A 113,236-nucleotide genomic window follows, 5' to 3' on the forward strand; every position below is an offset into this window, starting at 1 on the left:
AAGCCGAACGCAGCGCACCTGCGCCGGGCGCGCAAGATCCTGGCCAAGTTTGAACAATGGGCGCGGCTCAACCCCGCCAACTTCGAGCACAAGGCGCTGTTGATCCGGGCCGAGATCCAGCGCCTGAGCAAACCAGGCTATGAGGTCGCCGATCTGTACGCACGCGCGATCCGCTCGGCCGACGAACATGGTTACCTGCAAAACAAGGCGCTGGGCAACGAATTGGCCGGTCGCTTCTTCGCATCAACCAGCCTGGTGATGTCGGCGCGCGGCCATTTGCAAGAAGCCTATTACGGCTATCAGCTCTGGGGTGCCAGCGGCATCGCCGACAGGCTGCTGAACGACTTCCCGCAATTCCTCGGTCGACGCTCAACGCACGGCCTCTCGGAATTGCCCTTGCCGAGCGACGAGGACCTGCCCTACTCCGGCGCCCTGCAAAGCAAGGGGCAGCTGCGCTCGAATGCCAGCTTGTCGAGCGCCGGCTCGCGCCGCAAGGCCAGTTTGGACATCGAAACCATCATCAAAGCCACGCAGGCCATCTCGGGGGAGATCCGGCTGTCGACTCTGTTGCAAAAGCTGATGCTCATCATGCTGGAGAACGCCGGCGCCGAAAAAGGCTGCTTCATCCGGGTCGAACGGGGTGAGCTGACGGTCGAAGCGACGGGCTCGGTCAGCGCCGGGGTGAGCATACTCGGCGGCACGCCGCTGAACGGCGCCGACTTGCCGGTCTCGCTGGTCCAATATGTCGCCCGCCTGGGCGTGTCCGTCGTGCTCCATGATGCGCAAGCCGACGCGCGCTTCTGGGACGATGCTTATGTGGTGCAGGCCCGGCCGCAATCGCTGCTTTGCGTGCCCGTCATCCACCAGGGTGAGTTGATTGGCGTCATCTGCCTGGAGAACAGCCAGACCAGCGGCGCCTTCACCGCCGGGCGGGTCGAACTGCTGGGCATCTTGGCCGCACAGGCCGGTATCTCGATCGAGAACTCGCTGCTCTATGCAAACCTGGAGCAGCGCGTACAAGAGCGCACCCAAGAACTGTCACTGGCGACCGAGAAGCTCAAGGCCGCCAATGAGGCCTTGGAAAAGCTCACGCTGATAGACACGCTCACGCAAGTCTCCAACAAGCGCCATTTCCAGCAGGTTTTTGAGGAGGAATGGAAGCGCGCCTTGCGCAACGCCAGCACGCTCACGCTGATGGTGATCGACATCGACTGCTTCAAGCCCTACAACGACAGCTACGGCCACCTCGAAGGCGACCGCTGCTTGAAGGCGGTGGCGAGCGCGCTCGCAAGCGTCGTCAACCGCGCCAGCGATCTGTTGGCCCGCTTCGGCGGGGAGGAATTCGTCATCCTGCTGGCCGACGCCAGCCCCGAGGAAGCCCAGCTGATTGCGGCGCGACTGCTCGACGCCGTGCGCCAGCTGCAAATACCGCACAAAAGCTCGGTGGCGAGCGACGTGGTCACCATCAGCCTGGGCCTGGCGCAGGCCGTGCCCCAGCAAGCCGACGGCGCCAGCCAGCTCTTCGAAGCGGCCGACCAAGCCCTCTACCGCGCTAAGACGACGGGGCGCGACCGCTATTGCCTGTGAGTTCAGGCTGGTTTTCGACCCTGTAAAACCTGACAGCTCGGGTTTGCCCCAGAGGCAGGCATCAAGGCGCTGCTACACACTGAAATAAGCGTTAGTTTCAAAGCTGGCGCCGCGCCCTTGCGCCGGCCCAATTTCAGGCGCCCGGAACAGCTCGCCGAGTCGTCAAAATGCCAACCCTCGGCACCCATTGGCTAACGCCTTATTCAGTCGCCATAGCGACAGACCGAGCAGCTCCACCGGAGCCCACGAGACCCGCGGCCTGACAAAGCAGAAAGCCCGCCACGCCTGGCTTGCGGGCCGTTTTTGCGTTTGTCCGCAAATGTCAAACCGGTGGCCTAAACGGACATGGCGGCAAGCCCCGGGCCTGCCTAGTATTTGCGCCAACTCAGGTCTTTTCAAGCACCGCTGACCGTTGGCTTGCAGGCGCAAAGCCGGCTGCCCACCAGGCTTCAAAACCTGTCCAAACTACGCCCCGCCGGGAAATAGCAATGCCTCCAACAGGACTTGAACTGGTATCACTCCTTACAGATGGTTACCGCATCTATAGGGGTTTACAACCATACCTGTTGATCAATTGGTATCTACATTTAGGCCGCACAAGTGGTCGATTGTGAATTAATGCCACTTTCAGACCGACCCTGGTCGCAATCGCCGGGGCGGATGGACAAAGCCCCAAACGCCCGCATGAGGCGCTCGGAGGCCTCGTTGATCACGAGACATGGAGTTCTGAACATGATGCAAGAAAAAGCCAATGCGTTTTTGTCCTCGCCTCGCCGGGCGACCCTGCTGCTGGCGCTTGCGGCGGCTGCCGGGCCGGCCTTGGCCGTCGACTGCGCCGCGCTGCCGCCCTGGGCGGCCAGCACCGTTTACACCGGCGGCAAGCAGGTGCAAGACGCAGGCCAGGCCTATGCCGCCAACTGGTGGACGCAGGCGCAGCCGCCGGCCACCAACTCCGCATCTGGTGGAGTCTGGAAGCCGCTCGGCGCCTGCGATGCGGGGGGCGGCGGCGGGACAAGCGGCAACAAGGCGCCGATTGCCAATTTCAGCAGCACGACCGATCGCCTCAGCGTCGCTTTCGACGCTTCCGCCTCCAGCGATTCCGATGGCCAGGTCAGTAGCTGGCGCTGGGACTTTGGCGACGCCAGCAGCGCCGGCAGCGGCGCCAAGATCAGCCACGCTTACGCCAAGCCCGGCACCTATGCCGTTACTTTGACGGTCACCGACAACAAGGGCGCCACCGGCACCAAGGCGCAAAGCGTCAGTCTGGTCGCCGTGGTCAAGGACCCCATCACCGGCAAATACCTCTTGCGCCAGGCCGATGTGCTGGCGACCGAAGCCAATCTGACCAATACGCCCTTATTCGCCTCGGTCAAGGCCTCGATTGCCACCCGGCCCAATAGCGTCGTCACGGCCGTGGCACCGGGTGCCGCCACCAACCCGCCCAATGTCAAACGGGTTGAGCGCATCTTGCCTGCCAGCCAGTGGGAGTATCTGTTCCCGCTGCGCAACCCGAGCTACACCTATACCGGCCTGCTGCAGGCGATCGCCAAGTTCTCCGGCGTTTGCGCCGACTACAGCGATGGCCGCGACGCGGAAGCCATCTGCCGCAAAACCCTGGCCACGATGTTCGCGCACTTCACCCAGGAGACCGGCGCACATGATCGCAATAACACCATCCCTGAGTGGCGCCAGGCGCTCTACTTCGTGCGCGAAGCCGGCTGCAGCGAAGACAGCTATGGCTGCCCTTACAACAATGAATGCCTGCCCACGACTTGGCAGGGCCAGGTCTGGCCCTGCGGCAAAGACGCACAGGGCCGCTACAAGCAATACTTCGGGCGCGGCGCCAAGCAGCTGTCCTACAGCTTCAACTACGGGCCGTTCTCCGACGCGATGTTCGGCGATGTACGCGTCCTCTTGGACAAACCCGAGCAAGTGGCCGACAGCTGGCTGAACCTCGCCTCCGCCGTGTTCTTCTACGCCTACCCGGCCTCGCCCAAGCCCAGCATGCTGCATGTGGTGGACGGCAGCTGGAAGCCCAATGCGGTGGACCAAGCCGCAGGCATCAAGCCCGGTTTCGGCGCCACCACCAACGTCATCAACGGCGGCATCGAATGCGGCCAGGGCGCCGAGAAGCCACAGTCCGTCAACCGCATCGCCTACTACCGCCAGCATGCCGCCGCCTTGGGCGTGCCCATAGCCGCCACCGAAGAACTGGGCTGCGGCAACCAGAAACAGTTCGTGGTCGGCGGCGCCGGCGCACTCGATATCTACTGGGATCAAGACTGGGCCTATTACGCCGACATGCCCGAGGGCAAGTCCTTTGCCTGCAAATTGGTCGGCTACCAGACCGCCTACTCGGCCCTCAAGAGCGGCGACTACCAAAGCTGCGTGCTGAAGTACTTTGACGTCGTGATCAAGCCTTAGATCTCGGCACCCCCCACCAATCCCCTCCCCCCGGCCCGCGCGCCAAGCGCTGGGTCTGGCTTTGTGCACCCTGCTCCTTCTCAGAATCAAGGATTTCAACCATGAGACTCTCCCTCTCAATCAGCCTGGCGCTTGGCGCCATGGCCGCCGGCAACCCCGCGCTGGCCTACAACTGCACCGGCGTGGCCGAGTGGTCCAGCGCCACCGCCTACCTCAGCGGCGGCATCGTCCAGCAAAACAAACAGGCCTACCAAGCCAAATGGTGGACGCAGAACAATACGCCCGCTACCAACTCAGGCCAATGGGATGTCTGGAAGACACTCGGCGCCTGTGACGGCGTCGTCGTCAACCAGCCGCCGGTGGCGGCCTTCAGCAGCAGCGTCAGCGCGCTAACAGCCAGTGTCAACGGCGCAGGCTCCAGCGACCCGGACGGCAGCATCGCCAGCTATGCGTGGAACTTCGGCGACGGCTCTTCTGCCAGCGGCGTCAGCGCCAACCGCACTTACGCGGCGGCTGGCACCTACACGATTAGCTTGACGGTCACCGACAACAAGGGTGCCACCGCCAGCAAGACCGCCCAAGTCACCGTCAGCGCCACCTCCACCAACAAGCCGCCCAGCGTCGCGCTGACCGCGCCCGGCGCCAGCGCCACCCCGGCCGCCGGAGACGCCGTCACGCTCAGCGCCAATGCGGCCGATAGCGATGGCAGCGTCGCCAAGGTCGCTTTTTTCGTCAACGGCGCCTTGGTCGGCGAAGACAGCACGGCCCCCTATTCTTTAAGCTGGACGGCACGCGCCGGTGTCAACGACATCGTCGCCCGCGCCACCGATGACAAGGGCGCCAGCACAGACAGCGCCGCCGTGCGCGTCACCGTCAGCGGCCTGCCGCCGGCCGGCGACGAGCGCTGCCGCCCCGAGGGCCTGATCACCAGCCCCGGCACCGCGCCCGCCTATTGCAAGGTCTATGACAGCCAAGGCCGCGAGATCATGGGTAGCGACAAACCGCGCCGCATCATCGGCTACTTCACCAGCTGGCGCACCGGCAAGAACGGCCAGCCGGCCTATCTCGCCAGCCAAATCCCCTGGGCACAGCTGACCCATATCAACTACGCCTTTGCCCATATCGATGGTGCAAACAAGGTCTCGATCGGCAACGCCGCCGACCCGAACAACCCGGCCACCGGCATCAGCTGGCCCGGTGTAGCCGGCGCCGAGCTGGACCCGGCCCTGCCTTACAAAGGCCATTTCAACTTGCTGAACAAATACAAAAAGCTCTATCCACAGGTCAAGACCATGGTGTCTATCGGTGGCTGGGCTGAGACCGGCGGCTATTTTGACGACGCCGGCAAACGCGTCGCCAATGGCGGCTTCTACACCATGACGACCAATGCCGACGGCAGCGCCAACGTCGCCGGCATCAACACCTTTGCCGACTCGGCCGTCGCCTTCCTGCGCCAATACGGCTTCAACGGCGTGGACATCGACTACGAATACGCCACCAGCATGAAGGACGCCGGCAACCCGGATGACTTCGCGATCTCCAACGCCCGCCGCGCCACGCTGACCAAGAACTTTGCCGTGCTGATGCAAACGCTGCGCGCCAAGCTCGACGCCGCCGGCCAGGCCGACGCACGCCATTACCTGCTGACGGTGGCCGCGCCTTCTTCCGCCTATCTGCTGCGCGGCATGGAGAACTACCAGGTCACCCAGTACCTGGACTACGTCAACATCATGAGTTATGACCTGCACGGCGCCTGGAACCAGTTCGTCGGGCCGAACGCCGCGCTGTTTGACGACGGCAAGGACGCTGAACTGGCCGCCTGGAGCTACTACACCAGCGCCCAATACGCCAATATCGGCTACCTGAACACCGATTGGGCCTATCACTACTTCCGCGGCTCAATGCCGGCCGGCCGCATCAATATCGGCGTGCCTTACTACACCCGTGGCTTCAAGGATGTGGTGGGCGGCAGCAACGGTCTCTGGGGGCAAGCCGCGCAGGCCGACCAGACCAAATGCCCGGTCGGTACCGGCGGCGGCACGGTTCAGAAGTGCGGCGCCGGTGCCATCGGCATCGACAACCTCTGGCATGACCTGGATGTATCGAGCAAAGAAGTCCCGGCCGGGTCGAACCCGCTCTGGCACACGATGAATCTGGCCGCCGGCCGCCCAGGCAGCTACCTGGCCGCCTACGGCCTGAACCCGGCCACTAACCCGGCCGATCAGCTGACCGGCAGCTACGCCAGTTTCTTCGATGCCAAGCTGGTGGCGCCCTGGTTGTGGAACGCGCAAAAACGCGTCTTCCTCTCCACCGAGACCGAGCAAAGCCTGGCGCTCAAGGCGCAGTACGCGGCCGAGCGTGGCATTGGCGGCGTGATGTTCTGGGAGTTGGCCGGTGACTATGGTTGGGACGCTGCGCGTGGCGAGTACTTCATGGGCAACACCTTGACCAGCCTGCTCTACAACAAGTTCAAGACCGCGCCGGCCTATGGCAACCGCTTGACCAGCGCAGCCATGCCGACAGAAAGCCTGGACATCGCCTTCAGCATCGCCGGCTTCGCGCTCGGTGACGCTAATTACCCAATCAACCCCAAGCTGACGCTGACCAACAACAGCACGCAAACCCTGCCTGGCGGCACGGACTTCAGCTTTGATATCCCGACCGCCATTCCCGCCACGCTGACCGACCAGACCGGCTTTGGCCTCAAGGTCATTCAAAGCGGCGCCAACGCGGCCGGCAACAACATCGGCGGCCTCACGAACGAGTTCCACCGCGCCGCTTTCAAGCTGCCGACCTGGCAATCGCTGGCACCGGGCCAGAGCGTCACCATCGCGCTGAACTACTACCTGCCTATGCCGATGCCGAGCAACTGGATCGTCAGCTTTGGCGGCAAGTCCTACAGCCTCAAGCAAGAAGCGCGGCGTGCCGACCTCGCGCCACTAACAGCGACGGCAACCACCACCTCAGCCAAGCTGGCGCCAACAGCGCTGCGCAAGAACTGAGCCCTCACCTCGTCATTGACCAGCTACACAGGAGAACCCAATGAAATCACCTCAACGCAGCCTGCTCAGCCTCGCAGCTGTCATCGCGGCCGGTTTGGCCAGCCCCGTCGCTTACGCTTTTGACTGCAACGGTGTGCCGGAGTGGAGCGCCCAAGGCACGTACACCGCCGGCCAAAACGTGCAGCAATCCAAGCAAGCCTTCCAGGCCAAATGGTGGACGCAGAACAATTCGCCCGCGACCAATGCCGGCCAATGGGATGTCTGGAAGCCGCTGGGCGCCTGCGATGGCGTGCAGGTCGACACCACGCCGCCCACGGTGCCCGCCGGCCTGAGCGCCAGCGGTGCCACCACCAGCAGCATCACATTGAGCTGGAGCGCCTCGACCGACGCCGGCAGCGGCGTGGCCGGTTATGACGTGCTGCGCGGCGGCAGCGTGGTCGCCTCACCCACCGCCACCAGCCTGGTGGACAGCGGCCTGACGGCAGGCACCGCCTACAGCTATGCAGTGCGGGCACGCGACAAGGCCGGCAATGTGTCGGCCGCCAGCAGCGCCTTGCTAACGAGCACCGCCAGCGGCGCCTGCGCCTCGGCGCCGGCCGCACCGAGCGGCCTCACCTCACCCTCGCAGACCAGCGCCAGCGTCGCCCTGACTTGGGCGGCATCCGCCGCTGCGCCCAACTGCACGGTGCAATACCGTGTACAGCAAGCGGCGACACAAGTCGCCCAGACCAGCAGCACCAGCGCCACCGTCAACAGCCTCGCGGCCGACACCGCCTACAACTTCAGCGTCATCGCTTTCAACCAGGCCGGCGCCTCGCCCGCTTCACCGGTGCTCAGCGTGCGCACCGCCAAGGCGGATGTCAGCGGCGCCAAGAACGTGTTGGGCTATTTTGCGCAATGGGGTATTTACGACCGTAACTTCAATGTCAAAGACATTGACGCCGGCGGCGCCGCGGCAAGGCTAACCCATATCAATTACGCCTTCGGCAATGTGCGCAACAACCGCTGCGAGGTCGGCTTGACGGTGCCGGTCAACGAGAGCACCGGCGTCGGCGGCGACGCCTTTGCCGACTACACCAAGTCGATTCAAGCGGCGCAAAGCGTCGACGGCGTGGCCGATCTGTGGGACCAGAAGCTGCGCGGCAGCTGGGGGCAAATCAAGAAGCTCAAGGCCAAATACCCCAAGCTCAAGGTCTTGATCTCGCTGGGCGGCTGGACCTATTCGCGCGGCTTCTCCAGCGCGGCGCGGCCCGAGAACCGCGTGGCCTTCGTCAAATCCTGCGTCGACGCCTATATCAAGGGTGACTTGCCGGTCACCGATTACGCCGGCGGCCCGGGCGCGGCGGCCGGTGTGTTTGACGGCATCGACATCGACTGGGAATACCCGGTCGCCTGCGGCCTGAGCTGCGGCGCGCCCGAGGACAAAGCCAATTTCACCGCCTTGCTGGCCGAGTTCCGCAAGCAACTCGACGCCGCCAAGCCCGGCCTGCTCTTGACGATTGCCGCACCCGCCGGCATCGACAAGATCCGCGTGATGGACCCCGCAGCGTTCCATCCCTCGCTGGATTTCATCAATGTCATGACCTATGACTTCCACGGTGCGTTCGAGCCCACGACCGGCTTCCACTCGGCGCTCTATGCCTCGCCAGCCGACCCCTCGACCGGCGATGTGCGCCTCTACAACAGCAATGACGCCATCCAGGCCTTCCTGGACCGTGGCGTGCCGGCCAAAAAGCTCAATCTCGGCATCGGCTTCTACGGTCGCGGCTGGACCAATGTGCCCAATGTCGGCAACGGCCTCTACCAACCGGGCGTCGGCGCGCCGGGCAAGTACGAGAAAGGCATCGAGGACTACCGCATCCTCAAGACCCTGGGCTACCCGAGCTTTGTCGATGCGGCCTCGCGCGCGCAGTGGATCTATAACGGCACCACCTTCTGGAGCTTTGACACCCCGGTGCAAATCACCGAGAAGATGAACTACCTGAAGAGCAAGAACCTGGGCGGCGCCTTCTTCTGGGAGTTCAGCGGTGACGACGCCAACTCGACGCTGCTGAAGGCGATCAGCGACGGGCTGAAGTAAGCGCCTGGCCCGCAGCAGGGTGTGGCAGCAGATTTGCAGGCTGCCTACCCTGCTTGGCGGCCGCGATCGAACCTTGGCCGAGGGCCACTTCGGCGGCGCGCGTCAGATCAGACGCGCAGATGCGTGGGCATTCGCATTTGGCAATGCCGCTGACCAAGCTGGCATAGAGCGGCTGCGGCGCCAACTCATAGGCGCCGCTCAAGACCTGGCACAGCCGCTCCTGGATCACATGCACATTGGCGCGTTCGACGTTTTGCAGCACCACGCCAAAACGCCGCTCACCGATGCGGGCCACCACATCGGTGCCACGCACCCGGCTGCGCAGGCGTGCGCCCAGGACATCCAGCAAGCTCGCGGCCTGGGCCTGCTGCAGCACCGGCTGGCCCAGCGGCTCGCGCACTTCCACATCCATCAAGAGCACCGCCGGCCGGGTGCCGAAGCGTCGCGCCTGATTCAACTCACGACCGACCAGCTTGGCAAAGCCTTGCAAGCTGGGCAGCTGAATCATGGCGGGCAAGCCCGCCAGCTCGATTGCATGGCGCTCGTTGAACAACAAGGAAATATCGGCTGTCGCTTTGTTTTGCACGGGAATTTGGAGGTGTTGGCGCCAAAGATAACGGGCGGGGTGAGGATCACGAACGCTCGGCGACAGCCCATATGTTTGGCCTCCCTGTCATCAACAAACGTTCATGTCCTCTCTTCTTGAAACGGGATCTATCCGCCAAACCCGACATCGCTTTGAAAATATTTCGCAGCGCGCGTCGCAAGCTCACTCAGCCAGCCGCAAGGGACCCTCTGCAAAACCCCGGTGGGCCGCGGCGGTATCTTTGCGGGATGCTGGCCAAGGCGAGGCCCGCCGCCCAGACTCGTGTCTGGGTAAGGGTCGCAACGCCGGCCAGCGCCCGCAAAGACCCGCCCCGAAGGGTTTGCGAGAGAACAGGCCCTCTCGGTCGTTGCGGTGCTCGGCAGTCGTGCACAAAGCCCGACCTTCGCACCGCGCCTTCGAGCCGGCCTGTTCTCTCGCAAACGCGACCCACTGGGGATTTGCAGAGGGTCCCTAGAATGCGGGCTGCCGTATGGCTTGAAACCCGCCAATTCCCCAGAGTCAGATGAACGACATCACCGTTTTGCTACGCGCCGCGGGCCTTGGCGACGCCGCCGCAGCGGAAGCCGTGGTGGCCCTGCTTTATGCCGATTTGCAAAAGTTGGCGCACAGCCGCATGCGCCAATCCGGCCACCTGACCCTGCTGGACGCCACCGGCCTGGTGCACGAATCGTATTTGCGCCTCTATAGCAAGCTGCACAAAGCCGATGGCGAGCAGCAGCAACAAGACTTTCCCGACCGCAAGCATTTCCTCGCCTATGCCTCGCGGGTGATGCACAACATCGTCATCGACATGGTGCGGGCCCGCCAAGCCGCGCGCCATGGCGGCGAGTTCGAGCATGTGACACTGAACACAGCGGTGGCCGAGCTGCCGCCGCAGGGCGACGACGAGATTCTGCGTGTGCACGAGGCGCTGGCCGAGCTGGCGGAGATGGACCCGCGCCTGGCGCAGGTGGTGGAAATGCGTTACTTCGGCGGGCTGCTCGAGGCCGAGATCGCCCAGACCCTGGGCGTGACCGAGCGCACGGTGCAACGCGACTGGCAAAAGGCGCGGTTGTTTTTGTCGATGGCACTTAAAGCGTAGACAAGCCGGCATGAACGAAACGACGCGCCGCCATATCGATAAATCCCGCTGGCCGCTCTTGAGCCCGCTGCTGGACGAGTTGCTGGACCTGGCGCCCGAGCAGCGCCCGGCACGTTTGCAAGCACTGGAGGCCCAAGATCAGGAGCTGGCCGCCGACCTGCGCGAGCTGCTGTGGCGCCAGGAAGCGATGGACGCCGCCCAGTATCTGGCCACACCCGCGCTGCAGACGATGGAGAACCAGCAGCAGCAAAGCAAAGCCAGCAACAGCCCCGGCCAACAGCTCGGCGCCTACACGCTGGAGCGCGAGATCGCCCAGGGCGGCATGGGCACGGTCTGGCTGGCGCGCCGCACCGATGGGCGCTTTGACGGCCTGGCCGCGATCAAATTCCTCAAGGCCGGCTTGCTCGGCCGCGGCGACGCCAACCGCTTCGCCCGCGAGGGCCAGATTCTCGCCCGGCTGGCGCACCCGCATATTGCGCGCCTGCTGGACGCCGGCATCAGCGATATTGGCGAGCAGCCCTATCTGGTGCTGGAATATGTAGACGGCCTGCCGCTGGATCAGTACTGCGACAGCAAGGCACTGACGGCCCGCGAGCGGGTGTTCTTGTTCCAGGACGTGCTGGCAGCGGTGGCGCACGCGCACACCCGGCTGATCCTGCACCGCGACCTGAAACCGTCCAATATCCTGGTGACGGCTGCCGGCGAAGTGAAATTGCTGGACTTCGGCATTGCCAAGCTGCTACATGAAGAAGAAGGCAGTGCCTCGGCCGCCGCGACCGAACTGACGCGCCAGGCGGGCCGCGCCTACACCCCACGTTACGCCGCGCCCGAGCAGGTGCAGGGCTTTGATGTCAGCACCGCCACCGATGTCTACGCGCTGGGTGTGCTGCTGTACCTATTGCTGTGCGGCCAGCACCCGACGACGCCGGGCGAGGAAGAACACACCACGCCGCTGGAGCGCATGCGCACGTTGGTCGAGGTAGCGCCCAAAAAGCTGTCGGATCAGGTGCTTGATAAGGCCCTGGCCCGCGAGTTGCGTGGCGACTTGGACACCATCGTCGCCAAGGCGCTGAAAAAGATGCCCGCCGAGCGCTACACCAATGCCGCCGAGCTGGCCGAGGACCTGCGCCGCTGGCTCGGCGATGAACCGATTGCCGCGCGGCCGGACAGCCGCGCCTATGTCCTGGGCAAGTTCATACGCCGGCACCGGGCGGCGGTGGCGGCCGGCACGGCCGGCGTGCTGGCCCTGGCCGCGCTGACGACGCTCAGCGTCGCCCAGGCCTGGCGCGCCGAGCGGGCCGAAAAACTGGCGCTGCAGCGCAGCGCCGAAGCCGATGAGCTGCTCGGTTATATGCTCGGCGAGTTTGCCGACAAATTACGACCCATCGGCCGCATGGAGCTGCTCAATGATGTCGGCGCGAAAGCGCTGGCGCATTTGAAGCTCGCGAACGCGGTCGAGGCCACCGAGGCGGCCGGCCCCATCATGACCCCGAACAGCATCTTGCAGCGCGCCAAAGCGCTGACGGTGCTGGGCGAGGTCAGCGTCAACAAACGCGAGCTGGACGCCGCAGTCGAGCCGCTGCTGGCCGCCCGCAAGCTGCTGGCCGGCGCCAGCCCCGAGCCCGGCTTGGCCAATGACTGGCGCAAAGCGCAGGGCACGGCCGCGTTTTGGCTCGGTCATGTGTATTTCACCAAGCGGCAATTGGCGCCGGCCAAGCTGGCCTGGGAAGACTATCGCCTGGGCAGCGAGGCTTGGCTGCGGGATGCGCCGGGCCAGTTTGAGCCCTTGCGCGAGCTGGCGTACGCCCTGACCAATTTGGGCGTTCTGGCACTTGAGCGCGGTGAAATCAGCAGCGCGGTTGAGCAGCTTCAGAGTTCGCAAGCGCTGAAGCAACAGGCTGTAGTCCTGATGCCGCAGGACCTGTCTTTGCGAGGCGACATTGCCGAGGGCTTCAGTTGGTTAGGTTCGGCCTTGGTGATGCAGGGAGAATTCCTGGCCGGCAAGCTCAGCTTTGAAACCGGCCTCGAACAGATTGCCAAGGCTCGAACCTTGGCGCCGCATGACCTCGATTGGATCGAGCGCGAGGCGACGATGCGTCTTCATCTCGGCCGCGTTTTACTGCGCCTGAAAGACAGCCGGCTGGGCCTCACAACATTGCAGCAAGCGCAGGGCCAATTTCAGGACTTGTTGCAAACAGAGCCTGCACGGCGCACATGGCGACAGGCCTTGATTCGCACAAAGCTGACTCTGGCGGAGGCCTCTCCCGCAAACGCTGACGCTTCTCTGGCCAAGGCCTCTATCGAGCAATTGATCGCGATGGATCAGGGCACCGGCGCCGCGACCAGTTTGCGGCGCCTGCCGCTGCGCACCCAGGCCAGCCTTGCCTTGGCCAAGGACTTACAAGCAAAACATGAGAACGATGCAGCTCGGGAACTACTGACGAGCCTGCTGCCAAGCCTGGCCCAAGCGCTGAGCAAGCAACCCGACAATCTCCTCTTTCATATCGCCAATGCCAAACTTCGCCTGGATCTGGCAGCGCTGGCCAAGCAGCACGGGGACGAGGCAGCGGCACATGCGCAATGCGTCACGCTAATTGACGAACTACAAGGACAGCGCCGGCTTTTGCAGCTTCATTACGAGATCACCGAGGTCTGGGTTCAAGCACATTCCTGCCTGGGTCGCAAGGAGGCCGTGCAAGCGCAGCAGGATTGGTTGCGCAGCAAGCTCGGCACCTGAAGGCCCAACCTTCTACCTATCGAGCACAACACAGACCTCCAACGAGGAAGGGATACCGCACACCATGGCCAGCACCACTTATTACGTCAAAGCCTCACTCGACGCGGCGCAAAAATTTGCCGTCTGCCAATACTTCAAGAACGCGGACGGCACCGACCCGGTGCCCGATGGCGAGGCCTTGACCATTTCCAAGACCGCACCCAGCTGCACCGTCAACCTGATCCAGTCGCCCGAACTACTGCTGATCGGCGTGGTCTACAAGACCTTGGGCAATGAGCCGGTTTTGACCGCCGGCAATTTTCAGCCCGCCAGCAATGACAACAGCGTCGAAGTCCGGATGCCGACCGACAAGATCGTCAGCAAGGGCGTGGTGCTGATGTTCTCCAACAGCGGCGGCGCGGTCGAAAGCCTGTACCCCAGCGATGATCCCGTCATAAAGAACACCGAGGAGTAATGCTCAAGACACCGTATCTATATCTGAGATCCGGTGCAAGGCCATCTCTCAAGACCGCCTCTTCCCCCCCGGCACCACCAGAACCTCGCCGCTGAGCACCCGCTCAATGCTCTCGGACCAGGCGCGGGCAATCTTGAGGCAGCCGCTGTGGTTGAGGTGAATCTCGTTGTGCCAGTCGCCGCTGCTGCCGCTGGTGCCGGCCGTCGCCGGGGCCAAGGGCACGGCGGTCGAGTCGAACACATGTAGCCCCGGGAATTGCTCCTTGTCGGCCGCCATGCTTTTCAGCAGCAGCGCCAGGTGGAACACCATCAAACGGCTGACCGCCGCCCAGTCGGCGCTCGGCAAGGCGCAAGCCTTCAGTGCCGGATACAGCCAAGGGCCGGACGCGCCCAACTCCGAGTTGGCATTGGCTTCGGCGCCGGCTGGCCGGGGCATGGGCACCGCATAGCAATGCATGAAGACCGGCTTGCCGCTTGAGGGCCCCTGGTCGCGCAGCGTCAGCAGATGGCGCACATTGGTGCGCAGGTACTCGCTATAGGTGGCCCAGCCGGGCTCGGAGAAGTAACGCGCTACGCCGGCGGACGGCGGGCCCCACTCGGTCTGGCGGCGCAGCAGACGCAGATGCAGCGGCACGTCGGCGCCGTCGGGCGTGTGGGCCGGGGTTTGCGCGGCAGATATCAGGTCATTGCCGCCGACCGAGAGCAGCACGCCGTCCCACACGGGGGCATCCGCGGCACTCAACAAGCGCACAAAGTCGGGTGCCGATTCCAGGTCCACCATATGGCTGAGCGCCTCGCCGGAGCCGGCGCAGTTGACCGCGCAGGTGGGCTGCTTGAAGTACATCTCCTGCAGCAGATTGGCGTGCGCATCAAGTTTGGCGGTGGCGGTGGAAAACCAGGAGTCGCCTTGCGCCAGCAAACGCCAGCGGTAAGCAGCCAGGTCGGGCGCCGAGGCGGAGGACGTGTTGAGGTCCTTCGGGGTAAAGCAGGCCAAATGATCCAAGAGAAGGCACTCCAGTGTTCAGCGTTGCGAAAAGAAATACAAGTTTTCGAACTGGTGCGCGCGCACCGCGCGGCGCAGGCGTAGCTTAGGCGATTCAATGGACATTTTTGGCAAATTTGCCATGCTATAAACCCTTGGTTTGCTCGCCAGCTTGGGCCGAGAATCGCCACCCCCTCCCGATCGGCCTATGCCCGCACTTGCCCTGATGTTCAACGCCCTGGTCTGGGGGCTGTCCTGGTGGCCGTTCCGGCAGTTTCAGGCCGCCGGCCTGCATCCGCTGTGGACCACGGTAACGCTTTACCTCATCTCATTGGGGGTGATCAGCCTGAGCCGCGGCCAAGCTTGGCGCGAGTTTGCCCGTTCGCCGGCGCTCTGGGTGGTGATGCTGGCGGCCGGCATGAGCAATACCGCCTTCAACTGGGGCGTGGCGCTGGGCGATGTGGTGCGCGTGGTGCTGCTGTTCTACCTGATGCCGCTGTGGGCGGTGTTGCTGGCGCGGCTGATCCTGGGTGAGCGGCTGAGCGCCTTGGCCGGCCTGCGCATGCTGCTGGCGCTGGGCGGCGCGGCAATTGTGCTGATGCCGGCCGGCGGCGGCCTGCCTTGGCCGTCCAGCCTGGCCGATTACCTGGGGCTGGCGGGCGGCTTTGGTTTCGCGCTCAACAACGTGATGCTGCGGCGCGAGGCCGGCCGCAGCGCCCAGGCGCGGGCGCTGGCCATGTTCAGCGGCGGCGTGCTGGTCGCCGGCACGGCGGCCAGCATGATGGCGGGCATCGGCTTCATCACTTGGCCGAGTCTGGCCGGCCCGGGCTGGCTGCTGCCACTGGCCGGCATGGCGCTGCTGTTTTTTCTCTCCAATATCTCGCTGCAATATGGCGCCGCCCGTCTGCCCGCCAACATCACGGCCATCGTGATGCTGGTCGAGGTGCCGGTGGCGGCTGCGTCGGCGCTGTGGTGGGGCGGCGGACATCTGGACCTGAATACCGCGCTCGGTGGTCTGTGCATCGTGGCCGCCGCGATGTTGGCGGCGCTGGAGCGGCGGCCCAAAGCGGCCGAGGGGCGCTAATATCCACGCCTGAACTTTTGGAGGGCCGCCATGTCTAACAGCAGCATCAAGGACCAAAGTATTTACGACTTCCATGCCGTGTCCATCGACGGCAAGCCGGCCGATTTGGCCAGCCAGCGGGGGCGGGTCTTGTTGATCGTCAACACCGCCAGCGCCTGCGGCTTCACGCCGCAGTTCAAAGGTCTGGAACAGCTCTGGGAAGACTATGCCGCGCGGGGCCTGGTGGTGGTGGGCTTCCCGAGCAACGAATTCGGCGGCCAGGACCCCGGCGCCAATGAAGAGATCGCCTCGTTTTGTGAACTCAATTACGGTGTGTCCTTCCCGATGATGGCCAAGGTCAAGGTCAACGGCGCCGACGCGCACCCGCTGTGGCAATGGCTGCAGGCCGAAAAGCCCGGCATCCTTGGCTTGAAGGCCATCAAGTGGAACTTCACCAAATTCCTGGTCAGCCGACATGGCAAGGTACTCAAGCGTTATGCGCCGAATGACACGCCGGAGTCGATGCGCGCCGATATTGAGGCCGCGCTGCTGGAGGACTAATCAGCGCTAAGCGCCAAGTTGCGCGGCCCCCAAACGCCGGCGAATGCGTGACAGCGCCACATTCGTCAGGCCCAGGTAGCTGGCCACGTCCTTGAGCTTGAGGCGCCGGGCCAGCGAGGGCTCGTCGCGCAGAAAACCCAGGTAGCGCGCGCTCGCGTCCAGCATCAGCCATTGCTGCTGGCGCTCAGTCAGGCGGCGCACCTGTACCGCCAAGGCCTGCCACAGCAGCTCGCCAATGCCGGGCCAAAGCAGCTGCCAGTCGCGCAGCTCGGCAGGCGTCAAGACGACCAACTGGCTGCGCTCCAGCGCTTCCAGCGTGTAGGGGCTGGGCTGCGCGGCACCGGGCAGGCCCAGCCATTGCAGCTCGGGGTAGAGGGCATGAATGCGCTCGCGCCCGTCGGCGTCGAGAAAGTGGCCGCGCAGCAAGCCCGACTCCACCAACCACAGGGCCGGTGCCACCTCACCGGCACGCAGCAAGCATTCGCCACGCTTGAGTTGCCGGCGTGGCAGGGCCTGCCAGCGCTGCAGGCGTTCGGGCGACTGATGCAAGAAGGAAAGCAGTTCGGGGCCGCAAGCGGGGCAAATTGAGTTCATGAACCGAGGTTAATGCATGCACGCAGGTTTAAGCCGAGCATGCAGCCTCGCCCTACACTTCTTTGTGCCCAAGCCCCATGCAGACCCGACTCCGCTCCTTCAACTGGCCTCATTTACTGTTGCTGCTGGCGCTCTGGCCCTACGCGGCGCTGACGGCCGCAGCCGGCTGGTCGCCCGACGCCGTGCTGGGCGCCGGCACCCTGGGCGCGCTGCTCTGGCTGATGCTGTGGGAGCGACGGCTGCCGCAGCATCAGCCCTGGCAGGCACTGCCGGCCGAGCTGGCCCGCGACGGGGCGTTTCTGGGCATCAATGCCGTCGCCGAGGCGCTGGCCAGCGCGCTGCTGATGGGCCTGGGCATCTACTGGGCGAGATACCACGCCACGCCTGGCTGGGCCGCTGAGCTGCCGCCGCTACTGGCCCTGCCCTTGGCCCTTGCCTTGGGCGAGCTGGGGCCGTTTGCCCTGCACCGCCTGGCCCATAGCCGGCCTTGGCTGTGGCGCATCCATTCGCTGCATCACCATCCGGCCAAGCTCAATGCCGCCAACAGCGTGCTGGCTCATCCGCTCAATGTGATCTGGAACAAGCTGGCGCGGGTCTTGCCATGGCTACTCTTGGGTTTTGAGCCGCAGGTGATGTTGTGGGCGGCCTTGTTCATACAGGTGCAAGGGGCCGCCGTGCACGCCAATATTCGCGGCAGCTTAGGGCCGCTGGACTGGCTCATCGGCAGCGCCGAGCTGCACCGCTGGCACCACAGCGCGCTCGAAGGCGAGGCGCAAAACTATGGCACCGCGATCCCACTGTGGGACCAACTCTTCGGCAGCTACCTGCGGCGCCCTAGGGCGCAGCCCAAGCAGTTGGGCCTGTATGCGCGGCAGGCCGAGATGGCGACTAATACGCTCGTGGCTTGACCCACAGGCTGCGATAGCCGCAGCGCAACTCGCCGCGCGCGACGGCCTGGGCCAGCAACTGGTTGACGGTCTGGCGCGATAGATTGGCCAGCGCCGCCAACTCGGCCTGGCTGGCTTTGACACTCACGCCGCCCTCGGCATCGAGCATCCCAAGGCCACGCTCGCGCGTCAGCTGCGCCAAGGCCAATTGAAAACGCTCGGCCGCGCTGCGGTGGCGCGAAGCCTCCAGCAAGCGCAAAGTGCCGTCATAGCGCTGCGCAAACTCGGCCAAGAGCGCACGCGCAAATCCCGGCACGCGGTCCATCAACAACTCATAAGCAGCCGGGCCGAACACCAGCAGCTGCGTAGTCTGACGCGCTACCGCCTCGTAGCTGCTGGGCTGGCCTGACGCAAAAGCAGCCAAGCCGAACAGGCGCGGCGGCTGCACATGCTCCAACACCGAGACCTCGCCGCCCAGGCCGCAAAAGCGCGCCTCGATTTCGCCACTCAAGACCGCGTAAAAGGCCGGCGCCGCCTGACCCTGCAAAAACAAGCTGCGACCGCGCGGCAGCCTAGCCGTGCCGACCAGCTTGGACAGGGCCGCCAATTCCGGAGCAGGCAGGGCCACATGGGGGAAATTGCTGTGCAGCAGTTCGCTCAAGGATTCCAGCAACATGGGCGGTCACTTTTCTGCGAGTTTGTCGGGTACCCGACATTTTGTCGCAGACCTTGGCGCCACACTTGAGCCATGGACAAGCACACTCAAACCCGCTGGGCCGAGCAGTTCCGCCGTTTTGCCGCCCTCGAGTGCCCGCAAGACCCGCTCTATGTGGCGATCTGCCAAGCGGTGGCCGAGCAGCCCGAGTTGCTGGCGCTGATGGTTCACGCGCCGGCCACGCAGGCCAAACCCAATCTGCTGTTGGCGGCGCTGCATGAGCGGGTGTTGGCGGGCATCAAGCATCCGCTTGCCGGCTATTACCCCAGCGTAGGCGGCACGCGCTTGCCCGACGAAGAACTGCCGGCCTTGCTGCAGGACTTTGCCCGCAGCCAAGCCGCCGAGTTAACGATTCATATGCAGACACGCGGCACGCAGACCAATGAGATCGGCCGCTGCGCCATCCTCTGGCCGGCGCTGCAGCAGATCGCGACGATGAACGGCAAGCCAGACCTAGCGCTGTTCGACCTCGGCAGCAGCGCTGGTTTGAATCTGGGGGTGGACGCTTATCACTACCGCTACCTCACCCATGACGCCAGCTTCTGTCTGGGCGCTGACCCGCAGCCGCAGCGGCCATCGATAGATTGCCGCTTGCTTGGCGAGTTATTACTTCCGGCAGCAGGCCGCTGGCGCTTGAGCCACCGACTCGGCGCCGACCCGGCTCCGATCGACATCTATGATGCAGCTGCCACGCGCTGGCTGGCCGCCTGCCTGTGGCCACATGACCTCGTGCGCGCGCAGCGCCTGCAACAAGCGCTGACGCAGGCGCGCCAAAGCCAGCACGCGCTGCAGCAAGCGGATGACTGCCTGGCGCTGCTGGAAGCATGGCTGAGAAAGCTGCCGGCGCAAGTACAGCCAGTGCTGTTCAATAGCTGGGTGCTGGCTTACTTCGAGCCCGCCGCCTTGGCCGAGTTTCGCCAACGCGTGGCGAGCCTGCAGCGCCAATATGGTTTGATCTGGCTCAGCGCCGAAGCGCCCGCGCTGCGTCCCAGCGGACTCGCATTGCCGAATCTGGCCCGCAACGCTACAGCCTCAACTTTGTGGACCTTGCAATGGGCCGACGGCGACGCGACCAGGCAAGTGGCCTTGGCCTGGTCACATCCGCATGGTGCCTGGCTGCAATGGCTGGGCCTACAGCCCACCACTGCAGCTGACTAAGGCATTACTTGCTGAGCATGGCGACGACGCGATCGCCATCTTTGTCGTCCTTGGGTTGCGAGAAGCTCAGCTCGAAGGCATAGAGCTGATTGCCGCCACTCTTGTCCGCACACGCCAGCTCACGCACCGCCCGACGCACCGGATGGCGGTATTCGACCGGGCCGCCGAAAGCGTCAACCGAATTGATCCGATCGCCTTGCAGGCGGAATTGCACCTTGACCACGCCGGCGGCTTGGTGGCGGTCAAAGGACTTGCCCAACTCGGCCTTCAAATTCTGCGCAATCGCGGGGCAGGCGGTCTGCACATCAAAGCGGGCAATATCGGCCGACTTTTGGCCGGCGATTTCAACGCGTTGCATCTCAACCGGGGCGTTTGCTGCGGCCATGGCGGTGCCGAAAGTCATGGTGAAGGCCAGTGCGAAAGCGGCTTTGATAGATGACGTGTATTTCATGAGTTACTCCTTGTGTTCATCGGGGCTAGACGCGACCGCTTGCGCTTTGTTGAAGGCGCCTGGCAGCTGCTGATCTGGGTTCAGAATAGGTGCACGGCGCGGCCCTTCCCAGCGGCAAATGACGAGCGTCTGTTTTAGCGGGGTGGAAAGCCGGAATCGGCGATGAACTGCGGCAGCCGCAGGATGCAATACGCCCCTAGAGACCTGCCTTATTGCAGGCGCCAGCCCAGGCGCGGCCCTTCCAGCCCATTGGGCCCGAGCGCCGACACCACCAGGCCACTCAGGCCGGTGGACACGACCGTCAGATGCTCGCCGGCCAGGCGCAGCTCCCAACGCTCGCCGTAAAGCAGCCAGACCGCATGGCGCTGTGCGCCGCCGAGCTGGATTTGCAGTTGCTGCTCGCCGGCCACCGTCAGGCGCGGCTCGGCCACCGCAAGGGCTGCCATGCCCTGCGCCCTCAGCCAGGGTGATGCCGGCACCAAGGCGGCCTCAGCATAGGGCCCGGCCATCAAGGCATCGGACAGGCCGCGACGGTTTTGTAGCAAGGCCACCATGCTGAAGTGCGCATGCCCGCTGCCGGGGCGCTGCTGGCGCAGCAGGGCAATCTGCTGCAGAACTTCCTGCACCGGCCAACTGTCAGCCTTGTCGGTGACTTTGCTGGTGAACAGGCCAGGCCAGATGTGGCGCCCTTGCGGGTTAAGCCCATGCCAGGCCTCCAAGAGCACGCCAAAGGCTTGCGGCTTTTGAGCGATCGGCCAATACAGCTGCGGCGCCAGATAGTCCAACCAGCCCTCGCTGAGCCAGCGCTCCACATCGGCATAGAGCTTGTCGTATTGGCTGAAGCCGGCGATGCCCGCCGGGCGCAGCGCCGGCTTGGGCAGGCCAAAGGGGCTGATGCCAAAGCGCACCCAGGGCTTGGTCTGGCGCAGCAGCTGGTAAATGTCTTGCACCAAGCGGTCGACATGGCTGCGGCGCCAATCGGCGCGCTCCAAGCTGCCGCCGGCTTGAACATAGCGCGCCCAGGCCTGCTCGTCGGGGAAGTCAAGCTCCTGCTTGCCATTGGCCTCGACCACAGGATAGGGGTAGAAGTAATCGTCGATATGGACGGCGTCAATGTCATAGCGCCGCAGCACATCAGCAATGACGGCCAGCGTATGCGCGGCGGCAGCCGGCTCGCCGGGATCTATCCATTGCTGATCGCCATAGCTCTTCACCAAGCCCGGCTGGCGGCGACTCAGGTGTAGCGGCGCGGTGGCCGACTTGGCGCCGCTTTGGCGGGCGCGGAAGGGGTTGAACCAGGCATGCAGTTCCATGCCGCGGCTATGCGCCTCGCTGACCCAGAACTCGAGCGGATCATAAAAAGGCTCGGGCGCCTGGCCCTGCGTGCCGCTCAGGTATTCGCTCCAAGGCTCCAGCTCGGAGGCATAGATCGCATCCGCGCTGCTGCGCACCTGCAAGATGATGGCATTGAGTTTCAGCGCGGCGGCCTTGTCCAGGATAGCGAGGACTTCGGCCTGCTGCTCGGCACTGCTCAGGCCTTTGCGGCTGGGCCAGTCAATATTGGCAACGGTGGCCACCCAGGCGGCGCGGAACTCTCGTGGTGCGGGCGGCGCCAATGCCGGCAAGGCCGCCTCCGCCACAAGCTTGGGGCCTGACCCGACCCCAACGCCCACTCTGGGCAAGGGTGCGCAGGCACTCAGCCCCGCACCGGCCAGCAGCAGTGAGCGGCGCTGCAAACTCATGCGCCCTGCTCCGCCTTTTTGCCAAAGTCGGTCGGAATCTTGACCAGGGCAGCCAAACCGAAGGAGGGCAAGGTCGCCACCAGCACCCAGACGAAGAACAAGACGTAGCCCATTTGCTGCTGCAGCCAGCCGCTCCACATGCCCGGGATCATCATGCCCAGCGCCATGAAACCGGTACAGATTGCGTAATGCGCGGTCTTGTGGGGGCCGTCGGCGACCAAGATCATGAACATCAGGTAGGCGGTAAAGCCCAGGCCATAACCAAATTGTTCGACGGCCAGGGCCGCGCTGATAACAAGCAAATCGTGCGGCATGCTCAGAGCCATCAGCAAGAACATGACGTTCGGCACATGCATGGACAAAATCAAGGGCCAGAGCGCGCGCTTCAGCCCGATGCGCGAGATCACCCAGCCGCCCAAAAGCCCACCCAAGGTCAGCGCGATCAGGCCAACCGTGCCATAAGCAATACCGACCTGTTTGGTCGATAGGCCTAAGCCGCCGGCCGTCACCGGATCAAGCAAGAACGGTGTGGCCAGCTTGAGCAACTGCGCCTCGGGGAAACGGTAAAGCAGCAAGAACCCAATGATGATCACGATGCCGGGCTTGCGGAAGAATTCGGCAAAGACGGCGATGAAGTCGCGCCAGAAGTCATTGCCACTGCGTCTGGCCTGGCCGCTCACATCGCTGGCCGGGCGCGGCAGCATCAGTTGGTGATAGCTGCCCAGCAACACGAAAATCAGCGCCAGCAAAAAGAACACCGTGCTCCAGGCCTGCGTCATGCTGCCTGTGCGCTCCTGCAACTCACCGGCCAGATACACCAAGCCCCCCTGACCGCCAATATTGGCCAGGCGATAGAAGGTGGAGCGCACGCCAACAAACGCGGCCTGGCTGCGCTGGTTCAGCGCCAACATATAGAAGCCATCCGCCGCGATGTCATGCGAGGCCGAGGCAAAAGCCATCAACCAGAACATCGCCAGCGTCAACTGCACATTGCGCGTGCTCGGGATGCTCAGCGCCACCAGCGCCAGCGCCGCACCAATGACGAACTGCAAGGCCACGATCCAGCCGCGCTTGAGGCCCAAGAGTTCAATCAAGGGCGACCACAGCGGCTTGATCACCCAGGGCAGGTAGAGCCAGCTCGTGTACAGCGCGATCTCGGTGTTGGACAGGCCGAGATTCTTGTACATGATGACCGACAGCGTCATCACCACCACATAGGGCAGGCCTTGGCCAAAATAGAGCGTGGGGATCCAGGACCAGGGCCGGCGCTCGGAGTTCAATGTGCGGTTCTCAGGCATGGGCCGCACTTTAGCCTGTGCCGGCATCGATGCCGCCCTGCCCGCCGGCGGCTCTTGCGCCTTTACTTACTTGCGCGTTGCCGGTTTCATAGCCGCGCGTCGTAAGTCGCCGTATGTTTGACCCGGCGCTCGGCCACGATGCTGCTATGGCGATTCAGCGTCGAAGCGACCGTGCCGGTCTGGCTCAACGTCCACTGAAATGTCAAATCGCAAGTCTGCACCAGGGCGTTGTTAGGACTGTTGGGGTTGAAATTGACGCTGGCACGATTCAAGGCCACATCCAAGTCCAAGGTGCTGATGCGGTAGAAATTGCCTTCAGGCGCGCTGCTGAGAGGCTCGTTTTTGCTGTCGAAGCTGCTGCCATCGGCGCGCTTGCAGGCCATGCTGACGCTGAGCCCCATTTGGTTTGTATAGGGCTGACTCAGTTGCACCAGGAATCTACCGCTTGAGCGGCCAATCATCGGCGTGCCGGTCGGGACCAGCACGCTGAAGGTCTTGGGCATGGTGACGGTGCTGCCGTGCAATTCGCTGCCGCGCACAAAGTTGGCAGTCACTATCGGCTGCTCACTGGCGTCGGCCAGGAACACACTGTAGTTCGTCCGTTTGCCGTCTTGGTCCTCAAGATCACGGCGCTGATTGCCAACACTGGCCGACATATGGTCGTTGCCACTGGGATGCACCACAGTGATCAGGTTGGCGCTGTAGCCGAGTCGGCCTTCGACCTTGACTTGGCCGTTCTCCTGCGTGACCGTGAACTTCGGACTGATCTCATCCACTTTCAGCGTCGCGGAATCTTTGCAGTTGGTCACGGCGCAGGTCAGGTCATCGACGATGGCATCGACGATGCTGCCTCCGCACGCACTCAGCAGCAAAGTGCTGAGCAAGGCCGCCACCGTGACCGCGCCGTAAAGCCTGGTCGATACCGAGCTGTCTGCGCCTTGTGAGCGCGCTGCTATACGAACATTCATGCTGTGTCTCCCTTGACGAGTAGGTCGCGGCGGCGAGACATGAGTGCCTCCTTGTTTGCCGCAGCCGGATTTGGCCAGAAGCTCGCCGAGACTTCAAACCCCAAAAAGGAGGTATCGGATAAGGCCACCTCGGGGTGCGGGAAACGCCACTTTTTCTCGATTTTTTCGGCAAAACTCGCCCGCCTAAGGGTCGGCCCGTGACGAATTTCACGGTTTTTGCGGCATCATGGCGCGCCGCCGGACTGACGCAAAACCGAGTCCGGCGATTTTCAGCATCTTTAGAGGGAAAAATATGAAAGCTTACGGCGCAGAGTTTCTGGGTACGTTCTGGTTGGTGTTTGGTGGTTGCGGCAGCGCCGTTTTGGCGGCCGCATTTCCGGAGTTGGGCATTGGCTTTGTCGGCGTCTCGCTCGCCTTCGGTCTGACCGTGCTGACCATGGCTTATGCAGTCGGCCATATCTCGGGCGGACATTTCAACCCAGCCGTGTCGATCGGCTTGTTTGTGGGCGGGCGCTTCCCGGCCGGCAAACTGCTGCCTTACATCGTCTCGCAAGTGCTGGGCGGCTTGGCGGCCGGCGGCGTGCTCTATCTGATCGCCAGCGGCAAGGCCGGCTTTGATCTGGCCGGCGGCTTCGCCTCGAATGGCTTCGGCGAGCACTCGCCCGGCAAGTTCAATATGCAGGCCGCGTTGCTGGCCGAAGTGGTGTTGACCGCCTTCTTCCTGATCATCATCCTGGGCGCCACCGACAAGCGCGCACCGGCCGGCTTCGCCCCTATCGCCATCGGTCTGGGTCTGACGCTGATTCACCTGATCAGCATCCCCGTGACCAACACCTCGGTCAACCCGGCCCGCAGCACGGCCGTCGCCTTGTATGTGGGCGGCTGGGCTGTTGAGCAGCTGTGGTTGTTCTGGGTCGCTCCGATCGCCGGCGCGGTGCTGGGCGCGATCGCTTACAAGTTTGTCGGCAGCGACAACAAGCGTTAAGCCCACATTGCACTGCATCAAAGCCGGCCTTGTGCCGGCTTTTTGCTGGGCAACTCGACGGGATGGTCGGGCGGCAGCTCAGGTCCCTCAGCCGAAGCCCGAGACCAAGGTTCAAATCATTCTGCTTTGGCGGCAGATTCGATCCGCAGAAAGCCGCCTTCCACGGCGCCTTTTGTCGCGTGGGTGAGAGAGTTCAAAGACAGCATAGTCGCCGTTGCGGGCGTGGCGGCCAGACCCACCCAAGCATTGCGTCCGCCATGCTTGGCCAAATAGAGCGCCTGATCGGCCAGGCCGACCACCTCTTGCCAAGTCAGCCGCTCGGCTTGGCTGGCGATAAACGGCAGCGCCGCGAAACCGACCGAACAACTCAAGGCCAGCGGGGCGGCGCCATCGATCTCAAAGGATCGCTGAGCCACGCTGACCCGAATGCGCTCCGCGATCACATGCGCTGAGCAGGCGCTGACCGAGCGGGCAACGATCAAGAACTCCTCGCCGCCCCAGCGCACCACGAAGTCGGAGTCGCGGCAGGCTTGTTGCAAGCGCTCCCGCATTTGCACCAGCACTGCATCGCCGGCCGGGTGTCCCCAGTTGTCATTGACACGTTTGAAATGGTCAATGTCGACCAGCAAGAACAGCAAATCCACATCCGCCGGGCCGCTCGTGTGCGGCACTTCGCCGGCTTCCTGCCGGCGCTGCCAGTTGAGGTAATGGCGCAGGGTCAGGCTGACCTCGGCACTGATATTGAGCTCCAAGAAGCGGCGGTTGCGCAGCCCCGTCAAGGGGTCGGTTTGGCTGATATTGGTGAGCGACTGGTAGGCGGACTCCAATTCCAGATTCTTCTGATGCACCTCAGCTTGCGCCTGATTCAGGCGCAAGAGCGTGGCCTCGAGCTGGCGGTAGTTGCGCGCATTCGCGATCGCGATGGCTGCGTAGGCGGCGAGACTGCGGAAGATCAAGCGCTCGCGGTCGGCATAGGCGTGCGCCTGTGTGGACTGAATCGACATCACGCCGAGCAGTTGCTCGCCGCTCAGCAGCGGAATGAACATCGCGCTGAGCGTCGGCTGGGTGGCCGGCAGCAAAACGCCGGGCCGCTCCGTCGGATCGACATCAATAAAAATATCCTGACGCAGCAAGGCGCAGCGTACGGTGTGGGCGCTCGGGTGGGACAAGGCCACGTCGTAGGGGGCCAGCCGCAACCCGTCTTCCGAGCCATAGCTCAGGCTTAGCCGCTCGCCGTCGGGCGTCAGTAAAAACACCGCGAAGTAGTGCGCGCTAAGCAGGCCATGCACATGGCGATCCAAGGTTGTGTAGACCGCGCTTTCCTGCAGCTGGCAAGTGATCTCCTGACCGACCAAGCTCAGGCGCTCCAAGGTTGTGCTGGTTTCGTTCAGCATGGCGGCGCGCTCGGCATGAAACTTGGCCTCCGAGGCCACTGCATGTTTGGTCGCATCTTGGCGGTGCACGCTCTCGCTGGCGGCCCGTGCCTCCCGGCCGAAGGCATAGGCTTGATGGCTATCGCCCAGTCGCGCGCATTCGGCCGCGATGGCGTCGTAGAGGCTGGGCGGCACACTTTGCCGCAGTTCGGGTGGAAACGCCGTTAACGCCAAATGCAGGTAATGCAAGGCCGGGCTGGCGGCCTGCATGCCCGCCGGTGCGGGCAAAGGATGGCGTCCGTGCAAGATCGCCAGGGTGCTCAGCGCATTCGACAACTGCAGTGGCAATTTGGCTGTTTCGGCCAGGGCCAGCGCGCTTTGGGCGGCGGCATGCGCTGCATCAGCGCGCCCCAGCTTGGACAGCGCCAGCGCCGCCACCTCCATCGCGCTCAGGCGCAGCTCGGTGGGGCGAGGCGGCTGATCGGCCTGCTCGAAACGACCCGCAGTTTGCAGCGCGGCTTCGGCAAGGCCTAGGTCGAGCTGCAGCTCCGCCAGGTAAAGCAGACCAAAGGCATAGGCGCGCGAATTGCTCAGCGGTGCGAGCAGGTTCAGCCCTTCGTCCAAAGCTTGCTGCGCCGCGTCTAGCGCCCCCAGCTTGCGCTGGGCATGGCCGAACTGCAGCAAGGCCAGGCCCAGCACCAAGGGCCAGCCATGCGGGCGCGCCAAGTCGAGTGCGCGCTGCATCCAGTCGAGCGCTTGGCTGTGGTCGTCAAGCTTGGAGAATGCCACTCCCATCGTTGTCATCGCCATCGCAACTTGGCGGACCATGCCGGCGCGCGCCAGGCTGCTGACGGTGTGGCTGCAGAGCTGGAAGACCGTCGCGTAGTCCGACTGCTGCAGGGCCTGAAAAGTCAGGAACTCATTGCACATCAGGTGCAGCGCGGGGTGGGCGGGCTGACTGAGCCGCCGCCGTACATGGGGCAACCATTGATTGACGGCCGCTACTAAATCCTGGCGCAGCGCGGCGAGGGCACCGCCTAGCTGGGCAAACTCGAGCCGAAATTCGTCCCCGCAGCCGGCCGCCAAAGCGGCTGCGGAGTCGAAACCGGCGCGCCGCTGGATCAGGTCGCCGCGGTCGCCAGCGATCATGGCGAGCAGCACATAAGCATCGGCCATCACCAGCACCAGCACATCGGCCTGCTCTTTGGCCTGCTGCTGTGCTTGTTGGATCACCGTTAGGGCTTGCGCCTCGGCGGCGTCGAGATCGGCAAATAACCAGTGGACTTCGGCCCGCAGCAGTTGCAAGCGCAGCACGGCAGACGAGGGCTCACTTGGCAACTCCGCAAGCAGCTGTTCGGCCATTCGCAGCGCGCGCTGCGTATCGCGCTCACGCAAATGCCAAGCTAGTGCAATCCGCTCAGGCAAGAGGGCCTTGGCTCCCGCCTGAATGACCTTGGCCTCCAGCTTGTTGAACACTTCATCGGTCAGGAAAAGTTCCATTGGCGTGACGGATAAGGGATAGGACATTCAACCGCGCCACAGCATGTATGGCGACCCTAGAACGGGTACCCCATCCGGAATTCCCATTGGCAAGACCAGCTTATCACTTGGCTGAGGCGCTTGGCCTCAGACTTGGCTCAGATATGCGCCTGTGCCTTGCGGACCTCAGGGCCATCGGTGATCAATGCGATCAGATTCATTTCAAGCCGTCATTGCCCTCAGTCACTGCCCTCAAAATGTCCCGGCCTTCACCAGGCCGACAGTTTGAACAAGCGCCGCATAGCTGACTCTCGGTTCGCCAACCGTTTTGGTCAACGGCGGCTTACTGCCAGAAGTCTCAACCAGGTGGAGGATTCCTTGCCAAGGGGATTTTTTGGATGGACCAACGGTACCAAGCGGGCATACTTGCTGTGCGGCGGTTGAATTTCCTATCCATAAGACCGCCTGAGGAGATTCCCACAATGCGATCCGCATGGACTGCCCTGCTGCTTTGCTTGCCTGGTTTGTGCATCGCGGCTTGCTCGCGCACGATTGTGGTGCCGGTGACCACCGTCGGGTTGAGTGTGACCATCGATGCCGGCAAGGTGGGCGGCGCTTACCCAAGCTTGCTGCGTGAGTTGGGACTTGCAAATGGCTGCCACTTTGACTTCCAGCCTGTACCCCGCGCGCGCCTGGAGTTGATGTTCGAAACAGGCCAGGCCGACATGATCGTGCCCGCCACCCGTTCTGACCGGCGCGACTTGCAGGGGGAGTTCGTGCCGCTGATTCAAAGCCGCGCCGCCGCGATTTCGCTTGCAAGCGAGCGGCTTGCTGTGCGTTCCCTGGACGACATTCTTCAGCGCAAGGAGTTGCGCGTCGCAGTGGTGCGCGGCTTTGACTTTGGCGCCGAATACCGCCGTTTTGTCGATGCGATCAGGGCACAGGGCCGACTGCAGCAGGAGGCCGACCTCGCCAGCCTGGTGCGCGTACTTCAGGAAGGGCATGCCGATCTGACCGTGCTCAACACCACCAACCTGTATGGCCTGCAAGCCAGCGGCGCAAAGCCACTGCCCGCGCAGTGGCGCGTCGAGCCCTTGAATGAGATGCCTTGGGGCGAAGCCGGCTTCTATATCTCGAACAAGTCACTCGCCCCCGCCGACCGCCAACACCTGCGCCAAATGCTTCAAGAAGCCGCACGCAGCGGCGCGGTGTGGAAGGCGCTGAGCCAGGTCTACCCGGCGGCCACACTGGAAGCGGGAATGAAGCCGCTGTGAAGACTCGGTCCGACCTGCGCGCCGTCGCTTGGACGTCTGAGTGGCTTGGCCCAGTTACTCGCGCCCCATCGATGTGCAGGTGGCCAACGGTGGCTTGATCGTCAGCTTGAGCCAAGATCAATAGTGTTTTTGGAATCAGTCCGTGAACCTCCGGCCAACCGCTTCCCAAAGAGCAACCAGGACTCAGGTTTACTTGACTGTCGAGCTACTGCACTCGAGAATTCCCGCCACGATGTTGTCATCCGATGAAGAATCTTTGCTTCGCGCAAAAGCGAGAGTTTTCATCGCTGCAATTGCCGCATCGGTCTGCTTCAATGTGTGCGCGCAGGAAAAGACCATTCGCCTGGCGATGATGGAGGAAGTGCGGACCATTACAGATAAGCCCCTGGCGATATTGCGTAAGGTTTACGCAAATTTAGGCTACGAACTCGTCGTGGTTCCAATGCCGTTCGCCCGCTCAGTGATGGCTGCAAACAATGGCGATTTTGATGGCGAAGTTGCCCGGCTTCCATATATTGAAGAATCTGCGAAGAACCTCCTTCGGGTTCCTGTCGCCGTAAATGTGACCGAATATGTTCCCTATATTTTGCAAGGGACATCCACCGATCTTTCAAGCTGGGACAAGATTAACGCATCGGGCTTATCGATTGGGGCACGTCGCGGCGCCCAATTAACCGAGAGTTCTGTTCGCCAAGACCGATTGAGGTTGGTTAACTCCTACGATTCTCTCTTGGCGATGCTGTTGCTTCATCGAATTGATGTAGCCATCGCGCCTAAAGGGCAGTTGGAGGAATACTACTTAAATGTCCACGAAAGCAATAAGCCCGACATATCAAAAATTCAGGTGCTGCCAGTGTTTGCCTCGATGCCCGTCTACCATTATCTGCATAAGAAAAATGCCGCCTTAGTGCCCATGGTTGAAAGGGAAATTAAACGCATTAATTCAGGACAGAGTGAGTTAGTCGAAGGCTCGAAAGCCCAGAAAACTCAGTCATCAAAAACTCAATAATCCCTCGGCAGCCACCATAGGCGAACAAACTTCGGAACTGTGCGAACCCTCACCCCTGGTCCATCCACGAAGGAGCACATTCGGCGCCGGGGTTCAGGCACTTAACAGGCTGCTGAAACACCAATCCGGAGCACCTTGATAGTGAATCTTTTGAGGGTCAGGTCTTGAGTCTGAAGGCCGAATCGGTTCCTGCGGCTCCATTTTTTCCTAGCAAGTGAATTTCCGGTACGGGCAAGGAACTGCCACCGGGATTGAAGCAGGTGAGGCGCTCCGCGCCCTTACCGATCGGCAAGATGTTCATATGCTCGTCTGCGAGCTTGGACAAACTCTTATTGCAACTTGCATGCTGGCGATCATTCCCAATCTTGCATGCGGCGCCAAACCCTTTGGAATCATTGAACATGTCGTCACCCTTGCTGCTCATCGCGGCCGTGGGTATGGGCGCCTTGTTCTCGAACACGCGCTCGACCTCGCTTGGTCCGCACATTGCTGCAAGGTGCATCTCTTATCCGGCACGCAGCGAACCGAAGCCCACCGGCTCTATGAGTCGGTGGGCTTCGTGGGCAATGTTGAAAGCGGATTCGTGGTCAAACCAAAGGGCACTGCCTAATGCAAAAATCAAGCGGCACATCGCCACTTAGGCAGACGCCTCAAGCCTACGCCCTCGGCATCAAAAGGAGCACTATGCGCACGCACACCAGCCCAAACACACCGCACCGCGGTCGCGCCGGCGACTCGAACTTCCGCGGGCGCCAAAGCCTTGTTGCCGCATTCCTGGCGGCATCCGCGCCAGTCTGTTTCGCGCAAGATGACGTGCGCAGCGGGCCGCTTTACGACGGGCTGGCACGCATGGACAGCGCGCTCTTCGAGGCCGCGTTTATTAGCTGCGACGCAGCCAAGTTCAAAGCAATCTTCACCGAAGACGCGGAGTTCTATCACGACCGTACTGGTGCCAGCTTTGGCAACGACGTTCGCACCCTGAAATCCTGCCCTCGTGACAATGGTGTGACCCGAACTCTGGTGCCCGGTAGTCTGGAGGTCTACCCGATGCAAGGCTACGGCGCCCTACAGATCGGACGACACATATTCGCAAAGGCGGGTGAGCCCGGATCTGAAGTCGCGCAGTTCGTGCATCTATGGAAACGCGAGGGAGACACCTGGAAGCTGGCCAGAGTGCTGAGTTTTGATCACCGCCCTTCAGCTCAACAGAAGTAGCTTGAACTTGCTCCCCCTGCGTTCGCAAGTTTCCTCATCAAACTCAGGCAGCCACCGCCACCACACGCCGCCTGCGCGTCCAGCCCACCAGCGCCGCCGCGCCGCCCAGCATCAGCGCCCAGCTCGAAGGCTCGGGCACGGCGGTGACCGTAAGGCTGCCGCTGCTGCCCAGTTGACTGAAATCCAGGCGATTGCGGTCAAAGCCGCTGACTGTGATGCGGTCGGCGGCCAGGCTACCGCCAAAACTGTTGAAACCCAGCAGCGAAAAGCTGCCTGCCTCGGGCGCAAAGTTGAACACCAGGTTCAGCATGCCATCAAACTGCAGGTGGCCGATATTCAACAACTGGCCGTAATCGCTGCCGGCCTGCATGCCGTTGAGCTCCAGCGTCAGCATCGAGCCGCCGCCGAAGTGAACATTGCCGCCATTGAAAGTAACCGTCGCCGCGCCATAGCCAGGCGTGTAAGCGGCCTGGAAGGCCACATTGCCAGCAAAGCTGCCTGCGCCGAGCACATCGCCCTGAAAATTCAGGGTGCCGGACTTGGACTCGACGCTGCCTTCATTGAACAAGAAGGCCTGCAGGCTGTTGTCCCCGCTGGAAACCAGGGAGCCGCCGGGCGCCACTTGAACGAAGGAGCCCGAGAGCGTGCCGCCGGTCCAGTTGAGCTTGCCGTCGACCTTGATGAAGCCCTGGCTGGCTTGCAACTGGCCGCCTTCCAAATTGACCGTGCCTTGGCCGCCAATGAACAGAGCGTCCGCTGTGACCTGTGCTGAATTCTGAATGCTCAGCGTGCCGGCACCGTCTTGGCCGACATAGAGGTTGCCCGCGTTGTTCCACTTGGAACCCCAACCACTGACGCTGACGGCGCCGCTGCTGCCCGAGCCTTCGCCAATATGGCCAGTCTGATTGTTGACCACGCCGCCGCCCTTGATGGTCAAGCTGCCTGCGCCCTGATGGCCAATATAGAGCTCGCCGGCATTGTTCCACTGCGAGCCCGCACCGCTGACGGTGGCGGCGCCCTGGCTGCCCGACCAGCGGCCGATATAACCGGCCTGATTGCTCACTGCTCCGCCGTTTTCGATCAACAGCGTGCCTGTGCCGTAATGGCCAATATGAAGCTCACCCGTGCTCTTCCACTGCGAGCCCGCGCCGCTGACTGCGGCGGCGCCCGTGATGCCCGCACCTAGGCCAAGGTATCCATTCTGAGCACCGACCCAGCCGCCGTCTTTGACGGACAAGGTGCCCGCGCCCCAAAGGCCGACAAAAAGATCGGCCTTGTTGTTCCACTGCGAGCCCGCGCCATTGACCAAGACGGAGCCCGAGCCGCTAGACCCGTTGCCAATAGTTCCACGCTGACCGTTGACCAAGCCACCCGTTTGGATGACGAGCGTGCCCGTACCGGCACCGCCAACGACGAGGTCACCCGAGTTGTTCCACTGCGAGGTGTAGACATCGACCCGACCTGTGCTGCCTTGCTCTGCGCCAACAATGCCGCCGCGGCTGCTCGTTAGAGCGCCATTGCTGAGCAGCACCTGGCCTTGGCCCGATTGGCCAACAATCAGGTCACCGGCGTTGCTCAATTGCCCGCCTTGCAGCTCGACATAGCCTTGGCCTGCCTGGCCCACAATCATGTCGCCAGAGTTGCTCCAATTCCCAGCAATGAGTCTGGCGTTGCCTGTGCTGCCCGACTTGACACCCAGCGTTGCCGACTGACTCGTCACCAAGCCGCCTTCCTGGATGCTCAGTTCGCCCGCGCCGGAAACGCCAAGCAGAAGCTCGCCACTGTTGTCCCACCGGGAACCCGCGCCCACGACGGTGACGCTGCCGGAGCTGCCTTGCTCAAGGCCCAAAGCGGCGCCCTTGCTGCTGACCAGGCCACCGGCGGCAATCAAGAGCTGGCCTTTGCCGCCCACACCGACATGGAGCTTGCCATTGTTGGTCCAGCTCGAGCCTGCGCCGGCGACCGTGACGTGGGCCACACTGTCTTTGTCCTGGCCAACCAGGCCCCAGCCATTGCTCACTGCGCCGCCATCGATGATGCCCAGGCTCGCGCTACCGTAGGAGCCCACCACCATATCGCCCCAGCTGCGCCACTGCGAGCCGCTGCCGAACACCAGGGCTGCGCCATTGGCCCCGCCAAGGTAGACGAAACCGCTGTCCATGCTGCCGCCGTTCCAGATGCGCAGCTCGCCCTCATCGACCGTCGTGGTACCGACGGTATGGCTGCCGGTCAAGCTCAAGATGCCCGCGCCGAGTTTCATCAGCCCGCCGCCGCCACTGATATTGCCGCCGAACTCGGCGTAAGCGGCTTGATTGAAAACGAGCGTGCCGGCATTCCAGATATTGCCGGTGACCGAGCTGATGCTGCTGCCGTCGCCGATCTGCAAGGTGCCGGCTTCAACCCTCGTGCCGCCGCTGTAGCTGTGCTCGCCCGTCAAGGTCAGCTTGCCTGCGCCCTGTTTGATCAGTTCGCCGTAGCCACTGATCTGGCCGGCGAAGCTGGCGTCATCGGCGCGATCAAAAATCAGCCTACCGTTGTTGACCACGCCGCCGCCGAGGGCCCCGGACGTGCCGCCATCGCCGATGCGCAGCGTGCCGCGCGTCACGGTGGTGCCGCCGCTGAAGCTGTTGTCGCCGGTCAAGGTCAGCATGCCGCCGCCCCGTTGCTCCAAGCGGCCGTCACCGCTGATCGCGCCGGCGAAGCTGATGTCATCTTCCCGACCAAAGGCCAGCGTGCCGAAGTAGCCCAAGAGCACATTGCCGTTGAAAGAGCCGCCAGCGCCGATCAGCAAGGTGCCCGAGGAGATCTTGGTGCCGCCGCTATAGCTGTTGGCGCCCGACAAAATCAGCGTGTTGGAGGACTGCTTTTCCACGCTGCCCGAGCCACTGATCGATCCGCCGAAAAGGAAATCGTTGGATTGGGAGAGCACCAGCTTGCCCATGTTCGTGACATCGCCGCTGATGACGCCACCTTGAAACACCAGCGTGCCGCCGGCAATGGTGGTGCCGCCGGTGTTGAGGATGTTGCCGTAAAAGTGGAGCTCCTTGTCATCTTGCTTGATGAAGCTGCCGGCGCCGCTGATAGATCCCGAGTAGTTATCGTCGACAAGCTTGTTGAAAACCAGGCGCGCGGAGTCGGCCACGACGACGTCGGGGCGGAAGTCCCCGACGACCTCCAATGTGCCGCCGCTCACCGTGGCGATGCCTGAGAGGTAGATGCCGCCCGTCAGAGTGAGGGTGTTGCTGCCCAGCTTGCTCAGATTGCCGAAGCCCGAGACGCCCCCCGCGAAGCTGGTGTTGTCGGCGCGATTGAAGGCCAGCGTGCCGTTGTTGTCTATGTTGCCGGTGATGGAGCCGGACGTCCCGCCATTGCCGATCTGCAGCGTGCTGCCGCCCGTGATCTTCGTGCCACCCGAGTAGTTGCTGCCGCCGGTCAGGGCGACCCAGCAACTGGCGCCATTGCTGCCGTTGAGAAACAGCGTATCCACCCCGCTGTAGTTATTGCCATCGACCGTGCCGCAAACCGGCGTGATCAGCGCCTGTGCCTGGGAGAACGCGAGCATCAATCCCACAGCAATGGCGGTGCGTTGTGGACGGAGTTTATTCATGAGGCACGATTGCATGGCAGGAGCTGTGGTGGCTTGAAGGAAGCGCAATGTAGCAGCCGACCAGGCGAGTATTTAAGTCCAAACCCCCTTATTCAGGGGGCCAAGCCGCCCCCTGAATAAGTAGGTGGAACTGCCCCTTGGGCACAAGGCCCGGCGATTGACGCCGGTCAGTGCGGACCAATCGACGCCCCCTGGCCCCGATAATCCGCCCACAATGATTGCCAGGGGCGCCGATCAGCGCCGATCAAGAATGAGACTCCCCAATCTGCTGGGCAGCAAGAACGGCCGTCTTTCGGCCTTTTTCTTTTTGTATATGACCGAGGGCATACCGCTCGGTTTCGCCGCTACGGCGGTGGCCACCCAGCTGCGCCGCATGGGCGTAGGGCCGGCCGAGATTGGCGCTTTTGTGGCGGCGTTTTACCTGCCCTGGGCTTTCAAATGGGCGTTCGGCCCGCTGATCGACGTGTTCCGCTCCAAGCGCTTCGGCCACCGCCGCGCCTGGATCATAGGCACACAGCTGATGATGGCGGCTACCTTGGCCGTGCTGATCTTCCTCAAGCTGCCCGAGCAGCTACCGCTGTTCACCTTGATTTTGCTGGTGCACAACACCTTTGCGGCGATGCAGGATGTGGCGATCGACTCGCTGGCTTGCAATGTGCTGCAAGAAGACGAGCGCGGCCTGGCCAACGGCCTGATGTTTGGCGGCGCAGCCATTGGCCAGGCGGTCGGCGGCAGCGGCGTGTTGTTCCTGATGTCCTATATCGGCTTCCAGTCCAGCTTCATCTTCGTCGCGCTGTGCATTCTGGCCGTTACGGGCCTGGTGGTGCTGCCGATGAAAGAAGCCTTGGTGCTGGCCACGGCTGAGACGGCCGCCAAGGCCGGCTCGGGCCTGCGCCACGCCGCCGGCGAGATGCGTGACTTCGCGATGGCCGCCTTCCGCTCCTTCCTGGGCACCAAGGGCGCGTTTGCCGGCGTGTTCTACGCCTTGCTGCCAGCGGGTGCCATGTCTTTGAGCCTGGCGCTGCAATCGAATCTGTCGGTCGAGTTGGGCCTGGACGATGACCAGGTTGCCTGGCTGCAACTGTTCTCCACCGTCGCCAGCGCCGTCGCCATGGTGATAGGCGGCGTGCTGTCCGACCATCTGGGGCGGCGCCGCGTGCTGACCGTGTGCACCCTGCTGACGAGTTTGCCGGTGCTGTATCTGATGTGGGTGCTGCAAAAGCATGGCTATGTGATGCCGCGCGAAACGGGCAGTGCCAGCGCGCTGGCGGCGGTGCCGCCAGCCTTGGTGTCCGCGCTCTGGGCCTCCACCATCGCCTTCAATATCTTCATGGGCCTGGGCTATGGCGTGCGCACGGCCTTGTTCATGGACGTGACCAACCCTCGCGTGGCCGCCACCCAGTTCACCGCCTATATGGCGCTGAGCAATCTGGCGATCGCCTATACCGCCACCTGGCAAGGCCTGGCCATTGAGGCCTGGGGTTATCCGATCACGCTGGCAGCGGATGCGGTTTTGGGTCTGGGCAGCCTGGCCTTGATGCCGCTGATGAAAAAGGCCAAGTCCGAAGCCGAGCAGCGGGGCGACGCCCATGCCGCCAAGCGCGCCGGCCGCTGCGCTTTTGGCCTGAGCCTGCTGTGCCTGAGCTGGCTGCCGTTCTGGCTCTTCCGAGCCGAGACCGGCTCGGCCGAGGCGATCTTCAACACCTTCTTCACGTTGGTGTTCGTGGTGGCGGCGTTGTTCATGCTGGCCGGGCGCGAAGTGCTGGGCGCAGAGGCGAGCAATTCCTTGCGCCGCGCCTGCGTCTGGCTGGCGCCGCTGCTGCTGGCCCTGTATTTGCGCCGCTATCTGGACAACTTGGCCACCGCCGCCCCGCCGCTGCTGCTCGGCCTGGCCCAAGGCCTGATCTATGCCGTGCCCTTGGTCGCGGCGGCGCTGCTGATGCTGCTGGCGCGGCGAAACTGGGGCAGCTTGCTGGAGACAAGATCATGAAGAAAAGGAGCCTGCGGATAGTCGCTGGCTTCGTGCTCGTCTTGCTGGTCTTGCTGGGCTTAGCCGCCGCGCTGGCCTGGCATGTGCACAGCAAGCAGCCGCAGCGCTCGGGCGAGCTGACCATCAGCGGCCTGCACGCCGCCGTCACCGTTCGTTATGACGAATTCGGCGTGCCGCATATCGAGGCGCAGAATGAAGTCGATCTGTACCGGGCACTCGGCTTCGTGCATGCCCAGGACCGCTTGTTCCAGATGGAAATGCTGCGCCGCCTCTCGCGCGGCGAGCTGGCCGCCATCCTCGGACCCAAACTGGTCGAAACCGATCGGCTGTTCCGCACATTAGGCATACGCGCGCATGCCGACGCCTATGCGGCGCGTGAATTCGCGCAGATCGACACGCCGGCCAAGCGGGCGCTGCTCGCCTACCTGGACGGCGTCAATCAGTTCCAAGACACTCGCCCGGCGCCGCTGGAGTTCGACATCCTCGGCATCAAGAAGCGCCCCTTCACGCCGGCCGACACCGTCAGCATAGGCGGTTACCTCGCCTATAGCTTTGCGGCAGCCTTTCGCACCGAGCCGGCGCTGACGCTGATCCGCGATCAGCTCGGCGCCGGCTATCTGAAGATCTTCGATCAGCCCTGGCAGCCCGATGGCGTCTTGCGCCAACAGCTGCGCCCCGGCGACTGGCAAGACCTGGGCCGCTTGGCTCAACTCAGCCAAGACGCCTTGGCCGCCGCCGGCCAGCCGCTGTTCGAGGGCAGCAATGCCTGGGCGGTGGCGGGGGTGCGCACCACTAGCGGCAAACCCTTGTTGGCGGGCGACCCGCATATCCAGTTCGCCACACCGGCGGTCTGGTACGAGGCACATCTCAAATGCCCCGGCTTTGAGCTTTACGGCCACCACCAGGCGCTCAACCCTTTGGCGCTGCTGGGGCATAACGATAACTTCGCCTGGAGCCTGACCATGTTCCAGAACGATGATGTGGACCTGGTGGCCGAGAAGCTCAACCCGGCCAATCCAAACGAGGTCTGGCACAAGGACCGCTGGGAGGCGCTGCAGTCGCGCGAGGAGCTGATCGCGGTCAAGGGCGCCAAGCCGGTCAAGCTGACGCTGCGCCGCTCCAGCCACGGCCCCATCATCAATGACGCGCTGGCCGGCGCCGTGGGCGAAACACCGATCGCGCTCTGGTGGGCTTTTCTGGAAACCGAAAACCCGGTGCTGGAAGCCTTCTACGCCTTGAACCGCGCCGATAGCCTGGACAAGGCGCGCGCAGCCTCAGCGCAAATTCATGCGCCCGGCCTGAATATCGTCTGGGCCAATGCCGGCGGCGACATCGCCTGGTGGGCCGCCGCCAAGCTGCCCATCCGCCCGGCCGGCGTCAACCCCAGCTTCATCCTGGACGGCGCCAGCAGCGAGGCCGACAAGCTCGGCTTTCTTCCTTTTGCGCAAAACCCGCAGGAAGAAAACCCGGCGCGCGGTTATGTCGTCTCGGCCAATCATCAGCCGGCCGGCGCCCTGCAAGTACCGGGTTACTACAACCTCTGGGACCGCGCCGAGCGGCTTGACTCGCTGCTGCGTGACCCGTCCATCAAATGGGCGCCCACCAATAGCAAGGCCTTGCAGCTCGATGTGCAGACCGGCTATAGCCAGCGCGTGTTGAGGCCGCTTTTGCCGCTCTTGCGGCAAGTGCCGGAACAGGGCTTGGTCGAGGAGATGGCCGCCTGGGACGGCGCCTACAAGACCGAGCTGCGCGCACCGGTGCTGTATCAGCAATTCCTGTTCGAGCTGGCAAGGCTGGCTTTGCAAGACGAGTTGGGTGAGAAGGTCTTCAACAATCTGCGCCTGACCCGCGCGCTCGACCACGCGCTGCCGCGCTTGATGGCAGACCCCACTTCACCCTGGTGGGACAAGCGCGACACGCCGGCGGTGGAGACGCAGGCCGAGATCGTCGCCGAGGCCTGGGGCCTGAGCCTGAGCTACCTGCGCCAGACCTTGGGGGCTGATGCCAAGAGCTGGACCTGGGGCCGCGCCCACACCGTCACCCATGGCCACCCGCTGGGCCTGCAAAAGCCGCTGGACCGGGTCTTCAATGTCGGCCCCTTCGCGGCGGCCGGCAGCCATGAGACGCCCAACAATATGGCCGCCCGCATCGGCCCAGCGCCCTGGGCCGTGGTCTACGGCCCGTCGACGCGGCGCATCATTGATCTGGCCAAACCGGCCGAGTCGCTGGGTATCAACCCGGTCGGACAAAGCGGCGTCTGGGGCGACCGGCACTACGCCGATCAAGCGCAGATGCACGCGCTTGGCCGGTACCGCGCACAGCATTTGGCCGAGGCGGATGTGGCTGCGCACACGCGCAGCACGCTGAGCTTGCAGCCGGCGCGCTGAGTTGCCATTCACCGAGGGTTTGAAGGGACGCTAAGCTTTTTGAGAGCGCGGCGGCCGAAAGCTGCGCTTCAGCACCGCCGCACCTGCGCCGCTGCCGCTGTCGGGCGCGACGGCGTCGTCGGTCACCAGCACGCTCTCGGGCGCGCAGCGCAGCGAGGCAAAGGTGGCCGCCAACTCGCACTTCAACTGCTGCAGCTGCGCGATATGCGCGTCGATCTGCGCCATCTTGGTCTGCAACTGCTGCTCTATCTCGGGCCGGCCAAATTTGCCCTGCGCCAACAGCGGCAGGATGGCGCGGATCTCCTGCAGCGAAAAGCCCAGCGCCTGCGCACCGCGTATGAAACGCAGCTGCTCCACCTGGGCCGGCGCATAGCTACGGTAGCCGTTCTCCAACCGCGCCGGCGCCGCCAGCAGGCCTTGCTTCTCGTAATAGCGCACGGTGTCGGCGGAGATGTCGCAGGCTTTGGCGAGTTGGCTGATGTTCATCTTGGCTGCGAAAAATGAAGGTGAGGGCTTGACCTTGGAGCATAGACCCATCTTTAAGCTGACTCACTTCTCGACCAATTGCTTAGGCAGCCACTCCATGCGATCACTCGTTCACGCTCTCCTGATGGTCACTTTGCTGCAGCTATTGCCTGCTCGGGCACAAAGCCAGCTCCCTGACATCGGCTTCGCCATCATCAAGACCTCGCGTGTCGCGGTGATGGAGGGGCTCTTGGTGCCGGGCGGCAGCTTGACCAAACAGATCGACTCCAACTTCTCGGCCTTTTTGATCAAGCACCGGGACGAATACTTCTTGTTCGACACCGGCATGGGGCGCCAAATCGACGGCCAGTACCGTGCGGACATGCCCTTGTGGTGGCGGCCGTTTTTCAAATACGAGGCCCCGGTGCTGCCGGCCCGGGAGCAATTGGACCGCGCCGGCATCCCGCCGCTGAGCCGGGTCATTCTCAGCCACAGCCATTGGGATCATGCGGGTGGCGTTTTGGACTTCCCCGAGGCAAAGATAGGCGTGGCGGCGGCCGAGATGGACTTGATCCGCCACCCGACACGCGGGCCTGGCGGCAGCTGGGCCTCGCAAATCGGCAGCGAATCCATCCGATGGGACTTGCTTGAATTCAAGCCGCAGCCTTATCGCGGCTATGCCCAAAGCCTGGACCTGTTTGGCGACGGCAGCGTCGTGCTGGTACCCATGCCCGGCCATACGCCGGGTTCGATCGGCATGTTCGTAAAAGTAGACAGTGGGCAAGTCTATTTCTTCATCGGCGATGTGGCCTGGACGGTCGACGCGATCAAGGCCGGGGCGCCGAAGTTCTGGGCCGCCGGCGCACTGGTGGACGACCATGCCGAGCAGACGCAAAGCAGCGTCGAGCAGCTGCGCGCCATGATGGGCAAAGACCCGGCGCTGGTGTTGCTGCCGGCGCATGACAGCGCCACGCAAGACCGGCTGGGCTATTTTCCGCAGTGGGTGAAGTAGGCGAGCTACTGTGATTCAATCACATGCCCATCCAGTTTCTATTGCGGAGCCCGTCACCATGAGAACCCCCTACTTCTCACGCTTGCAAGCGCTGCCGCTGGGCATGGCACTGTGTGGTGTGAGCGCCCTGGCCGAGCCGCTGCCGACACCCGCCGCCTTGCAAGAATTGCTGAAGGCGCCGCCGCAAGCCGTCAAGGTGATCGAGCCGCACCTGAGCATTCAAGGCGAGCCATCGGTGCAGCGCGCCTACCTGGGCTACCCGGCCGCGCAAGTATTGCGTCAATTGCTCGGTGTCGACTGGAACAAAGCGCCGGCCAGCGAGATCGAGTTCCGCGCGCTCGATGGCTTTGTGGCCCGCATCCCGGCCGAGCGCTTCGCCAAGTACCACGCCTATCTGGTGTTCGGCTTGGCCGAGCCACAAGCGCCCTTCAGCGTGGACAACAAAGCGCAGGGCGAAAAAGACGTGCCGCTGGGTCCCTACTACTTGGTTTGGGACAATCTCGCCGCACCCGAGCTGCTGGCCGAGGGCGGTGCGCAGTGGCCTTATCAAGTCGCGCAAATCAGCCTGCGCCAAGCCAGCCCGGCGGTCTTGCTGCCTGCGGGCATGAGCAGCGAGCAATGGGGAGAGCAAGCGGCGTTGGCGCAAAAATTTTGCCTCAGCTGCCATCAGATCAACGGTTTCGGCGGCGACAAGATGCCGCTCAATTTGGCCGTTCGTGCCAAGCTGCTGGATGAGCGCACCTGGCGCGTTTGGCTGCTGACCCCGCTGGCGTTCAAGCCGCGAACGAGCATGCCCGCGCTGCCCGACTCGATGGCGCCGGCCGAGCGCGAGGCGATTGCCGCCAAGCTGCACGCTTACTTGAAGGCACTGCCGGTGCTGCCCTGAGCACAGGGCGCCTTTTGGACTATTCGGCGCTGAGCATCTTCAGGCCCAAGATGCCGACGACGATCAAGCTGATGCAGCCGATACGGGCCAGCGTCACTGGCTCCTTGAAAATGAGCATGCCCAAGGCCGCCGCACCGACCGCGCCTATGCCCGTCCAAACAGCATAGGCCGTGCCCACCGGCAGAGCCTTCAGTGCGAAGCCAAGCAGCGAAAAACTTGCCCAGGCGGCGCCAAAGGTGATGGCGGTGTAGAGATGACGGGTGAAGCCCTCCGAGGCTTTCATGCTGATGACCCAGACGATTTCGAGCAGGCCGGCGATGACGAGCAGTGCCCAGGCAGTGGGAGCTGAAATGGATGCAAACATGGGAATGAGCGGTGCCAGTCAGTGATTTTCGGCAGAGGCGGAATGCCTATGCACTGCAGGCACTTTAGAGCGACTCGGCGCTCGTCAGTGCCCGCTTGCGACGAATGGCAAGCAAGCGTGACGACCGGCCTCGCATACGATGGCAATCGCCTCTCCATTTGCCACCCTGCCCATGACCCGCATCAACATCAGCGCCGACAAGGCCCTGCTCGATCTGCCGCTGATCCATCGCTTCTTGAGCGAGCAATCCACTTGGGCGCTCGGCATCCCCTTCAGCACCGTGCAGCGCGCGATTGAGGCTTCGCTGTGTTTTGGCGCCTACCTGGACGGTGCGCAAATTGGCTTTGCCCGCGTCATCACCGACGGGGCAACTTTTGCCTATCTGGTCGATGTGTTTGTGCTGCCCGAACATCGGGGCTGCGGCTATAGCAAACGCTTGATGGCGGCCGTGATGCAGCATCCCGAGCTGCAGGGCCTGCGCCGCTTTTTGCTGGCCACCAGCACCGCGCCGCAGCTCTACGCGCAATTCGGCTTCACGCCGGCAGCCAAGCCGCAGGCGTTTATGGAGCGGCTGGAGCCGGACATTTACAAACGCCTGCCTCAGACCCAGGGCTGAGGTAGCGCCTCGGTCGCCAACATGCGCTGCAGCGCCGGACGCGCCAGCATGCGCTGCAGATAGGCGCCGATCAGCGGGAAGTCACGCGCAGGCCGGCTGGCGAAACCACGCGTCCAGCGGCACAACATGAAAGCCATCGCGTCGGCCGCGCTGTAGTCCGCTCCCAGCAGCCAAGGCCCGCCATGTGAAGCCAGTTGCGCCTCGACCTGTGCCAGCAGTTCAACGACCCGCGCCTCGGCCGCCGCCTGCACTTCGGCCGCACCCTCGGTGTTGCCGGCCTTGACCCAGCGATCGGGGTAGAAGTAAGCAATCAGCGCCGGCTGCAGCGTGTTGGTCAGCCAGATCAACCATTTATAGGCCTGCGCGCGCTCCGCTGTGCCCAAGGCAGGCAAGAGTCCAGCGGCCGGGTGCGTGTCAGCAAGATGCAAGAGGATGGCGGCTGTTTCGTACAGCACCATGTCGCCGTCCACCAACACCGGGATCAGTCCGTTGGGATTGAGCTTGAGGTACTCAGCCGACTTGTGCCCATTGTTGGCGCGGTCTACCTGCTTGAGCTCGAAGGGCTGGCCGATTTCTTCCAGCACGATGTGCGGGGCCATGCTGGCGTTGCTGGGGAAGTAGTGGAGTTGGATCATGACGAGTTCCAGTATTTTGAGCGAGGGCGGCTGGCATCGTAACCTTGCACAATCGCCGCTTCGACGCCGCCCTATTTCACATGCGCCCTTTTGCCCTGCCCTGCCCGCCCGAGATTCAATGCATGGCCTTGGAGAGCGAGGACATTCCGGCCTTGCAGGCCTTCTTCGACGCCAATCCTGAATACTTTCTCATCGTCGGGGGTGAGGCGGCCGGGCCAAATTTGGCGACCGAAGAGTTCCATGAGCTGCCGCCGGCCGAGTTCAGCTATTCACGCATGCATTACCTCGCCTTTACTGCCGTCGAACCGCGCGAACCCTGGCGCGCCATCGTTCAAATCACCAGCGATCTGATGGCCGAGGGTGTCTGCCATATCGGTTTGTTCATTGTCGCCACAGCGCAGCATGGGCGGGGCGACGCACAGGCCTTGTTCGACTGCATCGAGCGCTGGGCGGCCAACCAGGGGGCGCGCTGGTTGCGCCTGGGTGTGGTGGTCGGCAACCTCAGGGCTGAGCGCTTTTGGGCCTCCCAGGGTTTTGTCGAACTGCGTCAGCGCCACGGCGTGCCCAGCGGGTCACGGCTGAACAGCATCCGCGTGATGCTGAAGCCCTTGGCCGGCGCCACGCAGGCCGAGTATTTGGCCTTGGTCGCCCGCGACCGGCCCGATGCTCCACTCTGAAGGCTGACGGCTAATCGCTCAAACCAGCGGCAGCCTGGGCGCGCATACGGGCATGAATATAAGCACCTTGCGGAATGTGCAACAGGTCAGCGATCCGCCACATCACATGGCGCTCATGCTCGCTGAGGTGGCCGTCGGCATAGGCTACATCCCACATGAATTCGATCATGCGCAGCTTTTGCGGCATCTCGAAATTCTCATTGATGCGGGAAGTGAAAGCGAACCAGTCGCTGGCGGTCTTGGCCTGGATTTCCGCCAACTCGCTCAGTCGCGCGGCTTCGTCCTCGCTCAATCCGAATTTGGCGCGCAGCCCGGCCAGCACCGCCGCGCGCTCGGCAGCATGGAAGCTGGCATCGGCCCGCATCACTTCCACCAGCATGACTGCGGTCGCCAGCTGCAAGGCATGTTCTTCGTCAGCGGCACCGGGCTGCGGCGGCAACAGGCCATCCAGCAGGTTTTTGAGTGTCTTCATCAACATGGGCGCCATCATGACATGGGCGCGTATGCTGGCTCAATCGCAACAGCGCTCCATCGGAAAAGCGCGCGCCCTCGGCTCACTGCGGATGCAAGCATTCCTCCAGCGTCAAGCCGGTCATCTGCCGAATGCCGCGCGCGAGGTAGAACAGCACGCCCATGGTCAGCAACATCGAGGGGATGGCGATCATCGGCCAGCTGAGCAGGTTCATGCGGCCAAGTTCGGTGTTGAACTGCTCGCTACCGGCCGGGCTGTGCACGATCCAGACCGCCAGCACATAGTTCATCACGCTGGAGAACGCGAAACTGCCGGCCAGCATCAGCGTGCCCAGTTTGAGCCGCCGCTCAAAGGCCGCCGTGGCGCCACGCTCGGCCAGCGCTGCTTCAATATGCGGCACATTCATGATCGCTGGGTTGAACACCATCAAACGCACCAAGGGTTTTTTTCCGAGCATCGACAGCAAGATCGCAATGGCGATGACCCCCGGCACGGCGGCCTCTTTGATGGCCAACCAGCGTGTATCCAATGCCAGCAGCGCAATCCCGCCTGTCAGCAAGGTGCTGGCCACACCTAAGGCGGCCATCCAACTGAAACGTCGCTCGCGCAGACCGCTGTAAGCGGCCCAAGCGAGCGGAAACGCCAAAGCCAGCAGCAGCGCGCCAACATTGCCCAGTCGCTCTGGGTTGCTCGTCCACATCAGCACCAAAGAAGGCAACAGCACGGCAATCAAAAGCTCGGCCATGGTGTTGCCGGGGCGGGCGGCTGGGGTGGGCGCAGAAGCAGGCTTGGCCGACATAGATGGAAGCTGAGTAAAGAAAAGTAGGAAAGGAGAAGGTGAAAATCCCCAAAACTTGACTCTAAATCATCAAGTCCTATGAGCGCTACCGCACAAACACTGGGGTGGACACACAGCGCACTGAAGAAAAAAAAGACCGTCCCCAAGGCCGGTCCATCTCAACTAGGCACTACCTGCAGCCATCTTCTATTGCGCTTGCTGGCGGCGCACCCCCTGTCTCAAGGGGGTTTCAAGGCAAACGTGATTTGAATCACAGCTTTGTCAAAGCCAGCAACGAAAAGTGCCTGCCGAAAACCGAAGCGGCCTTGCGAATTGGATTCTTGCAAAGGGGCAACGCATGCAGCCTATCGGGCACCTGCGCCCCCAAGCGGCTACCGCGCTGCGCCAAGGCAGCCAAGGCCGCCATGGCGAATTTCATATTTTCTTCAGAACAGATCTTGCCCAGCGCTCGCACAGTCAAGGCTTGGACGAACAGCCTTGTGTTTGCGATTGGGGCCACTGCCAGGAGCCTGCAAGGCAGGCACTTTTGAAACGTTGAATAGCGCTTCAACGCGGTCAAGCAAGCTCAAGGCCGGGCGCTCAATCGAGCCATTGACCTGTCGACGCATGAAAGGAAAGCCACCATGAATACTGACTCCGAATTCGGTGACCAAGCCCGCTGGCACCTGACCATCGCGATGGCCCTGGCCGGCGCTGCGGCGCTGTTGTTCATTGCTGGCACCAGCGCGGACGAGCCAAAGCAGAACACGCAGCTATTGCTCGACCCCCCATCTGCCGGTGCGATCGCAGCAGCCTCGGCTATGGACAGCCCGGTGCCCTTGGCGAGCGAGGTGTTCGCCGTCACAGCAGCGGCGCAGACCCAGGATGATCAGCCCGAGGGCTTTTGACGCCGGGCTCTTGGTTTTGCATGAATCGGCCCAAGTTGAAGTTTGAGAGCTCAAGCTCTGTTAGTCTGAGGCTGAGCTTAGGCAAGCCGTGCCGGGTGCAAGGAGGGCACAAGCGGCAGCTGTTGGGCAGCCTGTATTTCGCTCGTTCACTTGAAAGGGAAAGCATTCATGCAAGTTCTGCTCCAAACCGATTCGAATATTGAAGCCAGCCAGCAAATGGCTGACCATCTCAAGAGCGTCGCCAAGGACGCCCTCGACCGCTTCGGCGAGCGCATCACGCGCGTCGAAGCCCATCTCGCCGATGTGAACGGACACTCGAAAACGGCCGACAACGACATCCACTGCACGCTCGAAGCCCGCCTGACCGGCCTGGAGCCAGTGATCGTCAAAGAAAGTGCAGGCAACACGCACCAAGCGATTGACGGCGCGATGCGCAAACTGAAACGTGCCGTCGCAAGCGCTCTCGAAAAGCATGAGCCGCGCAGCCACCGCACACCGGGCGAGGCGCTCGCCGCAGCGGACGAAGATTTGCCCGCCTGAGCAAACAACACCAGCCCGCTTCGAGCGGGCTTTTTTTCGAAAGCCATTGCATTGATGCTCGAAGACGTCCCCAGCCCGATCGATCTGCGCCAACCCGCCGACGCTCAGCAATGGGCGGCCACAGCCTTGAGCAAACGCCCCGACCGGCCCGAGTTTTTTGCCTACTTCGAGCGCTTGATTGGCTCCAAGCCATGCCGCGCGCTGGAACTGGGCTCGGGCCCCGGCTTTCTGGCCCGACACCTGCTCAGCGCACTGCCCAAGCTTGACTATGTCGCGCTGGACTTTTCAGCCGCCATGCATGACTTGGCGCGCAAACGCCTGGGGGCACTCGCCGCGCGCGTGCAGTTCGTCGAGCGCAGCTTCAAGGAGGGCGACTGGTCGCAAGGCCTGAGTCAGTTCGACTTTGTGCTGACCCATCAGGCGGTGCATGAACTGCGCCACAAGCGTTATGCCGCCGCGCTTCACAGGCAGGTGCGGGCCTTGCTCGCGCCTGACGGCGCCTATCTGGTCTGCGATCACTTTGCCGGCGTGGGCGGGATGAGCAATGACCAGCTCTATATGACGATAGACGAGCAAGCCGCGGCGCTGGCAGAGGCGGGCTTTGCGGCGGTCGAACTTTTGCTGTGCAAAGGCGGTTTGGCCCTGCACCACGCCAGCTGATAGCCGCTGCGGCTATGCTGCCCCTATGCCAAGAAGAACTCCTGTCGACTCAGTTCAAGAAACGCTGCAAGCGCTTGAATGCGAACTGCATCAGCCCAAGGCCAGGGCCGACGCCGGGCGTTTGGCTGAGTTGCTGCACGCCGACTTCCGCGAGTTCGGCCGCTCCGGGCGGGCCTACAACCGCGCCGAGATAATGGCCAGCTTGACTGCCGAAACAAAGCCGGTCACGGTACATGCGCAGGATTTCAAGCTGACGGAACTCGGCCTTGACGTCTATTTACTCAGTTATCGATCGGCGCATCTGACGCCGGACGGCGGGCTGGTGCATCACACAAATCGCAGCTCGATCTGGCGGCTGACAGCTGCCGGCTGGCAGATGGTGTTTCATCAAGGCACGCCGACCGCTGAGTTTGGCGCTTAGCCCCCGAGCAGCAAACAAGCAAGCGATCGGGCGCACGCATGTCCCAAGCATCCGAACCGGCACCACACCCCCGTCCGCGCCTGCCCGCCGCCATCTGGATGCTGGGGCTTGTCAGCCTGTTGATGGATGTCTCGTCCGAGATGATTCACAGCCTGCTGCCGCTGTTCATGGTCGGCAGCTTGGGCGCCTCGGCCTTCACGGTCGGGCTGATCGAGGGCGCCGCCGAGGCCACGGCGCTGATCGTCAAGGTCTTCTCCGGGGTCTTGAGCGACTATCTCGGGCGCCGCAAGGGCCTGGCCTTGTTGGGCTATGGCCTGGGTGCGGCAACCAAGCCCGTCTTTGCGCTGGCCGGCGGCGTCGGCTGGATCATCGCGGCACGCCTGACCGACCGGGTCGGCAAGGGCATTCGCGGTGCGCCACGCGACGCGCTGGTGGCCGATCTGGCACCAGCCGCCTTGCGCGGCGCGGCCTTTGGCCTGCGCCAATCGCTGGACTCGATCGGCGCCGTGCTGGGGCCGCTGCTGGCGGTGGGCTTGATGCTGCTGTGGGCGAATGATTTCCGGGCCGTGTTCTGGGTGGCGGTAATTCCGGGCGTTATGGCCGTCGCCCTGCTGGCATTCGGCGTCCACGAACCCAAGGCCAGTTTGAGTGAGAAGCGCCACAACCCGATCAGCCGGGCCAATCTGCGCCAACTCTCCCCGGCCTATTGGTGGGTGGTATTGATAGGCGCGCTGTTCACCTTGGCGCGTTTCAGCGAGGCATTTTTGGTCTTGCGGGCGCAGCAGAGTGGCCTGACGCTGGCCTTGATCCCGCTGGTGATGGTGGCGATGAACCTGATTTACTCGGCCAGCGCCTACCCCTTCGGCAAGCTGTCCGACCGGGTCAGCCACAGGGCGCTGCTGGCGCTCGGCTTGCTGGTTTTGCTGGCGGCCGATTTGCTATTGGCCAGCAGCACGCACCTGGCGGCATTGCTGGGCGGCGTGTTGCTCTGGGGCGTACACATGGGCATCACGCAAGGCCTGCTGGCCACGCTGGTGGCTGACACCGCACCGGCGCATTTGCGCGGCACGGCCTACGGCTTTTTCAACCTGCTCAGCGGCGTTGCCATGCTGCTGGCCAGCGCCTTGGCGGGTCTGCTGTGGGATGGCTGGGGTGCTAGAGCGACGTTTTATGCAGGCGCCGGGCTGTGCGCGCTGACGCTGCTTGTTTTGTTGGTTAGGCAGCCAGCGGCCGTCAAGCCCGGCTAACAATTACTGCGGGCCGCGATGCAACATCAAGCCGGCAATCGCGCAAGTCATCACCTCACGCTGGGGCGCAGGCAGGCGCTCATGCAGCCAGACGGTGCCGGGGTAGTTGAGGCCCAACGCAGCCACAGCTCCTTGCGGGCCGTCGACGCGGTAGCCATGGAAGGGCTCATCGGCTGGGATCAATTGCCCCCGGTCGCCATAACGCCCTACCCGGTAGGCCTGGCCGTCCACATGGATGGCCAGGCTCAGCGAGGTCGAGCTGCTGCGCCCTTGAACGGACTGATCACCGGCAATGCTCAGCTTGGACTCGTGCCCATCACTGTTGCTGCCGCCGCCATTGCACACGCAGCTGAACAAGCTACGCCCCTGCTCTTGCTCCATGCCGAACTTGGGGGTGCTACTGCGCTCTTGGCTGCGGCTTTCGCAACGGCCGATCAACTCGGTCTGGCCGCTTGGCCCGCCGACGAGGCGGTAGCTGAAGCCGCTGCGCTTGTTTTCGGTCTTGACCCCATTGATGGTTGTCGAGTTGGCGGAACTGCTGCCCTTGCCCTGAACACCTGTCACGCGGTAGGGGCCCAGGTCGAAGGACTCATCCACCAGCACGCCGGTCAGGCGGCTGCGGTTTGCCGCCGGCAAGACCTGGCTCTGGCCGGCAAAGTCATGCGGCGTGACCAAAGGGGCCGTGCTGGCGCAGGCCGTCAGCAGCATCAGGCTCATGATCACGGTCGATCCCAAGGCCGAAGCCGAGAACTTGTGGTGTTTCGCGATGTTCTTCATTGGGAGACTCATAAAGAGGGGCTGATGGGCAGGCACTGTAGCGACTGCGGCCCGTTGAGGCCAAGCCCACGCCAGAAGTATCGAAATGCGCCACCCGGCATGTCAAAAGCCAGACCTTTCATGAGCCTGCGTGCAAGAGCAGGCCCGCCAGCGCGCAGCTCACCGCCGCTCTTTGCGAAGCCGGCAAGTTGTCGTGCAGCCAGACTTGGCCGGGCGAGAAAAGCCCCACCGCCGCCGCCGGACCGCCCGCTGAGTCGAAACGGAAGCCGACAAAGGCGCGTCCGTCCTCAGAGGTGTCACCCATGAGATCAAAAGGCCGGCCGGTGAGGCTTTGCCCATTGACCCTGAGCTGAACCCGCTCGGGCAACCAAGCATCCTCGATCTGCCAGCTGGAGGCACTCGCCAGCTCCAGCTGCGCATGGGTTTGCGGGCCTTGGCAATCGCATTTCAGCCCGAAGCTCGCCTGCAGCGGGATCTGATTGCCCCACACCGGCAGCCGGGTTTCGCCTTCCCTGCGCTCGCAGCGACCCTGCACCCGCTCCTGCGGTCCCTGCAGTTGGAAGGAAAAGCCGTCCGCCGTTTTGCCCCAGCTCAAGGGCCCCAGGCTCAGGCTGCTTTGGCTGCTCGCCAGATCGCGTCGGACCTCGACCACGCGATAAGGGCCCAGGTCGAAAGATTCATCGGTGAACAAGCCGCTGCCCGCTTGGCGTTGGCCCGCCGCCCAGGCCTCGCTATGCCCGTCAAACCCTCGCGGTGCGTTGACGGCGATCGGGGCCACGGTGCCGCAGGCGCTCAACAGCAGGGGCGCGACAAGGCCGATCCATAGGAGGGAGCCGGAAAAGCGTGCGGTTGTCTTCATGGTGAATGTTCTTTGGCTGGGCCAAGCAACTGACTGTGGCGCCATCCTAGGCCGGCCGTCATGCCGGCCCTAGCGCCCTCTTGCAGGTCGCATTTGCCGGCGCCGACGGTAGCGCTTGACGAGACTTTTGGCCTGGGCTGGGCCGATCGACCGTCCGCCCGACAGACATATGGGCGCAACAAAAAAATTGCAGAATTCATTTTGCTGCGCTGCACAATAGCGTGGCCACCGCTTCTTTTTCTGGCTGGCTGCACGACTGGAATACCGATGTTCAATCAGAATTTTTTCGCCGCCACGGGCCCGAGCTGGGTCGAAAACCTGCCTGCGAAGCATGCGCTAACTTATTGGATTGACGCATGGCAGCGCTCTGTGCTAACGCTGGACGTGCTGCGCGAACGCGGCAATGTCTACGCCCAGCATGCCAAGTCGGGCAAGCCGCCGGTACTGGTGTTCGACTTTGAAACCATCCTCGACGCGCGCGACTTCGAGCTGCCGGCCAACTACGCGCTGGTGCGCATCACGCCGCCGGCCGAACACCCGACCGACCCCGCCAAGCGGCCATTCGTGGTCATCGACCCGCGCGCTGGCCATGGCCCCGGCATCGGCGGCTTCAAACCCGACAGCGAGATCGGCATTGCCCTTCAGGCCGGTCACCCCTGCTACTTTTTCAGCTTTTTCCCCGAGCCCATGCCGGGTCAAACCATCGAAGCGGTGGCGCGCGCTGAGCTGAAGTTTCTGCAGCATGTGGGCGAGCTGCACCCAGGGGCCGAGGGCAAGCCCTTTGTGATCGGCAACTGCCAGGGCGGCTGGGCCTTGATGCTGCTGGCCGCCGCGCAGCCTGAGTCCGTCGGGCCGATTCTGTTGGCTGGCGCGCCGGTGTCCTACTGGGCCGGCGTCGAGGGCAAGCATCCCATGCGTTACTCAGGCGGGCTGATGGGCGGCTCTTGGCTGGCCTCCTTGACGGGCGACCTGGGCAACGGCAAGTTCGATGGTGCGCATCTCGTCAGCAACTTCGAGAAACTCAACCCGGCCAACACCTACTGGAGCAAGCTCTACAACTTGTATGCGCAGGTCGACACCGAGCGCGAGCGCTTTCTGGACTTTGAGCGCTGGTGGGGTGGGCATTACCTGATGAACAAGGCCGAGATGGACTGGATCGTGCAGAACCTGTTCGTCGGCAACCGGCTCGCGCGCGGCGGCGTGCAGACGGCCGATGGCGCAGTGCAGATCGACCTGCGCAAGATCCGCGCACCCATCATCGTGTTCGCCTCCTGGGGCGACAACATCACACCGCCCCAGCAGGCGCTGAACTGGATCGCCGACCTCTACGCCGATACCAGCGAGATCCGCGCCCACGAGCAGACCATCGTCTACTGCTTGCATGAGAAGGTCGGACATCTCGGCATCTTTGTGTCCGCCGGCGTGGCCAAAAAGGAAACCACCGAGATCGCCGCCGCGCTGGATCTGATCGATATGTTGCCGCCGGGCTTGTATGAGATGACGATCGAAGACACGGCGCCGGAGATGAGCCATCTGGAGCTGACCGACGGGCGCTATTTGTCGACCTTCCACCCGCGCGAGGTCAGCGACATTCTGGCGCTGGACGATGGCCGCGAAGATGAGCAGGCCTTTGACGTGGCACGCCGCGTGGCCGAAATCAACCAGGCCAATTACGACAAATTCCTCTCGCCGGTGGTGCGGGCCGTGGCCAACGAGCCCAGCGCCAAGCTGGCCCGCAAGCTCAACCCGGCGCGCATGGAGCGCTGGCTGGTGTCGGACAAAAACCCGGCACTGTGGCCTGTCAAAGCGGTCGCTGAGACCGTGCGCCAGCAGCGCCATCCGGTCGCCCCGGACAACCCTTTTGTGCTGGCCGAGCAAGCCGGCTCGGCCTGGATCGAGCAGACGCTCAACAGCTACCGCGACGCACGCGACACCGTGCAGGAGCAGTTGTTCCTGAGCATCTACAACTCGCCGCTGCTGAGCGCAGCCCTGCCGGACGCGGAGCAAGCGCCTGAGCGGGCTGCCGTTCCCGCCCACACGCATGCATCCGATGAGGCCTGCATCGAGCAAGGCAGCGCGCTGGACGCCGGCATGCGCATGTTGATCCATATCGCCTCGGACGGCTCGGGGCTGGACGAGCGCCCGCTGCGCATGATGCAGCTGCTCTTGCAAGAAGCCCATGCCGCCGGCGAGACCTCGCTGACGCTGGCCGATCTGAAACGCTCGGCCAAAACCCAGCACCGCGCCTTGCTGCTCGACCGCAGTCGTGCCATCGCGGCGCTGCCGCAGATGCTGCCCGACCCCGCGCAGGCGCACAGCGCATTTGCCTTGGTGCGCAAGATTGCCCGCGCCCAAGGACCGCTCAGCGAGGCCCATGCGAAGCGCTTGGCGCAGCTGGAGCAGGCCTTGCACTTGCAGCCGGTCGTCGAGGCCTCAAGCGCATCAGCAGAGGCTGTGAGCGCGATCGAACCCACGCCAAACACAGGAGCAGCAGCACATGAGTGAACTCAAGCCGGGCGAAAAATACGAACGCCTGATTGCAGCCGTCAAAGACCTCCCGCCGGCCCTGACGGCCGTGGTCCATCCGGTTGACGCCGCCTCTTTGGCCGGCGCCATCGACGCGGCCAAGCTCGGGCTGATCACGCCCATCCTGGTCGGGCCACGCGAGCGCATCGAAGCGGCCGCCCGCGCCGCCGATCTGGACATCTCGCCTTACGAAGTTGTCGACGCGCCGTTCAGCCACGCGTCCGCCGAGCTGGCCGTGGCCTTGTTGCGCGACGGCCGCGCCGAGCTGCTGATGAAGGGCAGCTTGCACACCGACGAGCTGATGGCCGCCGTGGTCAAACGCGACAGCGGCCTGCGCACCGAGCGGCGCATCAGCCATTGCTTCGTCATGGATGTGCCGCGCCACGCCAGCGCCTTGTTCATCACCGATGCGGCCATCAATATCGCGCCCAGCTTGCAGGACAAGGTTCACATCGTGCAGAACGCGATCGAGCTGGCCCATGCCTTGGGCATTGCCTGCCCCAAGGTGGCGATTCTGTCGGCGATGGAAACCGTCAACCCGAACGTGCCTTCCACCATCGAAGCGGCCGCCCTGTGCAAGATGGCCGATCGCGGCCAAATCACCGGCGGCCTGCTCGACGGCCCCCTGGCGCTGGACAACGCGATCAGCCCCGAGGCCGCCGCCATCAAGAAGATCGGCGGCCCGGTCGCCGGCAATGCCGACATTCTGGTCGTGCCCAATCTGGACGCCGGCAATATGTTGGCTAAAAGTCTGTCCTTTCTGGCCGAATCCGACGCCGCCGGCATCGTGCTGGGCGCCCGCGTGCCCATCATCCTGACCAGCCGCGCCGACTCGCTGCTGACTCGCCTGGCCTCCTGCGCGGTGGCGGTGCTGCTGGCGCGGCACAACAAGGCGCTGCAGGCTCAACAAACACAACAAAGCCTGCCCGGCTTGCCCGTGAAGGTCGCGCCATGAGCCTGCCGCACGGCAGCAGCCACGATGCACTGCTGGTGCTGAATGCCGGCTCGTCGAGCCTGAAGTTCAGCGTCTACCGGGTCGATGCTGACGAACAACTGCATCTGCTGGCCAGCGGCGGAATCGAGGAGCTGGGGGCGGCCGCGCATTTTTGGGCCAAGAATTCACGTGGCGAATTGCTCGGCGAGCAGCGCTGGCCCGGCCGGGCGCCAGCACCCGCACCTGGCCCCTTGGGGCACAGCGGCGCGATCGACTTCCTGACCGAGTGGCTGCGCGAGCACAACGGTGGCGGCATGCGTTTGATCGGCGTCGGTCACCGGGTCGTGCATGGCGGCCTCAGCCATTCGGCGCCCGAGCTGGTCACCCCTGAACTGCTCAGTTATCTGCAGTCCCTGGTGCCGCTGGCGCCGCTGCATCAGCCACACAATTTGCTGGCGATTCGCTTGATCGCGCAGCGCCTGCCTGGCCTGCCGCAAGTGGCCTGCTTCGACACCGCCTTTCACCGCACGGCGCCTGGCGTATCGCAGGCTTTTGCGCTGCCGCCCACGATCACGGCCAAGGGCGTGCGGCGCTACGGCTTCCACGGCCTGAGCTATGAGTACATTGCACGCGCGCTGCCCGACTATGACGCGCAAGCGGCCGCCGGCAGGACCGTCGTGCTGCATCTGGGCAATGGCGCGAGCATGTGCGCGATGCAAGCCTGCAAGAGTGTTGCCAGCTCTATGGGCTTCACTGCCGTGGACGGCCTGGTGATGGGCAGCCGCTGCGGCAGCCTGGACCCCGGCGTGCTGCTCTATCTGATGGACGAGCTGAAGATGGATGCGCGCGCGGTGGAGCGCCTGCTGTACAAGGAGTCGGGCTTGCTGGGCGTATCCGGCATTTCCAGCGATATGCGCGCCTTGAGCGAAAGCCAAGACCCGCGCGCGATCGAAGCCATCGAGCTTTTTGTTTACCGCATAGGCCGCGAGTTAGGCTCGCTGGCCGCCGCACTGGGCGGGCTGGACGCCATCGTCTTCACCGCCGGCATCGGCGAGCACAGTGCACCGGTACGCGCAGCCATCTGCCGCGCCGCCGCCTGGCTGGGCGTCGAGCTGGATGAGGCCGCCAATCTGGCCGGCGGCCCGCGCATCAGCACAACAGGCAGCCGCTGCGCTGCCTGGGTCATCCCGACCAACGAAGAGCTCACCATCGCGCGCCACTGTCTGGCGCTGCTCAGCCAACAAGAGGAAGGCACCCGCCATGAACAACAGCACGCATGAACACGCCGGCATCAACCAACCATTGGCCGGCAAAAAGGCCTTGGTGGTGGGCATCGCCAATGATGCTTCGATTGCCTGGGGTTGTGCCCAAGCCTTTAAGGAACTGGGCGCCGAAGTCGCCGTGACCTTTTTGAACGAAAAGGCTCGCCCCCATGTCGAGCCCTTGGCGCGCGCCATCGAAGCGCCGCTGTGTTTGCCACTGGACGTCACCCAGCCGGGCCAGCTGGAGGCCGTTTTTGAGCAGATCGATGCGCGCTGGGGCCAGCTCGACATCGTCCTGCATTCAATCGCCTTTGCACCCAAAGACGATCTGCAAGGCGGCCTACTGAACTGCTCGGCCGAGGGCTTCGGCAAGGCGATGGATGTCTCCTGCCACTCCTTCATCCGCATGGCCAAGCTGGCCGCGCCCTTGATGACCGAGGGCGGCACTCTGTTTGCGATGAGCTATCACGGCGCCAACAAGGTCGTGCCGAACTACAACGTGATGGGCCCGGTCAAAGCCGCGCTGGAGGCCGCTTGCCGCTACCTGGCCTATGAGTTGGGCCACCAAGGCATCCGCGTACACGCCATCTCGCCCGGCCCGCTGAAGACCCGTGCGGCCTCGGGGCTGAAGGACTTTGAGGCGCTGCTGCACGACACAGAGCAGCGCGCGCCACTGGGCGAGCTGATAGACATCATGGACGTCGGCTACGCCTGCGCCTATATGGCCACCCGCTATGCGCGCCATATCTCGGGCAACACCAGCTATATCGATGGCGGAGCGAACATCATGGCGTGAGGGCCGCTTGGCGCCGGGTGCAGGCAGCGTCGGAGTTGTGCCGGCCAAGTTCATCGGGCGCATGCCTCAGCTCATGTCCTCCGGCCTGCGGACAGGTGCGGCAGCTCCCGGCATCATCCGGGCAAAACAATTCATGCAAGATGGTCGCCTGCACCAAGACCTTGGAGCAGCCGGGGTAAATACGGCAAAGCGCCCAACACCGCCCAAAAGCCCCCCCGCCCCAAATAAGCTCAGTTGTTCTCCGTATATCGAGCGGCCCTGCCAGGCCGCACAATGCCGCCACCACTCTTTTTCAAATGGCCGCCCGACCCGGGTCGCCTGGACACGCGCATGAAGCTCTATTTGTCGACGCCCCGCACGGCCACCGCCGCCGCAGCTCTCAGCCTGGCTGCCCTGTTCTGCCAAGCACCCACCGTTCACGCGGCGGCTGCCGCCACCAGCCCCGGTGTGGCCTGGCAGGCCGCCAGCGCCGACGCAGATATTGAAAAAGCCTTCGCCCAGGCCCGCGCCGAGAAGAAGCCAGTGCTGCTCTACTGGGGCGCCAAATGGTGCCCACCTTGCAATCAATTGAAGGCGACGCTGTTTAACCGGCAAGACTTCATCGAGCAAACCCAGGCCATCGTGCCAGTGCATATCGACGGCGACTCGCCCGGCGCGCAAAAGCTAGGCACTCGCTTCATGGTGCGCGGCTACCCGACGATGATTTTGTTCAGCGCCGATGGCCGCGAAATCACGCGCCTGCCCGGCGAGATCGATGCGCCGCAGGTGATCAAGGTCTTGCAGCTGGGTCTGGCTGGTGGCCGGCCCGTTGGTGATGTCTTGGCCGACGCCAAGGCGGGCAAAAAGCTCAGCGCCAATGAATGGCGCTTGTTGGGCTTTTATTCCTGGGAAACGGGCGAGTCGCAATTGGTGCCTGCGGCCGAGCTGCCGGCCTTGCTGGCGCAGCTGGCAGCGGCGTCCCAGGGCGTTGACGCCGAAACGACGACGCGGTTGTGGCTGAAGGCCTTGAGCGCCAGCAATGAAGGCAAGGGGCTGAAGCCCGACGCCAAGCTGGCGGACTTGGTGCACGGTGTGCTGGTCAGCCCAGCCGAGTCGCGCGCACAAATGGATGTATTGACCAACGGCGCGGCCGACATCGTCAAGACGCTAACACCTGAAGCCGGCGCAGCCAGAACCAAGCTGCTGGGCGAGTTCGAAGTGGCGCTCAAACGCCTGGAAGCCGACACCGGCTTGTCACGCGCCGACCGCCTCGGTGCGCTGGGCGCCCGCCTGGACTTGGCTCGCCTGGACACGGCCAAGACCGAGCTGCACCCCAAACTCAGCCCGGCCCTGGTCAAGGAAGTCAAGGAAGCCGCAGCCAAAGCCGACCGCGAAATCACTGACGGCTACGAACGCCAAGCGGTGATCAGCTCGGCCGCCTATCTGCTGGGCCAGGCCGGCCAGTGGAAAGACAGCGACGACTTGCTCAAAAGCAGCCTCGCCAAGAGCCACTCGCCCTACTATCTGATGAGCCAGCTCGGCGGCAATGCCAAAAAGCAGGGCCGCAAAGACGAGGCGCTGCGCTGGTACGAGGAGAGCTTTAACAAGAGCGAAGGCCCGGCCACTCGCTTGCAATGGGGGTCGGGCTATGTGGCCGCGCTGACCGAACTGGCGCCGCAAGACGCCGCTCGCATCGAGAAAACCGCCGCGCAATTGTTCAGCGAGGCCGCGCAGGACAAGGGATCTTTCTACGAGCGCAGCGCCCGCTCTCTGCAAAAGGTCGGCGGCTCATTGGTCAAGTGGAACGCCGACGGCAAGCATGATGCGAGCATCGCCCGCCTGAAAACGCAGTTAGACGGCATCTGCAACAAGGTCGACACGGCCGACAAGCAGCGCGCTACCTGCGAGGGCTTGCTGAAGGCCCCGGGCAAGAAGGCCTGAGCGAGCGCCAGGGTCGGGTTGGCCTGCACCGTCGGGCCAATCTTGTGGGCCAACTCGACGGTTGAGCGCACCATTCTTGCGTCGCCAAAATTAGCTTCCATCGCCAGCACAAAGCTCTTGTCGATCTTCAACTCGTCGACCGGCAGCCCCTTCAAATTGGCCAGCGAAGGGTAGCTGGCGCCAAGCGGTGCCGGCATCGCACTGATTCTGCAAGGCATCAATACGAACTCATCTCCGCTCAAGCGCAGCAGCAATATGTCGCTGCAAGCGCAATTCTGATCGGGCACGGCGCCCTCAGGCCAGCCACTCCCGCAGTTGCAGCACATTGCCTTCCAGATCGTAAGCATTGCGCATCTGAAAACCCGGCCCCGCATAGACCGGGCCGAACAAGCCGCCGCCCAGCGCACGCGCCCGCTCGGCCGCTGCCGCCAGGCTGTCCACACTGAAGAAGAGCTTGATCGCCTGATCCTCTCGCTGTACGGGCGGCACGGCAATGCTGAAACTCGCCGCAACCGAGGCGGGCAAGGCATGGATGAGCAGCTGAAAGTCCGCCGAAACCATCACATGAAGTTCGGTGCTTGTATGCAGCAAGCGCATGCCCAGCACTTGCTGATAGAAGGCCGAGAGCTTGTCCAGGCTGTGGGCGTAAATGAGCGCACCGGCGCGGGCGGGTCCTGCCATGGGGCCAACTCCTGAGTTGAGCGCTGATTATCAGCTCCCAACCCAGCACAATCAAACCCAATCAGCGAAGGCAGCAGCTCGCGGCGTGCTCAGAAGACCTTGTTCATCGCCGCCTTCAGCTCGGCCGGCGTGACGGTCCGGCTCGCGCTGGGTGTGCCGGCGCCGGTCGGCCGCAGTTCCAACAGCACATTGTTGCCCGACTCCGACACACTGAGCACAGAGCCATCGGCCGCGGTGATCGTATCGGCCCGCGCATCGCTGTAGACGCTGATCTTCAGGGGTTGGGCGAATTTGGCGGTCTTGATCGTCACGGTGGCCGATACCAGCACCTCGCCGAAACCTTGCGGGGTCTGGCGGTTCTCGACATTGTCAACAAAAGTGACGCTGATCTGCTGGCCGTTCTTGCTGGCAATGTAGTCGGCCGTGCGGCTCAGCATGTTTGTGCCGGTGCTGCGCTCAGCCACCTTGCCGGTGAGGGAGAGGGTGTCCAGCGCGGCACCTTCCAAGGGGTTGTGCAGCGACGAAACCCAGTCCTTGTAGCTCAAGTCATAGTCATTGCCGGCGGCACTGGCGACCTTGGCTGTGCTGACCGTACCCGAGCTGAGCAAATAGTCCTTGCCCACATAGGCATGCTTGCAAGCGCTGGCGCTGAGGCTGAAGTCACTGCCGGTCTGGCTGTAGTTCACCGAGCCCGTGCTTGAGCAGTTGCTGCTGGCGCTGCCGTTCTGGCCGGTCGAGAACCAAAGCGGCAACAGGCGGTAGCCATTGGCCACCAATTGGCTCTGCGCGCGCTCGTAGCCGGCAAGTGCCGCTACATCGACCATATTGGCTGCATTGATTTGCGTGGGCGCCGGCGCCGGTGGATCGACCGGGTCAGAGCCGTCTCCGCAGGCGGTTAAGGCGAGTGTGGCGGCCAGTACGGCGGCACTCAAAGAGAAGGATTTGCTTGTGGCAAGGGCGTTCATATCGGATTGCTCCCTGGTTGTGTGAACGGAGCGGATTGTGCGAATCCGATCCGCACATCGCCACTGCCATCACCCAAGTAGCAAAATTCGAAACCGACGGTAGCTTTTGCCGCTACCGCAGGCGAGCCTGGCCCCTGGCAAGGCGAGCTCAGCGCCCTGCGCGCCGCTTCAGGGCCATCCAAGTCCAGATGGCACCGGCCAGATCGACCGCGCCAAAGGCCACCAACATCGGCGGAGCAAGGCCCAGCAGCGCAAAATCCAAGAAGGCCAGAAAGACCAAGGCGCGCGTCAACACCGAGGCCCGAAAGGCCGACTCGGCTTCTGCCTGGGCGGCAAAAAGGTAGTACACGCCGATATTGAAAACCAAGACACCGACGACCCGAATCCACACCTCCTCGGTCGGCGGGATGAAGAACAGGCGCAGGAGCAGATTGGGAAAGGCCGTCAAGACCGCCCCCAAACCCAGCAAGTAAAAGCCGAAGACTCGAATCGAAATCGCTGCTTTGGACATGAACGCTACTCCTGTTTGAAGGGACTGCTTCGCATTCTATTGAGCCGCCTCGGCCCAAAGCAGGGATACAGCTGTCAGTCACTCACGTTAGGCAGCTCTGAGTGCATAAAGCATCAGCTGCCGCTCGCTGCCGTCCGGATGCGGCATCAGGCGCTCGAACTGCAGGCCGAGCTTTTCCAGCAGCTTTTGGGAGCGCAGATTGTCCGGCCGCGTGGTGGCCAGCACGCATTTGAGGCCCAACTCACCCTGCGCATAACGCAATACTTCGGCGGCAGCCTCGTAGGCAAAGCCCTGGCCGCTATGTTCGGGCAAAAAAGCGAAACCCAGATCGGGACTGTCTAAATAGTCGCGCTGCGAAATGCCGCAGATGCCCAAGCACTGTCCTGCCGAGTGCTTGCTTTCAACCACGCAAAAGCCAAAGCCCAAACGGCCATACATCTCGACCGGACCGTTCTCGATATAGGCTTGGGAGTCTGCGAGCGTACGCACGCCTCTGTCGCCGATAAAACGCAGCCAACTGGGATCATTCAGCAAGCTCAACATAAAGGCCGCGTCTTCGGCGGCCGACATGCGGCGAATGCGCAGGCGTTCAGTCAGAAGTGTTCTCATGTGCGGCTTGGTGATTTCTGGCGTGTCTAGAAGGCGGCCATTTGACCTCAAGCGCTTGCTACATTCACTGGGCAATCGACGACTTCTGCTGCGCAATACGCAGCAATAGCCGGTGCTGCGCCTCAATCAGCGCGGGGTTGGGATCATGGCCGGCCAAGGGCACGACGGTGAGTGATTTTTCGGGGGCCTGGATGCTGTCCACAAAGCCCCGCGTGACGACGAGCGGAGTCAGCAGATCCTGCTCACCTTGGATGAAATGCATGGGGACGCGGTACTCGGGGCCCAGCGCTGGCAGATCGATCTTGGACAACATGCCGTCACCGGCCAAGCCGACGAACTGCAGGAAAGAATACTCTTCGCCCTCTTCCGTGGCCGCTTGTGCCTCGGCACTCTGATAGCGAGCCTCGGCCTGCCACCAATCGCGGGGAGCGGGCGCGGAAGTTTTGGATTCGTAAGCCTTGATGGCGCGGCGCAACACGCCGAAAGCGCGCGGGTCACGGTGTGGCGGCGGGCCGATGGCTTTCAGCGCGGCGACCGTGCCAGCATCGCCGCCCGCCTCGGCCAAGGCCAAGGTCTGCGTGAAGCTTGCCTTGCCATTGGCTTGCGCGCTGACCAATTGCGCCGTGCCCACATAGGCGACAAACAAGTCGGGCCGGCGCTTGGCCATGTGCACGCCCAGCACCGAACCCCAGGAGCTGCCCATCAGCAAGACCTTGCGCGGGCCGAGTTGCTGCTGCAACTGCTCCGTCAGCTCAATGCCGTCGGCCACCATGCGCTCCAACGTCAGTGATTCTTGCGCCTGCGCGGGGTTCTTGCCAAAGCTGAGCCCGGCGCCGCGCTGATCCCATTGCACCAGGACGAAGTCGCGGCTCCATGTGCCGTAGATGTTTTTGGCAAAAGGGCTGAGCGGGTTGCCGGGGCCGCCATGCAAAAAGAGCAGCACCGGCCTGCTGCTGTCTTGGCCATGGATGGTGACCCATTGCTCGATGCCGCCTATGCGCCGAAAACCCTCTTGGGCTATGGGCGTGGCGGCGCGTGCCGGCCGGACGACGCTCAACAGGCTCAGGCCGAGGGCGGCTGCGCCAAGCAGGTGACGGCGAGGCAATGCGATGTTCATGCGGTGGATCCAGAAAAAGTTGGGAGTCGCCCTCTGCTGAGTTGTTGCGAAGCAAAGGGCGGCCCGGAAACCGCCGCATTTTGGGCTCGCAGTGCCCGGCCATCAAGCGGCGGAGGACGCGCTGCAGTGGGGCGCGACAAGCTGCGTTTGAGGCCGATCGCCCGGCAGACTTGGGTTAGCATCAAAATCAGCATGGGTCGAATCAAGTGGCCGGTCCGAATCACTTTCTGATTGATGAAGTTGCCCACCTACAGCAAGCACAGTCGGCTCAGGCTTGATCGCCGCAGCCTCCTAGCGCTTAGCCCGGCGAGTGCGCTGGCGGCGTTGGCGGGTGTCGGCCCGCGTGTTCAAGCGGACGAGACGCTGGGCCTGGCCGCCCCCGCCGATGTGCTGGCGGACTATCGGCGCTATATCGGCGCCGCTGATCCAGTGCTGCTGAGCGACTTCAGCGGACCCGGCACCCGCCGTGATGTGGTCGAAATGGTGCTGGTGCAGCAGGCTCTCGCGCTGGGTGCTTGGCCGGAGCGCGTGGTGTTCTCGTCAATGCCCAGTGATGCGAGGCTGCTGCGAGAAATCACCGCAGGGCGGCTGCTGTGTAGCTGCACCAGCTATTGGCTGGACGATATCCTCCAAGCCGGCAAGGACTTGCGCGCCAGTGAGCCCTTGGTCTTGCCGGGTGAATTCGAGGCGGGCATTTATGTGCTGCCCAGCAATGCCCGAGCCTTGGCGGCCGAATCGCTCAACGATGTGCGCCAGCTCAGTGGCGTGAGCAATCGAAGCTGGGTCTTGGATTGGAAGACGCTCGAGCAACTGGGCATCTTCCAGCGTCAGCATGTGGCGCAATGGGAGGCGATGCCCAAGATGGTGGCCGCAGGGCGGGTCGACTTCTTGCTGGCGCCTTTTCAAGCAACGCCGGACTTGTCTTTGCACGTGGGCAACGTCCGCTTGATCCCCATCCCAAATTTGAAAATCGGCATACAGGGCAGCCGGCACTTCATCGTGTCGGGCAAGCATCCGCGCAGCGCCGACTTGCTGGCGAGCTTGAATCGGGGCTTGGCTCAGTTGCGCCAAACCGGCACGATTCGCAAGGCCTATACCGAATCGGGCTTCTTCAATGCCCGCGTCGGCAAATGGACCAAGCTATAGCCCATTGCCCAGGACAAGATCGATCCTTGCCTTGAGCGCGCAGAGCGCGGACACCATCATTAAGCGCGCAGCGCGTACACCATCAATTGGCGCCCGCTGCCGCGGGATGCGGGATCAGCCGCTCAAACTTCAGCCCGAGCCGTTCAAGCAGGTTCTGTGAGCGCAGATTGTCAACGCGCGTGGTCGCCAACACGCAGGCAAGGCCAAGCTCGGTCTGCGCATAACTCAATACCGCAGCGGCGGCTTCAAAGGCGTAGCCCTTGCCCGCATGCTGAGGCAGCAAGGCGAAGCCAATATCGGGGTGGTCGAGATAGTCGCGTTGGGGCAGACCGCAGATGCCTAGTTGCAGCCTTGACGCGGCCCCGTTTTCAACCATGCGAAAGCCGAAGCCAAAGCGGCCATACATCTCGGCCAGATCGCTAACAAGACAGCCCAGCGCAGCAGCTATATCTCGCTACAAGTGCAGTTTTAGCTGCGCTCGTCTTGGCCACAGCTTAGGCCGGCGCTTCCCTGAGCTGAAACACATTGCCTTCCGGATCGTAGGCATTGCGCATCTGGAAGCTCGGCCCCGCGTATACCGTTCCGAACACATCGCCGCCAAGTGCGCGGGCCTTGGCGGCGGCCTCCTCCATGCTATACACGGTGAAAAACAGCTTGATCGCCTGTTCCTCACGCGGTGCGGGCGGCACCGCGATGCTGAAGCCCGCTGCAACTTCGGCAGGCAGGGCGTGAATGATCGGTTGGAGTCCGGCGAAGCGATCACCAGCAGTTCGGCATTGGCGTGCAGCAAGCGCATACCCAGCACCTGCTGGTAGAAGGCCGAAAGCTTGGCCAAGCGATGCGCGTAGATAAGGGCGCCGACGCGAGCAGGTCCTGCCATGGAGCTAACTCCTGAATTGAGCGCCAATTATCCGCGGCTCATCATGCCGCGCTGCTCCGCGCCGACTTGCACAGCTCAAAGAGCTTAGAACACCTTGGCCATGGCTGCATCGAAGTCGCCGGTGGTCAAATTCTTGCTCGCCGTGGGGGTGCCGACACCGGTGGGACGCAGCTCCAGCAGCAGGTTCACACCCGACTGCGTCACACTGAGCGCCGAGCCATCGGCGGCGGTGATGGTCATCGTGCCATTAAAGATGCCGCCGATCAGGCCTGGGCCCCCAACGGGCAGGCTGATTTTGAGCGGCTGGGGGAACTTGGCGGTCTTTACCGTCGCCGCGGCCGACGCAACCACTTGGTAGACGCCTTGCCCGGCATCGCGGTGTTCGACATTTTCAACAAAGGTGAAGCTAATTTGCTGTCCGTTCTTGGCGGCGCTGTAGTCGGCCGTGCGGATCCGCTTGTCCGTACCGTTGCTGCGCACGGCAACTTTGCCGGTGATTGCCAGAGTACCGGTGTCAAGACGAGGGTTGTGCAGCGATGACACCCAGTCCTTGTAGCTCAGGTCGAAGTCATCGCCGGTCGCGCTCGGAACCTCGACGGTTTCGACCGAACCTGAACTCATCAAGAGCTCCCTGCCCCCAATGAGATGCTTGCAGCCATTGGCGCTGAGGCTGAAGTGCTTGCCTTTTTGACTGTAGTTGACCGTACCTGCGCTTGAGCAGTTGGGGCTGGCGCTGCCGTCCTGGCCGGTCGAAAACCAGAGTGGCAGGGCGCGAAAGACGTCGGCTACCAAATGGCTTTGCGCACGCTCATAACCAAGCAAGGCCGCCACTTCGACCATATTGGCGGCGTTGATCTGTGTCGGCATCGGCGCCGGTGGATCGACCGGGTCGGAGCCGTCTCCGCAGGCGGTCAAGGCAAAAGCGACGCACAATGCGGCGGCACTAAAAGTTATCTTCTTGCTGGTGGCAAAAGCGTACATGGTTGGATGCTCCCTGGGTGTGTGAACCGGGCGCATTTTGCGGAATCAGGGCCATGGCCGCTCTTGCTTTGAGCGAAGTAGCAAGATCTGACCCCAACGGTAGCCAAATGCGCTACCACGGCGTGTTTTTGATCCCAAGCACGCAAGGAGCCTGCCGGATTTGGGGCCCTTGAGTTTTATGGCGCCCTCAACGCGTACACCATCAGCTGGCGCTCGCTACCGTCTGGATGCGGGATCAGACGCTCGAAGCGCAGGCCCAGCTTTTCCAGCAGCTTTTGTGAGCGCAGATTGTCAACACGCGTCGTGGCCAAAATGTTTTTGAGGCCCAGCTCGCCTTGCGCGTAACGCAGCATCTCGGCGGCAGCCTCGAACGCATAGCCTTGGGCCCCATGCTGCGGCAAAAAGGCGAAGCCGATATCGGGGCAGTCCAGATAGTCGCGCTGCGCCAGGCCGCAAATGCCCAGTTGCAGCCTTGGCGCGGCCCTGTTTTCAACCATGCAAAAGCCAAAGCCCAAGCGGCCATACATCTCGACCGGGCCGCTTTCAATATAGTGGCGCGCTTGCTCCAGAGTCTTGACGCCGCGGTCGCCGATATAGCGCAGCCAGCTGGGGTCATTCAGCAAGCTCAACATAAAGGCCGCGTCGTCAGTGGCTGACAGGCGGCGAATGCACAGGCGTTCGGTGTGGAGGGTCTTCAAGTGCGGCTTCTTGACATTGAGCGAGCCAAAGCAACTTTCATTCGGGGCCAGGCGGCTGCAACCCTCACGGGGTACTGGGCGGCTTCTGCTGCGCTAACCGTAGCAACAAGCGGAGCTGCGCCTCGATCAGCGGTGGGTTGGGGTCGTGGCCGGCCCTAGGCACGACGGTGAGCGATTTCTCGGGCGCCTGAATGTTGTCCACAAAGCCCTGCGTGACGGAGAGCGGCGTCAGCAGATCGGACTCACCTTGGACGAAGTGCATGGGGATGCGGTACTCGGGACCCAGCGCAGGTAGATCGATCTTGGACAGCATGCCGTCGCCGGTCAGGCCCACGAACTGCAGAAAGGAATAATCTTCGCCCTCTTCCGTGGCCGCTTGAGCCTCGGCGCTCTGGTAGCGGGCCTCGGCTTGCCACCAATCGCGGGGAGCGGATGTGGAGCTCTTGGCTTCATAGGCCCGGATGGGGCGGCGCAGCACACCGAAAGCGCGCGGGTCACGGTGCGGCGGCGGGCCGATGGCTTTCAACGCGGCAACCGTGGCGGCATCGCCAGCGGCCTCGGCCAAGGCCAGGGTCTGCGTGAAGCTGGCAAGGCCATTGGCCTGCGCGCTGACCATTTGCGCCGTGCCCACATAGGCGGCAAACAAATCGGGCCGGTGCTTGGCCATGTGCACGCCCAGCACCGAACCCCAGGAGCTGCCCATCAGCAAGACCTTGCGCGGGCCGAGTTGCTGCTGCAATTGCTCGGTCAGCTCAATACCGTCGGCCACCATACGCTCCAGCGACAGTGATTCTTGGGCCTGCGTGGGGTTCTTGCCAAAGCTCAGGCCGGCGCCGCGCTGATCCCATTGCACCAGGACGAAGTCGCGGCTCCATGTGCCGTAAATGTTTTTGGCAAAAGGGCTGAGTGGGTTGCCGGGGCCGCCATGCAAAAAGAGCAGCACCGGCCTGCTGCTGTCTTGGCCATGGATGGTGACCCATTGCTCGATGCCGCCTATGCGCCGAAAACCCTCTTGGGCTATGGGCGTTGCGGCCTGGGCCGAGCCCACGGCGCTGAAAAATCCGAGCGTCACAACAAGGCTGAAGCTCAGAACGCCGATCAAACGGCGGCGGGATTTTGTACGGTTCATAAGGCTGGCCTTGGATTCGCGACAAGGCCAATTCCAACGATTGGCCAGTGTGGCCGCACTGTAGGCCAGGCGCCCGCCTTACTCAAGCCAACAAGGACAGACTGCAAATCGGTCTGACAGGCCGCACAAAAACCGCAAGGCCCGAAGTTTGCGGCCCCGCCTCAAGAACAAGTCACTTACTTGCGCAGCTGCAGGGACCAAGCCGCCAGTGCGGCCAACTGCGCCTTGACGCCGTCCTTGATCTTGTCGTCCGTGAGGTTGCCGTCGGCATCAAACTGGCCGGCGAAGGCATTGGCGAAAACCTCGGGTTTGTTCAGTGGGTGCACGTCAATGAACACGCAGACCTGGCGCAAATGGTATTGCGCCCGCGAGGTGCCCATGCCGCCGCCGGCGCCCATGATGGCGGCAGCCTTGCCGCCCAGCAAGGCGTTGTTCGGCGCACGCGAAGCCCAATCCAATGCGTTCTTCAAGGCCGGCGAAATCGAATAGTTGTATTCGGGGCCACCAAAGATAAAAGCATCGGCAGCGCCAAACTGCGCCAGCAATTGCGTGACGGCCGCCGGCACCTCGGTGATGTCCGCGCTGTAGAAAGGAATTGCCGACAAATCGGCAATCTCAATACTCATGTCCTCGGGCGCATGGGCTTGCGCAAAGCGCAGCAGCCCTTTGTTCGAAGATTTGGCGCGCAGGCTGCCGCACAGGGCCAGAACTTTGGTGCTTTGAGTCATCGAAAATCTCCAGGTTGCGGAGCGAAGATCAGACCGAATACTTGTTGAGTATTTTTTGATTCTCGGCTTCGATGTGCTTGAAGAACTCGACGTCCGACAACTTGCTGGCGGCCGCTTCATCCACAATCACGATCACATTCTCATGCAATTGCAGCGCCGAGGCCGGGCAGGCTGCAGACAAAGGGCCTTCCACCGTCGCCTTGATCGCCTCGGCCTTGCTTTCGCCGGTGGCCAGCAGCACGATCTTCTTGGATTCCAGGATGGTGCCAATACCCATGGTCAGCGACAAATGCGGCTGAAACTCATCGGGGCCAAAAAAACGCGCGTTGTCTTCAATGGTGGCGCGCGTCAACGTTTTGACGCGGGTGCGCGAGCGCAGCGAGGAGGACGGCTCATTGAAGCCGATATGGCCGTTACGCCCGATACCCAGCAGTTGAACATCGACGCCGCCCTTGGCGACAATCGCCGCTTCATAGGCGGCACAGGCCTTCAGCGGATTGACGGCGTCACCGGCCGGCACGGCGGTGCGGGCCTTGTCGATATCGATATGGTCAAACAGCTGTTGATTCATAAAGTAGCGATAGCTTTGCGGATGGGTGCCGGCCAGGCCCAGATATTCGTCCAGATTGAAGGTGCTGACCTGGCTGAAAGAAACCTTGTTCTCCTTGCGCGCAGCGATCAATTCTTTGTACAGCGCCAGTGGCGTTGAGCCGGTCGCCAGACCCAAGACAGCATTAGGCTTGGCCGCAATAGTCTTGATGAATATCTGCGCGCCATAAGCAGCCACCTCGGCGGCATTTTTCAAAATCACAACTTTCATAGCGCGTCCTTCAAGGCAAAAAATGTGCGCGGCGTGTTCGCTGGTTCAAAGCGCCGGCCGGTCTCAACGCCCAGCGACAACCGCTGGGGCGCGTAAGTATTGCATGTGCGCATGTAACCGTTTCGTACCTTGATCGGCCGTACCGGCGTCAATGCCCACCATGCTTGGGGAAGCATCTCCTGCCCTGAAGTCCAAGAGCCTGAAAATACCGACGCAGAGCTCGCAGAGGCGCAGAGGCTCACAGAGAATGCGCAGACTTTGGTGGGTGATCCGGCAGCTCAAAGACACTGACTCAGTCATCAAGCCATCGCCGTATCAGCCCTCGCTCCACATTCGGCAACTCGTGTACCGACACCCAGCTCGACTTGTCGGCCCGATACAGCCATTGCGGCGGCGCGCTCTTGGCCATGCGCTCGCGCAGCGGCGCCAAGACCTGCTGAGACTCCTCAAGCCGCCCCAATGACTTCAAGGCTGCCCCCTTGACGATCAAGGCCAGATCATTCCACGGCGCCTTTTCCAGCGCCGCATGGGCCAAGAGCCGCGCACCCTCGGGATCTTTCTTGCCCTCCAATGCCAGCCATGCCCCCAGCGCAGCCAAGCGCGGATCCTCGGCGTCCAGCAACAAGGCCTCGCTCAGTTGCTTGGCGGCAAGATCAAAACGGCCGGCGCGCAGCAGGTCTTGCACCAGATCGGCACGCAGTGCGACGACCCCGGTGCGCAGGCGCAGCGCCTGCTCATAGACGGCAAAGGCCTCGTCCCAGCGCTCGTCCAGCATGGCCAACGCGCTAGCGCGGCCCCACAAACCCTCGGGGCTGTCGGACTGATAGGCCAGCGCCGCATCAAAAGCAGCCAGTGCGCGCGGGCCGTCGCCGAGCTTGCGGTGGTTGTCACCCAAGGCGAGATCGACCAGATAACGGTCGTCCGCGCCGGTCAAGCCCAATCGGCCGGCCGCCAAGTTGTCGGTCACTGCCTCCAGGCTGTGGCCCGCATGCCAAGAGGCTTCGGCCGCCGCCACAGCCAAGGCGCCGCTGCCGGGCTGTGCTTTCTTCGCCTGCGCTGCCAGAGCCAACACCGCCGCCGGCTCGGCGCCGCTCATAGCAAGCCCGCTGAGTTGCGCCGTCAGCACGACCGCATCATTCGGCGCCACCTGCGCGGCGCGTGCGTACAAGGCCAGCGCTTGCGCGGCCTGCCCCTCTTCCAGTTTTTGGTTGCCGGCATTGACGAGGGCGATGGGCAGGCTAGCGCTGACATCTTGCTGGGCCAGAAGGCGGGTCACCAAGGCCTGCAAATCGGGGTCGATCTCGACCAGGCGCTCGCGCACGATCTCACGGTTGTCAAAGGTGTCGCGGCGCGGTGTGTCCAGACTATTGGCGCCTTCCGCGAAATACTCCCACACCGAGCCGGCGGCATAGCGCGACAAAAATCCGTTCTTACTCGCCTCGTCGCGCAGCTTGGCGCGTTGATACAAGGCTTGAATCTCGCGCGTCTGCTCGACCGTCATCACACCATGCACTTGGTGAGTGAGCTCATGCAGCACGGTGTTGTAGCGATCAAAGATCGAGCGCTCCACATCCTCGATGCCGGTCACCGTGTTGAAGCCGCCGGCGCCGCGCACGTCGTCCCACAGGCGCGAGTCGTAATTGATGCGCTGATCCTTCAGCGCCTGCCCGCCGGGCGTTTCGGACAGCTTCATATGCAGCGGCTTGATGAAATGCGTGGCACCGCCCTCCACCAGCACGGGCACATAGGCCTTCCAGGGTGCGATCGACAGCGCCACGCGTTTCTGATGGCGCGGAGACAGCTGCGCCCAATTCAGCACATAACGCTCGATACCAGGGATTGTCGGCATAGGCATGGCGGCAAAGCGCGCCTCGGCGCCCGCACGGTTCACGTCCAAGACCATGCGCTGCGATTCCAAGGCCTTGGCCAGCACCGCGTGCGCCCGGCCGTAGCCCGGCAGCAGACGCAGCGCCTGCTCGCTTAGAGCGGCCGCGCGCTTGAAGTCGCCGCCGACAAAGGCCTCGGACGCCTCGCGCGTCAGCTGCTGCGCCTGTGCGTATGCGGCCGGCTGCGCGGCGGCCAGTTCGCTGTAGTTCTTGCGTGCATAGCCGTTACCGAGCAGGTAATGCGCCATCTCATGCTGCGGCTCCAGCGCCACCGCCTGCTCGGCCGCCGTGACGGCCTCGGCCGTGCGGCCCAAGCGAATCAAGGCATCGGCTAAGGCAATCAGCCCGTCGCCCGAAGGCTTCAACTTAATGCTGGCCTGCGCCTGCTTGAGTGCCACCTCATAGTCTCGCTGCTGCAAGGCAAGCTGGCTCAAGCCCGGCAGCGCGGCGGCTTTGTCCTGCGGTTGCGCCTTGGCATGTGACAGCGCGCGAGCGAAGGCGCGCTGCGCCCGCTCAAAATTGCGCTGCTCCAACGCCAGGCGGCCGGCCGCCAGTAAATCAGCCGGCAGCACGCGCGACTGGGCCGCCGGCTCAAGCGCGGCCTGGGTGCGCCGTTCGATCTCGGCCAAGTCATCGATGGCAAACAGCCAGCGGTAGACCTTCGCCCGCTCTTGATTGCTGCTCGCCTGTTGCGCTTTGCCGAGCAAGGCCTGACCGGCCAGGTAATCAGGCCCTGCGGCAAGGGCAAGCGCCGAGCCACACAAGCTCGCCGCAATCAGGCCAAGCTTGGCCATGGAATTCAATCGTTTCATGATGGAAATTTTCAAAATACTAGGGAGCTTTGGGGCTCAGCCCATTGGCAATGCGGCAGCGCTGAATGTCACAAGCAGTCGGCAAGATCGAGCGGTACTCCACCACGCTTTTGAGCTGTGTCAGATCGCGCGCATAGCAACTGCCGCCCTTGCCATCGTTGTAATACGAGGTGACATCAACGCAGCGGCGCGAATGCGCCATCAAGCCGAAGAAATGCCCCATCTCATGCGAGACCACCATTTGCAGCGTCTGCTCGGCGGGGTAGTTAGGGTTACGGGTGCGCAGCAGCGCAAACATGGCCGGGCTCAGCGCCAGCGTGCGCTGGCCCAAGTTGGCGAGGCCGAAGTTGCCCCGGCTGCCAGGCTCGCTCCACTGCACGACCACCGCCTCGGGCGGCAGCTCCGCATTGCCGACCAAGGCAATGATCTGACTCTCCACGCCGCAGCCTCCCCAGGCGCGACCTGCTCGCTTGAGCACGGCCATCATCTGCGAGGACGAAAACCAGGCCGGCGCGCCCGCATGCCAGTACACAAACACCAGCGGCTTGCTCAGCGCGGGGCGGTCGCGGCCGTCGCCCCAGGTGGCGATTTCGCCGGGGCGGCATTCGGCTATTTCTTGTTCGCGCACCGACTCGGCCGCTGCGGATGAGAGGCTGCTGAGAGCCAAAACCGCCGCTACGACAGCCGCCACGACAGCCGCTAAGAAGTCAGACCGCACAGCCGCCCTCTTCTGCGCCCGAGCGCAGTTGCGAGCTGCTCAAGCGAACGCCGTAGCGCTCCGCCGTCATGTGAGCGAGTATGGACAGCGCAATCTCGGGCGGCGTGCGCGCGCCGATATGCAAGCCCACCGGCCCATGCAGGCGAGCGAGTTGCTCATCGCTCAGACCGAAATGCTCGGCCAAACGCGCCTTGCGTTTGCTTTGATTGACGCGCGAGCCGATCGCGCCGACATAAAAGGCCGGGCTCTTGAGCGCCTCCATCAGGGCCAGGTCGTCAAGCTTGGGGTCATGCGTCAGGGCCACCACGGCGCTATGGCCGTCGGGGGCAAAAGCCGTCACCACATCATCGGGCATCTCGCGCGTCAGCTGGACCCCGTTCAGCGCCAGGCCGTCTGCATATTCCTCTCGCGGGTCACAAATCAAGACCTGGTAATCCAGGCCCAGCGCCATGCTGGCCAAGTAGCGCGTCATTTGACCGGCGCCGATGATGAGCAAGCGCCACTGCGGGCCATGATGGGTGATCAGCTGGCGCTCGTTGACACTCAATAGATCAGCGCCGGCCAGCGGCGCGCTCAAGACCACGGCGCCACTGCCCAGGTCCAAGGTGCGGCAGACCCGCTCGCCAAGATCCAGCCGCGCCAGCAACTCGTCAATCATCGAGGCGCCGGTGAGTGGCTCCAGCATCAGCTCCAAAGTGCCACCGCAAGGCAGGCCAAACCGGGTAGCTTCTTCGGCGCCGACGCCCCAGCGTTGCAAGCGTGGGCCGGTCAAATTCAGCGCGCCCTCGCGCACCCGGGCGATCAAATCATCTTCGATGCAGCCGCCCGACACCGAACCGGCGATTGCGCCATCATCGCGCACGGCCACCACCGAGCCAACCGGGCGCGGCGCCGAGCCCCAGGTGCGCGTGATGGTGCCCAGCACCGCGCCGCGGCCTGCTTTTGACCAGGCAGCGACTTGGCGCAACACATCTAAATCAACGTTATCCATGACCGAGATCCTACGATGAGAAGCTGAACCCCGGCCACTCAAGCCTGATGGCGCAGCCCCGCGTCGAGCTGGTCGACCAAGCCGGCCCAATCGGCATCATCACGACGCGACTTGCGCAGCATCTCCGCCTGCGCGGCGTTCCAGAACGGCGCGTCGGCGAGGCGAATCTCCGGTGCCAAAGGGGTGTGGCGACTCAGAAAGTCGTGGATGCCCGCGTCATCATTCGGCAGACCCAGCTGTGCGAACAGCTCATTGAAGCGGTGATAAGCGTTTTCCATGCGGCCGGCCTTTGCGTTCTCAGATTGAGACCCCGATAGTCGCATGATCCGCCCTGCTCATGCTGCTGCGCCCGCGCAGTGGCATGAGCAGGGCGGGCGCAGCCGAACGACCCATGTATGGACATACAGGCGGGTAAACCGTGAGTGGCGCGCCGGCCCGGTCGAGGAGATGATGTGGCGGGGTTTGACAAGCCCGCCCGCCACCCTCCAGGAGACGAGAGATGAGCCAAAGCAAAATTACGCTCAAGGTCAACGGCAAGACGGTCACGCGCAGCACTGCGCCCGAGCGCCTGCTGTCGCAACTATTGCGCGAAGACCTGGCCCTGACCGGCACACATATAGGCTGCGACACCGGCCAATGCGGTGCCTGCACCGTGCATGTGAACGGCCGCGCCGTCAAGAGTTGCACCCTGCTGGCCGTGCAAGCGGCCGGCACCGAAGTGACCACCATCGAAGGCTTGGCTGCCGCCGACGGCACGCTGCATCCGATGCAAGCCGCCTTCAAGGAATGCCATGGCCTGCAATGCGGTTTTTGCACGCCGGGCATGGTGATGAGCGCGGTGGACTTGGTTCAACATCACGGTTGCCACTCCGAGGCGCAGGTGCGCGAGGCGCTGGAAGGCAATTTCTGCCGCTGCACCGGTTATCAGAACATCGTGCGAGCCGTCATGTTGGGCGCGCAAGGAGTGCAGCCATGAGCGCGGCGCTGGGAGCCCAGACCGGCCTGATCGGCCAAAGCGTGCGCCGCCGTGAGGACGCACGCTTTCTGACCGGGCGCGGCCAGTACACCGATGACATCGTGTTGCCGCGCCAAACCTACGCTTACTTTCTGCGCTCGCCCTATGCGCATGCCGCGATCAAGTCGATTGACACGGCAGCGGCTGCAGCGGCCGAGGGCGTGCTGGCGGTCTACACCGGCGAGCATTTCCGCGCGGTGGGCGGCCTGCCCTGCGGCTGGCTGATCAAGAGCCTGGACGGCAGCCCGATGAAGGAGCCCAAGCATCCAATTCTGGCCGATGGCAAGGTGCGTTATGTGGGCGACCAGGTCGCGCTGGTGGTGGCAGAGACCTATGAGGAAGCCAAGGCCGCTGCGCAGCTGATTGCAGTCGATTACGAGGAGCTGCTGCCGGTGGTCGATACCGCCAGCGCCAAGAACTTCGCCAGCAGCGTGCACAGCGAAGCGCCCGACAACGTCTGCTACACCTGGGGCTGCGGCGACCAAGCCGCCACCGACGCGGCCTTTGCACGCGCCATCCATGTGACCAGGCTGGAGTTCCGCAACAACCGCCTGATCCCTAACGCGATTGAGCCACGGGCCGCAAATGCGTCCTACAACCCCGGAGACGAGAGTTGGACGCTCTATGTGGCCAACCAGAACCCGCATGTGGAGCGGCTCTTGATGTGTGCCTTTGTGCTGGGCATCCCCGAGCACAAGGTGCGCGTGGTGGCGCCGGACGTGGGCGGCGGCTTTGGCTCCAAGATCTTTCTGTACGCCGAAGAAACCGCGCTGACCTGGGCGACGCGCCAGCTCGGCCGGCCGATCAAATGGACGGCCGAGCGCAGCGAGAGCTTCCTCACCGACGCGCATGGCCGCGACCATGCCACCGTGGCCGAGCTGGGCCTGGACGCGGCCGGCAAGTTCGTCGCCATGCGGGTGCATACCAGCGCCAATCTCGGCGCTTATTTGTCCACCTTTGCCAGCAGCGTGCCGACGATTCTGTACGCAACGCTCTTGGCCGGGCAGTACACGACGCCGGCCATTTATGCCGAAGTCACCGGCGTGTTCACCAACACCGCGCCGGTCGACGCCTACCGAGGTGCGGGCCGCCCGGAGGCAACCTATGTGGTGGAACGCCTGGTCGAGACCGCCGCTCGCGAGCTGGGGCTGGACCCGGCCGAGCTGCGCCGGCGCAACTTCATCCGCAGCTTCCCTTACGCCACGCCGGTGGGCTTGAGCTATGACATTGGCGACTACGACGCGACGCTGGACGGCGTGATCGCACTGGCCGATGTGGCGGGCTTCGCCGCCCGGCGTGCCGCGAGCGAAGCACGGGGCCTCAAGCGCGGCCTGGGCTACTCGACCTATATCGAGGCCTGCGGGCTGGCGCCGTCCAACATCGCCGGCGCCCTGGGCGCGCGCGCCGGCTTGTTCGAGGCCGGCGAGGTGCGCGTGCACCCGACCGGCAAGGTCACGATCTTCACCGGCAGCCACTCGCATGGCCAGGGCCATGAAACCACCTTCGCCCAGGTGGTGGCCGAGAAGTTGGGCATCGCCTTCGACGATGTCGACATCCAGCATGGCGACACCGGCAAAGTGCTGTTCGGCATGGGCACCTACGGCAGCCGCTCGCTCTCGGTCGGCGGCACGGCCATCGTCAAGGCGGTGGACAAGGTGATCGCCAAGGGCAAGAAGATCGCCGCTCATTTGTTGGAGGCGGCCGACAGCGATATCGAGTTCGAACAAGGCGTCTTCAAGGTCGCCGGGACCGATCGCAGCGTGCCTTTTGCGTCCGTCGCGCTAACGGCTTATGTGCCACACAACTATCCGCTCGACAAGCTGGAGCCGGGTCTGAACGAGAACGCTTTTTACGACCCGACCAACTTCACCTACCCGGCCGGCAGCTATGTCTGCGAGGTCGAGGTGGACACGGACACCGGCCATGTGCGGGTGGACCGCTTCAGCGCGGTGGATGACTTCGGCAATATCGTCAACCCGATGATTGTCGAGGGCCAGGTGCAGGGCGGCATCGCGCAGGGCATAGGCCAAGCCTTGCTGGAGCATGGCATCTACGACACCGAGTCGGGCCAATTGCTGACCGGCAGCTATATGGACTACGCGATGCCGCGTGCCGATGACCTGCCCAGCTTTCAGATCAAGACCGCCAAGGGCACACCCTGCACACACAACCCGCTGGGGGTCAAGGGTTGCGGCGAAGCGGGCGCTATCGGCTCGCCGCCGGCCGTCATCAACGCGATCTGCGATGCGCTGGGCATCAAGGACATTGCCATGCCGGCCACGCCGCATGTGGTCTGGCAAGCGATTCAGGCCGCCCGGCTGGCGCAGTGAACTCACAGCAAGGAGCTTGCAATGACCACTTTCACCTATACCCAAGCCGCTAGCTTGGCCGAAGCCGGCCAGCGGGCCGCCGCCCCGGAAGCCAAACTGATCGCCGGCGGTCAGTCCTTGCTAGGTGCGATCAAGCTCGGTCTGGCCGCACCCGAGGCGCTGATCGACCTGAGCGGGCTGGCCGACCTGAAAGGCATCCGCGTGAATGATGAGGGGAGGGGCGCCCATGTCGTGATCGGCGCGATGACGACGCACGCGGCCGTGGCCGCCAGCAAAGAAGTGCAGCAGGCCATCCCTGCCCTGGCCGATCTGGCCGGCCGCATTGGCGACCGCCAGGTGCGCAACCGGGGCACGCTCGGCGGCAGCCTGGCCAATAACGACCCGGCCGCTTGCTACCCAGCGGCGGTCCTGGGCCTGGGCGCCACCATTTACACCGATCGCCGCAGCATCAGCGCCGACGACTTCTTTCTCGGCCTGTTCGAGACCGCTTTGCAGCCGGGCGAGATCATCAGCTCGGTCAGCTTCCCGGTGCCAGCCAAGGCCAGCTGGCAGAAGTTCAAACAGCCGGCTTCGCGCTTTTCACTGGTTGGTGTGTTTGTGGCGCAAACGGCCGCCGGCGTGCGGGTCGCCGTCACCGGCGCTGCTGCCGGCGTCTTCCGCGCGACCGAGTTGGAAGCAGCGCTGTCCGCCAAGTGGAGCCAGGCTGCGACGCTGGCGGTCAGCATCAGCCCGGAGCAGCTCAGCAGCGACCTGCACGGCTCGGCAGCCTACCGCGCGGCGCTGATCCCGGTGCTGGCGGGCCGGGCCGTAGCCGCTTGCTCGTGAAGTTAGCGTCAGCTGCGCTGCCGGACTCGATAGACGCCACCGCCGCGCTCTTGTTGGAACATGGCTATGTGGCGCAGCGCGAGCTGGCCACGGCCGCTTTTCTCGCCCTGCGCTTGCAGCGCCCGCTCTTGCTCGAAGGCGAGCCGGGCACCGGCAAGACCGAAATCGCCAAGAGCTTGGCCTTGATGCTGGATCGGCCCTTGATCCGGCTGCAATGCTATGAGGGCCTGGACCTCAATGCTGCCGCCTATGAATGGAATTACGCCCGCCAGATGCTGGAGATCCGGCTGGCGGAAGGGCCCGAGCAAAAAGCCTCGCTGAGCGAGGACTTGTTTGCGCGGCGCTTTTTGATTCCACGCGCCCTGTTCAAGGCCATAGACCCGGCCAATACCATCGCGCCGATCTTGCTGATTGACGAGCTGGACCGGGCAGACGAGGCTTTTGAGGCCTATTTGCTGGAGGTCTTGAGTGAGTTTCAGCTGACCATCCCTGAGCTGGGCGTGATCAAGGCCACCCAGCCTCCCATCGTCATCATCACCTCCAACCGCACGCGCGAGATCCATGACGCACTGCGGCGGCGCTGCCTCTACCACTGGGTGGATTTCCCCGACGCCGCACGCGAGCTGCAGATCCTGCGCCTGCGTCTGCCCGGCTTGCCATTGCGGCTGGCACAGCAAATCGTCGCCTTCATCCAGGGCCTGCGCCAGCTAGAGCTTTACAAACTGCCGGGCCTGGCCGAGACCCTCGAATGGTCGCGCGCCTTGCTGGAACTCAACGCCCTGGTGCTCGACCCCGCGACGCTGCACTCGACGCTGGGCGTGCTCTTGAAATACCAGGACGACATCCTGCGGGTGCAGGGCTCGGAGGCGGCGCGGCTGTTGGAGCAGGTGCAGGCCCAAGTGATCAGCGACCGTGGCTGATCACCTGGCCGAGAACGTGATGCACTTCGCCCGCGTCTTGCGCGAGGCCGGCATGTCCGTGGGCAGCGACCGCGTGTTGTTGAGCTTGCAAGCGCTGGAACTGGCGGGGCTGGCCTCGCGCCGAGACCTGCACGCCACCTTGTCCGCCTGCTTGCTGGACCGCGCCGAGCACCGTGCGCTGTTCGATCAAGCCTTTCACATCTTCTGGCGCGACCCCGATCTGCTCGGCCGCGTAATGCGCATGCTCTTGCCGCAAGCGCAGGCCAAGCCGGGCCTGCCTGCCCTGCCCGAAAATAGGCGCTTGGCGCAGGCCTTGTTTCCACATGCGCCCAAGCAACAGGCACAGGCGGCCGAACCCGAGCAGCAGTTGGACATCGACGCCCACTTGAGCTGGAGCGAGCGCGAACAACTGCGCCAGCGCGACTTCGACACCATGACCAGCGAAGAATGGTTGATGGCCAAGCGCCTGCTGGGCCAAATGGGCGCGCTGCTACCGCCCAGCCCGACGCGGCGCTGGCAAGGGGCAGCAGGCGGCCGGCTGAACTGGCGCGCTAGCCTGCGCGCGCAGGCGCGGTCCGAGTCTCTGGCGCTGCTGCGCCAAAAGCCCCGACAAACCGTAGCACCGCTGCTGATCCTGGCCGATATCTCGGGCTCGATGAGCCGCTATTCAAGAATGCTTTTGCATCTGGCCCATGGCCTGACTAACCCGCAAAGCCAGCGCAGCAGCAAACACACCAACAATCGCGGCTCGCCCCGCATCCACAGCTTTGTGTTTGGCACCCGCCTGACACCGATCAGTCGCTTGCTGAAGCAACGCGACCCCGATCTGGCCGTGGCGGCAGTGGCGCGGCAGGTGCAAGACTGGTCGGGCGGCACCCGCATCAGCGCCTGCCTGCATGCCTTCAACCAGCATTGGGCGCGCCGCGTATTGAGCAGCCAAAGCATCGTGCTGCTGATCACCGACGGGCTGGAGCAGGGCAGCGACAACGACCCGCAATGCCGACGCCTGGCCTTTGAGGCCCAGCGCTTGCGCCTGAGTTGCAGGCAGTTGATTTGGCTGAACCCCTTGCTGCGCTTTGAGGGCTTCGAGCCCAAAGCGGCCGGCGTGCGGGCGCTTCTGCCCGAAGTCACGCGGCATTTGCCGGTTCACAATCTGGCCAGCCTGCAGGATCTGATGGCCATCCTCTCCCACACCGAAGCCCAACGATGAATTTAGCCGGACAAGAATCGCTGCCCGTCTCCCAAGCCCAGGCCTGGGAAGCCCTCAACGACGCCGACTTGCTCAAGGCCAGCATCAGCGGCTGTGAAAGCCTGAGCTTGATCGGTGAGCAGGAGTACGAGGCCTTGATGACCGTCGCCATCGGCCCGGTCAAGGCCAAGTTCAAAGGCAAGCTCAAGCTCAGCGACCTGCAGCCGCCAAACAGCTATAGCCTCGCGTTTGAAGGCAATGGCGGCGCCGCCGGCCATGGCAAAGGCACGGCCCAAGTTCGGCTGGAATCCCAGGGCCCAACCCTGACCCTGCTGCACTATGAAGTGCAAGCCAGCGTCGGCGGCAAGATCGCGCAAATAGGTTCGCGCTTGGTGGACATGGCTGCGCAGAAGATGGCGGGGGATTTTTTCGCAGCATTCAACACCGCTTTACAGGCGCGTTATGTAGTGGCTGCTGCCGCTGCCGCCGTTGCGCCAGATGAAGCGCCGCAGAAGAGCCGCTGGCAGCGGCTGCTGGATTGGTACTTGGGCTGGTTGGGGCGGGTGTTCACGGGCAAAATTTAGACCCGCAATTTTTCATCACGCTTGGAGACTGCAATGATTGGCTATGTGACTTTCGGAACCAATGACCTGCCGCGCGCGGCGGCTTTTTTGTGACGAATTGCTTGCCACCATAGGCGTCAAGCGCATCATGGATTTTGGGCGCGGTTATGCCTGGGGCATGTCGATGAGCCAACCCAGCCTGGGCATTCTCACCCCCTTCGATGGCCAGCCCGCCAGCCCAGGCAACGGCGCCATGGCGGCCTTGGTGGTGGATAGCCGCGCCAAGGTGGACGCACTGCACGCCAAAGCCTTGGCGCTCGGTGGCAAGGATGAGGGAGCGCCGGGGCCGCGCGGCGAAGGCTTTTATGCCGGCTATTTCCGTGATCTAGACGGCAATAAATTGAATGCGTTTTGTATTGGCTGACATCAAGGTTCGCCGAGCGCTATCGCAGCACGACGAGAGACTGCCCAGCCTGGGCTGTGCTTTGCTTTGCTGTGCTGTGCTGTGCCTGGAGCCTACGCGCGATGTAATCAAAAGACTCACTAACGCCCTGTGTTCATGCATGCGCCCGGCCACCTTGCACGCCTTGCACTGACGCGAACGACATCAACATTGACATCGCCGCGATCAGCATGGCTTCAGCGCCCCCTCAACGCGCCACAAACCGGTACTCATGCTGCGCGTCGCGCATCACCAACGTGGGCTTGGCGGCCTTGTCGTCCCGCACCAACTCGAAGCCGGCCTCGCCCGGGTCGATGGAGAAATAGCTGTGCGTGCCGTCTTCGTTCTTGCGCAGCGCGACTTCGCTGTCCCAGTGGGCGAACTTGAAGATCAGCTTGCCGCCCTTGGCCTTTTGCACCTGCAGTGAACCGAGTTCGGGGCTGTGGTAACGAGCGGCCAGCGGCTTGATGGCCTCCGCCGGCACCGGCAGAGTCAGTAGTTCACGCTGTTTATCGTTCTCGGCCTTGCGGTTGGCGATGGCGACTTGCAAGCGCTCGTCGGCCTCGGGCTTGCCGTCGAACACCAGCTCCAGCAGCTTGCGCTGCAGCGGGCCGCGCAACAGCACGCCCGCGTCGGAGTTGGTCAGGATGGTGACGCCGAGGCCGTACTCGGGCAGCCAGATCATATTGGAGTGAAAGCCCAGCATGTCGCCGCCGTGCGAGGCCACGGTGATGCCGTATTGCTTGTCGATAAAGAGGCCCATGCCGTAGTAGGTGTCCTCCCCCACCATCACCTGCGGCTTGTAGCGCTCGGCCCAGTTGGGCTCGCTGATCACCACCTTGCCATCGGGGGCGCGGCCCTTGCCGAGTTCCATCAGCACCCATTGGCTGAAGTCGCGCGGGCTGGTCCACACCGCACCGGCCGGGCGGGCCGGCACGATGGTGTAGTTGACGTCCATGCTGGCGCGGCGGGTGCTGCCATCAAAAGCGTCGCCATGCGGCTCGGCATGGTTGCCGCTCAGCGCCTGCTTGTAGTCAAAGGTGGTGCGCGTCATGTTCAGCGGCTTGAACAACTGTTCGCTCATGGCCTGGTCATAGGCTTTGCCCACTTCCAAGCCCGGCTTCAGCGTGGCTGCGGCGATATAGCCGCCCGCGCCCACCATCAGATTGCTGTACTGAAACACCTCGCCGAATTTGGAGGTCGGCTTCATGCCGCTGAGTTGATCGAACGTACTCTTGGCCGGAGCCGCACCGTTGGCAAAGATCCAGTCCAGGTCTTGACGCGGCATGCCGGTGCAGGCGCAAACCAGGTGCTTGATCAGCACGCTCTGGGTCACCTCCGGCTCGGCCAGCTTGAAGCCTGGGTAGGCTTGGGCGGCGGGCTGGTCCCAGCGCAGCTTGCCGGCGTCCACCGCCTTGGCGAGCAAGCCGGTGGTCATGGCCTTGGTATTGCTGGCCGCCATGAACAAGGTGTCAGCATCCACCAGCTCGGGCTTACCCAATGCACGCACGCCCAGGCCCCCGGCCCAAACCACCTTGTTGCCGTCAATAAAGCTCAGGCCCACGCCGGGCACATCCAGCTTCTTCATGCCGTCGGCGACAAAGGCCCTGAGCTGCTCGACCCGCTCGGGCGTGAGCGGCTTGGGGCTGCGGCCCGCGAAGCTTTCGCGCTCATAGCCCTTGGGACGCAGGCTGCTGTAGAACTTGCCGATCGGCGAGCCGCGTTTTTCCAAAGTGGCTTGCGAGGCTTGCAGCAGCAGCACCACCCAGCCGCCATCGGTGCTGGAGCGCCTTGCCAAGGCCTGGATCACCAGCTTTTCATTCGGCGAAGTCTCGTAATCGAACACCGACTGCTCCACCCAACCATTGCGCTTGGGCCTCGGCGTGGCCAGCAGCAAGGTGCGTTTGAAGTCGGGCTGCACCTGCTGCCAAGCCTGCGCCACAGCATCCGCGGCATCCTTGGCCTGGGCCAGCTCCACCACGGTAACCGTGGCATCGCCCTCGGGCGCGGTGAGGCGCAGCAGCGAGCCGGTCTGGCTGATCGCAAACGCCTCAGGCGGTGTGTAGGTATGCCCGACCGAAGTAGCTTCGGCTTGAACCCCCACAGCAAAGCAAGCGGCCAGGGCAGTAACGATCAGCAGACGACGCATCAGGGGCTCCGGTTGAACAGGGAAGCCGCGATGTTAGTTCGTTATGCCAGGCCATGGCATTGGTCATACTCGGAATTGCCCCCAAGGCAAGGCAGCTCAGCTCAGCGCTGAGTTCGGTGCGAGCGCCAGCAAGACCGGCCGCCATGCCCGGCCCAAGGCTTGTGTGGCCCGGCGGATTTCGGCCGGATCCACGGTGGCAAAGCCCAGCGTCAAGCCGGCTTGCTGGCTATGCGCCGGCAAGCCGCCGACTTGGGCCAGGGCGCCAATGTCGATACCGGCGTCCAGCGCCGCCCGATGCAGCTGCACTTCCAGCTGGCGGCTGGGCAAGGGCAAAAAGGCCTGCAAGCCAGCATCCACCGGCTGCAGCTGCAGATACTCCTGCCAGGGCGCCGGTAGCTGCGGCAGCATGAGCTGTGTCCAAGCATCCATCAGCGCGTCGCGCCGCTCCAGCGCGGCGCGACGCATGCGCCGAACATGGCGCAAAAAATGCCCTTCGGCCATGAAGTCGGCCATCACCACCTGGTCGGCAATCGATGACTGGCGGTCCAGCACCGAGCGCAACTTGGCCAAGGTCGGCATCCAGGCAGCGGGCGCCACCAGATAGCCCAGGCGCAGGCCGGGAAACAAGAGCTTGGAGAAGCTGCCGATGTAGAGCGTGCGCTGGCGGATGCTGCCACTGGCCAGGGTCGCCAAGGGCGCCAGCGGTACCCCGTTGAAGCGGTATTCACCGTCGTAGTCATCCTCCAAGATCCAGGCCTGCTCGCGCTCGGCCCAGGCCAGCAGTTCCAGCCGGCGCTGCAAGCTCATGGCCACTCCGGTCGGATATTGGTGCGAGGGTGTGGTGTAGACCAGGCTCAGCGGCCCCAAGGCTTGCAGGGCGCCGATGCGCAGGCCTTGGCTGTCCAGCGGCACCGGCACCACGTCCGCTCCGCTCAGGCTCAAGGCCGCCGCCGCCGCCCGGTAGCCGGGCGACTCCATGCCGACCCTGTCGCCCGGCTGCACCAGCGCCAGCGCGGCCATCGCAATCGCCTGCTGCGAGCCGGCCGTGATGATGACTTGCTCGGCGCTGCATTGCAGGCCACGGGAGTGGCTCAGGTAGGCGGCAATCAGCTCGCGCAGACGCGGCAGTCCGGCAGGATCACCGTAGCTCAGGCCGGCAGCTTGGCGCTGTTGCTCTTGCTGACGCCAAAAGCGTGCCTGCAAACGGGACCACAAGGCGTGCGGAAACAAGTCCAGCGCGGGCAGGCCATGGCGAAAGGCCCGCGGCCGCAAGCCCACCGTCGGCGCGGTCTCAAAGTCCTGCAGCCGCGCCCACAGCTCAGTGCCTGGTTGCTGCCCCTGGCTTGCGGGCGCGGGCGCCTTGCCCGCAGCGGGCTGACTCAGGCCGGCAATCTCGGCCACAAAGCAGCCCGAACCCACTCGCCCGAACACAAAGCCCTCGCTGATCAGCGCCTCGTAGGCTCGAACCACGGTATTGCGCGACACCCCCAGCGCCAGCGCCAGCTCACGCGTGGTGGGCAGCCGCGCGCTCGCGGCCAAGGCGCCTTGCAGGATTTTGTCCTTCAGCTGCGCGTAGATTTGCTGGGCCAGACCCTGACCGGGAAGCAAGCTCATGCCGGCCGGGTCCAGTGTCATGGGGGCTGCTTTGATTGGATCCATGATATTGACGCAAAGTGGATCTTTGATCGTACCAAGCCGGCCACTATGCTGCAGGCCTGTCGTTTGAATTGTTCACCGTACCCGAGGCGCCCACCATGTACAACCCCGCCCATTTCGCCACCCAAGACCTGGCCCAAGCCGCCCGCCTGATCAAGCTTTACCCCTTGGCCTTGCTGATTGGCCCGGACGCGCAAGGCCAAAGCTTCGGCACTCATCTGCCCTTGACCTTGCTGGAGGAGCCTTCACCCAAGAGCGGCTGCACCCTGCAGCTGGAAGGCCATATGGCACGAGCCAATCCGCACTGGGCCTGGCTGGCCGGCATGCATGAACAGGGCCGGGATGTGATGGCGGTGTTCAGCGGCCCCAGCGCCTATGTCTCGCCGCGCCATGCCGACAGCAAGCTGTCGGTGCCGACCTGGAACTATGCGGCCGTGCATGCCTATGGCGAGCTGGAATTGGTGCACGATGAGCAGGCCAAGGACGCCTTGCTCAAACGCCTGATCGCCCAGCATGAGCCGGCCTATGCCGCGCAGTGGCGCGACTTGCCGGCGGACTTTCAAAGCAAGATGCTGGGCGCCATCGTCGGCTTTCGGCTGCATGTCCGGCGCTGGGAGGGCAAGTTCAAGCTCAGCCAGAACCGCAGCGCCGTCGAGCGCGGCCGCATCCGCGAAGCGATGGCGGCGGGCACGGCGGCCGAGCAAGATGTCGGCGCCTGGATGGCGCATCTGTGCCTCTGACGCATCAGCCCCTTACTCTTCTCAACATTCTCTTTTTGCAACACCTTTAGCCATGACGCCACAGCCTATACCTACGATGCAAATCGCGCCCATCACCCTGCAAGGCCCGGGTCTGCGCTTGGAGCCCTTGAGCCTGGACCATCTCGATGGGCTGACCGCCGTCGGGCTTGATCCCGCCTTGTGGCGCTGGGTACCCAGCCAGGTACGCACGGCCGCCGGCATGCGTGCTTACGTTGAGGCGGCGCTGAAAGATCAAGCCAGCGGCGTCTCCTTGCCCTTCGCCTTGGTCTTGGCTGGCCCCGGACAAGCCGGGCCAGTGGTCGGCAGCAGCCGCTTCGGCAATATCTCGCTGCGCGACCGGCGCCTGGAAATCGGCTGGACCTGGGTCGCGCCGGCATGGCAGCGCAGCAACGTCAACACCGAGGCCAAGACGCTTTTGTTGACCCACGCCTTCGAGACCTTGGGTGCGCACCGGGTCGAGTTGAAGACGGACGCCTTGAACGACAAGTCACGCGCTGCGATTGCGCGCATAGGCGCAAGCCAAGAAGGCGTGTTCCGCCGCCACATCGTCACCGACACCGGCCGCGTGCGTGACACCGTCTACTTCTCCATCATCGACAGCGAGTGGCCCGATGTGAAGGCGCGGTTGCAGGCGATGCGGCGATGACGATTCGACTGTCGACCCAGATCGAAGGCCTTGACTGGCTTGCGCTGGCCGAGGTGTTCGAGCGCGCGCCGCTGGGCACGCGCGATCCGGCCACGCTGGAGCTGAGTTTCAGAAACAGCCAAAGCCGCTGCTTTGTCTATGCGGACGGCCGCATCATCGGCGCCGGCCGCGCCTTGAGCGACGGCGTGCTGTGGTGTGTGATCTTCGATGTGGTGCTGCTGCCCGAGTACCAGGGCCAAGGTCTTGGCCGCGCCATCATGGACTCGCTGGCCGAGCAAGCCGGCGCCGCCCAGGTGATGCTGTATGCGGCGCCCGGCAAAGAGGCCTTCTACGCCAAGTTGGGCTTCAAGATGATGAAGACGGCAATGGCCAAGTTCGCCAATGTGGAGCGGGCGCTGGTGCGCGGCCTGATTGAATAGCTGCGCCGCCTTCGCAGCCTCACTTGCTCAGGCCGGCTTCTTGCCCAGACTGCAGCTCGCCGGCCGGCTTGAACAGCTGCTTGACCCGCAGATCAAAATCGGGCGGGAAGGTCCAGTAGCGCGCGCCTCGATCAGCATGTTGGACTTCCAGACCGCGCCGCTGTGGCTCGGCGTTGAGCAGCAAAAGCCCGAGCAAATCGCTGCTGACCCAGGGGTCTTCGTACCAGAATGCGTGCGAACGCTGCGGCAGCTTGGGAATGGACTGGGGGTCGACCTTGATCAGATCGAAGTCATACTGTCTTGACGCGTCGATCAAAAAGCCGGTCTGCTCGGCATCGAGGTCCGACCGGTCAAGCCGCCCTATGCGCGAAGCCCGGTTCACCAGGGCGCTGAAGCGCAGCGCCGAATCATTCAAATTGCCGGCATTGCTGACCCGGCCCACCAAGTCGACATAGAGCTTCAACTCGTCGACGAAGCGGCGCGTGTCAATGTCGGCGGCGGCGAAATAGATATGGTTCAAGCGCAGGCGCTGGCGCAACTGCTCGCGCGTCTCGCCCGGGCGGGCCGACTGGCCAAGTTGTGCCAGCGCCGGGCTGACTATCTGCGCGCCCGCGCTGTAGGCCAGCACATTGATGCCGCTCGCTTTGGAGTGTTCGGCCAGCAGTTCCAGCAGGCGGACAAAGGGCTCGACCGAGGCCTTGGCATTGCCGACGTCGGTAAAGTACTTGAGGATAGAGCCTGCAGATGGCCACAAAAATGACAAGACCACCATGCGCCTGCCGGTGAAATGGCGCAGTTGCGCCGCCTGCGCAGCGCCGCGCGGAATGGTGTTGTTGGAGCCGTGCACATAAATGACCAGCTCCTGGCTCTCGCTGGCCGCCAAGGTCTTGTTCAGCAGCGCGAAGAACGCTTGGGTGGAGGGCGAATCGCTGAAGCTTTGCTTGGCGTCCAAGGAGGCCATTTGCTCCAAGGACTCCAGTTGCACGAGCGGGCGCTCATCCGCATCGTCGCTGGTGGAGAGCCGATGCAGCGTTTCCCAGTCGAGGTATTCATCACCGATGCGGACATGGGCGACGCCCATGCGCAGGCGTTCGCTGGGCAAGATGGAGTGGATGGGTTCGGGCTTTTCGATCACCGCGCCTCGGTTGGTGACATAGAGCACAGGCACCTCGGTGCCAAGCAATTTGGCGCCGGCTTGCGCGAAGGGATCAACATCGCCGGTTCTGAAACTGACCGGCGTCGGCATCAGCCTGATCGGTGATTGGCAGGCGCTGAGCAGCAAGGCCAAAAGTAGGGTCAAAGCCACACGGGGGTTCGCAAGGGATGGGCGATTCGGAGTCATACGCATCGTGTTGGAATCAATCGCTTGTCGGGAACATCCAGCGCTCATAGATCTTCTTGGCCGTGCCATCGTCGACGATGGTTTTGAAGATGGCATTGACCTGGGCCTCGGAGGCCAGCAAGGGCGATTTTTTCGAGAAAGCCACGGTCAGATAGGTGGTGTTGAGCACCAGCACATCGCCGAATTCGGCCTCCAGGCCCAGCTTGTGAATGATGTGACCCAAGGAAGACAGGGAGCCTGCCACGGCCTTGGCATCGCGCTGCGCAATCGTCATGCGAATGGCTTGGGTGTAGTCCACCAGCAATTCCTTGCGCACATCCGCATCGACGTCAAAGCGGGGGTCCACCTTGAGGCCACGCGGCGCGGCCACGACGATTTGGCGCAAATCGTCATAGCTCCTCAGCCGCACACCTTTGCGCGCCTTAACGCCGAAATCAAGCGGCACAAAGGCCGTACCTCGGTTAGCGTAAGCCGCTCTGGCCTCGCCCCAGGCCATGATGGAAAAATCGGTGTCACCCAGTTGCAGGTCGCGCTCCACACGGGCATAGGGCGTGAGGGTCCTGACGGTGCTGTGGCCGCTGCGGCGCTCGAATTCGTTCAACAGGTCCGCGACGATGCCGACATAAGCCTCCTTGCCCTTGCGCCCAGGGTCCGGATTGGGTTTGGCCCAGGGGTCCAGCTGAATCAGGTCAACCCGGAACTCCTGCGCGCCGGCCGCCGCCCAAACCATGGGGGGCGCAAGCGCGGCGCAGGCCAAGGCCAGCCGGAGCAAATTCTTGATGAGGAAGGGAGCACAGGACACGCAGGCAATTTACCAGACGTGGCCGCTGGGCCCTCAAATGAGCCGGACGCGGCGTTGACTAAGCGTCTAGGGCCAAGTCAAGCCGCCGAGAAAATCGCCTCGATCGGCATCTCAAACACCCGCGCAATTTCGAAAGCCAAGGGCAGGCTGGGGTCATAGCGTTCGTTTTCGATGGCATTGATGGTTTGCCGTGATACCTTCAGCCGCTCGCCCAGCTCCGTCTGCGACCAGCCGCGCTGGGCGCGCAGTTCGCGCAAGAGGTTCTTCATTTGTAGCGCCTCGCCGCCAGCAGCAGGCCCAGCATCCACAGCACGGCCATCAGCGGCCAGATCACAAACATGCTCAGGCGCGGGTAGCCCAGGCCTTCGAGAAAGCCATAGCTGAAACTGATGAAGGCCGTCCCCGCAAAAGCCAAGGCCAGGGCCTCGAACTGCACACGCTGCTGCAATTCATCAAGCCGGCGCAGCTGGCGCAGGATGGCCCACACCGCCAAACCTCCACCCAACATCGGGCTGAGCGCAATCAGGTCGCGCCAGGGCGAGCCCAAGTTGGGATCGCCGTTGAGCCACGCGATCGATGCGATCAACAGCGCCGCATAGGCCAACAAGGCCAGACCAAGTTCCTTCAAATATTGCTTCGAATTCATCTCGCACGCACCTTTCATGTAAAGCGTGCTTTCCACTTTACTGAAAATACGCAGACATGTAAAGCAGACTTTACATGTCCAAAGTTCCAGCGGCAGATGTTTGCTTGCCAGACTTGATCGCCTCAGCGCTTACATTACCGGACCGTTCATATTTCCGAGACTTGCATGAAGAAGACAACTTTGTCGCTGGTGGCCGCCCTTGCTGCCTTTTCCCTGATCGTGATGCAGGTCTCCCTGGTCACCGTCGGACACTCGGGCGGCGGATCCACCACCTTGCTGCTACGCCACCAAGCGCCGAAGCAGCTCAATTTCTTTGAGTCGATTGAACATGCCTGCGCCCAGGCAATCCCTCGCGAGTCCTGCGAAGCCGAATTGAAATCGGCCTTGGCCAAACATGGTTTGTTGACCTTGCCCTACTCAGACACGGTCAAGAGCCTCAGCCTGCCCGAAAACTGACGCTCAAGCGCCGGTCTATTGAGCCGGCTGGCCCGGGCCTTGCGTGCCCTCGGACCTTGCGCTCAGGTAAGCGTACAGGTCGACGATATGCGCATTCACCATCGGGTTGCTCTGCCATGCGGGCATGACGGCCTGAGCACCCGTCTGCGGGCTGCTGGCGGCGGCCGGCGTAGCGCTCCAGTCATAGCGTTTGAGCACCAGATTGGAGAAGCGCTCGGCACCCATCTCGCGCACCCGCGGCAGCAGATCGGGCGCTTTGACCGTGCCCTGGGCGGCCGGGCCGTGGCAGCTGGCGCAGCGCTGCTGAAAGACTCGCCAGCCGGTCGACACCGAACCCGGCAGCTTGGCGTTCTCGGCGATTTCCTTGGCACCTTGCTGGTTCAGTATCTCGATCGCATAACTGCCGGCTGGCGCCAACAGGGCCGCAACGACTGCCCCCAGCAGGCCCAGGCGACTGATCGTTAGGCGGCGCGTTGCTTGATTCAAATGGGGCATCTCTATCTCCTGGGGCTGACACTGGCTTTGATTGTGCAACAGCCCCGGGCGGACTCAGAGGCTGAGAACTTTTAGCTGCGCTGAAACTTCGTTTTGTAGCGAGCGGCCGCCAGGTAGGCGGCCCGCGCGCAGAAACCGCAACGTACTCCCTGTACGTGAGGATTTCGAGCACCGGGCCAAGGACGCATGGCGGCCGCGCAGTAAAAAAGTCCTCAGCCTCTCAGGCGATGCTGACCCCGTTGCGCCCATGCTCTTTGATGGCATACATGGCTTGATCGGAGCGACTGAGGGCCAACTCTGCATTCGCGTCGCTGCTCAATATTGCGCTGATGCCTATGCTGACGGTCACCGGGATGATGGTCTGCCGATATTGCACCGGGTTTTGCTCGATGCGCAGGCGCAGTCGCTCGGCCAAAACTTGCGCGTCTTCACAGCTGGTGTCGGGCAGCAAGAGCGCGAACTCTTCGCCGCCCAGGCGACCCACCACATCCAGCGGGCGCGTGCCCAGCCGCATCAACAGCGTCACATGGCGCAAGACGGCGTCGCCCGCAGCATGGCCGAAGCCGTCATTGATTTTTTTGAAGTGATCAAGATCCAAGGTCACGACGCAACTGCATAGCTCCGGGCGCCGCTGGATGCGTCCGTACTCGGCCTGCAGACGCTCCATGAAATGACGCCGATTGGCGGCGCCGGTCAGGTGGTCGGTGCTGGCCTGGCGGTGCAGTTCTTGGCGGGTGCGAATCAGCTCGGTGATGTCCTCAAAGCTGGTGTAGGCCTCGGTCAACAAACCTTGCTTGAACAAGGGCGTGGCGTTCACCTGCAGCCAGATCAGGCTGCCCTCCGGCAAGCACAAGCCCATCACGACCTGGCGCACCGGCTGGCCGGTACGCAATGCTTCCATGGCGGGATGTTGCTCGGCGGGGAAGTCGCTGCCGTCCTCGCGGATCGCCCGCCACCCGGGGTCAAAAGGAGTCTTGCCCAGCATCTGGTCAAGACTGAGCCGCAGCAAGGCACAGGCAGCCGGATTTGCAGCAGTGATTTGCCCCGAGGCTGCATGGTACACAACGCCTTGCGGCATGGTTTCAAAAAAGATCCGAAAGGATTCGGTGCTGGCCTTGAGCGCAGTTTCAGCCTGCTTGCGGGCCGAAACATCGGTCAAGACGCCGGTCAGCACGCATTCACCCGGCCCCGTTAACTTGGGCGTGGCCTTGATCTGCAAGCACTTGGGGCCAGCCCCGGCTTCGGGCACCCATACCTCCACCTCCTGTTCCCAGGCTTGGCCGCTTGCAACAGCCCGGCGCAAGGAGGCCTCACAGGCCTCGCGATACTCTCGCGCCATGCAGCGCAACAGGGCGCGGCCATCGCCACAGGCTTTTTCGGGACTGAGGCCAAACAAGTCCCGCACACCGGGGCTGAAATAGACAAACTCAATTTTCCCCGAGGGCCGCACCAAGAGGCGAAACAAGGCACCGGGGACTGAAGCGGCCAAATCTCGCAGTTCGGCCTCTTGGCGGCGCAGCGCTTCTTGCACCAGCTTGAGTTCGGTCACGCTGTCATGCGCAACGACGATGCGTGGCGGCTCGACATCTTGCGTGCGCGACACCCGCGCCAAGAACCAACGCGGCCCTTGCACTGAGTGGCAGGGGTATTCCACCTGAAAGCTCTGCAAGCGCCCCGCCAAAACCTCTGTGAGCTTGTCAGCGAACTCAAGCGCACCAGCATCAGCAAACGCCAGTGGCTGCCTGCAAAAATCAAGGTAGTTCTTGCCTTCGCCGCAAAGTTCGGCGGATCCGCCATTGGCAGCGGCAAACTCGCGCCAAGCCCGATTCACCTTGATGATCACGCCCTGCTCATCCAGCACGCAGATATGCGCGGTGAGTGCGTCCATCACGGACAGCACTTGCCGGCGCGATTCCTCCTTGGCATGTTCCGCTCGGCTGCGTGCGGTGATATCCAGCACATAGACCAAACGGCTCATCTGCCCATCGGCACCTCGCACCGCCACCGACTCCGACAACACGCGCAGCAGCTTCCCGTCGCGATTCACCACATCCCACTCACCCTTGAGTTCGCTGCCCTTGCTCAGGAAGCGCTGGTGACGCTGCAGCACCGGTTCACGCTGCTCGGGCGCAAACACCATCAGGAAGCTATTGCCCAGCATCTCGGCCGCGCGATAGCCGTAGAGCTCACAGTAGGCAGGGTTGACACTCAAATACTTGCCGCTCAGGTCAATCACGGCAATGCCGACCGGCGCATGCTGGATCAAGGCATCAAGCCAGGCTCCCGTCAGCGGGAATGCCCCAGCGGCACAGGGCGCCTGCAAATCTTGATCTGGATTCGGCATCAACTCCCCTTTTGGGCTGTGGCCCAAGCCGCCCAAACAAAACCGGAATTTAACGCCGCAGCAGGGTCTTGTGATTGCGAGCTGACAATTTCATACAAAGAAAAAGGGCGCAGAGCGCCCTTTTGTCCCGTGCGAAACTTTCGATCTCAGTGCACACCGGCCAGCAGGGCCGCATTGCCACCGGCGGCCGCCGTATTGATGGTCAGCGTCTGCTCGGCACTGAAGCGATATTGCTGACGCGCATCAAACAGCTCTTGCGCGCTGATCAGCGGCCGAATCGCGCCGTCCAATGCGGCCATCTGCCGCAGCAAAGCGCGCTCGGCCAAGGCGTTATTGCCAAGCAAGCAGATGCCGGCCAAGCGATCGTCACCGAGCAAGGCGCTCAAGCTCTGCACGGCACCAGGCAACAAGAGCAAGGCCTCGGTCGGCAGCCCGGCCGCACGCAAGCTCGTTTGCAAGGCTTCGGCCCGCGCCACGCAGGCGCCGTCCACCAGCAAGGCCACGCTATTGCCTGCCACCAAGGCCGCTGCGACACCCAGAGCCAAAGCTTGTGGCGAGGCGACACTGGCCTGCAGCGCCAGCACACCCCGGCCATGTTGGCGCAGCTCATTGCTCTCACCGGTCGGGCCGGGCAGCGCCTTGTCGGCCAATGCCAGCCTGGCCTGCGCCAGCCGGCTGCTCACCAAAGCGGCATCGGCCTGACCCTCAAAAGCACGTTCCAGCAAGGCGGCGCGCTCGCTCAAAGACCGCTCACTCCAGACCTCATGGCCGGCGGCCAAGGCCGCCATGGCCGACGCCACCTGCACGGCCGGCACGGCGGCGCTTTGCGCCCCATGAGCCGAAGGGGCCGGCCCGTTCGGTGCAGCTTCGCTCACCGCCGGCACCGCGCAGAAGCGATACAGATAGTTCGGCCCGCCCGCCTTAGGCCCGGTGCCCGACATCCCTTCGCCGCCAAACGGCTGCACGCCGACCACCGCACCGATGATGTTGCGGTTGACATAGACGTTACCGATGCGAGCCTTGTCGGCCAGGCGCAGCGCCCGGCTGTCGATGCGGGTTTGGATTCCAAGCGTCAGGCCATAGCCCAGCGCATTGATTTGCTCGATCACCGCATCCGGCTCGCCGCCCCAACGCACCACATGCAGGACCGGGCCAAAAATTTCCTGACGCAAAGCGCTGACGCTGCTCAACTCGAAGGCCACAGGGCGGATCAAGCGCGGCATCGCGTCGTGCACCGGCGCCTCGGCGATCAGCTTGGCTTCGCGCTTGAGGCGCTCGATGTTCTTGGCAACGTTCTCGAAGGCCTCGTCATCGATGACCGGCCCCACATCGGTGGCCAGATCGGCCGGCCGGCCAACCCACAACTCCTGTAGCGCACCGCTGAGCATTTCGATCACGCCGTCGGCAATGCTCTCATGCACGCACAGCAGGCGCAGCGCCGAGCAGCGCTGGCCGGCGGAGCGGAAGGCCGATTGCACGACCGCGTCGATCACCTGCTCGGGCAAGGCCGTTGAATCAACCAGCATGGCGTTCAGACCACCGGTTTCGGCGATCAAAGGCACGACCTGACCTTCCTTGGCGGCCAAGGTGCGGTTGATGATTTGCGCCACCTGCGTCGAACCGGTGAAGCACACGCCGGCGGTTTGCTCAGCGGCCACCAGGCCGGCGCCGACCGTGTCGCCCGCGCCGTGCAACAACTGCAGCGCGTCATGCGGCACGCCGGCAGCGTAGAGCAACTCGACAAACTTCAGCGCCACAAACGGCGTCTGCTCGGCCGGCTTGGCCGCCACCGTGTTACCGGCCACCAGCGCCGCCACCACCTGACCGGCAAAAATCGCCAGCGGGAAGTTCCAGGGGCTGATGCAGACAAACACGCCGCGCCCTTGCATCGCCGGGCCGTCGCTCTCGGCCTGGTCGGCGTAATAACGCAAGAAGTCCACTGCCTCGCGCACCTCGGCCACGCAGTCGCCTTGGGTCTTGAAAGCCTCTTTGACCAGCAAAGCACAGAACTCGGCCAAGCGCGCGTCCAGCGCCGCAGCGGCACGCCGCATCACGGCGGCACGCTCTTGCACCGGAGTCGCGTTCCAGCCCGCAAAGCCGGCTTGCAGGCCGGCCATGGTCGAGGCCAGATAGGCGGGGCTGGCCTCGGTCACGGGCAAGACCTGGCACTGTTCCAAGGCGCGCAGCAAGGGCTGGCGCTGCGCCATATCGGTCAAGTCGGCGCCGGTCGAGTTAATGCGGCCATGACCCAAACGGTCGAGGTAGAGCGCGCCCGGCAGCGGCAAGGCGCCACTGATTTGCACCTGCTCCAAAGGCGAGCCGAGCAACTCGGGCACCTGCACATTGACGTCGGCGAGCTGGTGCACAAAAGACGAGTTAGCGCCGTTCTCCAGCAAGCGGCGCACCAAGTAGGCCAGGAGATCGCGGTGCTCGCCGACCGGCGCGTAGACGCGGCAAGGGATGCTGCCATCGCGCAGCACCTCGCGGTAGACGCCCTCGCCCATGCCGTGCAGACGCTGCATCTCAAACTTGGCATTGGCCTTGCGGGCCATCAGCACAATCGCGGCGATGGTGCCGGCGTTGTGGCTGGCGAATTGCGGATAGATCACATCGGCGTGGCCGATCAGCGCCTGCGCGCAGGCCAGATAGGACACATCGGTGTGCTGCTTGTGGGTGAAGACCGGGTAGGCCGCCAAGCCCTGCTCCTGGGCGCGCTTGATCTCGCCGTCCCAATAAGCGCCCTTGACCAAGCGCACCATGAAGCGCAGGCCATGCTTTTTGGCAATCGCGGCGACTTCGTGGATGACGCTGAGTGCGCGCGTTTGGTAGGCCTGCACGGCCAGACCGAAGCCGCGCCATTGCGGATAGGTGCTGGCGATGCGAGCGGCCAGCGTGTCCAGCACGTCCAGCGACAACTCCAGGCGCTCGACCTCCTCGGCGTCTATCGTCAGGTTGATATTGGCCTGAGCGGCCAGCGTGATCAGCTCCCACACGCGCGGCAGCAACTCGGCAAACACACGCTCGCGCTGCAGCACTTCATAGCGCGAGAACAGGGCGCTGAGCTTGATCGAAATGCCGTCGGCCTGCTCCGGTGCATCGGCCCGTGCGCCGCTGGCGATCGCCTTGATGGCGCCCACATAGGCCGCGTGGTAGCGGCGTGCATCGGCCTCGGTACGCGCACCTTCGCCCAGCATGTCATACGAAAAACTCAGCTGCGGCTGGACCTTGCGGGCACCGGCGGCCTCAGTCATCGCCTCCTTGATGTTGCGGCCCAGCACGAACTGGCGACCCAGCAGCTGAATCGCCCGCACCGTCGCGCTGACGACGGTCTGCGCGCCCAGCCTTGTCATCAAGCCACCCGAGCCTTCGGCATCGGGCAGGAACTTCTTGGACAGCGAGATCGCCGAGGCCGACAGCGCCGCGAACATCTTGTGCGGGCCCTCCGAGCTGCCGTCGAACTGACCCCGGCCGAGCTGGTCGGCGGTCAGCGCGATCGCGGTCGGTGCGTCGGGCACGCGCAGCAGCGCTTCGGCCAGGCGCATCAGGGCCAGGCCCTCGGAGCTGCTGATCGGGTACTCCCGCAGCAGCGACTCCATGGCCCAGAACGGTGCCGGGTTGGCGCGCACCTGCTGCACCCAGGGGCCGGCCAGCGTCAGGACGCTGCTCCAGTCCAGCCCCGCGCCGATGGATTGCGCCAAGGCGTGAACGACCGCGATCTCCTCACGGTAAGGGTCGGGCAGGCGGGCGGCTTCAGGGGGCAGAGCAAATGTGGACATGGCGAAAGCCTCAATCGGTTATTTCTAGTGAAGGGCCGAACTATATGAATGAATCAGCTGAATTAAATTCAGATGATTCACCCATCTGTAGTTGAAAATACCGCATGACCCCGGAAACCCCACTCGACAAGATCGACGCCCGCATTCTTCGCGTTTTGCAAAGCGATGGCCGCATCTCCAACCTCAAATTGGCCGAGGCCGTGCACCTGTCGCCCACCGCCGTGCTGGAGCGCGTCAAACGCCTGACCCGCGACAACTACATCCTTGGCTACGAGGCCCGGCTGAACCCGGAAAAGCTCGGCGCCGCGATGCTGGTCTTCATCGAGATCTTGCTGGATCGCACGGTACAAGACGTGATGGATAACTTCAAGGCCGCCGTACAAGCTCGGCCCGAAATACTGGAGTGCCATCTGGTGGCCGGCGGCTTTGACTACCTGCTGAAGACGCGGGTCTCCGATATGGGCGCCTACCGGGAGTTCATAGGCAGCGTGATCTGGACGCTGCCGGGCGTGCGCGAGACGCGCACCTATGCGGTGATGGAAGAAGTCAAGAACACAACGGCGCTGCCGTTCTGAGCCCCCCCCCCGGTCGACGCAAAACCTAGGGTAAACGCTTACCTCTTTGGGGGGTACCGAATCCGCCCTCAGGCGGATAGGAATGTCGCCGGCCAGCGCCGAATATTGCTGCACTGAATAGCCAGTTCCTTCCCGCACCTCAGTCCAAGGATACGGAGTCCAAAAATGCAAGTCCAGGCCGCCCCAAGTCTCGCTACCACTAGCTTCGCCTCAGCCCGCGCTTCTGCCCGCTTTACAGGCGACCCTTCAAACGCAAATCAGGCCGCCAGCCTGGAGTTTGTGAGCCCCGAACCATCGAGCGGCGGCTGCGGCTACTTTGATTCCAGTTTTGAGCTCAACCAAGGCTTGCGGGTTACCGAGGAATCGGACCCGATTCTGTTGCAACTTTGGGTGCGGGTGCTGGATAGCGCGCTGTCCTTGCATTGAGTGGTGCAGGTCTGAGCCGGTGCAGATCGCCACGCACAAAGGGCTGAGTACGCCCAGACAGCTGCAGCGAGAGCTGAATCACCCAATCATGGCTGCGCGATTTGGGTGCGCCGACCGGCAACAAGAGCAAGGCGCTCAGCAGGCCGACCGGCAGCCAGAGCGGCCGCGCATTGACGGGCTGCGCTTGCGGCAGCAGCTGCAGGCTGAGCAAACTGGCCAGACCCCCGACCATAAAACCGGCCACGGCCTCGGAAGGTGAGTGGGCGCCCACCTTGAGTCTGGAGTAGGCAATCAAAGCCGCCAGCGCAAAGCCCGAGGCCAGGCCGAGCCGGCGCAGTCGCTGGGAACGCCCCAACAAGGCACACCAGGCCAAGAGCGGCAGCACCGCGGCGGAAGCCATCGAATGACCGGAAATGCCGGTGAAATCCCAGGCCGCAACACCCCAACCCCAGCCGAAAAAGGCTAGCTTGCTGGCGGCGGTCAGCCCTATGGCCACGCCCAAGCAGCCCATCCAGCGGCGGGCCAGGCGCGCCTGTTCGGGCGTTTGGCTCAGAACGGACTGGCGCCACAGCCACAAGGCGCACAGCAGCGCCAAGGGCAGCAGAATTTGAATTTCGCCAAGGCGAGTCAGCAAAGCCCAAAACGGGGAGCTGGAAACGGAAGGTACGCTGAGAAAGGACATCCCGCCATGCTAGCGGCAGCAGATGACAAGCGCTTGCGGCAATCCGTTCAATAAATCTCGGGAACCACCATTTCCGGCGGTACCGGCTGGCGCGCATAGTCCTCATGGCGCTCGCGCGGCGGCAAGGTCACCGGCGCATGCTCGACCTCGTGATACGGCATCTGCGCGAGCAAATGCGCCATGCAGTTCAGGCGCGCCTTCTTCTTGTCGACCGCCTGAACCACCCACCAAGGCGCTTCCTCGATATGGGTGCGCTCCATCATGGTCTCTTTGACCTTGGTGTAGTCCTCCCAGCGGCGGCGCGACTCCAGATCCATAGGGCTGAGCTTCCACTGCTTGAGCGGGTCATGGATTCGGCCCAAGAAGCGCGTGTGCTGCTCCTCGTCGGTGATCGAGAACCAGTATTTGATGACTTGGATGCCGGCGCGCACCAGCATCTTTTCGAACTCGGGCACCGAGCGGAAGAACTCTTCGTACTCGTCGTCCGAGCAAAAACCCATCACCCGCTCGACCCCGGCGCGGTTGTACCAGCTGCGATCAAACAAAACGATCTCGCCGCCGGCCGGCAAATGCGAGATATAGCGCTGAAAGTACCACTGCGTGCGCTCGCGGTCGTTCGGCGCCGGCAACGCCGCCACCCGGCAAACGCGCGGGTTCAGGCGCTGGGTGATGCGCTTGATGACCCCGCCCTTGCCGGCTGCGTCGCGACCTTCAAAAATGATCACCGCCTTGTGCTTGGTTGCCACCACCCAGTCCTGCAGCTTGACCAGTTCGCCCTGCAGGCGGAACAGCTCTTTGAAGTAGGCGCGGCGCTGGGTCCGCTGCTCGGCGCTGAAGACGCCACGGCCGGTCTCGTCAAAGGCGCGGTCGTCGATCTCCATCTCCAGCTCTTCGTCGTAGCTGTCGATCAGATCCGCCTGCATGCGCTGCATGAACTCGGCATGCTCTTCGGCGGCCGAGACTTCTTGCTGGGGTGTTTTACTAGTCATTTCGCCAGCCTGCCAGAGCCGTATGACAAGGCCATGAAATCAAGCCAGTTGCAGCCTTTTCACCACCGCCAGCTTCGGACCCACCGGCAAGACCTGCTGAACAACGACGAAGTCCTCCGCCGGCATCGGCCGGCCGTAATGCCAACCCTGCGCCCAGTCGCACCCTTCGCGCTGCAGCCAGGCGGCCTGCTCGGCCGTCTCCACACCCTCGGCCAATACGTCCAGCTGCAGACTGCGTGCCAGCACGATCACGGTGCGGGCGATCGCCGCGACGTTGGCGTCCTGACCCAACTCCGACACAAAGCTGCGGTCGATTTTGAGCGTGTTGACCGGCATGCGGCGCAGATAGGACAGCGAGGAATAGCCGGTGCCGAAGTCATCGATCGCCACCCGCACGCCGCGCGACTTCAAGGCGCCGAGCAACTCGATCGCGCCCTCAGCATCTTCCAGCAGCAGGCTCTCGGTAACTTCGAGTTCCAGCGCATGGGCGGGGCAGCCGGTCTCGGCCAAAACAAAATCCACGGTCTGGATGAAATCGGCCTGACGCAGCTGGCGCGCCGACACATTGACGGCCACTTGTTGCGGCTTGCCCGCCACACCTTGCCAGCGCGCGGCCTGGGCGCAAGCGGTCTCCAGCACCCAGCGGCCAATCGGGATGATCAGCCCCGTCTCTTCGGCCAGCGGGATGAACTCCAGCGGCGAGATCGGCCCCCGCGTCGGGTGGCGCCAGCGCAGCAGTGCCTCGGCGCCGATCAGCGCGCCGTCCGAGAGCCTCACCTGCGGCTGATACTCCAGCCGGAATTGCGCCGCTTCATTGGCGTGGCGCAAGGCATGGGTCAGCTCAAAGCGCTGCTTGACTGCCTGCGTCAGCTCCGGCCGATAGGCTTGCACGCTGTTGCGGGCATGGGCCTTGGCACGCACCATCGCCGCCTCGGAGTTGCGCAGCAAATCATCCACCGTCACGCCGTCGGTCGGATACAGCGCCAAACCAATGCTGGCACCCAGATTGAAGCGCTTGCTGATGTCGGTTTGGCCGTCAAAAATAGGCTCGCGCATCGCATCGATCAAACGCTCGCCGAGCCGCATCGCTGTTTCTTCATCGACCAGGCCGGACAGCACGACAACAAACTCATCCGCACCGACCCGCGCCACCGAGTCGCTGGCCCGCACCACATTGACGAAACGCGCCGCCGCTTCTTTCAACACCGCATCGCCGGCGGTGTGGCCGGCAATGTCGTTGACCTCACGGAAACCGTCCAGATCCACATAGAGCACCGCCACACGGGTCTGGTCGCGCTCGGCCAAGCCGACCTGGCGCTCGATCCGGTCCCGCAGCAAGGCGAGGTTGGGCAGACCGGTCAGCCGGTCATGCAGCTTTTGGTGCAGCAGCTCGGCCTCGGTCTGCTTGATGCGCGAGATGTCGGTCAGCACCGCCAAGAAATGCGGCTCGCCGCCCTGCTCGTGCGCCGGCACGCAGACGATGGTCACCCACAGCGGCACACAGCTGCCGTCCTTGTGGCGATCGACCAACTCACCGCTCCACTTGCCCTTGGAGCCGACATCGGCCCACAGCTCCTTCAGCAGCTCCGCGCCCTGCTCGCCGAGTTGCAGGTAATTCGGCATGGTGCCCAGCAACTCATCGCAGCTGTAGCCGGTGATCGCGCTCAAGGCCGGGTTGACGTCGCGAATCAGCAGATCGGCATCCATCATCATGATGCCTTCGCCGCAATGCTCGAACACGGTCACCGCCCGGTGCAGCTTGGTCGTCACCTCGCGCAGGGCGGTCACGTCGCGAGCGACGCCGATCTGCCCCAGGCACAGCCCCTCGTCGAACACCAGGGCCTGCGCCACATCCAGGCAAGCGCGTTCGCCGTCCGGCTGGGTCACCCAGGCCAGCGTGCGTTGGGTGGCCCCGCCGGCCCCGGCCAAAGCGTCGCTCCAGGCCGGGCGTTGATCAACTTGATCATCACGGCGGCCGACCAGCTGCGCTTCCAACAGGCCTGTGCAGCGCTCGAAGGCCGGATTGCAGCCCTCATACGCACCATTCGCATCCTTGAAGTAAACCGGGTCGGGGATGGCATTGAGCAGCGCGCTGAGCTTGCTACGCTCGCGCCGCACCCGCGCCAACTCGCTACGCCGCTGGCGCAAGCGCAAGCGCTGCGAATGCACCAGCGCCAGCACCAGGCCCATGGCCACAGCACCTAGCAGGCTGAAGGCGATCAGCCAGAAAACCGGGTCGCGCAAGTCGGGACCGGCTCCGCTGATCACGGCGTCGCCTGCGCTCGCAGCGCAGGCAGCGCAGGCGAGCAAAACCCCCATCAAGCGTTGAAAAAGTTGACTCATCGGCTACCAAAACATTTTTTGCTCAGGCATTTCAGGTGCAGCTTTTTGAGCCTCCCTGCAGCGCCTTGCATTTGTAGATTTCCAAGTTCACCCGGCTGGCCTCGCAGCGCAGGGTGTCCCCTCGTTCTCGTCGTTTCGGTAGTGTCGGGGCCAGCTTGAGCCCGGCTAGGGTTTACAGCAGGCAGCCAAGCTGGGTTCCCTGCAATATTGCACGCTTGGCGTCCAATTCGCCGGCCTCGAAGGCACCGCCCAGCAAATGCACGCGTGCGCCTGCCGCACGCAGCGGCGCTTCCAGCTCGCGCAAGGGCTCCTGGCCGGCGCACAAGATGATGCTGTCGCAGGCTATCAGCTGCTTATCAACATGACCCTTGTCATAGCTGATCCACAGGCCTTCGTCGGTGATTTCTTCGTAGTTGACACCGGCCAGCATCTCGACCTGCTTGCTCTTCAGCGCCGCGCGGTGTATCCAGCCGGTGGTCTTGCCCAGCCCCGCGCCGACCTTGCCTTGCTTGCGCTGCAGCAAGGAGATGATGCGGGCCGGGCTGGCGGGCTCGGGCGTCACCACGCCGGCGCGCGCAAAGCTGGGGTCACCGACGCCCCATTCACGCCGCCAAGCGGCGGGATCCAAGGTCACGGAGTGGCCCGCTTCAGCGCCCTGCTCGGCCAGATATTCAGCCACATCAAAGCCGATGCCGCCGGCGCCGACGATGGCCACACGTGGGCCGACCGGCTTTTTGTGACGCAGCACGTCGATGTAAGTCAAGACCTGACCCCGCGCTTCGCCTTCGGCCTGCCCTTTGATGCGCGGATCACGCGGCGTCACGCCGGTCGCCAACAAGACCTCGTCAAAGCCCAGCAAGGTATCGGCGGCCACACGCTGTTGCAGATGCAAGTGCACGCCAGTGATCTCGATGCGGCGGCGGAAGTAACGCAGCGTCTCAGCGAACTCCTCCTTGCCGGGGATCTGCCGCGCCATATTGAACTGCCCGCCTATTTCAGCGGCACCATCAAACAGATGCACCTCATGGCCACGTTCGGCCAGCGTAGTCGCCGCCGCCAGGCCGGCCGGGCCGGCGCCAACAACGGCGATCTTCTTGCGCGCCTGTTGGCTCTTGGCGAGCGGGATGACGCGAATCTCCTGCTCAAAAGCCGCTCTGGGGTTGACCAGGCAGCTGGCAATCTTCTGCTCGAAGGCATGATCCAGGCAGGCCTGGTTGCAGGCGATGCAGGTGTTGATCTCATCGGCGCGGTTCTCGCGCGCTTTCTTGACAAACTCGGGGTCGGCCAGAAACGGCCGCGCCATGCTGACCATATCGGCCGAACCGTCGGCCAACACGCCTTCGGCCACCTCCGGCGTGTTGATGCGGTTGCTGGTGATCAGCGGGATGTTGATGCCCTCCAAACGCAGCTGATCGCGCAGCTTTTTGGTCACCCAGGCAAAGCCGGCGCGCGGCACCGAGGTCGCAATGGTCGGCACGCGGGCCTCATGCCAGCCGATGCCGCTGTTGATGATGGTGGCGCCGGCCTTGACGACGCCTCGCGCCAGCTCCAGCACCTCTTCCCAGCTGCTGCCCTTGGGGATCAGATCCAGCATCGAGAGCCGGTAGATGATGATGAAGTCTGGCCCGACCGCCTCGCGCATGCGCGTGAGGATTTCCAGCGGCAGCCGCATCCGATTCGCATAACTGCCGCCCCAAGCGTCGGAACGTTGATTGGTGTGAGTGACCAAAAACTGATTGATGAAGTAGCCTTCCGAGCCCATCACCTCGACGCCGTCATAGCCGGCCTCGCGCGCCAGCACGGCGCAGCGGACAAAGGCGCGGATCTGGCGCTCGATGCCGCGTGCACTCAACTCGCGCGGTGTGAAGGGCGTGATCGGCGACTTGATTCGCGAGGGCGCCACGCAAAACGGCTGGTAGCCGTAGCGGCCGGTGTGCAGGATCTGCAAAGCGATCTTGCCGCCTTCGGCATGCACGGCCCGGGTGATGGTTTGATGACGCTTGGCCGCGCCGCCGGTCGCCAGCGTGCCGGCAAAGGGCTTGGCCCAGCCCTCGATATTGGGCGCATAGCCGCCGGTGACGATCAGCCCGACCTCGCCGCGCGCCCGCTCGGCAAAAAACGCCGCCATGCGCTCGAAATGCTTGCGCCCATCCTCAAGCCCGGTATGCATGCTGCCCATCAGCACCCGGTTCTTCAGGGTCGTGAAGCCCAGGTCCAGCGGTTCAAGCAAATGGGGGTAGCTCATGAGTTGGCTCGGTGACACCCGGTAAGAGGGTGGTCGATGCTAGCAGTCGGGCCCGCCCGAAAAGGGCAGGTTTGCCCTGCATTGGGGAGCTCGCCCTAAGTGCGCCCAGCAACAAGACTTCACGCGCCCGCAATGTGGCCACACGCCTCAGCAACAGAGCTCAAGCCCAATCGCGCAGCACCTTTCAACGGAGTTTTCTCGATGCGATCCAACTTTCTTTCTCCAAAAAAATGGGGCCTGCTGACGCTGACCTGCGCAGGCTTACTGCTGAGCGCCTGTGGCGGCAGCAGTGGCTCGGGCGATAACAACGCCAATATTCGCCTGCTCAATGCCACGCGCAGCTATGCCGGCCTGGCCTTGAGCGTCAACGACAAGAGCGTCAATGCCGATGTGGCTTACGGCTCGGTGGGCGCCTATACCAGCGTTGATACCGGGACGACCAGCAGCCAGATCCAGACGACCGGTATCGGCACCACGGTGGCCAGCCTCTCGCCTTCGCTGAACAAGGGCAGCAACTACACCATGATCGCCTACGGCTGGGCCGGCGCCGTCCACACCAGCATGCTGCAAGAAGACCAAACCGCCGCCGACAGCGGCAAAGCCAAGCTCCTGGTGATGAATCTGGCGCCGGATTCGGGCTCCTTGGACTTCTATCTGTCCGTGATCGGTGACAGCCTGGACAACGAGGCCGCCATCGCCAGCAATATTGCCGGCGGTCTGACCAGCGGCTTCAACACCATCAACAGCGGCAGCTACCGCCTGCGCGTCACCACGGCCGGCAAGAAGGAGGAGGTGCGCCTGGACATCCCTTCCATCAGCTTGGCCTCGACCGATGTGGCGTCGCTGATCGTCACCTCCAATGAAGGCGGCATTTTGGTCAACGGCATCTTGCTGCAACAAAAAGCACAGGCCAGCAGTTTCCTCAACGGCAATGTGCGTGCCCGTGTGATCAGCGCCTTTGGCGACGGTGCCCGCGTCACGGCGCAACTCAATGGCGCCAGCTTGATCAGCAATGCCGCCTCGCCGGCCATTGGTGAATATCAAAACAGCGCCGCCGGCTCAAGCAGCTTGAGCGTGAACGTCAACGGCAACCCAATGAGCCTGGCTCCGCCAAATCTCAAGGCCGGCGGCGACTACACGCTGCTGGTCTGGGGCGACAGCGCCGCGCCGCAGCTGACCGTGCTGAGCGACGACAACCGACTGGCCGCCACGGCCGGCGCGGTCAAGATGCGGCTTGTCAATGCGGTCAGCAATCTGAACTCAGGGCTCACGCTGTCGGTCGACTACAGCGCCATCGCGACCAATGTGCTGCCAGGCAGCAGCTCGACGCCCGCCTTGTTGTCATCCAGCACCAGCTCGCTGCTGAGCGTCAACTCCAGCGCCAGCAGCACGGCGGCCTATTCGATCTCGACCTTGCCGCTGGTGAGCAATGGGGTCTACAGCGTCTTCATGCTGGGCCGCGCCGACAATATGATGGGCACGCTGCGACGCGAAAGGTAGCGGCGTCGGTAGCGGTGCCAATATAGGGTTAGGGCGGCATCAGGCAAGATGCCGCCATGCCCAGCGCCAATAACGTCAAACCCAGCCCTTCGTCCCCGCACAGCCTGGCCGTCGGCTTGGCCATCGTGATCGCCTGGGGCCTGAACTTCCCGCTGCAAAAAGCGCTGTTGACGGCCATGCAGCCGGAAGGCTTTTTGTTCCTGCGCTTTGCCCTGATGCCGCTGCTGGTGACGGGCCTGCTCTTGCAGCGATATGGCCTGCACTGGCCACGCGTCTCGCGCCGCGATGCCTGGGCCCTGGCGCGCTTAGGGCTGCTGGGCCAAGGCCTGCACCTGGCTCTGAGCAGCTACGGCATCCACTTTTCGACGCCGTTCTCGAGCTCGGTTTTGCTGGCCTGCGGGCCGGTGTTCACCTTATTGATCCTGCGCGCCTATGGGGTCGAGCGCCTGCAACGCGCGCAGCTCTTGGGTATCGCGGTGGCGGCGGCCGGCGCCTTGCTGTTCATGTCAGACAAGCTGCTGGCTGCCGACTGGCGAGCCAGCGGCGGCGACGCCGTGCTGTTGCTGGCCGCTGCGATGTTCAGTTATTACACGGTCGCCGCCAAGCCGCTGATCGAGCGCCTCGGCGCCGTCCTGGTCATGTGTTACGCCAGCCTGGCCGCTACGCTGCCGGTCTTGATCTATGCCGGACCCAAGGCGGCGCGCGTGAACTGGGCCGCTGTGTCGCCGCTGCTCTGGCTGGGTGCGGCCTGGGCGATTGTCTGCATCGGCTTCATCACCTGGCTGGCCTGGGGTTGGGTCAACGCTCAGCGCGGCGTGGCGCGCACCGCGCCCTTGATCTATTTGATGCCTCCCATTGCCGGCCTGGCCGCCTGGGCCAGCACCGGCGAGCAGTTCGGCGCAATCAAGCTGCTCGGCGCGGCCATCACGCTGAGCGGCGTAGCCCTGGCGCAGTTCGCACCGCAGGGCAAACGATGACGATGACCTATTTGGCGCGGGCCTCGGCCCCCAGCATCAGGGCCTCTTCTTCCTGATACTTTTTGCTCTTGCGTGCACGCTCGATCGCCGCCCAGACTGATTTCACCAGCGCCTCGTTGCCGGCATGGAACTGGCCATTGAACAACAGGTATTGATCGGCCACCTTGACCGGCGGGCCGTCTTCCACCAGCAGCGTATGCAACTCAGGCCGGGCTTTCAGCAACCGCTGCGCCTCATAACGCTGCAAGACCACGACCTGCAAGACGCCGACCTCCAACATGCGCAGCAGGTCTTCGGCGCTGCGGGCGCTCTTGACCGGGTAGCCCAGCTCCTCGATATTGCGCCCCACGCTATAGCCCAGTTGCACGCCGACCGGCTGCCCCGCGATGTTTTCAAAGCGCTGATTGAGCCAGCGCACCGGGCTGTCAATGCGCCTGAACACATGGAAGCTGTCGGTGTGCATGCGCTGCTCACGGTTGAGGCTGCCGTCCACATTGAGCGGGTAGCTGCCCCAGCTGGCACGCTCGCTGTTGTAGCTGGCCGCAATCGCGGCGTGAATGCGGCCGGTCTGGACCTCCAGCAGGCAACGCCGCCAGGGCAGGCGGCTGTATTCGATCTTCAGGCCCAGCTCTTTTTCGACCAGCGTCAACTGCAGCAGGGCCAGGCCCTTGTCGTCGCCGGTGATCCAAGGGTAGACCGAGCTGTCCTCAAAACAAAGCTTGACCGGGCCGTCAAAAGCCTGGGCCGCCCCGAGCCAGAGGCTCAGAACTGCAGATGTCACGGCCCGCCAAACACTCATTCTCGCCCCCCCGTTTTGCTTTGCCCTGCTTTAGCCGGGCAAGTGCTCCGCCCATTGGGGCGCCATGCTGACACAGATGCAGGGTCGCAACAAGGCGAGACAACCCGAGCGAGCACGCCAGCCGCTACCATCACGCCCAAGCCCAGGCCTGCCGCGATCAACTTTCACGCCCACCAACTCGGACGACATCCCCTCACTCACCATGACGCTTCAAACCATAGAACTCTGCCCCGCCGTCCAAGCCCCCGCCAAAGCCAGCGCCAGCATGATCGTGCTGCACGGCCTGGGCGCCGATGGCGCCGACTTCATTCCCATGTGCGATGCGCTCGATTTGTCGGCGGTTGGCCCGGTGCGCTTTGTGCTGCCGCGCGCGACCGAGCGACCCATCACCCTCAACAACGGCTACCGCATGCGTGCCTGGTACGACCTCTACGGCATGGAGCTGCAGCGTCGCGAAGACGAGGCGGGTTTGCGAGATTCGATCCGCGAGGTGCATGCCCTGATCGACATCGAACGCGAGCGCGGCGTACCCGCCCACCGCATCGTGCTGGCCGGTTTTTCACAGGGCTGCGCGATGACGCTGCTGGCCGGCCTGCGCTACCCCGAGCGCTTGGGCGGCTTGGTGGCCATGTCGGGCTATCTGCCGCTGGCTGCCAGCACCGCGGCCGAGCGCCATGATGCCAATGCTCTGGTGCCCATCTTCATGGCCCATGGTCGCCAGGACGCGATGGTGACGATGGCGCGCGGCATACATGCGCGAGACACGCTGACGGCGCTGGGCTACAAGGTCGCCTGGCATGAATACCCGATGGAGCACTCGATGTGCATGGAAGAGGTGACCGAGCTGAACCATTGGCTGCTGAAGGTCTGGGGCTGAAGCATGGCTGCGATCAAGACTTCATCGGCGCGGCGCAGCTTCTTGCGCGGTCTCACGCTCGGCCTGCTTCCTTTGGCCCTGGTGGGCTGCGCCTCGCTGGGGCAGCGGGACGCCTTGAAGGTGACGGTGGCGGGGCTGGAGCCCCTGCAGGGCGAGGGACTGGAGCTGCGCTTTCTGGTCAAGCTGCGGGTGCAAAACCCGAACGATGCGGCGGTCGAGTTTGACGGCGTGGCGCTGGAGCTCGAACTCAACGGCAAGAGCTTGGCCAGCGGCGTCAGCGATCAAAAAGGCGTGGTGCCGCGTTTCGGCGAGACCTTGCTGGAAGTGCCTTTGACGGTATCCGCCTTTGCTGCCGTGCGCCAAGCGATGGGCATGAGCGATGCGGCGGAGCGGGGTGAAATGCCTTACACCGTCAACGGCAAGCTGGCCGGAGGCCTGTTTGGCAGCGTGCGCTTCAGCAGCAGCGGCAAGTTGACCTTGCCGAGAACTGCTGCTCGCTAGACGCGAAGGCGAAGGCGAAGGCGAAGCCTACTTGCGCAAGTTCTGCTCCGCCGTACAGGTCACGGGCCTGCCGTTTTCCTGCAGCTTGGGCGTCACGGCGGTCGTCACGTTCGGCAGCGTAGCGTTGCTGCTCTGACTCTGGAAGATCAGATAGACGATGCCGTCAATGCAGGCTTCATTGACGATATTGCGCAGCACCGTGCCGCTGCTGTTGAAGCTGGTGCGGAATTTCACTTCTTCGGCGGCGCCGGCCAAGCCGACGCTGCAGAGCAAGACCCAGCTCAAGGCCATTTGTTTCATCATCTTCAACCCTTGTTTGCGTTCGACTCTTTGCGCTCAAGACTGGCCAAGCATGGCGAATCACAGCTTGGTCTAGGCCATGGCCCGGTCGGCCCATGATGAGGATAGCAGCCGAAGCGGGCGCCCAGCTCAGTGCCTGGCCGGCGGCGATTTTCAAGATCGCGCCCCAGGCGCCGGCTTGGCAGGCCGGTCAAGCTATCAGCTGCGCCAATTCCGGCGACTGAGCCGGCCGGCTTTGTGTTAATTTGCTTCCCTGCGCCCGAAGCGGGCGCTTGGGACAGCAGTTTCTGAACCTCAGGGTGGCTTCGATGGCATTAGCAAATGAGTTCACTTTGTTCCCGCTGGAGCACGATGTGCTGGCGGCTGGCGAACTGCTGAACGAGCGCGCGGACTGGAACTCGCGGCTGTACGTCGCTTGGGGGCTGCGCCAGCTCAATAGCCCGCAGGCGCTGAGCCTGGCCAACGGGCTGCAAGCGGAGCTGGAGCAGGAGGCGGAGCAGGTCGCTTTTGTCGACCCAGCGGCGCTGAGCCATATGCGCGGGCGCCTGTTCCTGATCCAGGCCGAGGTGGCGATTTTGACCATGCGCCTGGACGAAGCCGAGCCGCTGCTGGCCAGGGCGCAGGCCGAGTTTGCGGCCTACCCGAATGCGAGCGCCCAGGCCGATTTGCACAGCTTGCGCGCCAGCATGCATGTCGACCGGGGCGAAGTCGACGCGCACCGCGAGGCGATGCAGAACGCGGTCGACCTGGCCGATCAGGCACAGGACAGCGAGCGCCAGCTCTACTACCGCGCCAGCCTGGCCAGGTCGGACCTGTTCCGGGATTTCGAACTGGCCCGCATCACCTGGTCGGAGCAGTTACCGCACAAGGTCGACGGCCTCAGCCCGCAGTGCAGCGCGGCCTTGGCCGACTACCGGGCGCTTGAGCATGGCCTTGCATCCGACTATCTGGAAGCTGCTCGCTGGCTGAACCTGGCCTATGAAGCCAGCCTCGAGTCGGGCCAGGTGCGCCGCGCCATCGCCGTGGCCTCCAATCAGGGCTACACCTACACCCAGATTGCCGACTTTGAGACCGCCTTGGCATGGCTGAAGAAAGGCCTGGCCCTGGCGCGCAAGGTGCGCTGGCCGGGCTCGATCGGCATGTGTCTGGCCCACACCGGCGAGGCGCTGCGGCGAGTCGGCCAGACCGGTTCCGCGCGCGAGCTGTTGCGCGAATGTTTGCAAACACTGTCTCAACACCCGAACAGCCACACCTCGATGCTGGCGCTCAACTACCTCGGCCAGACCGAGCTGGATGAGGGCCATTTCGAGGTCGCCCTGCAGCATTTTGAGATGCTGGGCGAGCGTGAAATGCAGGCCCATGCCTCGGACATGCGCAACAACGTGGTCTTGGGCCGGGCGCGGGCGCTGATGCATCTGAACCGGCTGGACGAAGCCCGCGAGGTTGCGCTAGAGGCAGCCAAGGCCGCTGCCGTGCAGCAACAAAAATCAAGCCTGGTGGAGCTGCGCCAGCTGCTGGCGGAAATCGAAAAACGCAGCGGCGGCACGCCTGAGGCGGTGCTCAACTGGCTGAATCTGGCGCTGGAGCAAGCGCAAGCACTGGAAGGCTTCCAGGTGCCGCCCAGCCTCTTGGACGCCGCCGCCGAAGCCCTCGACCAAGCCGCTCGCCCGCAAGAGGCCTATGCCATGGCCAGGCGGGCCGCCATTGCGCGCCAAAACAGCTGGAATATCTCCGCCAAACATGCACGGCAACAGATCGAAATCGCCCGCAATGAACGCCAACATGCCCGGGCCTTGGCGCATGCCAAGGAGACTCGGATGAACAAGCTGCAGACGGCGCATGAGGACTTGCAGCAGTTGGTAGTCCTGAGCCGCGAGCTGTGGCGCCAACCCAGCCCCGGCATGATCTTCACCGCCCTGGGCCGCGCGCTGCGCTCGGTGCTGGGCGTTGAGCTTTTAGCCAGCTACCGGCCCGACCCTGCCGGCCGCGCGCTGCGCCTGGGCGAATCATCCAAGGGCGAGCATGAGGATCTCGCGCTGAGCGTGGCGCTGGATGATCCCAGCCACCCCTGCGCGGCTTGCAGCCGCGATTGGTCGGAGCGGCAACAGCCGCTGGCCTCGGGCCTGACGCGGGTTTTCGCGCCCATGGTCGGCGACGACGCCATCCCCGGCGTGTTGGTGCTGGACCTCGCTCATGGTCAAGCCTGGGGCGCCCGCGAGCAAGGCATCTTGCGGCACCTGAGCACCGACGCCGCACTGGCCTTTAAGCGCAGCCTGGCCTGACATGCCCGGTCGCTTGAGCGGCTACTGCGCGCCCGAGTAAAAACGCACGCCGCCCTGCCCGACCACCTTGGCCTCATACATGGCCTTGTCGGCCTTGGCCATGATCTCGATGCGCGTCTGGCCGTCCTGCGGGTAGCGGCCAATGCCTATGCTGGCCCCCAGGCTGAGCTCCTGCCCTTGATAGGAGATTGGCGCGGTCAGCCCGTTCAGAAGCTTGTCGGCGATGCCCAGCACATGCTCCTCGCCGGTCTGCGTGTCCAGCAGCACCACAAACTCGTCGCCGCCCAGGCGTGCCACCGTGTCGACCTCGCGCATCATGCCCTGCAGGCGGCCCGCGATGATTTTCAGAACGGCATCCCCGGCGTCATGGCCATAGCGGTCGTTCAGCTGCTTGAAGCGATCCAGGTCGATGAAGAGCACACTGATGCCGCCACCGTGGCGCCGCGCGTTGGCGATGGCTGCGTCCAGCCGCTCTTCCAATAGACGTCGGTTCGGCAGGCCGGTCAGCATGTCATGTTGGGCCAGATGCTCCAGCGCCTCCTGCTTGTGCAGCAGGTCGGCCAATTGCTCGGTGATCTGCGCCTGCATGCGCGCAAAGCTGCGCGCCAGGCTGCCAATTTCATCCTTGCGCGCCAGCGGCAACGGCCCCGAAGGCTGGCCCTCGGCAAAGCGCTGCGCCGCCGCGCTGACCGCGTTGATGGGCCGCGTGATCGCGCGCGCCAAGCCTACCGCCAGGAATAGACACAACAAGCACAGCAAGGAGACGATCTGCAGCAGCTGTTGCGCCAGGGGCTGGCTGCGGCTCAAGACATCGGCCAGCGGTTGCGCGACGCCCAGCACCATGCGGCTCTCGTTCGAGCGCACCTTGATGGGCTGGCCGATAAAAGCCGCCACCCTCGGCGGATAGTCAGCGTCCTTGCCTGCGGTCTCGAACACCGCGGCATTGACTTTGCCGCTGACGACCTCGGCCGTTTGCGGCATTTCGTCTTGTATCAAGGCCCGCTGGCCGCGGTCGAAGCCGAAGGTCTTGCTGGCATCCGGATGGATCAAGATGTCGCCTTCGCCATTGACCAAAAAAACCTGGTAGCCCGTCGGCAGATCGGCTTGCAGCAGTGCGAACATGCCTTTCAAATCGATGTTGACGACGATCAAGCCCAGCGCCTTGTCTGCGCCTTCGGCCCTGACCGGCATCGCCAATTGCAAGGTCGGCTGCTCCTGCCCCGCATTGGGGCCTAACTCATGGTTGATGCTGACCCGTGACAGATAGGTTTCACCGGTGTCCAGCTTCAAGGTGTCGGCCACATACTCAAAATGCCCCTTCTCCTGCAGCGCATCGCCGCTGACACGCAGCAAGCCGGATTGAGCACTGTCGACCCGCACTCGCTCCAAGCCATAGTCACTGGCAGCGATCAGGCGCAGCTGAAAGTAGGAGGGGTTGGCCCGCATCAGCTGGGCGAACAGGGTGGCCATTTGATCCGCCGCTTGATCCGCCGCCGGGCCCGCATCAGCAGCTCGCAAGGCCTGCAGCGCGGCCGGATGAGTGGCCAGCACTTGCAAATTGCGGCTGATCTCCTCGCGGCTCAGCGTGATGCGCCGCGCCAGCACACGGGTCGAGGTCAGCAACTCTTGGCGAGCCGACTTGAGCAAGATATCGCGGCTGGCTTGATAGGCATAGAAGCCACTCATGCCGGCCGCCACCACGCCCACCACCGCCAGCAGCACGCCCAGCTTGAAGGCGATGCCGTACTTCATGGCGCCAACACCTTGGCCGCCCGGTCGCCCGACAGGATGCGGTGCCAGAGATGATTGCGGCGCGCTTCGTTTTCCACCGTCTGCAGCCAGATCAGCTTGTCACCTGCTGGATAGTCGGGCGTTTCTTGCGTCGTATTGCCCAGGCCCTGGCGGCTGCTCAGCAGCTGGCTGGCCGACTCGCCCAGCAAATGATTGATCCAAGCATGGGCCAAGGGGGAATTTTGCTGGGCGGCCAGACTGATGACCCAGCAGTCCAGCCAGGCCAGCGCGCCTTCTTTGGGAATGACGTAGGCCGCGTCCACGCCCGCCGCCTTGAGCAGCAGCAATTGTTGACGGCCGAAATTGGCGAACATCAGCGCCGCCTGGCGGCTCTTGAACAGGGCCACCGATTCTTCCGGCTGGGTGTAAAAGCCCGCCGCATTGCGCCGCAGCGCGATCAAGCGATCCACCGCCGGCGCCCAGTCCTTGTCACTCAGCCGGAAGGGCACCGGCAGATTCAGGGACTGCGCCGCCAAGGAAAAATTATGCGTGCCGCCGTTGTAGGCGACGACCCGGCGCGACAAGCCGGGGTCCCACAGCGCGGCAATGCTGTCCGGAGCCTTCTGCAGCTGCCGGCGGTCATAGATCAGCCCCATCTCGGCAAAAGCAAAGGGCACGCCCAGCACATCCTGGCCGGCGTTCAGGCCCGGGATGGCCGCCGCTTGACGAAAGCGCGGCAACTGCAAGGCCAGATTCGGGATCAAGGCGCGCTCAATCGGCGCCACCAAACCTTGGCCAATATAGCGCTGCAGCTCGGCGGTATTGACGGCGAAGACATCGAAATTCGCACCCTGCTTGGCATTCATCTTCTGCCACAGATCGAGGTCGGAATCGATCAGCGTCAACTCGACGCTGGCACCGCTGCTTTGCTCAAAGCTCTTGATGACCTCGGGCTCTGCATAACCCGGCCAGGCCAAGACGCGCAGGAGCGGCCTGCTTTGCGGCGCGGCGAGGGGGCGCCGGGACATCAGCCCCAAGCCCAGCCCCATCATCAATTTACGTCGCTGCTGTTGCATATCGCCTCTTTGGCCTCGATC

At 63.5% G+C, this 113,236-nt stretch carries 99 protein-coding genes and 2 pseudogenes (1 of these 101 cut by a window edge); 50 read left to right on the plus strand and 51 right to left on the minus strand.

All coding sequences use genetic code 11. From position 1 onward, the window contains the following. The 4 genes from PRZ03_RS12990 to PRZ03_RS13005 form a co-directional block, all read left to right on the plus strand. A protein-coding gene (locus PRZ03_RS12990) for a diguanylate cyclase domain-containing protein (protein WP_273600683.1) crosses the window boundary here: on the plus strand, positions 1-1,587 show its 3' portion. The gene continues 3,549 nt to the left of window position 1, outside the view; 1,587 of the gene's 5,136 nt are visible here — the last part of the coding sequence; the start codon falls outside the window, past its left edge; its stop codon occupies positions 1,585-1,587. A 732-nt stretch (positions 1,588-2,319) separates the two neighbouring features. After that, positions 2,320-4,011, plus strand: coding sequence for a glycoside hydrolase family 19 protein (locus PRZ03_RS12995; protein WP_273600684.1), 1,692 nt, complete (start codon positions 2,320-2,322; stop codon positions 4,009-4,011). A gap of 101 nt (positions 4,012-4,112) precedes the next feature. Beyond that, on the plus strand, positions 4,113-7,013 hold the full coding sequence (locus tag PRZ03_RS13000) for a chitinase C-terminal domain-containing protein (RefSeq protein WP_273600685.1): 2,901 nt from the start codon (positions 4,113-4,115) through the stop codon (positions 7,011-7,013). Positions 7,014-7,053: 40 nt separating this feature from the next. Beyond that, the gene (locus PRZ03_RS13005) at positions 7,054-9,093 is read left to right on the plus strand and encodes a glycosyl hydrolase family 18 protein (RefSeq protein ID WP_273600686.1); all 2,040 of its coding nucleotides are present in this window, start codon (positions 7,054-7,056) and stop codon (positions 9,091-9,093) included. Here the strand turns inward: PRZ03_RS13005 and PRZ03_RS13010 are convergent. Then, positions 9,074-9,679, minus strand: a complete 606-nt coding sequence (locus tag PRZ03_RS13010) for a diguanylate cyclase domain-containing protein (RefSeq protein ID WP_273600687.1) — start codon at positions 9,677-9,679, stop codon at positions 9,074-9,076. The two genes, PRZ03_RS13005 and PRZ03_RS13010, sit on opposite strands and share 20 nt — an antisense overlap. A gap of 523 nt (positions 9,680-10,202) precedes the next feature. On the opposite strand from PRZ03_RS13010, the gene PRZ03_RS13015 reads away from it, so the two are divergent. The 3 genes from PRZ03_RS13015 to PRZ03_RS13025 all read left to right on the plus strand — a co-directional run bounded on the left by PRZ03_RS13015 (position 10,203) and on the right by PRZ03_RS13025 (position 13,972). Beyond that, positions 10,203-10,781 (plus strand): ECF-type sigma factor, encoded by a 579-nt coding sequence (locus tag PRZ03_RS13015; protein ID WP_273600688.1) that lies wholly within the window; start codon positions 10,203-10,205, stop codon positions 10,779-10,781. Between the two features lie 10 nt (positions 10,782-10,791). Then, positions 10,792-13,518, plus strand: a complete 2,727-nt coding sequence (locus PRZ03_RS13020; RefSeq protein ID WP_273600689.1) for a serine/threonine-protein kinase — start codon at positions 10,792-10,794, stop codon at positions 13,516-13,518. Between the two features lie 64 nt (positions 13,519-13,582). Continuing rightward, positions 13,583-13,972, plus strand: a complete 390-nt coding sequence (locus tag PRZ03_RS13025; protein WP_263555578.1) for a hypothetical protein — start codon at positions 13,583-13,585, stop codon at positions 13,970-13,972. A 48-nt stretch (positions 13,973-14,020) separates the two neighbouring features. Here the strand turns inward: PRZ03_RS13025 and PRZ03_RS13030 are convergent, their stop codons facing one another. Next, entirely contained in the window at positions 14,021-14,974 is a 954-nt protein-coding gene (locus PRZ03_RS13030) for a hypothetical protein (RefSeq protein WP_273600690.1), read from the minus strand. Between the two features lie 187 nt (positions 14,975-15,161). Here PRZ03_RS13030 and PRZ03_RS13035 point away from each other — a divergent pair, with 187 nt between their 5' ends. Both PRZ03_RS13035 and PRZ03_RS13040 read left to right on the plus strand, forming a co-directional pair. Then, positions 15,162-16,037 carry a DMT family transporter gene (locus tag PRZ03_RS13035; RefSeq protein WP_273600691.1) on the plus strand — a complete coding sequence of 292 codons (876 nt, stop codon included), beginning with the start codon at positions 15,162-15,164 and terminating at the stop codon, positions 16,035-16,037. A gap of 30 nt (positions 16,038-16,067) precedes the next feature. Further along, positions 16,068-16,577, plus strand: coding sequence for a glutathione peroxidase (locus tag PRZ03_RS13040; RefSeq protein ID WP_273600692.1), 510 nt, complete (start codon positions 16,068-16,070; stop codon positions 16,575-16,577). Positions 16,578-16,583: 6 nt separating this feature from the next. Here the strand turns inward: PRZ03_RS13040 and PRZ03_RS13045 are convergent, their stop codons facing one another. After that, positions 16,584-17,171 (minus strand): Crp/Fnr family transcriptional regulator, encoded by a 588-nt coding sequence (locus tag PRZ03_RS13045; protein WP_273600693.1) that lies wholly within the window; start codon positions 17,169-17,171, stop codon positions 16,584-16,586. Between the two features lie 77 nt (positions 17,172-17,248). On the opposite strand from PRZ03_RS13045, the gene PRZ03_RS13050 reads away from it, so the two are divergent. After that, a complete protein-coding gene (locus PRZ03_RS13050) occupies positions 17,249-18,079 on the plus strand; it encodes a sterol desaturase family protein (RefSeq protein WP_273600694.1) in 831 nt (276 codons plus the stop codon). Here the strand turns inward: PRZ03_RS13050 and PRZ03_RS13055 are convergent. Continuing rightward, positions 18,060-18,734, minus strand: a complete 675-nt coding sequence (locus PRZ03_RS13055) for a Crp/Fnr family transcriptional regulator (RefSeq protein ID WP_273600695.1) — start codon at positions 18,732-18,734, stop codon at positions 18,060-18,062. The genes PRZ03_RS13050 and PRZ03_RS13055 overlap by 20 nt on opposite strands. 72 nt (positions 18,735-18,806) lie before the next feature. Here PRZ03_RS13055 and PRZ03_RS13060 point away from each other — a divergent pair, with 72 nt between their 5' ends. After that, positions 18,807-19,931 carry a DUF2332 domain-containing protein gene (locus PRZ03_RS13060; protein WP_273600696.1) on the plus strand — a complete coding sequence of 375 codons (1,125 nt, stop codon included), beginning with the start codon at positions 18,807-18,809 and terminating at the stop codon, positions 19,929-19,931. 4 nt (positions 19,932-19,935) lie between these two features. Here PRZ03_RS13060 and PRZ03_RS13065 read toward each other — a convergent pair whose 3' ends face one another. The 4 genes from PRZ03_RS13065 to PRZ03_RS13080 form a co-directional block, all read right to left on the minus strand. Then, the gene (locus tag PRZ03_RS13065; RefSeq protein WP_273600697.1) at positions 19,936-20,382 is read right to left on the minus strand and encodes a hypothetical protein; all 447 of its coding nucleotides are present in this window, start codon (positions 20,380-20,382) and stop codon (positions 19,936-19,938) included. 209 nt (positions 20,383-20,591) lie between these two features. Further along, positions 20,592-22,124, minus strand: coding sequence for a glycoside hydrolase family 10 protein (locus tag PRZ03_RS13070; protein WP_273600698.1), 1,533 nt, complete (start codon positions 22,122-22,124; stop codon positions 20,592-20,594). Continuing rightward, the gene (locus PRZ03_RS13075; protein ID WP_273600699.1) at positions 22,121-23,422 is read right to left on the minus strand and encodes an MFS transporter; all 1,302 of its coding nucleotides are present in this window, start codon (positions 23,420-23,422) and stop codon (positions 22,121-22,123) included. The genes PRZ03_RS13070 and PRZ03_RS13075 overlap by 4 nt, the downstream gene beginning before the upstream one ends. Positions 23,423-23,508: 86 nt before the next feature. Beyond that, positions 23,509-24,390 carry a hypothetical protein gene (locus PRZ03_RS13080; protein WP_273600700.1) on the minus strand — a complete coding sequence of 294 codons (882 nt, stop codon included), beginning with the start codon at positions 24,388-24,390 and terminating at the stop codon, positions 23,509-23,511. 292 nt (positions 24,391-24,682) lie between these two features. Between PRZ03_RS13080 and aqpZ the strand changes: the two genes are divergently transcribed. Then, positions 24,683-25,375, plus strand: a complete 693-nt coding sequence (aqpZ, locus tag PRZ03_RS13085; protein ID WP_263532453.1) for an aquaporin Z — start codon at positions 24,683-24,685, stop codon at positions 25,373-25,375. Positions 25,376-25,491: 116 nt separating this feature from the next. On the opposite strand, the gene PRZ03_RS13090 is transcribed toward aqpZ, so the two are convergent. After that, complete coding sequence (locus PRZ03_RS13090; protein WP_273600701.1) at positions 25,492-28,275, minus strand: sensor domain-containing diguanylate cyclase; 2,784 nt, start codon at positions 28,273-28,275, stop codon at positions 25,492-25,494. A gap of 434 nt (positions 28,276-28,709) precedes the next feature. Between PRZ03_RS13090 and PRZ03_RS13095 the strand changes: the two genes are divergently transcribed. From PRZ03_RS13095 to PRZ03_RS13110, 4 genes are all read left to right on the plus strand, one after another. Beyond that, the gene (locus PRZ03_RS13095) at positions 28,710-29,501 is read left to right on the plus strand and encodes a substrate-binding periplasmic protein (protein WP_273600702.1); all 792 of its coding nucleotides are present in this window, start codon (positions 28,710-28,712) and stop codon (positions 29,499-29,501) included. A gap of 232 nt (positions 29,502-29,733) precedes the next feature. Further along, positions 29,734-30,510: a substrate-binding periplasmic protein gene (locus PRZ03_RS13100; RefSeq protein WP_273600703.1), complete on the plus strand. Its 777-nt coding sequence runs from the start codon at positions 29,734-29,736 to the stop codon at positions 30,508-30,510. A gap of 301 nt (positions 30,511-30,811) precedes the next feature. After that, entirely contained in the window at positions 30,812-31,120 is a 309-nt protein-coding gene (locus tag PRZ03_RS13105; RefSeq protein ID WP_273600807.1) for a GNAT family N-acetyltransferase, read from the plus strand. 74 nt (positions 31,121-31,194) lie between these two features. Next, positions 31,195-31,725, plus strand: a complete 531-nt coding sequence (locus PRZ03_RS13110; protein WP_273600704.1) for a nuclear transport factor 2 family protein — start codon at positions 31,195-31,197, stop codon at positions 31,723-31,725. Positions 31,726-31,768: 43 nt separating this feature from the next. Here the strand turns inward: PRZ03_RS13110 and PRZ03_RS13115 are convergent, their stop codons facing one another. After that, positions 31,769-35,332 (minus strand): autotransporter-associated beta strand repeat-containing protein, encoded by a 3,564-nt coding sequence (locus PRZ03_RS13115; RefSeq protein ID WP_273600705.1) that lies wholly within the window; start codon positions 35,330-35,332, stop codon positions 31,769-31,771. A 250-nt stretch (positions 35,333-35,582) separates the two neighbouring features. Here PRZ03_RS13115 and PRZ03_RS13120 point away from each other — a divergent pair, with 250 nt between their 5' ends. Further along, positions 35,583-37,322 (plus strand): MFS transporter, encoded by a 1,740-nt coding sequence (locus PRZ03_RS13120; RefSeq protein WP_273600706.1) that lies wholly within the window; start codon positions 35,583-35,585, stop codon positions 37,320-37,322. Further along, positions 37,319-39,709, plus strand: a complete 2,391-nt coding sequence (locus PRZ03_RS13125) for a penicillin acylase family protein (RefSeq protein ID WP_273600707.1) — start codon at positions 37,319-37,321, stop codon at positions 39,707-39,709. The genes PRZ03_RS13120 and PRZ03_RS13125 overlap by 4 nt, the downstream gene beginning before the upstream one ends. Before the next feature lie 30 nt (positions 39,710-39,739). On the opposite strand, the gene PRZ03_RS13130 is transcribed toward PRZ03_RS13125, so the two are convergent. After that, positions 39,740-40,195 (minus strand): heavy metal-responsive transcriptional regulator, encoded by a 456-nt coding sequence (locus PRZ03_RS13130; RefSeq protein WP_273600708.1) that lies wholly within the window; start codon positions 40,193-40,195, stop codon positions 39,740-39,742. A 97-nt stretch (positions 40,196-40,292) separates the two neighbouring features. Here PRZ03_RS13130 and PRZ03_RS13135 point away from each other — a divergent pair, with 97 nt between their 5' ends. Both PRZ03_RS13135 and PRZ03_RS13140 read left to right on the plus strand, forming a co-directional pair. Beyond that, positions 40,293-41,186: an MBL fold metallo-hydrolase gene (locus PRZ03_RS13135; protein ID WP_273600709.1), complete on the plus strand. Its 894-nt coding sequence runs from the start codon at positions 40,293-40,295 to the stop codon at positions 41,184-41,186. Between the two features lie 58 nt (positions 41,187-41,244). Beyond that, positions 41,245-42,072: a c-type cytochrome gene (locus PRZ03_RS13140; RefSeq protein WP_273600710.1), complete on the plus strand. Its 828-nt coding sequence runs from the start codon at positions 41,245-41,247 to the stop codon at positions 42,070-42,072. 19 nt (positions 42,073-42,091) lie between these two features. Here the strand turns inward: PRZ03_RS13140 and PRZ03_RS13145 are convergent, their stop codons facing one another. After that, complete coding sequence (locus tag PRZ03_RS13145; RefSeq protein ID WP_273600711.1) at positions 42,092-42,436, minus strand: DMT family transporter; 345 nt, start codon at positions 42,434-42,436, stop codon at positions 42,092-42,094. A 172-nt stretch (positions 42,437-42,608) separates the two neighbouring features. Between PRZ03_RS13145 and PRZ03_RS13150 the strand changes: the two genes are divergently transcribed. After that, positions 42,609-43,052: a GNAT family N-acetyltransferase gene (locus tag PRZ03_RS13150; RefSeq protein ID WP_273600712.1), complete on the plus strand. Its 444-nt coding sequence runs from the start codon at positions 42,609-42,611 to the stop codon at positions 43,050-43,052. Here the strand turns inward: PRZ03_RS13150 and PRZ03_RS13155 are convergent. Continuing rightward, positions 43,037-43,687, minus strand: coding sequence for a glutathione S-transferase family protein (locus PRZ03_RS13155; RefSeq protein ID WP_273600713.1), 651 nt, complete (start codon positions 43,685-43,687; stop codon positions 43,037-43,039). The two genes, PRZ03_RS13150 and PRZ03_RS13155, sit on opposite strands and share 16 nt — an antisense overlap. 80 nt (positions 43,688-43,767) lie before the next feature. On the opposite strand from PRZ03_RS13155, the gene PRZ03_RS13160 reads away from it, so the two are divergent. After that, on the plus strand, positions 43,768-44,364 hold the full coding sequence (locus tag PRZ03_RS13160) for a GNAT family N-acetyltransferase (protein WP_273600714.1): 597 nt from the start codon (positions 43,768-43,770) through the stop codon (positions 44,362-44,364). A gap of 10 nt (positions 44,365-44,374) precedes the next feature. On the opposite strand, the gene PRZ03_RS13165 is transcribed toward PRZ03_RS13160, so the two are convergent. Then, positions 44,375-44,836, minus strand: a complete 462-nt coding sequence (locus tag PRZ03_RS13165; protein ID WP_273600715.1) for a tellurite resistance TerB family protein — start codon at positions 44,834-44,836, stop codon at positions 44,375-44,377. 82 nt (positions 44,837-44,918) lie between these two features. Continuing rightward, on the minus strand, positions 44,919-45,635 hold the full coding sequence (locus PRZ03_RS13170) for a VC0807 family protein (protein ID WP_263532471.1): 717 nt from the start codon (positions 45,633-45,635) through the stop codon (positions 44,919-44,921). Positions 45,636-46,258: 623 nt separating this feature from the next. Between PRZ03_RS13170 and PRZ03_RS13175 the strand changes: the two genes are divergently transcribed. From PRZ03_RS13175 to PRZ03_RS13195, 5 genes are all read left to right on the plus strand, one after another. Beyond that, on the plus strand, positions 46,259-46,522 hold the full coding sequence (locus PRZ03_RS13175; protein WP_273600716.1) for a hypothetical protein: 264 nt from the start codon (positions 46,259-46,261) through the stop codon (positions 46,520-46,522). Between the two features lie 168 nt (positions 46,523-46,690). After that, positions 46,691-47,062, plus strand: a complete 372-nt coding sequence (locus tag PRZ03_RS13180) for an HPF/RaiA family ribosome-associated protein (RefSeq protein WP_273600717.1) — start codon at positions 46,691-46,693, stop codon at positions 47,060-47,062. 54 nt (positions 47,063-47,116) lie between these two features. Further along, entirely contained in the window at positions 47,117-47,722 is a 606-nt protein-coding gene (locus PRZ03_RS13185) for a class I SAM-dependent methyltransferase (protein ID WP_273600718.1), read from the plus strand. 25 nt (positions 47,723-47,747) lie between these two features. Then, positions 47,748-48,143, plus strand: coding sequence for a nuclear transport factor 2 family protein (locus tag PRZ03_RS13190; RefSeq protein ID WP_273600719.1), 396 nt, complete (start codon positions 47,748-47,750; stop codon positions 48,141-48,143). Between the two features lie 38 nt (positions 48,144-48,181). Beyond that, positions 48,182-49,390 (plus strand): MFS transporter, encoded by a 1,209-nt coding sequence (locus PRZ03_RS13195; protein WP_273600720.1) that lies wholly within the window; start codon positions 48,182-48,184, stop codon positions 49,388-49,390. Between the two features lie 3 nt (positions 49,391-49,393). On the opposite strand, the gene PRZ03_RS13200 is transcribed toward PRZ03_RS13195, so the two are convergent. Further along, positions 49,394-50,167, minus strand: a complete 774-nt coding sequence (locus PRZ03_RS13200) for a thioredoxin domain-containing protein (RefSeq protein ID WP_273600721.1) — start codon at positions 50,165-50,167, stop codon at positions 49,394-49,396. Positions 50,168-50,285: 118 nt separating this feature from the next. Further along, on the minus strand, positions 50,286-51,026 hold the full coding sequence (locus tag PRZ03_RS13205) for a hypothetical protein (RefSeq protein ID WP_273600722.1): 741 nt from the start codon (positions 51,024-51,026) through the stop codon (positions 50,286-50,288). Between the two features lie 267 nt (positions 51,027-51,293). Between PRZ03_RS13205 and PRZ03_RS13210 the strand changes: the two genes are divergently transcribed. The 5 genes from PRZ03_RS13210 to PRZ03_RS13230 all read left to right on the plus strand — a co-directional run bounded on the left by PRZ03_RS13210 (position 51,294) and on the right by PRZ03_RS13230 (position 58,464). After that, positions 51,294-53,531: a DUF3141 domain-containing protein gene (locus PRZ03_RS13210; RefSeq protein WP_273600723.1), complete on the plus strand. Its 2,238-nt coding sequence runs from the start codon at positions 51,294-51,296 to the stop codon at positions 53,529-53,531. After that, positions 53,524-54,507 carry a phosphate acetyltransferase gene (locus PRZ03_RS13215; RefSeq protein ID WP_273600724.1) on the plus strand — a complete coding sequence of 328 codons (984 nt, stop codon included), beginning with the start codon at positions 53,524-53,526 and terminating at the stop codon, positions 54,505-54,507. Before PRZ03_RS13210 ends, PRZ03_RS13215 begins: the two co-directional genes overlap by 8 nt. Beyond that, the gene (locus PRZ03_RS13220; RefSeq protein ID WP_273600725.1) at positions 54,504-55,766 is read left to right on the plus strand and encodes an acetate/propionate family kinase; all 1,263 of its coding nucleotides are present in this window, start codon (positions 54,504-54,506) and stop codon (positions 55,764-55,766) included. Before PRZ03_RS13215 ends, PRZ03_RS13220 begins: the two co-directional genes overlap by 4 nt. Then, positions 55,747-56,544, plus strand: a complete 798-nt coding sequence (fabI, locus tag PRZ03_RS13225; RefSeq protein WP_263532482.1) for an enoyl-ACP reductase FabI — start codon at positions 55,747-55,749, stop codon at positions 56,542-56,544. The genes PRZ03_RS13220 and fabI overlap by 20 nt, the downstream gene beginning before the upstream one ends. Before the next feature lie 330 nt (positions 56,545-56,874). Further along, positions 56,875-58,464, plus strand: coding sequence for a thioredoxin family protein (locus PRZ03_RS13230; protein WP_273600726.1), 1,590 nt, complete (start codon positions 56,875-56,877; stop codon positions 58,462-58,464). Positions 58,465-58,484: 20 nt separating this feature from the next. Here PRZ03_RS13230 and PRZ03_RS23965 read toward each other — a convergent pair. The 6 genes and pseudogenes from PRZ03_RS23965 to PRZ03_RS13255 form a co-directional block, all read right to left on the minus strand. Continuing rightward, positions 58,485-58,646, minus strand: a pseudogene (locus tag PRZ03_RS23965) (EAL domain-containing protein); the annotation flags it as partial. Positions 58,647-58,758: 112 nt separating this feature from the next. Further along, positions 58,759-59,145, minus strand: a complete 387-nt coding sequence (locus PRZ03_RS13235) for a VOC family protein (protein WP_263532485.1) — start codon at positions 59,143-59,145, stop codon at positions 58,759-58,761. A gap of 89 nt (positions 59,146-59,234) precedes the next feature. Further along, positions 59,235-60,110 carry a hypothetical protein gene (locus PRZ03_RS13240; RefSeq protein ID WP_273600727.1) on the minus strand — a complete coding sequence of 292 codons (876 nt, stop codon included), beginning with the start codon at positions 60,108-60,110 and terminating at the stop codon, positions 59,235-59,237. Positions 60,111-60,258: 148 nt separating this feature from the next. After that, positions 60,259-60,621, minus strand: coding sequence for a hypothetical protein (locus PRZ03_RS13245; protein ID WP_263532487.1), 363 nt, complete (start codon positions 60,619-60,621; stop codon positions 60,259-60,261). 87 nt (positions 60,622-60,708) lie between these two features. Beyond that, entirely contained in the window at positions 60,709-61,230 is a 522-nt protein-coding gene (locus PRZ03_RS13250; RefSeq protein WP_273600728.1) for a GNAT family N-acetyltransferase, read from the minus strand. A 64-nt stretch (positions 61,231-61,294) separates the two neighbouring features. Further along, positions 61,295-62,347 (minus strand): alpha/beta fold hydrolase, encoded by a 1,053-nt coding sequence (locus PRZ03_RS13255; protein WP_273600729.1) that lies wholly within the window; start codon positions 62,345-62,347, stop codon positions 61,295-61,297. A 234-nt stretch (positions 62,348-62,581) separates the two neighbouring features. Between PRZ03_RS13255 and PRZ03_RS13260 the strand changes: the two genes are divergently transcribed. Next, positions 62,582-63,493: a type 2 periplasmic-binding domain-containing protein gene (locus PRZ03_RS13260; protein WP_273600730.1), complete on the plus strand. Its 912-nt coding sequence runs from the start codon at positions 62,582-62,584 to the stop codon at positions 63,491-63,493. A gap of 82 nt (positions 63,494-63,575) precedes the next feature. On the opposite strand, the gene PRZ03_RS13265 is transcribed toward PRZ03_RS13260, so the two are convergent. From PRZ03_RS13265 to PRZ03_RS13315, 11 genes are all read right to left on the minus strand, one after another. Then, positions 63,576-63,899 (minus strand): GNAT family N-acetyltransferase, encoded by a 324-nt coding sequence (locus tag PRZ03_RS13265; protein ID WP_273600732.1) that lies wholly within the window; start codon positions 63,897-63,899, stop codon positions 63,576-63,578. An 88-nt stretch (positions 63,900-63,987) separates the two neighbouring features. Further along, a complete protein-coding gene (locus PRZ03_RS13270; protein ID WP_273600733.1) occupies positions 63,988-64,182 on the minus strand; it encodes a VOC family protein in 195 nt (64 codons plus the stop codon). A gap of 275 nt (positions 64,183-64,457) precedes the next feature. Beyond that, positions 64,458-65,354, minus strand: a complete 897-nt coding sequence (locus PRZ03_RS13275) for a hypothetical protein (RefSeq protein ID WP_273600734.1) — start codon at positions 65,352-65,354, stop codon at positions 64,458-64,460. Positions 65,355-65,530: 176 nt separating this feature from the next. Next, on the minus strand, positions 65,531-66,052 hold the full coding sequence (locus tag PRZ03_RS13280) for a GNAT family N-acetyltransferase (RefSeq protein ID WP_273600735.1): 522 nt from the start codon (positions 66,050-66,052) through the stop codon (positions 65,531-65,533). A 64-nt stretch (positions 66,053-66,116) separates the two neighbouring features. Beyond that, positions 66,117-67,181, minus strand: a complete 1,065-nt coding sequence (locus PRZ03_RS13285; protein WP_273600737.1) for an alpha/beta fold hydrolase — start codon at positions 67,179-67,181, stop codon at positions 66,117-66,119. A 176-nt stretch (positions 67,182-67,357) separates the two neighbouring features. After that, positions 67,358-67,909: an NADPH-dependent FMN reductase gene (locus PRZ03_RS13290; RefSeq protein ID WP_273600738.1), complete on the minus strand. Its 552-nt coding sequence runs from the start codon at positions 67,907-67,909 to the stop codon at positions 67,358-67,360. A gap of 28 nt (positions 67,910-67,937) precedes the next feature. Beyond that, the gene (gene nagB, locus PRZ03_RS13295) at positions 67,938-68,729 is read right to left on the minus strand and encodes a glucosamine-6-phosphate deaminase (RefSeq protein WP_273600739.1); all 792 of its coding nucleotides are present in this window, start codon (positions 68,727-68,729) and stop codon (positions 67,938-67,940) included. 292 nt (positions 68,730-69,021) lie between these two features. Continuing rightward, complete coding sequence (locus PRZ03_RS13300) at positions 69,022-71,427, minus strand: tetratricopeptide repeat protein (protein ID WP_273600741.1); 2,406 nt, start codon at positions 71,425-71,427, stop codon at positions 69,022-69,024. 19 nt (positions 71,428-71,446) lie between these two features. Further along, positions 71,447-72,145 carry a zinc metalloprotease gene (locus tag PRZ03_RS13305; RefSeq protein ID WP_273600742.1) on the minus strand — a complete coding sequence of 233 codons (699 nt, stop codon included), beginning with the start codon at positions 72,143-72,145 and terminating at the stop codon, positions 71,447-71,449. Continuing rightward, a complete protein-coding gene (locus PRZ03_RS13310; protein WP_273600743.1) occupies positions 72,135-73,136 on the minus strand; it encodes an XdhC family protein in 1,002 nt (333 codons plus the stop codon). Before PRZ03_RS13310 ends, PRZ03_RS13305 begins: the two co-directional genes overlap by 11 nt. Positions 73,137-73,174: 38 nt before the next feature. Then, complete coding sequence (locus PRZ03_RS13315; protein WP_263532498.1) at positions 73,175-73,414, minus strand: DUF2789 domain-containing protein; 240 nt, start codon at positions 73,412-73,414, stop codon at positions 73,175-73,177. A 221-nt stretch (positions 73,415-73,635) separates the two neighbouring features. Here PRZ03_RS13315 and PRZ03_RS13320 point away from each other — a divergent pair, with 221 nt between their 5' ends. From PRZ03_RS13320 to PRZ03_RS13350, 7 genes are all read left to right on the plus strand, one after another. After that, positions 73,636-74,112, plus strand: a complete 477-nt coding sequence (locus PRZ03_RS13320; protein WP_263532499.1) for a (2Fe-2S)-binding protein — start codon at positions 73,636-73,638, stop codon at positions 74,110-74,112. Beyond that, positions 74,109-76,481, plus strand: coding sequence for a xanthine dehydrogenase family protein molybdopterin-binding subunit (locus PRZ03_RS13325; RefSeq protein ID WP_273600744.1), 2,373 nt, complete (start codon positions 74,109-74,111; stop codon positions 76,479-76,481). The genes PRZ03_RS13320 and PRZ03_RS13325 overlap by 4 nt, the downstream gene beginning before the upstream one ends. 21 nt (positions 76,482-76,502) lie before the next feature. Next, entirely contained in the window at positions 76,503-77,306 is an 804-nt protein-coding gene (locus tag PRZ03_RS13330) for an FAD binding domain-containing protein (protein WP_273600745.1), read from the plus strand. Further along, entirely contained in the window at positions 77,303-78,226 is a 924-nt protein-coding gene (locus PRZ03_RS13335) for an AAA family ATPase (RefSeq protein ID WP_409993959.1), read from the plus strand. Before PRZ03_RS13330 ends, PRZ03_RS13335 begins: the two co-directional genes overlap by 4 nt. Beyond that, positions 78,219-79,436: a vWA domain-containing protein gene (locus PRZ03_RS13340; protein ID WP_273600746.1), complete on the plus strand. Its 1,218-nt coding sequence runs from the start codon at positions 78,219-78,221 to the stop codon at positions 79,434-79,436. Before PRZ03_RS13335 ends, PRZ03_RS13340 begins: the two co-directional genes overlap by 8 nt. Continuing rightward, positions 79,433-79,999, plus strand: a complete 567-nt coding sequence (locus PRZ03_RS13345) for a CoxG family protein (RefSeq protein WP_273600747.1) — start codon at positions 79,433-79,435, stop codon at positions 79,997-79,999. The genes PRZ03_RS13340 and PRZ03_RS13345 overlap by 4 nt, the downstream gene beginning before the upstream one ends. Before the next feature lie 97 nt (positions 80,000-80,096). Next, a complete protein-coding gene (locus tag PRZ03_RS13350; RefSeq protein ID WP_273600748.1) occupies positions 80,097-80,402 on the plus strand; it encodes a VOC family protein in 306 nt (101 codons plus the stop codon). Between the two features lie 226 nt (positions 80,403-80,628). On the opposite strand, the gene PRZ03_RS13355 is transcribed toward PRZ03_RS13350, so the two are convergent. Both PRZ03_RS13355 and pdxR read right to left on the minus strand, forming a co-directional pair. Then, positions 80,629-82,569 carry a serine hydrolase domain-containing protein gene (locus PRZ03_RS13355; protein ID WP_273600749.1) on the minus strand — a complete coding sequence of 647 codons (1,941 nt, stop codon included), beginning with the start codon at positions 82,567-82,569 and terminating at the stop codon, positions 80,629-80,631. A 96-nt stretch (positions 82,570-82,665) separates the two neighbouring features. After that, positions 82,666-84,228, minus strand: coding sequence for a MocR-like pyridoxine biosynthesis transcription factor PdxR (gene pdxR / locus PRZ03_RS13360; protein WP_273600750.1), 1,563 nt, complete (start codon positions 84,226-84,228; stop codon positions 82,666-82,668). A 95-nt stretch (positions 84,229-84,323) separates the two neighbouring features. Here pdxR and PRZ03_RS13365 point away from each other — a divergent pair, with 95 nt between their 5' ends. The 3 genes from PRZ03_RS13365 to PRZ03_RS13375 are packed head-to-tail and all read left to right on the plus strand — an operon-like array spanning position 84,324 to position 86,051. Then, positions 84,324-84,965 carry an FMN-binding negative transcriptional regulator gene (locus tag PRZ03_RS13365; RefSeq protein ID WP_273600751.1) on the plus strand — a complete coding sequence of 214 codons (642 nt, stop codon included), beginning with the start codon at positions 84,324-84,326 and terminating at the stop codon, positions 84,963-84,965. Positions 84,966-85,017: 52 nt separating this feature from the next. Continuing rightward, the gene (locus PRZ03_RS13370) at positions 85,018-85,632 is read left to right on the plus strand and encodes a GNAT family N-acetyltransferase (protein ID WP_273600752.1); all 615 of its coding nucleotides are present in this window, start codon (positions 85,018-85,020) and stop codon (positions 85,630-85,632) included. After that, on the plus strand, positions 85,629-86,051 hold the full coding sequence (locus PRZ03_RS13375; RefSeq protein WP_273600753.1) for a GNAT family N-acetyltransferase: 423 nt from the start codon (positions 85,629-85,631) through the stop codon (positions 86,049-86,051). The genes PRZ03_RS13370 and PRZ03_RS13375 overlap by 4 nt, the downstream gene beginning before the upstream one ends. A gap of 19 nt (positions 86,052-86,070) precedes the next feature. Here the strand turns inward: PRZ03_RS13375 and PRZ03_RS13380 are convergent, their stop codons facing one another. The 4 genes from PRZ03_RS13380 to PRZ03_RS13395 all read right to left on the minus strand — a co-directional run bounded on the left by PRZ03_RS13380 (position 86,071) and on the right by PRZ03_RS13395 (position 88,841). Further along, on the minus strand, positions 86,071-87,357 hold the full coding sequence (locus PRZ03_RS13380) for an alpha/beta hydrolase (RefSeq protein ID WP_273600754.1): 1,287 nt from the start codon (positions 87,355-87,357) through the stop codon (positions 86,071-86,073). 52 nt (positions 87,358-87,409) lie between these two features. Then, the gene (locus tag PRZ03_RS13385) at positions 87,410-88,195 is read right to left on the minus strand and encodes a substrate-binding periplasmic protein (RefSeq protein ID WP_273600755.1); all 786 of its coding nucleotides are present in this window, start codon (positions 88,193-88,195) and stop codon (positions 87,410-87,412) included. 77 nt (positions 88,196-88,272) lie between these two features. Beyond that, on the minus strand, positions 88,273-88,464 hold the full coding sequence (locus tag PRZ03_RS13390; protein ID WP_263532512.1) for a helix-turn-helix transcriptional regulator: 192 nt from the start codon (positions 88,462-88,464) through the stop codon (positions 88,273-88,275). Beyond that, complete coding sequence (locus PRZ03_RS13395; RefSeq protein WP_263532513.1) at positions 88,461-88,841, minus strand: hypothetical protein; 381 nt, start codon at positions 88,839-88,841, stop codon at positions 88,461-88,463. The genes PRZ03_RS13390 and PRZ03_RS13395 overlap by 4 nt, the downstream gene beginning before the upstream one ends. Positions 88,842-89,006: 165 nt before the next feature. On the opposite strand from PRZ03_RS13395, the gene PRZ03_RS13400 reads away from it, so the two are divergent. Continuing rightward, the gene (locus PRZ03_RS13400) at positions 89,007-89,297 is read left to right on the plus strand and encodes a hypothetical protein (RefSeq protein WP_263532514.1); all 291 of its coding nucleotides are present in this window, start codon (positions 89,007-89,009) and stop codon (positions 89,295-89,297) included. 15 nt (positions 89,298-89,312) lie between these two features. Here the strand turns inward: PRZ03_RS13400 and PRZ03_RS13405 are convergent, their stop codons facing one another. The 3 genes and pseudogenes from PRZ03_RS13405 to PRZ03_RS13415 form a co-directional block, all read right to left on the minus strand. Continuing rightward, the gene (locus PRZ03_RS13405) at positions 89,313-89,792 is read right to left on the minus strand and encodes a c-type cytochrome (protein WP_273600756.1); all 480 of its coding nucleotides are present in this window, start codon (positions 89,790-89,792) and stop codon (positions 89,313-89,315) included. A gap of 220 nt (positions 89,793-90,012) precedes the next feature. Beyond that, positions 90,013-92,136 (minus strand): PAS domain S-box protein, encoded by a 2,124-nt coding sequence (locus tag PRZ03_RS13410; RefSeq protein ID WP_273600757.1) that lies wholly within the window; start codon positions 92,134-92,136, stop codon positions 90,013-90,015. A gap of 821 nt (positions 92,137-92,957) precedes the next feature. Further along, positions 92,958-95,912 (minus strand): annotated as a pseudogene (locus PRZ03_RS13415) (L-glutamate gamma-semialdehyde dehydrogenase); the annotation flags it as partial. A 104-nt stretch (positions 95,913-96,016) separates the two neighbouring features. Between PRZ03_RS13415 and PRZ03_RS13420 the strand changes: the two are divergent. Beyond that, positions 96,017-96,487: an Lrp/AsnC ligand binding domain-containing protein gene (locus tag PRZ03_RS13420; RefSeq protein ID WP_263532518.1), complete on the plus strand. Its 471-nt coding sequence runs from the start codon at positions 96,017-96,019 to the stop codon at positions 96,485-96,487. Positions 96,488-96,839: 352 nt separating this feature from the next. Here PRZ03_RS13420 and PRZ03_RS13425 read toward each other — a convergent pair whose 3' ends face one another. From PRZ03_RS13425 to PRZ03_RS13440, 4 genes are all read right to left on the minus strand, one after another. Beyond that, positions 96,840-97,595, minus strand: coding sequence for a phosphatase PAP2 family protein (locus tag PRZ03_RS13425; RefSeq protein ID WP_273600759.1), 756 nt, complete (start codon positions 97,593-97,595; stop codon positions 96,840-96,842). A 47-nt stretch (positions 97,596-97,642) separates the two neighbouring features. Further along, on the minus strand, positions 97,643-98,527 hold the full coding sequence (gene ppk2 / locus PRZ03_RS13430) for a polyphosphate kinase 2 (protein ID WP_409993961.1): 885 nt from the start codon (positions 98,525-98,527) through the stop codon (positions 97,643-97,645). Between the two features lie 96 nt (positions 98,528-98,623). Beyond that, entirely contained in the window at positions 98,624-100,927 is a 2,304-nt protein-coding gene (locus PRZ03_RS13435; protein ID WP_273600760.1) for a putative bifunctional diguanylate cyclase/phosphodiesterase, read from the minus strand. Positions 100,928-101,099: 172 nt separating this feature from the next. Continuing rightward, positions 101,100-103,172, minus strand: a complete 2,073-nt coding sequence (locus PRZ03_RS13440) for an NADPH-dependent 2,4-dienoyl-CoA reductase (RefSeq protein WP_273600761.1) — start codon at positions 103,170-103,172, stop codon at positions 101,100-101,102. 201 nt (positions 103,173-103,373) lie between these two features. Between PRZ03_RS13440 and PRZ03_RS13445 the strand changes: the two genes are divergently transcribed. Beyond that, positions 103,374-104,672, plus strand: a complete 1,299-nt coding sequence (locus PRZ03_RS13445) for a DUF4397 domain-containing protein (RefSeq protein ID WP_273600762.1) — start codon at positions 103,374-103,376, stop codon at positions 104,670-104,672. A gap of 56 nt (positions 104,673-104,728) precedes the next feature. Beyond that, on the plus strand, positions 104,729-105,649 hold the full coding sequence (locus tag PRZ03_RS13450; protein ID WP_273600763.1) for a DMT family transporter: 921 nt from the start codon (positions 104,729-104,731) through the stop codon (positions 105,647-105,649). Between the two features lie 7 nt (positions 105,650-105,656). Here PRZ03_RS13450 and PRZ03_RS13455 read toward each other — a convergent pair whose 3' ends face one another. Beyond that, complete coding sequence (locus tag PRZ03_RS13455) at positions 105,657-106,430, minus strand: substrate-binding periplasmic protein (protein WP_273600764.1); 774 nt, start codon at positions 106,428-106,430, stop codon at positions 105,657-105,659. Between the two features lie 220 nt (positions 106,431-106,650). Between PRZ03_RS13455 and PRZ03_RS13460 the strand changes: the two genes are divergently transcribed. Both PRZ03_RS13460 and PRZ03_RS13465 read left to right on the plus strand, forming a co-directional pair. Continuing rightward, positions 106,651-107,325: an alpha/beta hydrolase gene (locus PRZ03_RS13460; protein ID WP_273600765.1), complete on the plus strand. Its 675-nt coding sequence runs from the start codon at positions 106,651-106,653 to the stop codon at positions 107,323-107,325. 3 nt (positions 107,326-107,328) lie between these two features. Further along, entirely contained in the window at positions 107,329-107,826 is a 498-nt protein-coding gene (locus PRZ03_RS13465) for an LEA/WHy family protein (RefSeq protein WP_273600766.1), read from the plus strand. A gap of 27 nt (positions 107,827-107,853) precedes the next feature. On the opposite strand, the gene PRZ03_RS13470 is transcribed toward PRZ03_RS13465, so the two are convergent. Then, entirely contained in the window at positions 107,854-108,129 is a 276-nt protein-coding gene (locus PRZ03_RS13470) for a hypothetical protein (protein ID WP_273600767.1), read from the minus strand. A gap of 305 nt (positions 108,130-108,434) precedes the next feature. Here PRZ03_RS13470 and PRZ03_RS13475 point away from each other — a divergent pair, with 305 nt between their 5' ends. Further along, positions 108,435-110,408 carry a tetratricopeptide repeat protein gene (locus PRZ03_RS13475; protein ID WP_273600768.1) on the plus strand — a complete coding sequence of 658 codons (1,974 nt, stop codon included), beginning with the start codon at positions 108,435-108,437 and terminating at the stop codon, positions 110,406-110,408. A 21-nt stretch (positions 110,409-110,429) separates the two neighbouring features. Here the strand turns inward: PRZ03_RS13475 and PRZ03_RS13480 are convergent, their stop codons facing one another. Further along, positions 110,430-112,160 (minus strand): diguanylate cyclase domain-containing protein, encoded by a 1,731-nt coding sequence (locus PRZ03_RS13480; protein ID WP_263532531.1) that lies wholly within the window; start codon positions 112,158-112,160, stop codon positions 110,430-110,432. Next, positions 112,157-113,215 (minus strand): extracellular solute-binding protein, encoded by a 1,059-nt coding sequence (locus tag PRZ03_RS13485; RefSeq protein WP_273600769.1) that lies wholly within the window; start codon positions 113,213-113,215, stop codon positions 112,157-112,159. The genes PRZ03_RS13480 and PRZ03_RS13485 overlap by 4 nt, the downstream gene beginning before the upstream one ends. Positions 113,216-113,236 lie beyond the last annotated feature (21 nt).

Source organism: Roseateles albus (genome assembly GCF_028595345.1).
GTDB lineage: Bacteria > Pseudomonadota > Gammaproteobacteria > Burkholderiales > Burkholderiaceae_C > Paucibacter_A > Paucibacter_A albus.

What these genes read in the sequence shown, in the direction of transcription:
- PRZ03_RS12995 (WP_273600684.1), top strand. Translation starts at nt 2,320, where the DNA reads ATGATGCAAGAAAAAGCCAATGCGTTTTTGTCCTCGCCTCGCCGGGCG.
- PRZ03_RS13000 (WP_273600685.1), top strand. Translation starts at nt 4,113, where the DNA reads ATGAGACTCTCCCTCTCAATCAGCCTGGCGCTTGGCGCCATGGCCGCC.
- PRZ03_RS13005 (WP_273600686.1), top strand. Translation starts at nt 7,054, where the DNA reads ATGAAATCACCTCAACGCAGCCTGCTCAGCCTCGCAGCTGTCATCGCG.
- PRZ03_RS13015 (WP_273600688.1), top strand. Translation starts at nt 10,203, where the DNA reads ATGAACGACATCACCGTTTTGCTACGCGCCGCGGGCCTTGGCGACGCC.
- PRZ03_RS13020 (WP_273600689.1), top strand. Translation starts at nt 10,792, where the DNA reads ATGAACGAAACGACGCGCCGCCATATCGATAAATCCCGCTGGCCGCTC.
- PRZ03_RS13025 (WP_263555578.1), top strand. Translation starts at nt 13,583, where the DNA reads ATGGCCAGCACCACTTATTACGTCAAAGCCTCACTCGACGCGGCGCAA.
- PRZ03_RS13035 (WP_273600691.1), top strand. Translation starts at nt 15,162, where the DNA reads ATGCCCGCACTTGCCCTGATGTTCAACGCCCTGGTCTGGGGGCTGTCC.
- PRZ03_RS13040 (WP_273600692.1), top strand. Translation starts at nt 16,068, where the DNA reads ATGTCTAACAGCAGCATCAAGGACCAAAGTATTTACGACTTCCATGCC.
- PRZ03_RS13045 (WP_273600693.1), bottom strand. Translation starts at nt 17,171, where the DNA reads ATGAACTCAATTTGCCCCGCTTGCGGCCCCGAACTGCTTTCCTTCTTG.
- PRZ03_RS13050 (WP_273600694.1), top strand. Translation starts at nt 17,249, where the DNA reads ATGCAGACCCGACTCCGCTCCTTCAACTGGCCTCATTTACTGTTGCTG.
- PRZ03_RS13055 (WP_273600695.1), bottom strand. Translation starts at nt 18,734, where the DNA reads ATGTTGCTGGAATCCTTGAGCGAACTGCTGCACAGCAATTTCCCCCAT.
- PRZ03_RS13060 (WP_273600696.1), top strand. Translation starts at nt 18,807, where the DNA reads ATGGACAAGCACACTCAAACCCGCTGGGCCGAGCAGTTCCGCCGTTTT.
- PRZ03_RS13065 (WP_273600697.1), bottom strand. Translation starts at nt 20,382, where the DNA reads ATGAAATACACGTCATCTATCAAAGCCGCTTTCGCACTGGCCTTCACC.
- PRZ03_RS13070 (WP_273600698.1), bottom strand. Translation starts at nt 22,124, where the DNA reads ATGAGTTTGCAGCGCCGCTCACTGCTGCTGGCCGGTGCGGGGCTGAGT.
- PRZ03_RS13075 (WP_273600699.1), bottom strand. Translation starts at nt 23,422, where the DNA reads ATGCCTGAGAACCGCACATTGAACTCCGAGCGCCGGCCCTGGTCCTGG.
- PRZ03_RS13080 (WP_273600700.1), bottom strand. Translation starts at nt 24,390, where the DNA reads ATGAATGTTCGTATAGCAGCGCGCTCACAAGGCGCAGACAGCTCGGTA.
- aqpZ (WP_263532453.1), top strand. Translation starts at nt 24,683, where the DNA reads ATGAAAGCTTACGGCGCAGAGTTTCTGGGTACGTTCTGGTTGGTGTTT.
- PRZ03_RS13090 (WP_273600701.1), bottom strand. Translation starts at nt 28,275, where the DNA reads ATGTCCTATCCCTTATCCGTCACGCCAATGGAACTTTTCCTGACCGAT.
- PRZ03_RS13095 (WP_273600702.1), top strand. Translation starts at nt 28,710, where the DNA reads ATGCGATCCGCATGGACTGCCCTGCTGCTTTGCTTGCCTGGTTTGTGC.
- PRZ03_RS13100 (WP_273600703.1), top strand. Translation starts at nt 29,734, where the DNA reads ATGTTGTCATCCGATGAAGAATCTTTGCTTCGCGCAAAAGCGAGAGTT.
- PRZ03_RS13105 (WP_273600807.1), top strand. Translation starts at nt 30,812, where the DNA reads ATGCTCGTCTGCGAGCTTGGACAAACTCTTATTGCAACTTGCATGCTG.
- PRZ03_RS13110 (WP_273600704.1), top strand. Translation starts at nt 31,195, where the DNA reads ATGCGCACGCACACCAGCCCAAACACACCGCACCGCGGTCGCGCCGGC.
- PRZ03_RS13115 (WP_273600705.1), bottom strand. Translation starts at nt 35,332, where the DNA reads ATGAATAAACTCCGTCCACAACGCACCGCCATTGCTGTGGGATTGATG.
- PRZ03_RS13120 (WP_273600706.1), top strand. Translation starts at nt 35,583, where the DNA reads ATGAGACTCCCCAATCTGCTGGGCAGCAAGAACGGCCGTCTTTCGGCC.
- PRZ03_RS13125 (WP_273600707.1), top strand. Translation starts at nt 37,319, where the DNA reads ATGAAGAAAAGGAGCCTGCGGATAGTCGCTGGCTTCGTGCTCGTCTTG.
- PRZ03_RS13130 (WP_273600708.1), bottom strand. Translation starts at nt 40,195, where the DNA reads ATGAACATCAGCCAACTCGCCAAAGCCTGCGACATCTCCGCCGACACC.
- PRZ03_RS13135 (WP_273600709.1), top strand. Translation starts at nt 40,293, where the DNA reads ATGCGATCACTCGTTCACGCTCTCCTGATGGTCACTTTGCTGCAGCTA.
- PRZ03_RS13140 (WP_273600710.1), top strand. Translation starts at nt 41,245, where the DNA reads ATGAGAACCCCCTACTTCTCACGCTTGCAAGCGCTGCCGCTGGGCATG.
- PRZ03_RS13145 (WP_273600711.1), bottom strand. Translation starts at nt 42,436, where the DNA reads ATGTTTGCATCCATTTCAGCTCCCACTGCCTGGGCACTGCTCGTCATC.
- PRZ03_RS13150 (WP_273600712.1), top strand. Translation starts at nt 42,609, where the DNA reads ATGACCCGCATCAACATCAGCGCCGACAAGGCCCTGCTCGATCTGCCG.
- PRZ03_RS13155 (WP_273600713.1), bottom strand. Translation starts at nt 43,687, where the DNA reads ATGATCCAACTCCACTACTTCCCCAGCAACGCCAGCATGGCCCCGCAC.
- PRZ03_RS13160 (WP_273600714.1), top strand. Translation starts at nt 43,768, where the DNA reads ATGCGCCCTTTTGCCCTGCCCTGCCCGCCCGAGATTCAATGCATGGCC.
- PRZ03_RS13165 (WP_273600715.1), bottom strand. Translation starts at nt 44,836, where the DNA reads ATGAAGACACTCAAAAACCTGCTGGATGGCCTGTTGCCGCCGCAGCCC.
- PRZ03_RS13170 (WP_263532471.1), bottom strand. Translation starts at nt 45,635, where the DNA reads ATGTCGGCCAAGCCTGCTTCTGCGCCCACCCCAGCCGCCCGCCCCGGC.
- PRZ03_RS13175 (WP_273600716.1), top strand. Translation starts at nt 46,259, where the DNA reads ATGAATACTGACTCCGAATTCGGTGACCAAGCCCGCTGGCACCTGACC.
- PRZ03_RS13180 (WP_273600717.1), top strand. Translation starts at nt 46,691, where the DNA reads ATGCAAGTTCTGCTCCAAACCGATTCGAATATTGAAGCCAGCCAGCAA.
- PRZ03_RS13185 (WP_273600718.1), top strand. Translation starts at nt 47,117, where the DNA reads ATGCTCGAAGACGTCCCCAGCCCGATCGATCTGCGCCAACCCGCCGAC.
- PRZ03_RS13190 (WP_273600719.1), top strand. Translation starts at nt 47,748, where the DNA reads ATGCCAAGAAGAACTCCTGTCGACTCAGTTCAAGAAACGCTGCAAGCG.
- PRZ03_RS13195 (WP_273600720.1), top strand. Translation starts at nt 48,182, where the DNA reads ATGTCCCAAGCATCCGAACCGGCACCACACCCCCGTCCGCGCCTGCCC.
- PRZ03_RS13200 (WP_273600721.1), bottom strand. Translation starts at nt 50,167, where the DNA reads ATGAAGAACATCGCGAAACACCACAAGTTCTCGGCTTCGGCCTTGGGA.
- PRZ03_RS13205 (WP_273600722.1), bottom strand. Translation starts at nt 51,026, where the DNA reads ATGAAGACAACCGCACGCTTTTCCGGCTCCCTCCTATGGATCGGCCTT.
- PRZ03_RS13210 (WP_273600723.1), top strand. Translation starts at nt 51,294, where the DNA reads ATGTTCAATCAGAATTTTTTCGCCGCCACGGGCCCGAGCTGGGTCGAA.
- PRZ03_RS13215 (WP_273600724.1), top strand. Translation starts at nt 53,524, where the DNA reads ATGAGTGAACTCAAGCCGGGCGAAAAATACGAACGCCTGATTGCAGCC.
- PRZ03_RS13220 (WP_273600725.1), top strand. Translation starts at nt 54,504, where the DNA reads ATGAGCCTGCCGCACGGCAGCAGCCACGATGCACTGCTGGTGCTGAAT.
- fabI (WP_263532482.1), top strand. Translation starts at nt 55,747, where the DNA reads ATGAACAACAGCACGCATGAACACGCCGGCATCAACCAACCATTGGCC.
- PRZ03_RS13230 (WP_273600726.1), top strand. Translation starts at nt 56,875, where the DNA reads ATGAAGCTCTATTTGTCGACGCCCCGCACGGCCACCGCCGCCGCAGCT.
- PRZ03_RS13235 (WP_263532485.1), bottom strand. Translation starts at nt 59,145, where the DNA reads ATGGCAGGACCCGCCCGCGCCGGTGCGCTCATTTACGCCCACAGCCTG.
- PRZ03_RS13240 (WP_273600727.1), bottom strand. Translation starts at nt 60,110, where the DNA reads ATGAACGCCCTTGCCACAAGCAAATCCTTCTCTTTGAGTGCCGCCGTA.
- PRZ03_RS13245 (WP_263532487.1), bottom strand. Translation starts at nt 60,621, where the DNA reads ATGTCCAAAGCAGCGATTTCGATTCGAGTCTTCGGCTTTTACTTGCTG.
- PRZ03_RS13250 (WP_273600728.1), bottom strand. Translation starts at nt 61,230, where the DNA reads ATGAGAACACTTCTGACTGAACGCCTGCGCATTCGCCGCATGTCGGCC.
- PRZ03_RS13255 (WP_273600729.1), bottom strand. Translation starts at nt 62,347, where the DNA reads ATGAACATCGCATTGCCTCGCCGTCACCTGCTTGGCGCAGCCGCCCTC.
- PRZ03_RS13260 (WP_273600730.1), top strand. Translation starts at nt 62,582, where the DNA reads ATGAAGTTGCCCACCTACAGCAAGCACAGTCGGCTCAGGCTTGATCGC.
- PRZ03_RS13265 (WP_273600732.1), bottom strand. Translation starts at nt 63,899, where the DNA reads ATGTATGGCCGCTTTGGCTTCGGCTTTCGCATGGTTGAAAACGGGGCC.
- PRZ03_RS13275 (WP_273600734.1), bottom strand. Translation starts at nt 65,354, where the DNA reads ATGTACGCTTTTGCCACCAGCAAGAAGATAACTTTTAGTGCCGCCGCA.
- PRZ03_RS13285 (WP_273600737.1), bottom strand. Translation starts at nt 67,181, where the DNA reads ATGAACCGTACAAAATCCCGCCGCCGTTTGATCGGCGTTCTGAGCTTC.
- PRZ03_RS13290 (WP_273600738.1), bottom strand. Translation starts at nt 67,909, where the DNA reads ATGACTCAAAGCACCAAAGTTCTGGCCCTGTGCGGCAGCCTGCGCGCC.
- nagB (WP_273600739.1), bottom strand. Translation starts at nt 68,729, where the DNA reads ATGAAAGTTGTGATTTTGAAAAATGCCGCCGAGGTGGCTGCTTATGGC.
- PRZ03_RS13300 (WP_273600741.1), bottom strand. Translation starts at nt 71,427, where the DNA reads ATGAAACGATTGAATTCCATGGCCAAGCTTGGCCTGATTGCGGCGAGC.
- PRZ03_RS13310 (WP_273600743.1), bottom strand. Translation starts at nt 73,136, where the DNA reads ATGGATAACGTTGATTTAGATGTGTTGCGCCAAGTCGCTGCCTGGTCA.
- PRZ03_RS13315 (WP_263532498.1), bottom strand. Translation starts at nt 73,414, where the DNA reads ATGGAAAACGCTTATCACCGCTTCAATGAGCTGTTCGCACAGCTGGGT.
- PRZ03_RS13320 (WP_263532499.1), top strand. Translation starts at nt 73,636, where the DNA reads ATGAGCCAAAGCAAAATTACGCTCAAGGTCAACGGCAAGACGGTCACG.
- PRZ03_RS13325 (WP_273600744.1), top strand. Translation starts at nt 74,109, where the DNA reads ATGAGCGCGGCGCTGGGAGCCCAGACCGGCCTGATCGGCCAAAGCGTG.
- PRZ03_RS13330 (WP_273600745.1), top strand. Translation starts at nt 76,503, where the DNA reads ATGACCACTTTCACCTATACCCAAGCCGCTAGCTTGGCCGAAGCCGGC.
- PRZ03_RS13345 (WP_273600747.1), top strand. Translation starts at nt 79,433, where the DNA reads ATGAATTTAGCCGGACAAGAATCGCTGCCCGTCTCCCAAGCCCAGGCC.
- PRZ03_RS13355 (WP_273600749.1), bottom strand. Translation starts at nt 82,569, where the DNA reads ATGCGTCGTCTGCTGATCGTTACTGCCCTGGCCGCTTGCTTTGCTGTG.
- pdxR (WP_273600750.1), bottom strand. Translation starts at nt 84,228, where the DNA reads ATGGATCCAATCAAAGCAGCCCCCATGACACTGGACCCGGCCGGCATG.
- PRZ03_RS13365 (WP_273600751.1), top strand. Translation starts at nt 84,324, where the DNA reads ATGTACAACCCCGCCCATTTCGCCACCCAAGACCTGGCCCAAGCCGCC.
- PRZ03_RS13370 (WP_273600752.1), top strand. Translation starts at nt 85,018, where the DNA reads ATGACGCCACAGCCTATACCTACGATGCAAATCGCGCCCATCACCCTG.
- PRZ03_RS13375 (WP_273600753.1), top strand. Translation starts at nt 85,629, where the DNA reads ATGACGATTCGACTGTCGACCCAGATCGAAGGCCTTGACTGGCTTGCG.
- PRZ03_RS13390 (WP_263532512.1), bottom strand. Translation starts at nt 88,464, where the DNA reads ATGAAGAACCTCTTGCGCGAACTGCGCGCCCAGCGCGGCTGGTCGCAG.
- PRZ03_RS13395 (WP_263532513.1), bottom strand. Translation starts at nt 88,841, where the DNA reads ATGAATTCGAAGCAATATTTGAAGGAACTTGGTCTGGCCTTGTTGGCC.
- PRZ03_RS13400 (WP_263532514.1), top strand. Translation starts at nt 89,007, where the DNA reads ATGAAGAAGACAACTTTGTCGCTGGTGGCCGCCCTTGCTGCCTTTTCC.
- PRZ03_RS13405 (WP_273600756.1), bottom strand. Translation starts at nt 89,792, where the DNA reads ATGCCCCATTTGAATCAAGCAACGCGCCGCCTAACGATCAGTCGCCTG.
- PRZ03_RS13410 (WP_273600757.1), bottom strand. Translation starts at nt 92,136, where the DNA reads ATGCCGAATCCAGATCAAGATTTGCAGGCGCCCTGTGCCGCTGGGGCA.
- PRZ03_RS13420 (WP_263532518.1), top strand. Translation starts at nt 96,017, where the DNA reads ATGACCCCGGAAACCCCACTCGACAAGATCGACGCCCGCATTCTTCGC.
- PRZ03_RS13425 (WP_273600759.1), bottom strand. Translation starts at nt 97,595, where the DNA reads ATGTCCTTTCTCAGCGTACCTTCCGTTTCCAGCTCCCCGTTTTGGGCT.
- ppk2 (WP_409993961.1), bottom strand. Translation starts at nt 98,527, where the DNA reads ATGCAGCGCATGCAGGCGGATCTGATCGACAGCTACGACGAAGAGCTG.
- PRZ03_RS13435 (WP_273600760.1), bottom strand. Translation starts at nt 100,927, where the DNA reads ATGAGTCAACTTTTTCAACGCTTGATGGGGGTTTTGCTCGCCTGCGCT.
- PRZ03_RS13440 (WP_273600761.1), bottom strand. Translation starts at nt 103,172, where the DNA reads ATGAGCTACCCCCATTTGCTTGAACCGCTGGACCTGGGCTTCACGACC.
- PRZ03_RS13445 (WP_273600762.1), top strand. Translation starts at nt 103,374, where the DNA reads ATGCGATCCAACTTTCTTTCTCCAAAAAAATGGGGCCTGCTGACGCTG.
- PRZ03_RS13450 (WP_273600763.1), top strand. Translation starts at nt 104,729, where the DNA reads ATGCCCAGCGCCAATAACGTCAAACCCAGCCCTTCGTCCCCGCACAGC.
- PRZ03_RS13460 (WP_273600765.1), top strand. Translation starts at nt 106,651, where the DNA reads ATGACGCTTCAAACCATAGAACTCTGCCCCGCCGTCCAAGCCCCCGCC.
- PRZ03_RS13465 (WP_273600766.1), top strand. Translation starts at nt 107,329, where the DNA reads ATGGCTGCGATCAAGACTTCATCGGCGCGGCGCAGCTTCTTGCGCGGT.
- PRZ03_RS13470 (WP_273600767.1), bottom strand. Translation starts at nt 108,129, where the DNA reads ATGATGAAACAAATGGCCTTGAGCTGGGTCTTGCTCTGCAGCGTCGGC.
- PRZ03_RS13475 (WP_273600768.1), top strand. Translation starts at nt 108,435, where the DNA reads ATGGCATTAGCAAATGAGTTCACTTTGTTCCCGCTGGAGCACGATGTG.
- PRZ03_RS13480 (WP_263532531.1), bottom strand. Translation starts at nt 112,160, where the DNA reads ATGAAGTACGGCATCGCCTTCAAGCTGGGCGTGCTGCTGGCGGTGGTG.
- PRZ03_RS13485 (WP_273600769.1), bottom strand. Translation starts at nt 113,215, where the DNA reads ATGCAACAGCAGCGACGTAAATTGATGATGGGGCTGGGCTTGGGGCTG.